Source organism: Curtobacterium sp. PhB115, from assembly GCF_003752025.1.
Classification (GTDB): domain Bacteria; phylum Actinomycetota; class Actinomycetes; order Actinomycetales; family Microbacteriaceae; genus Curtobacterium.
The window spans coordinates 56,962-170,526 of record NZ_RJKR01000011.1 but is presented as its reverse complement, the minus strand read 5'-3'; the positions used below and the strand labels follow the sequence as shown (position 1 = coordinate 170,526).

Below are 113,565 nucleotides of genomic sequence, written 5' to 3'. Positions count from 1 at the left end.
ACGACCGAGCGCGGTTGGAGCCCGGCGGCGATCGCGTACGCCCAGTCCGCTCCCGGGGTCAGGGCGAGCAGGAGCGCCACCGTCCAGAACTGCAGCATGAGGGTCAGGTCCACAGCCCGAGACGCTACGGAAGATCGCGCGGAATGTGCTCCGGTTCTCCCGCCCGACACCCGGTCGGCGTGCAATGATCGTCGGTGTGGACGCCATCGACCGGGAGATCCTCTCACTGCTGCAGCACGACGGGCGGATGAGTGCCACCGACCTGGCGTCCGAGGTCGGACTCAGCCTGTCGAGCTGCCACCGCCGGCTCAAGGCCCTGGAGCAGTCCGGGGCGATCGAGCGGTACCGTGCCGTCGTGTCGCCCGAGGCCGTCGGCCTGCACTTCGAGGCGATCGTGTTCGCCACCCTCGGCAGGACGGACCTCGAGACCATCGCCGCCTTCGAGGACCGCGTGCGCGCGATGCCGAACGTCGTCGAGGCGCAGCGGCTCTTCGGCGACCCGGACTACCTGCTGCGCATCCTCACGCGCGACCTCGCGGCCTACCAGGTGTTCTACGACACCGAACTCGGCACCTTGCCGGGTGTCCAGCGGGTCTCCTCGACGCTCGTCATGAAGCGCGTCACGTCAGACGGGACGGTGCCCCTCGCATGAGCGTCCACGCGACCACCACTCGGGCCTGACCGCCGCTCAGTCGCGACCGCGGTTGCGGCGGCGGATCTCCTTCGGAGCGCGACCGGCCATGAACGACCGCGCCGGGTCGACGAGGAAGCCCTGTCGGAGAGCCTCGCGGCCGACGAGCATCCGGAACCCCATCTGGTCGCGGTTGCTGAGCGTCACCTCGGACTCGACGACGCGACCGGCCAGCGTGATCGTCGTGAGCACCACGATGCGCTCCTGCGTGTGCCCCGTCGAGCTCCGCACCGTGCGCCGGTCGTGCACGTCGCACTCGATCGTGGCCGCATCGGTGTCGGTGTCCTGCCACGGGTGCACGGAGAACCGGACCCGGTCGCCGGGGAGCTCCTCGAGGTCGAACGCGTGCAGTGCAGAACTGCGGGCGCCGGTGTCGAGCTTGACCTTGATCCACGGGATCCCGAGGTCCGGCAGCCCAGCCCACTCGCGCCACCCGGCGACGACGAGCCCGCTGCCGGGGGACTTCGGAGCGCGCGCCATGACCCCATCCTGTCGCATGCGCGACCGCACCGGTCAGGCGGTCGGGTCCGGCATCATCCGGACGGCGCTCTTCCGCGGTGGTCCGGGCAGGACCGAGATGCCTGCGGCCTCGACGGCACGCGCGCCATCGAGGATCGCGGACGCGTCGCCGAGCGTCGGTGCGGGGCCCGCCGTTCCGAACAGCGCCCACGCCGTGCCGCCCGGGTCGAATCGGGATCGGTAGCGGAGGCCGTCGACGTGGTCCTTGAACAGCTCGGCCCAGGCCCTCGTGACGGCGTAGTCGCCCATCGTCGTGAGCTCGCTCGTGATCCCGAAGCGCGCAGCGCCGGCGCCGCTGACGTCGGCAGTGGTCGCATCGGACGGCGGTGTGATCGTCGAGACGCGCAGCACGGCAGCGTCCGCAGCACTGAGTTCGTTGCGGCGGATCTTCGGTCCGTAGAACTCTCGGACAGCGGTCGAGACCGCTGCTGCGAAGCAACAGGTGCCGTTCGGATCCTCGAGGTTGAAGCGCCCGCGGGGGTGGCTGGCGAAGTACCAGGGCGCGAACTCGGCGAGGTGCGCGCGGAACGCCTGCGGCGGCACCCGCCCACCGTCCGGGAAGCCGGCGAGGTCGAGTCCGGCCGGCGGGGCACCTTGGACGGTCTCGGTGCGTGCGGTGGCGCCGGTCATCCGAGTCGGAAGGACCCGGCGACGGCGGCGAGACGGACTGCCTCGTCCGCGCGGTCGGTCCGCAGCGCCTCGGCTGGAGTGCGTCCGTCGAGCTCGTCGGCCGGTGCGTTCAGCCAGACGGCATCGCCCCACAGGTCGAGCCGTTCGGGGTCCAGACCGGTCAGGACCTCGCGCAACCGTGGCAGCAGGATGCCCCGAGCGTCGAACTGGAACGACGGGTAGAGCCGGAACCCGTCGGCGGACATGACGCAGAGCACGTCGCCGACGCGGGCCTGCGCGTCGAGGGTCTGGCGGCTCATCCGGAACCACTTCCGCAGGCCGGCAGTGTCGTAGAACGGACCGACGCGGGCGTCGAGCACGTCGGCACCGGGGATGCTGGCGAGCATCCGCTCCGCGACGGCGTCCATCGATCCGTTCGCCCGCTCGAGCTCGGCCAGGTCGATCAGGTCGACGTGGCGCAGGAGGGCTGCGACCAGCCGGTCACGGAGTGCGTCTGACGGGCCGGTGCTGGTCGCATCCGCAGCTGGTGCGACAGCCGTGCCCGTCGACGCCCTCCGTGAACGGACCCGCCACTCGGACGATGCGGGCCGCGGCGGAGTCCTGCGTCCGGACCCGGCGAGCCGAGGGGTCCGCTGGCTCCGCGTGCCCCGGAGTCCGTGCTGGTTCTTCATCACCGCACCACCGTCCGATCAGTCAGACCACGCTATCGCCCCTGCGTCAAAGAAGTAAAGAGCCTCCCGCTCGAGCAGGCGCGGCGTCGATCGGCCGCGAGCATGCTTTGATGGAGCGTCGCCGTCGACCACGACCCCGCGGAGAACCCCCTCGATGAAACTCGCCATCCTGTCGCGCGCCCCGCAGGCGTACTCGACCCAGCGCCTCCGTGCGGCTGCGCTCGACCGCGGCCACGAGGTCAAGGTGCTCAACACGCTGCGCTTCGCGATCGACCTCTCCGGCGAGGACCCGGACCTGCTGTACCGCGGCAAGCTCCTGTCCGACTACGACGCTGTGCTGCCCCGGATCGGGAACTCGATCACGTACTACGGCACCGCGGTGGTCCGGCAGTTCGAGCAGATGGACGTCTACACGCCGAACACGGCGACGGGGATCACGAACTCGCGCGACAAGCTCCGGGCGAACCAGATCCTGTCGCGCCACCACATCGGCATGCCTGCGACGACGTTCGTGAACAGCCGTGCCGACGTCCGTGGCGCGATCGAGCGGGTCGGCGGTGCGCCCGTCGTCATCAAGCTGCTCGAGGGCACGCAGGGCATCGGGGTGATCCTCGCGCCGGAGGAGAAGGTCGCCGAGTCGATCGTCGAGACGCTGCACTCCACGAAGCAGAACGTCCTCATCCAGTCGTTCATCTCGGAGAGCCGCGGCAAGGACATCCGCGCCCTCGTCGTCGGCGACAGGGTCGTCGCGGCGATGCGGCGGAGTGCGTCCGGGGACGAGTTCCGGTCGAACGTGCACCGCGGCGGCACCGTCGAGAAGGTCACGCTGTCGCCGGAGTACGAGGCGGTCGCGGTGCGGTCGGCGCAGATCATGGGTCTGAAGGTCGCCGGTGTCGACATGCTCGAGGGCAACGACGGCCCGCTGGTGATGGAGGTCAACTCGTCGCCGGGGCTCGAGGGCATCGAGCGGGCGACCGGGCTCGACGTCGCGGGCGCGATCATCGACTTCATCGGCAACCAGGTCGCGTTCCCGGAGATCGACGTCCGGCAGCGGCTCAGTGTGTCGACGGGGTACGGCGTCGCGGAGCTCCTCGTGCACAAGAACGCCGACCTGGTGGGGAAGACGATCAAGGAGTCCGGCCTCTGGGACCGGGACATCACCGTGCTGACCCTGCACCGGGGTGCGACCGTGATCCCGAACCCCCGCAGCGGCGTCACGCTCGAGGCCAGCGACCGCATGCTGTGCTTCGGTAAGCTGGAGGAGATGCGCTCGATGGTTCCCGACCGTCGCAAGCGCCGGACGAAGGTCCGGAAACTCCCCAAGGACGCCTGACACGGCGCGTCCAGGCCATCCGGACTCCACACACAGGGGAGATGCGGAAGTATGTGTCGGTGACGATCATGACGGAACGGCCGGTCGACCGGGCAGCAAGCGGTGAACGGGCGCCGAGCAGTGAACCCGAGCAGCCCGGCAACGCGACGGCGAAGCACCACAACGTCTCACTGTTGTCGGTCGCCACCACCACAGCCGAGCGCGTGACGACGTCCGCGGACATCGAGGCACGACTGCGTGGCGTGCTCCGCCGCCTGCGTCTGCCGATGGGGCTGCTCGAACGCGTCGCCGGTGTCACCGAGCGCCGCAACTGGGGCGAGGGACAGACCTTCCAGGACGCCGCGATCGACGCCGGCCGCCGTGCGATGGCCGAGGCCGGAGTGCGCCCGGAGGACATCGGGCTGCTCATCAACACCTCGGTGACCCGTCCGCACCTCGAGCCGTCGGTCGCCGTGCGACTGCACCACGGCCTCGGCCTGCCGTCGTCCGCGATCAACTTCGACATCGCGAACGCGTGCCTCGGGTTCGTCAACGCGATGAGCGTCGCCGCGGGCATGATCGACTCCGGTCAGATCAAGTACGCCCTCGTCGTGGACGGTGAGGACGCCGACCAGGTGCAGCTCAACACCATCGACCGTCTGAACCAGGGTGGCCGGAACCGCAAGGACTTCATGAGCGAGTTCGCCAGCCTGACCCTCGGGTCCGGTGCCGCGGCGGCCGTGCTCGGCCCGGCGGACCTGCACCCCGAGGGGCACCGGATCATCGGCGGCGTCACCCGCGCGGCGACCCAGTGGTACGACCTCTGCGTCGGCAGCGTCGATGGCATGTTCACCGACGCGAAGATGCTGCTCAAGGGCGGCATGGAGCTCGTCGTCGCCGCCTGGACCGAGGCCCGCGCGCACTTCGACTGGGCGGACATGGACCGCTACGTCCTGCACCAGGTCTCCGACGTGCACACGAACGCCTTCGTCGAGGCGATCGGCATCCCGCGCGACAAGGTCCCGACGACCTACCAGCGCTTCGGCAACGTGGGTCCCGCGTCGATCCCGATCACCCTCGCCGACGAGGTCGCCACCGGCGGCATCACTCGCGGCGACCGGGTGTTCCTCGGTGGCGTCGGCTCCGGCATCAACACGGCGATGATGGAACTCCGCTGGTGAGTTCCCGGCTGCCCCGCGTCGCCGCGAGCACTGCTCCGGCGACGCAGCCGCCCTCCCTGCCCGGGCTCGACCCGGCTTGGTCCCGTCTGGTCACGGTCCCGACGTGGTCTGCAGGGCGGACTGGGCCCACGCCGCAGGTTCCGGAGCGACGCGCCAGCGGCGGGCCGGCCGTGCCGGTGGGGAGAGGCACGGATCGCGCCGCGCGCACCTGGCACCTCCTCGACACGGCCGGCTCCCTGGCCGCGCTCGGCGTGGAACCGGTCGGCACGATCCTCTGCGTGCACGGCAACCCGACGTGGTCGTACCTGTGGCGGTCGGTGCTCCGCACCTCGCTCGAGGTCGCCCGTTCCGGCGGGCCGGCGTGGCGCGTGGTCGCCGTGGACCAGCTCGACATGGGCTTCTCGGAGCGCACGGGGATCGAGCGTGGCTTGGCGCAGCGCGTCGCCGACCTCGGTGCGCTGACCGACGAACTCGGGCTCGAGGGTCCGGTCGTCACGCTCGGGCACGACTGGGGCGGTGTCGTCTCGCTCGGATGGGCGGTCGACCACCCGGACGTCCTCGCAGGCGTGATGACGTGCAACACCGCGGTCTACCAGCCCGACGACGCCCCGATCCCCGCGCCGCTGCGGCTCGCGCTGCGCCCGGAGCTCCTCGGCCGTGCGACCGTCCTGACGCCGGCGTTCCTCGAGACGACGCTCGGCATCGCGCACCCGAAGCTCGACCGTGCGGTGGCGAACGGCTACCGGGCGCCGTACCGCGGAGCGGCTCGTCGCGGTGGCATCGGCGGTTTCGTGGCGGACATCCCCGTCGACCACCGGCACCGGAGTGCCCCCGAACTCGACCGCATCGCCGCGGGTGTGGCGGCGCTCGACGTCCCCGCGCTGCTGGTGTGGGGACCGCGCGACCCGGTGTTCCTGGAGCGCTACCTCGACGACCTGTCCGAGCGGCTGCCGCACGCCGACGTGCACCGTTTCGAGGGCGCCGGCCACCTGCTGCCGGACGATGCCGACGTCGCCGGGACGGTGTTCGACTGGCTCGGTGACCGCCTGCCGGAGGGGCACGTGCCCGCCGGGGACGACCCGCGCCTCCCGGCCGACGACCACGAGGCCGACGCGACCGCGACGACGGACGCGACCGCGACGACGGAGCCGCGCCGCCCGCTCGGAGCCGCACTCGAGGACCTGCGCGACAGCGATGAACCCGCCCTCGTCGAGATGGCTGCCGCCGGCGGCCCCCGCACCATCAGCTGGCGCCTGCTCGCCCGACGGGTCGACGAGATGGCCGCAGGGCTCGACGACCTCGGTGTCCGGAGCGGCGACCGCGTCTCGCTCCTCGTGACCCCCGGGGCGGACCTGACCGCCGTCCTGTACGCCTGCGTCCGGATCGGCGCGGTCGTCGTCGTGGCGGACGCCGGTCTCGGACTCCGTGGCCTGACCCGTGCCGTCCGCGGCGCCCGACCGGACTGGATCATCGGCGCGTTGCCCGGACTCGGGGCAGCCCGAGCGCTCGGCTGGCCAGGGCGTCGCATCGCGACCGTCCAGCTGCCGGCGCCCGCACGCCGTGCGTTGCGCGTGGAGCACACGCTCGTCGACGTCGCTCGCCGCGGCGCTCGGCGGCTCACGCACAGTTCTGCGCTGCCTGCGGTGCCGCTGTCCGACACTCCCGCCGCGATCCTGTTCACCTCCGGGTCGACCGGTCCGGCGAAGGGCGTCGTCTACACGCACGGGCAGCTCGGTGCCGTCCGCGACGTCCTGGCGGCCCAGTACGACATCGGTGTCGGCACCGGGCTCGTCGCGGGCTTCGCACCCTTCGCCCTGCTCGGCCCGGCACTCGGTGCCCGGTCGGTCGCGCCGGACATGGACGTCACCGCGCCCCGCACCCTGACGGCGCGAGCGGTCGCGGCCTCGGTCGCTGCGGCGGACGCGACCGTCGTGTTCCTGTCGCCGGCGGCGCTGGCGAACGTCGTGGCGACCGCGTCGGAGCTGGACGCCGCGGACCACGCGGCGCTCGCTCGCGTCCGGTTGTTCCTGTCGGCCGGTGCTCCCGTGTCGGCTGCGCTGCTGACCGCGGCGACCGAGCTGATGCCGAACGCGAGCGCGCACACCCCCTACGGCATGACCGAGGGCCTGCTGATGACCGACGTCGACCTGGACGGCGTGCGGTCCGCAGCGGCATCGGATGACGAGGGCATCTGCGTCGGGCTCCCCGCGGCGGACGTCCGCGTCCGGATCGCGCCGCTCGACGCCTCCGGCACCGCGACCGGCGCGCTGACCGACGCCCCGGGCGTCACCGGTGAGATCGTCGTCGCGGCGCCGCACGTCCGAGACCGGTACGACCGGTTGTGGCGGACGAACCGGGCCTCGCGGCTCGGCGTCGAGGACCCGCGAGGGCACCGCACCGGCGACGTCGGACACCTGGACGCATCCGGTCGACTCTGGGTCGAAGGGCGGATGCAGCACGTGCTCACCACCCCCGACGGTGTCGTCACGCCGGTCGGACCTGAGCAGCGGATCGAGGGCGTGCCCGGGGTCGGTCGCGCCGGTGTCGTCGGGATCGGCCCGCGCGGGACCCAGCAGGTCGTCGCCGTGGTCGAGCGCTCCGGGGACGGGAGCCGGTCGCGACGCCCACCGCGGCGTCCGGCACTGGCCGATCCGTCGCTGGCCGCCGCCGTCCGCGCCGCTGCCGGGCTGCCGTTGGCCGCCGTGCTGACCGTGCCCGTGCTGCCCACCGACATCCGGCACAACTCCAAGGTCGACCGCACCCGGCTGTCCCGCTGGGCGACCGCGGTGCTCTCCGGTGGACGGATGGTCCGCCCGTGATCGGCGCGGGCGGCGGGTTCAGCGGGGGCGGCGCGGGCGGCGCGGGCGGCGGGTTCGGCGCGGGCGGCGCGGGCGGCGCGTTCTCACGCGCTCACCGACACTTCACGGGCCGTCGGGCGCGTGAAGTGTCGCTCAGCACGAATCTCCGCCCCACCGCGGTGCTCTCCGGTGGACGGATGGTCCGCCCGTGATCGTGCTGGTCACGGGCGCGAGCGGGTTCCTCGGCCGGGCGACGGCCGCCGCCGTGCGGGACGCCGGGCACGAGGTGCGGACGTTCCAGCGACGGCCGTCAGGGGTCTCCGGCGTGCAGGACGTCGCCGGGTCGATGACCGACGCCGATGCCGTCGCCCGTGCGGTGGACGGTGTCGACGCCGTCGTGCACCTGGCCGCGAAGGTGTCCCTCGCCGGCGATCCGGCCGACTTCGTCCGCGTGAACGTGGACGGGACTCGCACCTTGCTGACAGCCGCGCGCGCCGCCGGCGTCGAACGGTTCGTGTTCGTGTCGTCGCCGTCGGTCGGGCACACCGGGTCCTCGCTCGTGGGTGCCGGCGCCGGCCCGGCCGAACCGGCACGTGCACGTGGCGACTACGCCCGGACCAAGGCCGCCGCCGAACTGCTCGCCCTCGATGCCGACGCGCCCGGCTTCGCCGTCGTGGCGGTCCGCCCGCACCTGGTGTGGGGCCCGGGGGACACGCAGCTGATCGGACGCATCGTCGAGCGGGCACGGGCCGGACGGCTGCCGTTGCTCGACTCCGGCGCCGCCCTGATCGACACGCTCTACGTCGACAACGCTGCGTCGGCGATGGTCGCCGCACTCGAGCACGCGGCGGACGACGTCGTGCACGGCAACGCCTACGTCGTGACGAACGGCGAGCCCCGGCCCGTCGCCGACCTGCTCGCCGGGATCTGCACGGCGTCGGGTGTGCCGGTGCCGCGGATGCACGTGCCCGCCGCGGTGGCCCGGGTCGCCGGGTCCCTGGTCGAGGCCGTGTGGCGGGTGCGCCCGGGACAGGACGAGCCGCCGATGACGCGGTTCCTCGCCGAGCAGTTGTCGACGGCGCACTGGTTCGACCAGCGGCGCACCCGTGCTGACCTGCAGTGGTCCCCGTCGGTGTCCATCGACGAGGGGCTGGCGCGGCTGGCGGCTGCCGCGGGCTGAGCGCGTGCGGCGTGGCGGGCTGCGCGGACTGCGCGCGGGCTCGCGGCGCGATCGCGAACTTTCGCGCTGCGCGACACTTCACGGGCGATCGGCCGCGAGAACTGTCGCTCAGCGCGAAACTCAGTCGGTGAAGCCGGCCGCCTCACCCGGCCGCCCCGCCCGGCCGCCTCACCCGGCCGCCCCGCCCGGCCGCCCCGCCCGGCCGCCCCGCCCGGCCGCCTCAGCCGGTGAAGCGCTGCCAGAGCTCGGTGACGATGGGCCACACGTCACCGGCACGGTCGGCGGATCCGACCGCGACCAGGACGACGGGGAACAAGGTGACGACGAGCGCCACCAGGACGGCGAGCACGACGGCGACCGCCGCGGTGGCGGTGTGACGCCGGGTCAGAGCGAGGACGAGGAGCGCGAGGACGACGGCGGCGCCGACGAGGGCGACCAGGCTCACCCGCACCACCGGGAACGGGACGAGCCCAGCCGTGGTCGCCGTGATCCCGCCGAGGAACCCCACCAACGGCAGGAACACCCCGAGCAGGATCCCGGCGACGAGGACGATCCCGATGCCGCTCGCGATCCAGACGCCGTGCGGCCGTGGCCGTCTGGGGCGTCCGCGTCGGCTGCCGGACCAGGCGGTCGTCACGGTCGGTCCGCGGTCGGCTGGTCGGCGGCAGCGTCGGCGGCCCGCGCAGCAGCGCTGGCGTCGGCGGCAGCGTCGGCGGCCCGCGCAGCAGCGCTGGCGTCGGCAGCAGCGTCGGCGGCCCGCGCAGCAGCGCTGGCGTCGGCAGCAGCGTCGGCGGCCCGCGCAGCAGCGCTGGCGTCAGCGGCAGCGTCGGCGGCGTCCTCGGCAGCGCCTTCGGCAGCGCCTGCGGCACGCACCGCTGCGTCGGCAGCGGCGTCGTGGACACGACCAGCCGTGTCGGTCGTCACGTCGACGGCCCGCTCTGCCGCGTCCGCGGTGGCGTCTGCCGCACGCTTGGTCGCGTCCGCGGCCGTGTCGGCTGCCTGCTTCGTGACGTCGGCCGTGGCCTCCGCAGCGCGCTTGGTCGCGTCCGCGGTGACATCAGCCGCGCGCTTGGTCGCCTCGGCGGTCGCGTCGGCCGACTGCTTCGTCGCGTCGACGGTCACCGCTGCCACGCGCTTCGTGGTCTCGCTCGTCGCCGTCGCGGCGTCCTGCACGGCATCGCCGACAGCGGTCGCCGCACGCTCGACGGGCGAGGGCTCGTCGTCGAACGGCCCGTGCACGTCCAGCACGCGGACGTCCACGGTCGTCGGCACGGATGCGACCTGGCCGGCTGCTGCAGCGACCTGTCGTTTCACCTCGTCGGCGACCTCGCGGACGTTCCGCGGGTAGGTCACGATCACGGACACGTGCACCGCGAAGGTGCCGTCCTCGTCGTCGACCTGCACGCCTGCCGTCCCGGCGGAGCGGCCGAGCCGCTTCCGGAGTTCGTCGGCCGCGCGGGACACGGTACCGCCGAGGTGGTGGACGCCGGGCACGCCGAGCGCCGTCTCCGCCGCGGTGCGCGCGATGAGCATCGCGGTGCTCGCGTCGTCGGGCAGCGGCTCCGTCAGTTCTGCGGGCAGCGCCACCGCGGTGAGCTGCGTGTGCGCATGGGGATCGTGCTGCATGGTTCCTCCTCGATCGGTTCCGCGGGAACGCATCGGGGCACCCGACATCGCGAGTGCCCCGACACGGTTCGTGCGACCTACTTCTTGAAGACGTCCTTGACGTCCTCGCCGGTCTGCTTGACGCTCGCGGCGGCCTGGTCCTTCTGGCCCTCGGCGACCTTCGAGTCGTCGTTGGTCGCCTTGCCCACGGCCTCCTTCGCCTTGCCGGCGAGGTCCTGAGCAGCGTTCTTGATCTTGTCGTCGAGTCCCATGACGGGTCCTTTCATGGTCCGGGCGTGCGCCCGGTGGGTGGGTGGGGGAGTGAGCCGGGAGGCCCGTGGTGCGTCCGCCTGACGGCCGTCAGTGGACGCGGGTCGCCTTCGCGAGCGCGGAGCGGGTGCCGCCGGTCAGGTGCACCAGCACCGGGACCTGGCGACCGAGGGTGCGGTCGAGGACCGCGACGGCACGGTCCACGGCGTCGAGCACGGAGACCGCGTCGCCGCCGCGGCGGACCGCGACTCGGATCCGTGCGGCACGCTGCCGACGGACGAGGTAGGTGTCGACACGGGAGCCGACGACGTCGCGGACACCGGCGAGCTCGTGCTCGACGACGTCGCGGACGAGGGCGACGTTCACCGTGACGCTGTCGTCGCCCGAGCGTTCGCGGACGGCGACGGAGGTCCCGCCGCCACCGCGCGTGAACACCCAGACGAGGGCGAGCACGATCACGACGGCACAGGCGACGGCGACGATCCAGAGCGAGGACGCGGGGATGTCGACGTTGCGCGGCAGTTCGACGTACGGGTCGGCTGCGTCCTGGACGGCGGGCAGGACACCCGCGCCGATCGTGAGGCCGACCAACACGGCGACGAGCCCGAGGATGAAGAGGAAGATCCGGTTCAGGGTCCGGTTGCTCTTGGTCATGCGAGGGTTCCCTTCTCCTCGACGCGGACGCGGACGTTCTGGCCGAATCGCTCGTCGAGGCCGCTGAGGCGCTCGCGCACCGCGTCACGGACGAGCTGCTCGTCGACCGGGATCCCGGTCACGGGCACGATGCGGACGTCGGTCCGACGGCCGCGGGCGGTGGCCGAGGCGTTGCCCTCGGGGACGCCGGCGGCGGTGCCGGCCGCGTTCGCTGCGGTCGAGGCGACGATCCGGGTGTCGATGACGACGGCCCCGTGTTCGTGCTCGACGACCGAGCGGTGCTGACGACCCGGCTTGAGGGCGAGGACGATCAGCACGACGCCCAGGACCACGAGCACGACGGCGATGACCTCGGCGATCGTGATGAAGGCGGCGTCCGGCCGGAGTGCGGCGTCGACCGCGGTCTGCGGGTCTGCGACGAGCGGGGGCCGGCCGACCGCCCGCAGGACCGACTCGGTACCGACCCAGGCGGCGACCAGGGCGAGCACCACCAGCGCCACCGCCACTGCGGTCGAGCGGGAGCGGTGCACGCTCCGGCGACGGATGCGTCGTTCGACGGAACCGTTGCTCATGATGGTCTCCTACCGGGTTCGGGACTCGCGCTCGCGCACGATCCCGGTGAGTTCGATGTGGGCACTGCCGACGCGACGGCCGGTGAGCTCGCTCACGCGGTGCTTCACCTCGTCGGCGACGCGGGCCGTGCGGGCGACGAGGTCGTCGCCCGCGGCGATCGGGCCGGTGACGTCGAGTGCGATCGCGCCGGACGCGTCTCCGAGTCCGACCCTGACCCGCTTGGCGGGGGCGCCGAGCCGTTCGGCTGCGACGGCCCGCGCCAGCGAGGTCAGTGCACGAGCGGTGATCTCGACGCGGCCCGGGACGTCCGGGCCGGCGTTCACCGGGAGCTCCGGCGCCCGGTCAGCACGTCGGTCAGGGCGCCGCGGTCGATCTTGCCGGTGGCCAGCGCGGCCACGAGGGCGCCGACGGCACCGAACACGACCACGAGCACGAAGCCCCAGAAACCGAACTGCAGTGCGACGACCGCGAGGACGGCGCCGATGAGGGCGCCGATCAGTGTGTTGCTCATGCGACTCGCGCTTCCTTCTTCTCGTCGTCGGCGTCGTCGTCACCCGGGATGAAGACGTCCTGGACGGTCACGTTGACCTCGGCGACCTCCATGCCGACGATCTGCTCGAGTGCGCGGGAGACGCCGGAGCGGACGCCCTCGGCGACCTGCTGGAGCGCGACCGGGTACTCGGCGACGATCACGATGTCGGCTGCGATCTGCTTCTCGCCGACCTCGACCTTGACGCCCTGGCCGAAGTCACGCTGGCCGATGGCATCGCGCAGGGCACCGATCGCGCGGGCTGCGCCGTTGCCGAGCGAGTGCACGCCGCTGACCTCGCGGGCGGCGATGCCGGCGACCTTCGAGACGACCGCGTCGTCGATGACGGTCTTGCCGGTGACCGCTCCGGTGGCCGTGGCGACCGTGGTCGCGCGGGCCGTCGATGCGACGGTGGTGGGGGTGGTGGTCGTGGTGTCAGCCATTGTCGTTCCTTCCGATGTCCCGCCGGGTGATCCCAGCGGTTGCTGTTCACGGATGAGACGGGCTCCACCAGAGATTCGTCACACACGACTTTCCGGATGCGGGAGAAATCCAGGAACTCCCGGAAACAAGGGGATCTGGCTGTACCCCCTGGGGGTTCACTCAGTCGGCGTCGCGGGTTCCGGCCGTCGCGTTGCGTTCGGCAGCGGCCCGGAATGCCCGCAGACAGGCCATCGGGGACTCGTCGCGTTCCTCGCGGAAGAGCTGTTGCAGGCGCCGTGGCAGGACCCCGGCCGCGTCGGCGATGTCCTGCAGTGTGGGGTCCTCGGCGGCGTGCTCCTCGATGAACGCCACCGCGCGACGGACACGCCACGAGGACCGGCCAGCGTCGGGTCGCGCCGACAGCGACGCACGCCGGGTGGTGGCAGGGTCCTCGCCGAACCGCTCGCGGTACGCGGTGGCGAATCGTCCGGGGTTCGTGAAGCCCCAGCGTCGGGCGATCACGGCGACGCCGTCGGTGCCCCTGGTCCGGTCGTGGTCGGGCCGGTCGTCGGCACGCAGGAGCTCGCTGCGGACGCGGTCGAGTCGGTGCTCCCGCAGGAACCGGTGCGGCGTCGAGTCGAGCGTCCGCGCGAACACGTCCTGCAGCCCGCGCTGACTGAGCCCGCAGGCCGCGGCGATGTCCGACACCGACGGACGGTCGGCCGCGTGCAGTTCGACGTACCGGATCGCGTCCCGGAGGCGGTTCGCCACGGGGACGTCGGTCCCGCGGTTCCGGATCGGGAAGGTGTCGAGGACCACGATCGCCAGCCGACGGTTCAGCGCGGTCCGCATCGGCCCGACCACGCGCTCGTCGACGAGCGCCGGGCCGAGTTCCCCGATCAGGTGGCGCAAGGGGCCGCGCCGGGCGATGACCTCGTCCTGCTGCTCGAACAGCAGCGGCCCGTCCGGCAGCCGGTACCCGAGGTCCCGTCCGACCTCGCGCAGGAACCGGTCCGCGACGTGGACGCCGTTGTAGACCGTCCCGGTGGACTCGAAGCGGTAGGCCTCGGAGGCGCTGGCGATGTACGGGCTGCCCGGCTCCACGACCCGCGTGCGGTCGGCGAAGTGCATCTCCAGCCGGCCCTTCGTGAGCCAGAACACCACGTGGTCGTCGCGCGGACCGATCACCCCGCCGCGGCGTCCGCCCTCGGCCCGCATGGTCCGGAGCGACAGGTCGTCGTCGCCGACCACGGTGTACTCGTACCGGGCGTCCTCCGTCGCGTACGTCTCCGAGGCGAACTCGGACCCGTGGTACTCGGCCTCGAAGATGTCCGAGTAGTCGGAACCGTCGCTGTCGGCGAACCGCAGCTTGCGGAAGCCGTTCGTCGCCGGGTCGGTCATGGTCGGAATCATGACACCGCCGACCCGGCGGAGTGAATACCCGCGTTCGTGCAGGGTTCGCTCGACTCGAGGGAATACCCTAGGGGGGTACCGTATTGAGGACCGTGGAGGCCAGCATGCACGAACACGTCGGGTACATCGGCGACAAGGACGACCTGCTCAAGCGGCTCCGTCGCGCCGAGGGGCAGGTGCGTGGCATCGCGCGGATGGTCGAGGACGAGACGTACTGCATCGACGTCCTGACCCAGATCTCCGCGGCGAACCGGGCGCTCGAACGCGTCGCACTGTCACTCCTCCAGGACCACCTGTCGCACTGCGTCGCCGAGGCCGTCGCCGAGGGTGGCGACGCCGCTCACGAGAAGGTGCGCGAGGCGAGCGAGGCCATCGCCCGACTCGTCCGCTCCTGACCACCACCACCCAGAGGGAGACCCCATGACCACCGAACTGCTGCTCGTCGAGGGCATGACCTGCGACCACTGCGTGATGAGCGTCACCGAGGAACTCACCGAGGTCGACGGGGTGTCGGACGTCGCCGTCCGCCTCGTCCCCGGCGGAGCGTCCGAGGTGACCGTGACGACCGAGGCCGCCGTCGAGCCCTCCGCCCTGCACGGTGCGGTGTCCGAGGCCGGCTACGAGGTGGTGCCGTCGTGACGGACGGGATCGTCGAGCTCGACATCACCGGGATGACCTGCGCCTCGTGCGCGAACCGCATCGAACGGAAGCTCGGCAAGCTGCCGGGGGTCACCGCGACGGTGAACTACGCCACCGAGAAGGCGCAGGTGCAGGTCACCGCTGACGGCCCGGCGGACCCGGCAGCTCTCATCGCCGCCGTCGAGTCCGCGGGGTACGGCGCGACCGTGCCCGCCCCGCCGGCTGACGAGACGACGGCCGAGCCGGACGCCGAGGACCCGTCGAGCGCGCTGCGCCGTCGACTCCTCGTGTCCACCGTGCTCGCGGTGCCCGTCGTCCTGCTCTCGATGATCCCCGCCCTGCAGTTCCCGAACTGGCAGTGGCTCGCCCTGACCCTCGCGGCACCCGTCGCGGTCTGGGGAGCACTACCGTTCCACCGTGCCGCGTGGGTGAACGCCCGGCACGGAGCCGCCACGATGGACACCCTCGTGAGCGTCGGCGTGCTCGCCGCGTTCGGGTGGTCCCTCTACGCCCTGTTCTTCGGCGACGCCGGCACGACCGGCATGCACATGACCTTCTCGTGGATCGCGACCGACCCCGAGGCGACCGACCTGTACCTCGAGGTCGCCGCGGCCGTGACGGTGTTCATCCTCGCCGGCCGGTACATGGAGGCGCGGGCGAAGCAGCAGTCCGGTGCCGCGCTCCGTGCCCTGCTCGAACTCGGTGCGAAGGGCGCGACCGTCCTGCGCGACGGCGTCGAACACCGGGTGGCGGCATCGTCGCTCGTCGTGGGGGACGTCGTCGTCGTCCGACCGGGGGAGCGGATCCCGAGCGACGGTCTCGTGCAGGACGGCTCGTCGGCCGTCGACCTCAGCATGCTCACCGGCGAGTCCGTGCCCGTCGAGGTCGGCCCCGGAGACCGCGTCACGGGTGCCACGATCAACGTCGGCGGCCGTCTCGTCGTCGGCATCACCCGCGTCGGCGCCGACACGGAGCTCGCCCGGATGGGGCGCCTCGTCGAGGACGCGCAGACGGGCAAGGCCGAGGTGCAACGCCTCGCCGACCGGGTCTCCGGCGTCTTCGTCCCGATCGTCATCGGGCTCGCCGCCCTGGCCTTCGTCGGCTGGCTCGTGCTCGGCGGCTCCGTGACCGCGGCGTTCACCGCGGCCGTCGCGACCCTGATCATCGCCTGCCCGTGCGCCCTCGGACTCGCCACGCCCACCGCACTGCTCGTCGGGACCGGTCGCGGCTCGCAGCTCGGCATCTTGATCGGCGGTCCGCAGGTCCTCGAACGGACCCGCGGCGTCGACACGATCGTCCTCGACAAGACCGGCACCGTCACCACGGGATCGATGACCCTGCGCTCGGTGACGGCGGTCGACGAGAGCGAGGACGCGGTCCTCCGCCTCGCCGCCGCCGTCGAGCACGGTTCGGAACACCCCGTCGCACGCGCGGTGGTGCGGGCAGCGACGGCCAGACACCTCGACGTCCCCACCGCGGAGCAGTTCGAGTCCACCGCCGGTGCCGGTGTGCGAGCGATCGTGGACGGCGACGTGGTCCTCGTCGGCGGCACCCGCTGGCTGGCGTCCTCGTGGGCGATCGCCCTGACCGCCGAGACCGAGGCCGCCGTCGACCGTGCCGAGGCCGACGGGGCCACCGCGGTCGTCGTCGCCCGGAACGGCAGCGCCCTCGGCGTGGTCGTCGTCGGCGACACAGTGAAGCCCGAGGCCGCCGATGCGATCGCCCGCTTCCGGGCGCTCGGGCTGCACCCCGTGCTGCTCACCGGCGACAACGACGGCGCGGCGCGCACCGTGGCCGAGCAGGTCGGGATCGACGAGGTGCACGCTCGGGCCACCCCCGCGTCGAAGCTCGACACCGTCCGCCGACTGCAGGCCGAGGGCAAGACCGTGGCGATGGTCGGCGACGGCGTGAACGACGCCGCGGCGCTCGCCGCCGCCGATCTCGGCATCGCGATGGGTGCCGGCACGGACGCGGCGATCGCGGCGAGCGACATCACCGTGGTCAGCGGACAGCTCACCGTGGTGGCCGACGCGATCCGGCTGTCCCGTGCGACCCTCCGCACCATCAAGGGCAACCTCTTCTGGGCGTTCGCGTACAACGTCGCGGCCATCCCGCTCGCGATGGCCGGGCTCCTCAACCCGGTGCTCGCCGGTGCGGCCATGGCCTTCTCGTCGGTCTTCGTCGTGACGAACAGCCTGCGCCTCCGTCGTTTCGCACCACGGCCCTGAACGCGCCCGCCCGGAGGCGTGACGCGCGCAGCGAACGCGAGCCGCGCCTCCCGACCGACGGTGCGCACCACGCTGCCAACAGCACTACGCTCGAAGGCGGTCCGCGACGCACTGGTGCGGTGACCTGCGGGCTGTACGTCTCGAACGTGATCCCCAGGAGGACCGAAGTGACCGAATCCGCTCCCGTCGACCCCACATCGACCGAAGGCTGGAAGAAGCTCGACGCCATCGCCGCCGACTTCACCCCTGACCTGCGCGGGTGGTTCGACAGCGACCCCGGCCGTGCCGAGCAGTACACGTTCCAGGCCGCCGACCTGACCGTGGACCTGTCGAAGGGCCTCATCACCGAGGACATCCTCGCCGCCCTGCTGCAGGTCGCGAAGGACACCGGCGTCGCCGAGCGCTTCCAGGCGATGATCGCCGGTGAGCACATCAACGTCACCGAGGACCGCGCCGTCCTGCACACCGCGCTCCGTCGCCCGAAGGCGACCGAGGGACTCGTGCCGGCTGCCCCGCTGACCGTCGACGGCCAGGACGTCGACGCCGACGTGCACGCCACCCTCGAGAAGGTCTACGCGTTCGCGTCGCAGGTGCGCGACGGCTCGTGGACCGGTGTCACCGGGAAGCGCATCGAGACCGTCGTCAACATCGGCATCGGCGGATCGGACCTCGGCCCGGTCATGGTCTACGAGGCCCTCAAGCCGTACGTGCAGCCCGGCCTCGAGGCCCGCTTCGTGTCGAACATCGACCCGGCCGACATCTACGAGAAGACCGTGGACCTCGACCCCGAGACCACGCTGTTCATCGTCGCGTCGAAGACCTTCGGCACGCTCGAGACCCTGACCAACGCGCGCCTCGCACGCCAGTGGCTGTGGGAGCGCCTCGGCCTCACCGACGCCGGCGACGCCGAGAAGAAGGACGCCGTCGCGAAGCACTTCGTCGCCGTGTCCACCGCCCTCGACAAGGTCGAGGCCTTCGGCATCGACCCCGAGAACGCCTTCGGGTTCTGGGACTGGGTGGGCGGCCGCTACTCGGTCGACTCGGCGATCGGCACGAGCGTCATCGTCGCGATCGGACAGGAGAACTGGGAGCAGTTCCTCGCCGGCTTCCACGCCATCGACGAGCACGTCCGCACCACGCCGCTCGAGCAGAACGTCCCCGTCCTGATGGGCCTGCTCAACGTCTGGTACACGAACTTCCTCGGTGCCCAGAGCCACGCGGTCCTGCCGTACACGCAGTACCTGCACCGCTTCGCCGCGTACCTGCAGCAGCTCACCATGGAGTCGAACGGCAAGCGCGTCCGCTGGGACGGCTCGCCCGTCACCACCGAGACCGGCGAGGTCTTCTGGGGTGAGCCCGGCACGAACGGCCAGCACGCGTTCTACCAGCTCATTCACCAGGGCACGCGCCTGATCCCGGCCGACTTCATCACGGTCGCGAACCCGGCCCGTCCGCTCAAGGACGAGACCGGTGACGGCAAGGGCGTCGCGCCCGGCACCGACGTGCACACGCTCTTCCTGGCGAACTTCTTCGCGCAGACGAAGGCGCTGGCGTTCGGCAAGAGTGCCGACGAGGTCCGCGCCGAGGGCACCATCGACGAGGGCATCGTCGCGGCGCGCACCTTCCCGGGCAACAAGCCGACGACGTCGATCCTGGCGCCGGAGCTCACCCCGAGCGTGCTCGGTCAGCTCATCGCCCTCTACGAGCACATCGTGTTCACCGAGGGCACGATCTGGGGCATCGACTCGTTCGACCAGTGGGGTGTGGAGCTCGGCAAGCAGCTGGCGCTGCAGGTCACGCCGGCGGTCGAGGGCGACCAGGCCGCGCTCGACGCGCAGGACGCCTCGACCAAGGCGCTCATCGCGAAGTACCTGGAGCTGCGCAAGTAGCGAGGTACCCACCTGACGGACGGGAGGCCCGTGGCGGATCCGCCACGGGCCTCCCGTCCGTCTTGTGCGTGCGCGGGCCGCGGGGCGGGCGCGGGCGGGGCGCGGGCGGGCGCGCGGCGGCGCGGGCGGGCTTGGGCGGTCCTCGCGCTGAGCGACAGTTCACGCGTGGCGCGGCCCGTGAGGTGTCGCTCAGCGCGAAACGTCGCGGGCGGCGCAGCGCGGCCGCGCGCTCAGCGGCCGAGCGGGTCCAGGTTGAGCGTCGTTCCCTCGTACAGGTGCTGGTCCGTGCCGAACACCTGCAGGCCCTCGTTGAGCCAGACGAGCGCGCGCACGCTGATGCCGAAGCGCGCAGCGACGTCCCCGATGAGGTCGTCCGGCGCGACCGTGTACGACCTCGGCGCCCCGCCAGCCGTCGTCGCCGTCACCGGACCGGTCGCGTTCGCCCGGGCACCGGCATCCTTCGGGTGCACGTTCGTCTGCCGCGCAGGGACGGACCACCGCACGGTCGTCACCGCGAGGACCTTGTCCGCCCCGATCTCGACCGGGACCTCCTGACCCGGAGCCGCCGCCGAGTAGGTCACGAGCGTGGTGAGGTGCGACGGATCGACCCCGGAGCCGCTCAGGGGGACGTCGACCGAGGTCGCCGTGCTGGTCGCTCCGCCGAGCGTCCGGTCGCCCACACCGTGGTAGGTCAGACCGTCGCCGACCGCGCGCGGCAGGTCGAACAGGCCGACCCCGACCGGTACCGGCAGGGTCGAGGTGAAGCCGGAGTACTGCGCGGTGAAGGTGTCGTCCCCCGCTGCCACCATGCGGAAGTGGAAGTGCACGCTGCCCTTCGGGGACGCGACGTCACCCTGGGCCAGGACGGTTCCGGCGGGGATCGGCGTCAGCGTCGGCGCCGGAGCCGCTGACTCGGTGGGCTCCGGGGTCGGTGTGCGGGGGTGCGCCGAGGACTTGAGGAGGTCGCCTTCCCGATCACCGTCGGGCGTCGGTGTCGGGGTGGGAGTCGCGGAGTGCGTCGTCGCGGGGGTGGAGGGCGCGGGCAGCGCTCCGTCGGGTCCGCGCAGCAGCGAGCATCCCGACAGCACCACGGCGGCCACCGCGACGACACCGATCGCCAGCGTCCGGTTCATGATTCCCCCTCAGCTCGATGCTAACCGCGGAGCATCCTCGAGGCGAACGCCGTCCTTCCTGCGTGTGTCCGCGGACGTACCGAAGATCCTCCGTCGTCAACGACGAGTGATACCATCGGTATCAACGAGAGCAGGTGGTCATGGGCGTCAGGGCGGTCCCCGGGCGACGCAGTGGGTCGGACCCCCGTCGACCCGACACGGAAGCCGTCGTGCGCGCGTTGGCCGGTCGGACCGACAGTGCGCCCGCGACCGTCCGTGCGGCGGTCGAGCACGTCCTGCACAGTCGTGAGCAGCAACACCACGCCGAGATGGAACTGCGGCGCGGGATCTTCAAGCTCGCCGACCTCGGCGTCCCGCAGCGCGAGATCGCGAAGCTCGCCGGGATCTCCCAGCCCGAGGTCTCGCGGCGGCTCTCCCGCCGGACCCTGACCACGAAGCGGCCGTCTCCGCGTGAGGTCATCTCCCGGCGCGAGGGCGGCCAGATCGACTCGGAGACGATGCTGCGCGAGCTGTCGTCGATGGCGTTGACGCACCGCACCCCGAAGCGTGGTGCGGCGTTCGACGGTGCCGCCTCGGCCACCGGCACCACCAAGGAACTCGCGGCGGCGTTCCAGGACGGCCTCCTGTCCGAGCTCGAGTACGAGACCGTCCGCCGGGCGATCGCCGAACGGCAGACCCGCAAGCGCACCCGGTGACGGAGCTCCGCGACCGGGTGGCCGTCGAGCTGGGCCGCGCCCTCCGGGCTGACTCGCTCGACAACCCCTGGTCGGACACGGCAGGTGCGAGCACCAGGATGATCTACGCACCGGACGGCTTCCTGTACGAGGCGAGCCGCCTGCGGTTCCACGAGTCCGTGCTCGAGGAGCACCGCGCGCTGACCCCGTCGCCGGTCACCGACGGCTCGCTCGCCGTGGTGGTGACGGCCGGGCCGCCGGGGTCGGGCAAGTCGACCGCTCTGGAGCGGATGCCGGAGCTGTGCGGGTACCGGTCGATCGACGCCGACGAGTTCAAGGACCCGCTGCTCCTGCGCGCACAGGCGGACGGTCTGGTGGACCGGTGGACGGCTCGCCGACTGGCCGACGACCGGCCGGTGCAGCTCCGTGAGATCGCCGGCTTCGTGCACGCCGAGTCGACCGCCGTTGCCGACACGCTGCGCCGCCGCGCCCTCCGCAACGGTGAGAACGTCGTCGTGCACGGCACCCTGTCGAGCGTGGACTACCTCGACGACCTCCTCGCCGAGCTCGACGACGCCGGGTACGAGAAGCTGCGCATCGTCACCGTGGAGGTCCCGCTCGAGACGGCGATCGCCCAGGCGACCGATCGGTGGTGGAGCGTGCGTGACGCCGCCACGGATCCGCTCGGTGGTCGGTTCGTCCCGGAGGCAGCCATCCGTCGCTACTACCCGACCGGGTCGACCGAGTCGGTGTGCGGCGCGAACGCCCGGGTCCTCGGTGACCGGGCCGCCGACCTCGGCTGGGATGTGTCGATCGTCTGAGCGGTCGCTGGTCATCGCTCGGCGGCCGCGGTCGCCGGTGTCGGTCGGAACGGCTACCGTCGAGGCCATGGAGCGTTCGGAGATCCTCGCCGCGGCTGCCGCCGCGCACGCCGCCCGCATCGCAGAAGAAGGCGGTGACGACGGCGCCGCGCGCGAGCGGGCCGACAGCGTCCGTCGCCGAGCCGACGGCCTCACCGACCGGTACGACACGGTCGAGGGCACGAGCGGCGAGTCCGACGCGCGCGACGCCGCACGGCGGCGTGCGGCCGAGGCCGACCGAGCGGCCTCCCGGACCGAGGGCGTCCTGTCCGACTGGCACCGCATGGGCACGCGACGCGGTGTGACGCCGGACGCTCAGGTGCGCACGGCGTGGACGGTCACCGGGGTGCCCGAACGCGGTGACGCCCGGGCGCTGGCGAACGTCCTGCTCTCGACTGCGGGGCACGCCGGCCGGGTCGCCGATGCCGCGCGACGCAACCCGGCGCTGTCCGGGGCTGCGAGTGCTGCGGCGCGACGAACCGTGCGGCGCTACACCGACCACGGCGCGGAGATGGCCTCCCTCGGCGACGTGCTCGGCGACGGCCCGGCCCCCGGCGATGGCCGTGGCTCTGGCGATGGCCCTGGCCGCGGCCCCGGCGATCGCCGTGACTCTGGCGAAGACTGACCGAGAACTTCCCGCGGACGGACCGGACGTGACCGAGGATGCTCGGGGTACACGGCCGACCGGTCCCGTCATTGGACCGCTCCCGTCCTGATCAGGACTTCTGTGGACCGATCCAAACGTCAGAAAGACAGAATGTCTGTTTGACAGGACATGGATTCGGGTTACGATCACTGGACGCGATGCCGCGCGATCACCGACGAAGGAGTCACCGAATGGTCGACATCAAGCCGACAGCCCCGACTGTCGCACTGCCCCCGATCGGGAACGGACCACACCGCCGCCGCCTCGGCGTCCTGGCCCTCGTCGCCACCTTCGGCGGCCTGCTCTTCGGCTACGACACCGGCGTGATCAACGGCGCACTGCTGCCGATGAAGCAGGAGCTCGGCCTGACGAACCTCACCGAGGGCATCGTCACCAGCTCGCTCCTGTTCGGTGCCGCGATCGGCGCCATGCTCGGCGGCCGCATCGCCGACGGGTGGGGGCGCCGCAAGACGATCATCCTGCTCGCCGTCACGTTCTTCTTCGGCACCCTGATCTGCGTCTTCGCCCCGGTGTTCGGCGTGATGGTGGTCGGCCGCGTGCTCCTCGGCCTGGCGGTCGGTGGTGCATCCACCGTGGTGCCGGTGTTCCTCGCCGAACTCGCCCCCTACGAGATCCGCGGGTCGCTGTCCGGGCGCAACGAACTCATGATCGTGATCGGTCAGCTCGCCGCCTTCGTGGTGAACGCCTTCATCGGGACCATCTGGGGTGAGGGCAACGGTGTCTGGCGCGTCATGCTCGCCGTCTGTGCGCTGCCCGCGATCGCCCTGTTCGTCGGCATGCTGCGTGTGCCCGAGTCGCCACGGTGGCTCGCGTCGAAGGGTCGGTACGACGAAGCCCTCTCGGTGCTGCAGCAGGTCCGCACCGATGAGCGTGCGACCGCCGAGCTCGACGACATCAAGCGCACGAACGAGTTCGAGCAGAAGGTCCAGCAGGTCAGCGGCTGGCGCACCCTGCTCGGCAACAAGTGGCTCATCCGCATCGTGCTCATCGGTGCCGGCCTCGGCGTCGCGCAGCAGCTCACCGGCATCAACTCGATCATGTACTACGGGCAGACCGTGCTCATCGAGTCCGGCTTCCAGGCGTCGGCGGCCCTCATCGCGAACATCGCACCGGGTGTCATCGCCGTGGTGGGTGGCGTCATCGCCATCTACAACATGGAGAAGATCAACCGCCGGACGACCCTGATCATCGGGTTCTCGCTCACGACGCTCTGCCACTTCCTGATCGGCATCGCGTCGGTGGCCCTGCCCGATGGCAACCCGGCCCGCCCGTGGGTGATCCTGTTCCTCGTCGTCGCGTTCGTCGGCTCGATGCAGACCTTCCTCAACATCGCCGTGTGGGTGCTGCTGTCGGAGATCTTCCCGACCCAGATCCGCGCGCTCGGCATGGGCATCTCGGTGTTCTGCCTCTGGATCGCGAACGCGTTCCTCGGGCTCTACTTCCCGACCATCGTCGCCGCGACCGGCATCACGGGCACGTTCTTCGGCTTCGCGGTCGTCGGGGTCCTGGCGCTGCTCTTCATCTGGAAGTTCGTCCCGGAGAGCCGCGGTCGCACCCTCGAAGAAGTCGAAGAGGGCGTCACCACCGGCAACATCTTCACCGTCCCGCAGAAGGCGTCGCGCGGCTAGGTCGCGCACGTGGCGCGGTGATCGCGCGCACGGACGGACGGGAGGCCCGGTGCCAGCTGGCACCGGGCCTCCAGTCCGTTCGGTGGTCGCGCTACGGGCGCAGGAGCACCTTGCCGACGCGGCCGGCGGTGTCCGAGGCGCGCACCGCGTCACGGACGTCCTCGAAGGCGAAGGTCTCCGCGACGGGGAGCGTCAGCGAACCGTCGAGCACGCGGGTGATGAGCTCGCCGAAGAGCTGGCCCTTCGTCTCGGCCGGCATCGTCTTGCTGACGACGCTGCCCCAGAAGCCCTTCACGGTGAGCTGGCCGAAGATGACCTTGCCCGACGGGATCTCGAGCGTGGGCGAGGCCATCGCGCCGAAGACGACGAGCGTGGCGTTCTCGCCCAGGACGCTGGCGATGTCGCCCGCTGCCTTGCCGCCGACGGACTCGACGCCGGCGACGATCGGGGCGCCTCCGGTGATCGCGGCGACCTGGTCCGTCCAGTCGTCCGCGTCGGTGGCGACGATGCGCTCGATGCCCTGCTCGCGGAGCTCCTCGACACCGGCGGCGCGACGCACCAGGCCGATGACGTTGATGCCGCGGGCCGCGCCGAGCTGGGCGACCATGCGGCCCACCGCACCGTTGGCGGCGTTCTGGATCAGCCAGTCGCCCTCCTGCAGGTCGAGCGAGTGCAGCAGGCTGATCGCGCTGAACGGCATCGAGACGAGCTGTGCTGCGGCCTCGTCCGTCATGGCGTCCGGCACCGGCACGAGCCCGGCAGCGTTCGCGGTGTAGTACTCGGCCCAGACCCCGAAGGCACCGCCGGCGACGCGCTGGCCGACCTGCAGGTTCGTGACGCCCTCGCCGAGTGCCTCGACGACGCCGAGTGCCTCGGTACCGGACGCTGCGGGCAGCTCGGGCTTGAAGCCGTAGGTGCCGCGGACGGTCCAGAGGTCGTGGTTGTGGATGGGGGAGAGGACCGTGCGCACGAGGACCTCGCCGGAGCCGGGCGTCGGGACGGGGCGCTCCTGCACCTCGAGGACGTCGGCGGGCTCGGCGAAGGTCTCGTGGACGACGGCGCGCATGGTGGTGGGGGTGGTGCTCATGGGTCAGTCCTCCGAGACGACGATGGTGACGTCGATGTTGCCGCGGGTCGCGTTCGAGTACGGGCAGACCTGGTGTGCGGCGTCGGCGAGTGCCTGCGCCTGGTCGTGCTCGAGGCCCGGGATGACGACCTCGAGCATGACGGCGAGCTGGTAGCCGCCGTTGCCGTTCGGGCCGATCTGCACGCGGCCACCGACGGACGAGTCGGTGATCTTCACCTTCTGGCTGCGGGCGACGCCCTGCAGTGCGGAGTGGAAGCAGGCGGCGTACCCGGCGGCGAACAGCTGCTCGGGGTTCGCGCCGTTGCCGGAGCCACCCATCTCCTTCGGGATGGCGAGGTCGAACTCGACCGTGCCGTCGCTCGTGGCGACGTGGCCGTTGCGGCCTTCGCCGGTGGCCAGGGCCTCGGCGGTGTAGAGGGCTTCCATGGGGTTCCTTCCTTGTGGGGCGGATCGTGGTCAGTGGGGTGCGGGCGTGGGCCGCGGGCGCGGGCGGGCGCGGGGCCGTGGGCGCTTTTCGCGCTCAGCGACAGTTCACGGGCGCGCGGCCGCGTGAGGTGTCGGTCAGGGCGAAATGTCGCGCGCGGGAGCCGCGGCGGGCACGGGCGCGGCGGCGGCGTGCATCGTCTCGGTCAGCCGGTGCAGCGTCGCGATGAGGTCGGCGGCAGCACGCTCGTCGGGCAGCCCGGTCCCCGCGGCGATCCGGCCGGGGATGTCGGCGAGCTCGGACCGCAGCGCACGGCCTCGGTCGCCGATGGTCACGGTGACGACGCGCTCGTCGGTGCTGCGGCGCTCGCGGCGGACCAGGTCGGACTGCTCCATGCGGCGGAGCAGGGGCGAGAGTGTGCCGGAGTCGAGCTGCAGGTGGTCCCCGAGGCTCGAGACGCTCTGGTCGCCCTCGATCCACAGGGTGACGAGCACGAGGTACTGCGGGTACGTCAGCCCCCACGGCTCGAGCATCGTGCGGTACGCCTGGGTCGTGGCCCGGGTCGCCGCGTAGAGCGAGAAGCACACCATCTCATCGGTCACGGGCATGACACAAGCATTGCACGCAACCCAGTTGTGCACAACCGATATTCGACGGCGGCAGAGACGGTACCGTTGTGGAACGAGATCGGGAGGAGCGATGACGACGTCGATGGTTCCACGCCGCTTCGCCGCACTCCGGGACCGGCACTCCCGCCCGTACCTGTTCTCCGCGGGCCTGTCGATGATGGGCGACAACATCGAGCACGTCATCACATACTGGGTGCTCTGGCAGGAGTTCCACTCGCCCGCGCTCGTCGGGTTCGAGGTCGTCAGTCACTGGCTCCCGTTCCTGCTGCTGTCGGTGTGGTTCGGCGGCCTCGCCGAGAAGTACGACTGCCGGCGGTTGATCCAGATCGCGCAGGGGCTCTTCATGCTCGTGTCGGTCTGCTGGGGCGTCCTGTTCCTGACCGGCACGCTCCAGGTGTGGGAGGCGTGCGTGCTCCTCGTCCTGCACGGGTGCGCCGGGGCGTTGTGGGCGCCGGCGGAGCAGATGCTCCTGCACGACTACGCCGAGCCGGCCGACCTGCCCGGCGCCGTCCGGATGAACGCCACGTTCCGGAGCCTCGGCGTGCTCGCCGGGCCCGTCGTCGGATCGGTGCTGCTGCTCGGCCTCGGCTCTACCTGGGGCATCTTCGCGAACGTGCTGTTCTACCTGCCGATGACGCTGCTCATGCTCCGGACGCCGTACACCGGGCACACCCGCAGCGGGTACGTGCACCGGGCCCGGCTGACGATCGTGGACGGGTTCCGGACCATCCGGCAGGTCGGCGGTGACCCGGTGCTCGTCGCCATGATCGTCCTCGCCGGACTCGTCGCCCTCTGCGTCGGCGGGTCGCTGCAGGTGTCGATCCCGTCGTTCGCCGATGCCCTCGGGGCCGGTGCCGCCGGGCTCGGGTACGGCGTGCTGCTCTTCGCGAACGGTGCCGGCGGCGTGCTCGGCGGCTTCCTGCTCGAGGCCACCGGGGCGCTGAAGCCGAACACCCGCGTGGTGATCGTCACGACGGTGCTGTTCGGGGCCACCACCGCGGCCGTCGCCCTGACCGGCAGCTTCGCCGTCGCGGTCATCGTGCTGTTCGTCGGCGGGGTCGCGAACATGGCGAGCACCTCGATCGGCCAGGCGGTGGTCCAGCTCCGCGCCCCCGTCGAGCAGCGCGGCCGCGTGGTCGGCGTCTACAACATGTTCGGCAGCGGCCTGCGCACGGGGAACGGGCTGTCGCTCGCCGTCCTCGGCGCAGCGGTCGGGGTCGGCTCGGCCGTCGCGATCGGCGGCGCAGCACTCGTGGTCGGCGCACTGGTCGTCGCCGTGGTCATCGCGGTCCGTCGTCGTCAGGCGTCGCTCGGCTGACGCACGGACGGGGTACGGAGGTCGTCGAGCGCGCGCATGGCGGAGGCGGTTAGGCTGACGTGACCCACGATGACCAGCAGCGACCTCGACTCTCCGAACACCCCGACCGGCACCTCTCCACGGACGGGAACCGCGTCGTCCCACGGGAAGACGATCCTGATCGGTGAACACGCGGTCGTCTACGGCGCTCCGGCCCTCGTCCTGCCGGTCCTCGACGCCCAGGTCACGGCCACGGTGACGCCGATCAGCACGGACGCCGCCGTCGACGGCGGCCTGCCGGTCGGCCACCACCTCGAGTCCGCGGTGCACACCGGCCCGCTCGACCTGGCCCCCGCTGCCGTGATGCCCACCGTGACCGCCGTCACCGCGACGCTGCGGCACTTCGGGGTCACCGACCGGCACTTCCACGTCCGGGTCGACAGCCAGGTCCCGACCGCCCGGGGCATGGGGTCGAGCGCCGCGGTCGCCGCCGCCGTGACCGCCGCCGTCGCCGACGCCCTGGGCGAGACGCTCGACGTCGAGACGCACCACGCGCTCATCCAGGAGTGCGAACGCGTCGCACACGGTCGCCCCTCGGGACTCGACGCGCGTGGGGTCGTCGCGAGTGCTCCGGTGTGGTTCGAGGCCGGCCGGATCGAGCCCGTCGAACTCGGCGACCGCTTCACCTTCGTCGTCGCCGACACCGGCGTCCCCGGCCACACCCGAGAAGCCGTCGCGGCCGTCCGGGAGCGCCGCGACCAGGACCCGGACGCCGTCGACGCCGTCATCGCGCAGATCGGCGGGCTCGCCCGACAGGCGCGGGGGACACTCGTGGATGGCGGAGCACAGGCGCTCGGTGCCACCATGGACGCCGCGCACGAACTGCTCACCGCACTCGACGTCTCGAGTGCGGACCTCGACCGGCTCGTCGGTGCCGCCCGAGCCGCGGACGCCCTCGGTGCGAAGCTCACCGGTGGCGGGCGGGGCGGGTGCGTCCTGGCCCTCGCCGCCGACGACGACCACGCGGACCGCATCGCGGCCGCACTCCGCGGCGCAGGTGCCGCAGCCACCTGGACCACCACGATCGGAGCCCGCGCTTGATGACCGCCACCGCCGTCGCGCACCCCAACATCGCCCTCGTCAAGTACTGGGGCAAGGCGGACGCGCAGCTCGCGCTGCCCGCGACGGGCAGCGTCTCGATGGGGCTCGACGTGTTCCCGACGACGACGACCGTCACGGTGGACGGCGGACGGGAGGCGCGTGATGCGTTCACGCTGAACGGTCGCGTCGTCGACGACGGTGCGCTGGTGCGGGTGCAGCAGTTCCTCGACCTGGTGCGGGAGATCGCGGGGTCGTCCGAGCACGCGTCCGTGGTGTCCGAGAACACCGTGCCGACCGGAGCCGGGCTCGCCTCGAGCGCGTCGGGGTTCGCGGCGCTCGCCACCGCGGCCGCCGCGGCGTACGGCCTCGACCTGTCCCCGCGCGACCTGTCCCGCCTGGCCCGACGCGGATCGGGGTCGGCCACGCGGTCGATCCCCGGCGGCGTCGCGGTCTGGCACGCCGGTGACGACCAGGGCTCGTTCGCCGAACCGATCCCGGCGCCGCCGATGGCCATGGTGGTCGTGACGATCGACGCCGGACCGAAGCCGATCGGCTCGCGCGAGGCCATGCGCCGCACCATCGCCACGTCGCCGTTCTACCCGGCGTGGGTCACGTCCACGACCGAGACCGTCGGCGACATGCTCGACGCCTGCGCCGCGGGGGACTTCACGCGCATCGGCGAGATCACCGAGAGCAACGCGCTCCGCATGCACGCCACGATCGAGGGCGCGTTCCCCCCGATCCGCTACCTCAACGCCCGCAGCGTCGCCGTGTTCGACGCGGTCGGCGAACTCCGCGCCGGCGGGCTCGAGGCGTACGCCACCGCTGACGCCGGGCCGAACGTCGTCGTGCTCACGAAGCCGGAGGACCGCTCCGCCGTGGCCACCGCGCTCGCGTCGTTCGGCGACGTCATCGAGTCCGGCACCGGACCTGCCGCACGGGTCCTCCGCTCCGAAGAGTCGGGGAGCAATCCCGACCAGAAGGAGTCCGCCGAGTGATCGAGTTCCGCGCCCACGGCAAGCTGTTCGTCGCCGGTGAGTACGCCGTCGTCGAGCCGGGCCAGCCGTCCGTCCTCATCGCCCTCGACCGCGCCATCACGGCCCGTGTGTCCGAGGCGCACGGTGCGGGCAGCGTGCACTCGGAGGAGTACGGCCACCTGCCCCTGACGTGGACCCGCGCCGAGGACGGCCTCGCCCTGGACCGCGAGCACCACCCCTACGACTACGTGATGGCGACGATCGACCTCGTCGAGAAGCTCCGTGCCGAGCGGGGGATCGCGCCGCGGTTCCACGACCTGCGCATCGAGAGCCAGCTCGACGACGCCAGCGGCCGGAAGTTCGGACTCGGGTCGTCGGCCGCGGTGACCGTCGCGACCGTCGGCGCGCTCGACCGCTTCTACGGCATCGGCCTGACGCAGCGGCAGCGCTTCCAGGTCGCCCTGCTCGCGACGATCCGCGTGAACCCCCGGGCCTCCGGCGGCGACCTCGCCGCGAGCACGTTCGGCGGCTGGCTGCGGTACAGCGCGCCGGACCGGGAGCGGCTTGCCGTGCTCCTCGACGATCACACGGTCTCCGAGATCCTGACCGACACCGACGCGTGGGAAGGCTTCGACGTCGAGCGACTCCCGGCGCCGGAGAACCTGCGGCTGCTCGTCGGCTGGACGGGTTCGCCGGCGTCCACCACGAAGCTCGTCGGCGTCGTGCGCCGACACCGCAACGGCGGGTACCAGGCGTTCCTCGACGAGAGCCGCAGCTGCGTCGACGACCTGACCACGGGCCTCCAGACCGGCGACGCGGAGCAGACGCTCGACGCACTCCGACGTGCCCGGGTGCTCATGCAGCGCCTCGGTGACTCGGTCGGGTCGAAGATCGAGACCGAGCGACTCGCGACCCTCTGCGACATCGTCGAGTCGGCGGGCGGGGCGGCGAAGCCGTCCGGCGCCGGCGGCGGCGACTGCGGCATCGCGCTCGTCCCGGTGGACATCGACCCCGCCGGCATCCACCGCGCCTGGGAGGCGCACGACATCAGGCACCTCAGCGTCGCGGTGCGAGCACCAGAAGGAGCCCTCGATGAGTGACCTGCTCACGCCGATCCCGACCAAGTGGGTCGGGCCGATCCGGATCAGCGGCAACGCGGTCCAGGGCGAGCACGAGGTACCGCTCGCCACGTACGAGTCCCCGCTGTGGCCGTCGGTCGGCCGGGGCGCCCGCATCTCGCGCATGGTCGAGGACGGCATCGTCGCGACCGTCGTCGACGAGCGGATGACCCGTTCCGTCGTCGTCCGCGCCGCCAGCGCTGCCGCAGCCCACGTCGCCGCGGGGCAGATCCTCGCCCGGCAGGACGAGCTCGAGGCGCTCGTCGCCGGGCAGAGCCGGTTCGCGAAGCTCATCGAGGTGCACCCGGAGATCGTCGGGGACCTGCTGTTCCTGCGCTTCGCGTTCACCACGGGCGACGCTTCCGGCCACAACATGGTCACGCAGGCGGCGGACAAGCTCCTGCCGGCGATCCTCGCGTGGCAGCCGGGCCTGCGGTACGTGTCGGTCTCCGGCAACTTCTGCACGGACAAGAAGGCCACCGCGGTGAACGGCATCCGTGGTCGCGGCCGGAACACCATCGCCGAGATCGTGATCCCGGGCGAGATCGTCGAGAAGCGGCTCCGGTCCAGCACCGAGCACATCGTCGAGCTGAACATCGCGAAGAACCTGATCGGGTCGACCATCGCCGGGGCCCTTCGCTCCGCGAACGCCCACTACGCGAACATGCTGCTCGGGTTCTACCTGGCCACCGGCCAGGACGCCGCCAACATCGTCGAGGGCTCGCAGGGCATCACGAGTGCCGAGAACCGCGACGGTGACCTGTACTTCGCGACCTCGCTGCCGCACCTCATCGTCGGCACGGTCGGCAACGGCAAGGGCGGGGACCTGCCCGTCGTCGAGGACGCCCTCGTGCGCCTCGGCTGCCGCGAGGACCGCGAGCCCGGTGCGAACGCCCGCCGCCTGGCGGCACTGTGCGCCGCGACCGTGCTGTGCGGGGAGCTCTCGCTCCTGGCCGCCCAGACGAACCCGGGCGAGCTGATGGCCGCCCACGTCGCCATGGAACGCCGTGGCGCCCGACCGGCCGGGGGTGCAGCATGACCGCGAACGGTGCGCTCCGCGTCGGGATCCACGACCTGGCCATCGCCACCGGCCACCACGTCCTCGACCTCGACGACCTGGCCGAGCGCCTCGGCGTCGACCCGGCGAAGTACCACGTCGGCATCGGGCAGGACGCCTTCAGCGTGCCCGCCCCGGACGAGGACATCGTCACGATGGGTGCCGCGGCCGCGAAGGAGATCATCGACCGCCACGGCGTCGAGGGCATCCGCACGGTGCTCTTCGCGACCGAGTCCGGGGTCGACCAGTCCAAGGCCGCCGGTGTCTACGTGCACGGGCTGCTCGGACTGCCGAAGGCCGTCCGCGTCGTCGAGCTGAAGCAGGCCTGCTACGGCGGGACCGCCGCCGTCCAGCTCGCCCTCGGCATCGTCGCCCGTGCGCCGCACGAGCGTGTGCTCGTGATCGCCGCGGACGTCGCCCGGTACGACGTGGACACCGCCGCCGAGCCGACCCAGGGTGCCGGTGCCGCCGCGATCCTGGTGTCCGCCGACCCGGACCTGATCGAGATCGAGCCGGCCGCCGGGGTGTTCACCGCCGACGTCGACGACTTCTGGCGACCGAACGACCGCTCCACCGCCCTCGTCGACGGTCGCCTGTCCGTGAGCGCGTACGTCGACGCGTTCGTCGGCGCCTGGGACGACCTCGCCGACCAGGGTGGCCCGGCGTACGAGGACATCCTGCGGTTCGTGCACCACCAGCCGTTCACGAAGATGGCCCTCAAGGCGCACCGGAAGCTCACGCAGCACGTCGGCGCACCGTTCGACGAGTCGGACCTGTACGTCGGGTTCACGTACAACAAGCAGACCGGCAACACCTACACGGCGTCGCTCTGGATCGGGCTGGCGGCGCTGCTCGACCTCGACGAGGGGCTCGCCGGCGAACGCATCGGGCTGTTCAGCTACGGCTCGGGCAGCGTCGGCGAGCTCATCACCGGCATCGTGCAGCCGGAGTACCGGTCGCACCGCCGGGTCGGGCGGGTCCGGCAGCTGCTGTCCGCCCGCGTCCCGCTGACCGTGGACGCGTACCGCGAGCTGCACGCCGCCGGGGCAGCGACGAGCGAGGACGTCGAGCGTCCGCACGTCACGACCGCGCCGTACCGGTTCGCGGGCGTGCGCGGTGGCGCACGCCGCTACGAGGCGACCGCGCAGGTCTGACCCCTTCGCGAAAGCGACAGATCTCTGCGGAACGTTCGCAGGGATCTGTCGCTTTCGCGTGACGGACTGGAGGCGCGGTGCCAGCTGGCACCGCGCCTCCAGTCCGTCACCCGGTCACGCCGAGGCGGACAGGAGCTCGCGTTCCAGACGCTGGTAGCTCGTCTCCATGCCGTCGGTCATGCCGGTGGCGAGGATCATGTCCCGCTGCGTGCTGTCCGGGTAGGTGACGAGGAGCGTCAGCAGCGTGACGCCGTCGGCCTCGTCGAACTGCAGGTCGTTGGTGTTCGGCGGGAACGGCGCACCGGTCATCCGCTCCGTCGTGACGATCCGGCGCTCGGGGTCGACGACGAGGTTCTCGCCCTCGAACCCGAACGCTTCACCCTCGGTGTCACCCGTCGGCGCCCACGCGTTCCGGTACGAGCCGCCGGGCACCAGGTCGGTCTCGCAGACCGTCATCTCCCAGCCGTCCGGGCCGAGCAGCCAGCGGCGCATCAGCTCGGGCTCGGTGTGCGCGCGCCACAGCAGGTGCCGCGGCGCCGGGAACGCGCGGGTGATCCGGACGTGCGTGTCGTCGACGACGTCCGTGACCGTCCCCCTGCCGAGGGCGTACTCGCGGAGGTCCGCCAGCACCGTGTCGAGCTGGCTGAACGCCTGCTCGTAGCCGTCGGCCATGCCCATCTCGAGCATGGTCTCGAGGTCGGCGGCGGACGCGAACGACGACAGCACCGTGACCCGGGAGCCGCTGCCGACCGACTCGAAGGTCAGGACCGTCTCGCCGGCCGGCAGGGACTCGTCCACGGTGCCGTCGGCGTCGGTGAAGAGGTCGCGGAAGGTGATCCGCCGGTGCTCGTCGACCTCGGTGACCTGCCAGACGGCGTGGAAGCGCTCACCCTGCGGCGAGGTCATCCGGTAGTCGGCGCGGCCGCCGGGGCGGAGGTCGAACGAGGTGAACGTCGCGGGGAACGCGGGCGGGCCCCAGAAGCGCTCGAGCTGGCGCGGGTCGGCGAAGGCGGCCCACAGGCGTTCGACGGGGACGGCGGCGTCGGCGACGAGCGTCAGGGTGAGTGACTCGGCGTCGGTGTGGACGGAGGTGGTGGGCATCGTTGCTCCTAGCGGTCTGGGTCTGGTGGTCTCTCGGCGAGCGGGGGGTCTTCGGCGAGCGGGGTGTCTTCGGCGAGCAGGGTGTCGAGGCGGTCGATCCGGCCGCGCCAGAGGCCGCCGTAGGCGTCGAGCAGGGCCCGGACCCGGTCGAGCTGGTCCGGCTCGGCGCGCACGATGCGGGTGCGGCCACGCGCTTCCTTGCTCACGAGCCCGGCTCCTTCGAGGACGGCGACGTGCTTCTGGACGGCGGCGAACGACATCGAGTACGCGTCCGCGAGTTCGCTCACGGACGACGCCCCGACCAGCGTGCGCCGGACGATGTCACGCCGGGTCGCGTCGGCCAGTGCGTGGAACACACGGTCGACCTCGGCGTCACTGAGGGCTACTTGTACAACCATTTGGTTGTAGGTTAGACCCGCTCCCACTCGTCCACAAGGGGTCACGCCCGGTAGTCTTGCCGCGGAGATCGGAGGGGCGATGCCAGCAGGTCGGAGCGCGACGGACGCCGTCGGTGTCCTCGTCGCCACGCTGCCGAGCGCGCCGCGGCTCCCCGACGTGGTCGACGCCGTCGGTCGCCTGGTCGGCAAGCCCACCCGCGTGGTGGACGTCGACGGTCCGAGCTGGGGGCCGCTCACCGCGCTCGTCTCGCAGTTCGAGCACGAGAACCTCGTGCTCGTCCCGGCAGGAGCCCCGGCGCTCTACCGCATGCACTGCGTCCTGCACGAGCTCGGTCACCTGGTGCACGGCGACATCGGTTCCCCGACGACCGAGGGGATCGCCGAGTTCGCCTCCGGCGGCCACGTCTGCCGGCGGGCGCTCGACAGCGAGCCCGGACTCGTCGCGGTCACCGGCGACGACGAACACTTCGCCGAACGCTTCGCCTACGAGTTCGCCACCGTGCTGCTCGCCAGCGGCTCCGGCGGCTCCGGCGCGGACGAGCGGGCCTACGGCTGATGGCGGTCCTGCACGCCGCGGCCTTCTGGTTCGCGGCGCTGATCTTCCTCGCCCGGACGCCGTACGTGCTCCGGAACCCGCGCGGCCGCGCGGCGTGGGGTGCCACGGGTGTCGGTGCGCTCGGACTCCTGACCCTGGGCAGCGTCGTGCCGCAGCCCGTGCTCGACGGGCTGCTCGGCGGGACCAACCTCATCAACCTCGTGCAGAACGTCTGCGCGGTCACCGCGTTCTGGCTGATGCTCCGCGCGAGCACGTCCGACCTGCCGGAGCGACCGGTGCTCGCGAGCCCGCTGGCGCTCCTCGTCGTGGTGGTGGCGTTCGCGGTGCCGTTCTTCGCCGTGCGCGACCGTGGCGGCACCGACTTCCACTTCATCGTGCGGGGGATCGACCAGCCGGCGATGTGGCTGTACGCCTCGATCTACATGCTCGCCGTCGCCGTCGTCGCGGCGACCACGCTCCGGTCCGGCGTGCTGCGGAACCCCGTCGCGCTCGTCGTGTTCCGGGTCGGGCTGTCGCTCGTCGTCATCGCGAGCATCGACGAGATCGCGTCGCTCACGGTCGACCACTTCACGCTCTTCGGCCCCGCGCTCCGCGACGGCCTGCGACTCGCGTTCGACCCGCCGTTCTACCTGGGGATCGTGCTCATCGTCGTCGCGATGGCCTCGCTGACGTTCCGACGATGGGAGCGCGACCTCCGCTGCCGTCGGCACAACCGTCGACTCCGGCGCATCGCCCGACGGCACCAGGTCCGGGCCGTCGAGCGGGACGGTGACGTGCAGGCACGGACGTACGACCTCGTCATCGCCATCCGTGACGCCGAGGTGCGGGGCCGGGCCCTCGACGACGCCGAGCTGGCCGAGGTGCGGTCCGCCGAACTCACCCTGACCCGGAGCCTCGGAGGCTGATGCAGATGACGATCCTCTGGTGGGTGCTCGGCACCCTCGTGCTGCTCGGCGTGGTGTTCGTCCTCGTGCTCCGCGTGGTCGTGGGCAAGATCGTGCTGCCGGGCGGCGACCGGTGGACCCCGGTGGTGGAGAGCAGCGCCGACTCGATCCGGCTGCCCATCACGGACGACACCGTGCGGCCGGGGGAGTACGGCCTGTGGCACGACGGCACCGGCCACACCACGGTCGGTCCGGTGCTCGAGGTCGACGAGGCCGCGGGCACGGTGCGCCGCGCGGTGGTCCGCACGACCGGCGACGTGTCGTCGCGGGTGCGGTGGAGCGGGCACGTGCACCCGGACCCGGAGGCGATGGACGTGGACTGGTCGGAGGTCGACGTGCCGACCCCGGTCGGCCCGGCGCCGGCGTGGGTCATCCGGCCGACGGTGGCGGTGCCCCTGCCCGCGCCCGCGCCCGCGCCCCTGCCCGCGCCCGAGCCCGCGCCCCTGCCCGCGCCCGCGCCCGCGCCCGCGCCCGCGCCCGCGCCGGTGTCGGCTCTGGACGGCACCGCCGCGGCGGCCCGCACCTGGGCCGTCCACGTGCACGGCATCCGGACCACCCGGGTCACCGCACTCCGGACCGTCCCGTCCGCACTCGAGCTCGGCTGGACCTCGATCGTGCCGTCGTTCCGCGGCGACGGCGAGGCCCCCTGGGAGGGCCGGGCGTCGCACCTCGGCGCCCGCGAGTGGCCCGACGTCGAAGCCGCTCTCGACCACGCCGTCGCACACGGTGCCGAGCGGATCGTGATCGCCGCCTGGTCGATGGGTGCCACGATCACCCACGAGCTCCTGTCCCGCTCCGCCCACCGTGCCCGGATCGCCGGACTGGTCCTGGTCGCCCCGGCGCTGGACTGGTCGGCCACGATCGGTTCCCAGGCGTCCCGCGCGGGACTGCCGGCGTTCGTCGTCGGGGCTGCCCTCGGTGCGATGGCGACGCCGGTGCTCTGCCGCCTGGTCGGACTGCGCTCGGTGGTCGACGTGCGGGCGCTCTCCTGGCTGCACACCCCGCCGGAGCTCCCGCCGACACTCCTCATCCACTCGTCGGGCGACACCACCGTGCCGTTCTCGGTGAGCCAGCAGTTCGCCGCGGACCACCCGGACGCGGTCACGTTGGCCGTCAGCGAGCCGGCGGAGCACGCTTGGGAACGGAACGTCGACGCGGTCTGGTTCGACGCGCAGGTCACCGCCTGGGCGTCGAGGGCCGCGCGCACCGGTGCGGGGGAGTAGAAGGACGCATGGGTCAGCTCATCTACGACGGCCAGCCGCTCGACCTCCGCATCGACGACCGGTCGCTCACGCACCTGCAGATCGTCATCGTGAACATGCTCCGGCGCGAGCACCGTTTCGCGTTCTCGTGGAAGGACGACGTCATCCACGGCAACGGCCGGAGCACGATCTGGCTGCACCCGAGCGTGAGCCTGCACTTCAAGTTCTCGGGCAGCCGGGTGCCCTCGATCAACCGCAGCTGGCTCGAGGACCTCTACGCTTCGGCCACGTCCGGCTCGGGACTCGTGCTGACCCCGGAGCCCGTCGACACGAGCACGGCCGACGACTCGGCGTGGTCACGGGCCGTCGCACCCGGCGACACCGAGGACGACGCATCGGGGACATTGCGGCCTACCACAGGCCACTGATCCTCGTCAACGGGTTCCGGACCGGCCAGACTCGTCGTACGTTTTCTGTACCGCGGTGCAGTGTCGTCCCCCAGCGTCGGCATCCAGGGAGCCGATGCAGGCACGATCCGCGGCAGGAGGGGAACCCGAATGGCCGCGACGCAGTGCGCGCCCGGCACCGATCAACCATCGGTCGCCACGGGGTACGCACGACGGGAGTCCCGGATCAGGAGACTCACCGTCCAGGCAGCAGGGTCGTCGTACCCGGTTGCCGGCGTCGCGCAGATGGGCTCGTCGGTCAGTCCCCACTGACCGAAAAACACCTCCGGGAACGCCCCGGCTGTCGGATTCGGGTTCCGCGGCCGGGGCGTTCTGCTGCGCGCGCAGGTGCGCGACCGGTCGCTCAGTACACGTCGCGGACGTACCGCTTCGACCGACGCAGGTCGGCCAGGTACGACAGGGCGTCGTCCTCGCTGCCGCCACGGCCGGTCCGGATGACGTCGAGCAGCGCCGCCTCGACGTCCTTCGCCATCCGCGAGGCGTCACCGCACACGTAGAGGTGGCCGCCCTCCTCGAGCCAGGCGAAGAGCTCCGCGGACTGCTCGCGCATCCGCGTCTGCACGTAGACCTTCTCGGCCTGGTCGCGTGAGAACGCCAGGTCGAGCCGGTCGAGCACGCCCTGCTCCTGCAGTTCGGTGAGCTCGTCCCGGTACACGAAGTCGGTGTCGCGGTGCTGGTCGCCGAAGAACAGCCAGTTCCGCCCGGTCGCACCCGCAGCCGCGCGCTCGTGCAGGAACCCGCGGAACGGCGCGATGCCGGTGCCCGGGCCGATCATGATCATCGGCGCGGACGCGTCCGTCGGCACGCCGAACGCGGCGTTCGGCTGCAGGTAGACGTCGACGGTGCCGTCCTGGTCGACCCGGTCGGCCAGGAACGTCGACGCGACGCCGGCGTGCATCCGGTGCGGGTCGCCGTAGCGGACGGACGCGATGGTCAGGTGGATGCGGTCCGGGTGCGCCAGCGGGCTCGACGAGATCGAGTACTGGCGGGCCTGGAGCGGCCGGAGGTTCGGCAGCAGTTCGTCGAGTCCCGGGGCGGCCGGTCCGGCGTCGCGGAGCAGGTCCAGGACGTCACGGCCCCACAGCCAGCGGTCGAGTTCGTGCTTGTCGCCGTGCGACACGACGGCGGCCAGTTCGCTCGACGGTGCGCGCTGCACGAGGTCCGCGATGAGGTCCTTCGAGGGGGTCCGGATCTCACGGTCGGTCCGCAGCACCTCGGTGACCGGCCGGCCGTCGAGCTCCTCACCGCCGTTCGCGCCGACCTGCTCGAGCAGTTCGTCGACGAAGACCGCGTCGTTGACCGGCACGACCGCGAGGGCGTCACCGGCGGCGTACTCGATGCCGGAGTCGCCGAGGTCGAATTCGTAGTGCCGGATCTCCTTCGCGCTGCGCGGCGAGGACAGCAGGCGGTTCTCGACCAGACGCGACGGGTACGGGTTGCGCTTGTTCCACTGGGAACCCGGCCGGGAGGCACGGCTCGCGCCCGCCCCGCCCGTCGCGCTGCCACCGTCGCCGGCACCACCGCCCGTGGCCCCGCCGGGTGCGCCCGTCGCGCCGGCCTCGGCGGCAAGCCGGTCGAGGACCGCGGCGGACCAGAGCGCGGCGGGGTCCTCGAAGTCGACGTCGCAGTCCACGCGGTCGTGGATCCTGGTCGCGCCGAGCTGCTCGAAGCGGGTGTCGATGAGCTTGCCGGCCTGGCAGAACTCGTCGTAGCTGGTGTCGCCGAGCCCGAGCACGGCGTACTGCAGGCCCTCGAGCCGCGGCACCGTGCTGGCCTGCACCGCGTCCCAGAACAGGCCGGCGTTGTCGGGCATCTCGCCCTCGCCGTAGGTCGAGGTCACGACGAGCACGTGCGACATCCCGGCGAGCTGCTCCGGGGTGACGGCGTCGAGCGCGGTGGCACGACCGCCGAGACCGCGGGTCTTCGCTCCGGCGACGAGCTCGTCGGCGAGGAACTCGGCGTTGCCGGTCTGGGTGCCGAAGAGCACGTCGATCGTCGTCGTGGGGGCGGCGCCCGACGCCTTCTTGCCGGCGGCGGCGATGCCCGCGATGAACCCGGCGAGCCAGGACTCCTGGGCGGCCGAGAAGGGTGCGTCGACCGGGATCAGCGAACCGGACGGGGGGAGCGTGCTCACGCGGTCACCGCCTCGGTCGGTGCCTGCGGGGCACGGCGGGCGATGTCCTCGAGCGCCGCGGTCGCGAGGAGCTCGTCGAAGCGGGCCTCGCGGACGCGGCCGTCGTTCTTCGCGTTCTGGTGCATGATCCACCCCGTGGTGCCCGGTGCGTCCATGCTGCGGTTGTTCCGCTGCGTGAGCGCGCGCTTGTAGTCGTCGAGTCGCTTGATCGCGATGAGGGTCGCGAGCTCGTCGTCGGCGAACCGGTCGAGCGTGCCGCGGAGGTACTTCACGACGCGCTGCTTCACCGAGAAGTCCTCGGTGAGCACGAGGTTCTTCACGGCCTCGGCGACACGGGGGTCGTTCGGCCCCAGGGCCCCGGGGACGCGCTCGAGTGCGACGTCCTGCGCGACGCCGAGCACGGTGTACGACGACAGGAGCGAGAACATGTCGTCGCCCTGGTCGCCGAGCGCCGGGGCACGGCCGTCGAGGACGGTGCGCTGGTCGCGGTAGTCGAGCTTGAACGCACGGAGCTTGTCCGTGGCGATCGAGGTCGCGAGCTCGTCGAGCAGCTCGGTGCGGGTCGCGGCGGCCAGGATCTCGCCGGCGTCCTGCGACAGCAGGAGCGCACGGGGCATCCCGACGAAGACGTGCTGACGGGTGGTCTCCCAGTCGGCGAGCAGGCGCTCGGCGAGTGCCGAACCGGTCGCCTCGAGGTGCCACTCGAGCAGCAGGCGGGCGCCGGCTTCGTGGAAGGCGCCGCGCTCGGTGTCGGTGACCGGGAACACGAGGAGCGAGTCGGTGCTGGCACGCTCGGCGACCTGGCCGGACGGGTCGTACTGGTACAGGAACCCGCCGGACATGCCGTTGCCGAGGCCCTTGCCGAACGCGCCGAGGTTGAACACGGCACCGCCCGTCATGTACTCGCAGCCGAAGTCGCCGACGCCCTCGACCACGGCCGTCGCGCCGGAGTTCCGGACGGCGAACCGGTCGCCGGCCTCGCCCTCGACGAACGTGCGTCCGCCGGTGGCCCCGAAGAGCGCGAAGTTGCCGACCAGGACGTTGCCGCCCTGTTCGGCGCTGCCGCCGCCCGGCGCGCGGACGATGATCCGCCCGCCGCTCTGGCTCTTGCCGACGCCGTCGTTCGCGGTGCCGGTGTGCTCGAGCACGATGCCGTCGTTGTTGAACACGCCGTACGACTGCCCGGCGGAGCCCTGGGTGCGGATCGTGACCGCACCGTCGACCAGCCGGCGACGTCCGCGGTCGTCGGTTGCCACGGCGGGCAGGCCCTGGACGTCCTCGGCGCCGAGCTCGTGGTTGAGCAGGCGCTCGACGTCGATGCCGAGCTGCCCGCCGACGGACTTGTCCGCGTTGCCGAGCAGGACGCCGTGCACGAGCACGTGCTCCTGGGCGTGGTCGACCAGCGCCGTCCGGATGCGCTCGAGCAGCGCGTCGTCGGTGTGGAAGTCCTTCTCCAGGTACTCCGGGTCGGCGACGACCTTCTCCGGCACCTGCGCGAGCAGGGCGCGGGCGTCGAGACGACCGACGCTCGCCGGGTGGTCCAGGAGCTGGAGCAGGTCCGTGCGACCGCGGGCCTCGCGCAGGGAGCGCAGGCCGAGGCGGGCGAGGATCTGCCGCACGTCGTGCGCGATGTTGAGCAGGTACTGCGCGAGGGCACGCGGGTCGCCCTCGAACGCCTCGGCGTTCGTGGTGAGGCCGGCCGGGCACTTCACGTTGCAGTTCTTCGCCATCACGCAGCCGAGCATCATGAGCGCGGTGGTGCCGAACTCGAAGCTGTCACCGCCGAGCAGCGCGCTCGTCACGACGTCGGAGCCGGTCTGGTGCGCGCCCGAGCAGCGGAGCGTGACCTTGGAGCGCAGGCCGTTGGCGACGAGGGCCTGGTGGACCTCGGCGACGCCGATCTCCGCCGAGCGGCCCGCGTACTTCAGGCTCGTCACGGCCGCGGCGCCGGTGCCACCGGTGTTGCCGGCGACGTTGATGACGTCCGCGCCGGCCTTGGCGACGCCCACGGCGATGGTGCCGATGCCCTCGGAGGACACGAGCTTCACGATCACCCGGACGCGGGCGGCCTTGCAGTCGTGGATGAGCTGCGCCAGGTCCTCGATCGAGTACGTGTCGTGGTGCGGCGGCGGCGAGATGAGCTCGACGCCCGGCGTGCCACCACGAGCCGCGGCGATGTCCACCGTGACCTTCGGCGCGGGCAGCTGGCCGCCCTCGCCGGGCTTCGCGCCCTGGCCGATCTTGATCTCGAGTTCCTCGAGCATCGGGTCGGCGAGGTAGCCCGCCCAGATGCCGAAGCGACCCGAGGCGAACTGCTTGATCCGGGAGCCGCGGATGGTGCCGTAGCGGGAGTGGTGCTCGCCGCCCTCACCGCTGTTCGACATGCCGCCGACCATGTTCGTGCCGTGTGCGACGGCTTCGTGGGCGGTGGCGACGAGGGCGCCGTGGCTCATCGCGCCGGACGCCAGGGTGCGGGTGATCTCGTGCGCCGGCTGGACCTCGTCGAGTGCGACGCTGTCGGGGGCGCTCTCGAGCAGGGCGAGCAGCTCGACGGCGGCGCCGGTTGCGCGGAGCGTCACGTGGGTCTCGTCGACGGAGTCGACGTCGACCTGGCCGGGGTGCAGCAACGCGAGGCCGTCTGCCAGGGCCTGGTGGCGCAGTGCACCCGTGGTCCCCGTCGACGCGAGCGCGAGGCGGAACCGCTCCGTCCCTCCCGGCAGGTCCTGGTCGTCCGTCGGACGCGAGCCGGACAGCCCGCGCACGGTGACGCTGGCGTTGCCGGTCGTCGAGAACCGACCGAGCTCGCGGGCGAAGTCCTCTGCCGTGTCGATGCCGGTAACGTCCGCCGGCAGGGCGAGCACGTCACGGAGCGCTGCGGGACGGCGCGACCGCTCGTCGTGCGTGGTCTGCAGGAACGTGACGTAGCCCGGCGTGATGCGGTGCGTGTCGATCTCGGCGTCGCTGAGACGGTCGTACCCGGTGTTGCGGTACGCGGCGTCCGTGATGCCGAACGAGTCGTCGAGCTGGCCGAGCGTGAGCAGGCGCAGCGCGTCGGAGTCACCGGAGCGCTCGAACGCCGGACGCTCCTCGGTCATCCCGCCGAAGCCGCGGACGCTCGCGACGCCGAACGAGTGTCCGGCACCGTCCGAGCGCTCCTTGAACAGGCCGAGCAGGGGCACCTGGCCCTCGGACGCGACCGAACGGGCACGTTCGTGCCAGTCCGTCGCGGCCTGCGCGATGCGGGCGAAGCCGACGCCGCCGACCGGGGCCTGCATGTGCGGGAACACCCGCGCCAGGACGTCGTCGCCGGTGTCGAGGTAGTTCGGCTCGAAGAACGCGCCACCGATGTAGCTCTCGGCGGTGCACAGGCCGACGCGGCCCATGGTCTTCGCGAGGGCCTTCTCGGCCGCCTTGCGGAACTGCTTGAGCGCCAGGTCCGTCGCGGTGAGCTCACCAGCCGGGGCCGGGGCTGCGGGGTACTTCTCCTCAGCACGCAGGCGCGCGGACAGGCTGTACACAGCGGAGGCACCGAAGCCGAGCGCCGTGGCCACGTGGTGTGACGATGGCAGCTGACCGCTCTCCGCGACCACGGACACCCGCAGACGCAGGCCGGTCTCGATGAGTCGCTGGTTCACGGCGGCCACGGCCAGGATCACCGGGAGGGGCGCATGGGTCGACGAGACCTCGCGGTCGGTCAGCACGGCGATGCCACCGGTCGTCCCCGCGAACTGCTCCACCGCGTCGCACAGGGCGTCCACCGCACCGCGCACCGCGTCCGCGTTCGCCTGCTCGTCGCCGAGCACCGGCACGTAGAGCATGTCGAAGCGCTCGAGCGGCACGATGTCCTGGTCGCGCAGGCGCACCATGTCCAGGTGGCCGAGGATCGGCGACTGCACGACGAGCTGCCGGCTCGTCGAACCAGTGCCGTCGGGCTTCGCGCCGAGGGCCACACGCATGCTCATGCCGTCGGCCTCGCGGATCGAGTCCAGCGGCGGATTCGTCACCTGGGCGAAGCGCTGCGAGAAGTACTTCGCCATGCCGCCCTCGGTGTCGCTCAGGGCGTTGATGGCGTTGCCGTAGCCCATCGCCGAGATCCGTTCCGAGCCGTTCTGCAGCATCGGGTCGAGCATGAACCGGAAGCTCTCCTGGTTCAGCGAGTACGCCACGTACCGGCCGGCCAGCGACAGGTCGCCCGCGTAGCCCAGGGTGTTCCTCGTGCGGTCGTACGCGGGCGCGGGCAGGTCGTCGAGGTTCACACGGGCGGTGTCGAGCAGGGTGCCGTAGTCGCGACGAGCCGCGAGCATCCGGAGGACCTCGTCGGTCCGCATCCGGGTGCCGGTGCGGTGGTCGACGACGAGCATGCCGCCGGCCTCGATGCGGCCGCGGTGCACGACCTCGTCGGCGTCGAACGTGACCTGGCCGGCCTCCGACGAGACCATCAGGTACTCGGTGGTCTCGACGGTGCGGAGCGGACGCAGCCCCAGGCGGTCGAGGCGCGCGCCGACGACGTCGCCGTCGCTGAAGATCACGGCGGCGGGGCCGTCGTTCTTCTCCTCGTAGAGCGAGAAGTACTCGAGCATGTCCCGCACGTCGGCGGTCAGGGTGCGGTCGTTCTCCCACGCCGGTGGCATGAGCGAGACCACGGCCTCGACGATCTCGAGCCCGTCGTCGAACACACGGCTCTGCAGGGTCTGGTCGAGCCGGCTCGAGTCGGACTGCCCTGGTGGGCGGACGATGCTGCGGGTGCGGGCACGGGCGAGCGCCTCGTCCGACAGCCGGTTCTTCCGGTCGGTGTTCAGCTCGCCGTTGTGCGCCATCAGACGGAACGGCTGCGCCATCGTCGGGTGCGGCTCGGTGTTGGTCGAGAACCGGGTGTGGAAGTACAGCGTCCGCACCGAGTGACGCGGGTCGCGCAGGTCCGTGAAGTAGCCGATGACCTCGCCGGAGTTCAGCCGGCCCTTCAGGATCTGGGTCCGGGCGCTGAGCGACAACGGGTACAGGGCGGCGTGCTCGGCGCGCTGCTCGGCGGCCTCGCCGTACGACACCGCCTCGATCGCGAGCAGGGCACGGTTCGCTGCGGCGTCGACCTCGGTGCGCTCCCACTGCTCGGGCGCGCGGAAGACCCACTGCACGATCGGCAGCTGGTACTGCTCGGCCTCGGGGCGGGCGACGGAGTGGTCCACCGGGACGTCGCGGACGACGAGCAGCTCGAACCCCTGCTGCTCGATGGCGTCCGTGACGGTCTGCACGGCGCGGGCGCGGTCGGTTGCGCCGCTCGGCGTGGTGTCGCTCGGGGCGGTCTCGCTCGGTACGAAGCAGTTCGCGACGCCGAAGTGGCCGGCGCGGAGCTCCTGGCCGGTGATCGCGCTGAAGAACTCCACCGACAGGTCGATGCTGACGCCGGCGCCGTCACCGACACCCTCGGCGGACTTGCCGCCGCGGTGGGGGATGGCGCACAGCGCTTCGTCGCCCTTGCGGATGACGTCGTGGCTCGGCGTCCCGTCGAGTCGGGTGATGAAACCGACGCCGCAGTCGCTCGATTCGCGGGCAGGGTCGTAGAGACCGAAGGAGGTGGGGTTCACGTGTGCGGGTCCAGTGGGGCGTTGCCGGCAGCGGACGGCCAGGCTGCTTCGATGGAGCGCTCGCCGCGGGCAGACCGGTGGTGGCAGTCGGGCCCTGTGGGGTTGTGGTGCGGTAACGCGATGCTACGGCTTGGTATACCGCCCACGCAACACCGCGGGGGACGCGCCGGCCCGACGTTCCCCAGTGTGCGAGGTTCCGCGCGGTGTGCGGGCCTCGCGCCGTGCCACGGCGTGCGGAACCTCGCACCGTGCGACACGCGGGCGGGGGTCGCGCCTGCCGGGCGTGCTGCGGGCCCGTCAGGCCGCGCGGTCGTCGACGGCGATCGGCTCCGTCACGGCCGTGCTCGCATCGGCAGCGGGGGTCGTCCCCGGGCGGATGAGCTCCGGGCGACGGCGTCCGCTCCGGAACACCCAGGCCTTGAACAGCACGAACCGCACGCAGGTCGCGACGAGGTTCGCGGCCGTCAGCACCAGGATCTCCGCGCTGTGCGAGGCACCCGGTGCCGCGGTGTGCAGCACCACGAGCGAGCCCGACGTGATCGCCCACGCGATGCCGAACACCACCAGCCCCTGCACGTGGTGCCGTCCCGCGCCGGACCTGCCGCGGAGACCGAACGTGAAGCGCCGGTTCAGTGCGGTGTTCCCGACGGCCGTCAGCAGCAGGGCGGTGAAGTCGGCGGTCTGCGCGCCGATCGCCGGCCGGAACAGGGCGTACAGCACGGCGAATGCCACGGTCGACAGCACACCGATCGCGCCGAACCGGAGCAGCTGGCCGAGGAACCCGACGTGCGGTGGGGTGAACGGCCGTCGACCGATCGCGTCGTACACGGCACCGACGGGGACCCGGCCCGTCGCGATGCCGCGGGACACCCGCCACATGCCCTTGAGGTCCTCGGTCGCGGTCGAGGCGATCTGCACCGACGAGTTGACGTCGTCGACCCAGTCCACCGGGACCTCGTGGATGCGCAGCCCGGCGTGCTCGGCCAGCACGAGCATCTCGGTGTCGAAGAACCACGCGTCGTCCTCGCACAGCGGCAGCAGGTGCTCGGCCGCCTGCTTCGTGACGGCCTTGAACCCGCACTGGGCGTCCGAGAACGACACCCCCATCGTGGTCCGGAGCAGCAGGTTGTACGAGCGGGAGATGAACTCGCGCTTGCTGCCCCGCACCACCCGCGACGAGTCGGCCAGTCGTGTCCCGATGGCCAGGTCGGAGTGCCCGGACAGCAGTGGGGCGACGAGGGGCTCCAGCGCCGCGAGGTCGGTCGACAGGTCCTCGTCCACGTACACGAGCACGCTCGCGGGTGAGTCAGCCCACACGGCCTTGAGCGCCCGACCGCGGCCCTTCTCCGTCAGGTGCACCGCCTGCACGCCGGCGAGCATCGCGGCGAGGTCGTCGGCGATCCGTGCGGTGTCGTCGGTCGAGGCGTTGTCCGCGATCGTGATCCGCCACGTGTGGTGCAACGACGTCCGACAGAACTGGTGCAGGCGCCGGACGTGGGCGGCGAGCGTGTCCTGCTCGTTGTGGCAGGGGACGACGATGTCGATGTCGAGGGTCTGGTTCGTCTCCGTCATGCCGCTCATGCTCGGCAGCGGGCATGCGGGGACCGATGCAGTGTGCTGTGCCCCTCGTAAGAAGCGCGTCCCGGCGGACTTTCGCGCTCAGCGACACCTCACGCGCCCGTCGCCCCGTGAGGTGTCGCTGAGCCCGTGAGCGGGCAGACGGCCGACGGACGGCGGGCGGGCAGACGGCCGACGGACGGACGGCGGACGGACGGCTGGCCGGCGGTCGCTCGCTCAGCGGGGCAGCAGGATCTGCACGACGGCGATCACGGCGAGCACCGCGATGGGGACGCCGGCGATCCAGGCACCGGCGCGCATCTGGGTGCGGCGGATCGTGGGCGCCGTGTGCGAGCTGCGGGCGAACTCCGTCGCGGCGACGAGCTCCGGCGCAGCCGCAGGCGGTGCGGGCTCCGGCTGGGGGCGGTCGTCCTCGAACGCCGGGACCTCGACCACCAGGTCCGACGGGTCGGGTCGGCCCGGCAGCTCGCCGTACGCCTTCGTCATGCGACCAGTATGCGCTGGCGTCCGGGTCGTCATCCTTCGTGAGCAGAAATGGTCGAGTGGCGCCACAGCAGGCGACCATTTCTGCTCACGAAGCGGGCGCAGCGGGTGCAGCGGGCGCAGCTCACGCAGCGGGCGCTGCTCACGCAGCGGGTGCAGCTCACGCAGCGGGCGCAGCTCACGCAGCGGGCGCCGGCACCGCTCCCGGCAGGTCCACCGTGAACGCCGTCCGGCCCGGCTCGGACGCCACCCGGACGGAGCCGCCGTGCGCCGCGACCACCGCGCGCACGATCGCCAGCCCGAGGCCGCTCGTGCCGTGCTCGCGGGAGCGCGACGCCTCGCCACGGGTGAAGCGGTCGAACAGGGTCGGCAGTGCGGCGTCCGGGATCGGCGGCCCGTCGTTCGCCACCACGAAGCGTGCGACCCCGGACGGTCCGATCCGCTGCAGCGACACCACGACCGCGGTCCCCGCCGGGGTGTGCGTCCGGGCGTTGGCGAGCAGGTTCGTGACCACCCGCCGGAGCTGCGCCGCGTCGCCGGACACGACGAGCGGGTGGTCGTCGACGATCTGCAGCGTCCACCGGTGCTCGGGTGCGATGGCGCGGGCGTCCATCGTCGCCTCGACCACGACGGACGTCAGGTCGACGGGACCGTGCGTGGGCGACACCCCCACCGACCCGGCGTCCAGGGCGGTGGCGTCGAGACGAGCGAGGAGGAGCAGTTCCTCGACGAGGTCGCCCATCCGGACGGCCTCCCGGCCGATCCGTTCGACGTTCCGGTGGACGGCGTCCAGGTCCGAGGCCCCGGCGGTCAGCTCCGCGTACGCCCGCACGGTCGCGATCGGCGTCCGGAGCTCGTGCGAGGCGTCCGCGACGAACGTCCGCATCCCGGCCTCGGCGTCCCGCCTAACCGTGAGCGCCCGGGCGACGTGGCCGAGCAGCCGGTTCAGTGCGGTGCCGACCTGGGCGACCTCGCGGTTCGCGGTCAGGTCGGCACCGGACACCCGCACCGGGATGTCGGGGTCGCCGCGTTCCAGGTCGAGCGCGGTCACGTCAGAGGCGACCGCGGCGACACGTTCGAGGGGGCGGAGCGACCGCCGGACGAGCAGCGCGAGGGCCCACGCGGCGACGACGAGGCCGAGCACGGTGACGATACCGATCACGAGCAGCAGGCGGGCGATCGCGGCGTTCAGGTCGCCGAGGGGGAGGGCCGTGACGAACACCTCGTCGTCGTCGCCGACGGCCTGCACGCGGAAGGCCCCGAGCGAGCCGAGGTCGACGGTCGCCGGTGCCGCTCCACTGTCGACCGCGGCGAGGGTCGCCTCCTGCGCCGACGACAGGCCGTGCTGGTCGCCGTCGCTGTCGGTGTAGCCGCCGAGCACGACCTCGCCGTCGCGGACGATCGCCACGACCGTCCCGGCGGACTGGCCGGGCGCACCGATGAACGCGTTGTCGGGGTCGGGCGGGTCCGACGGGTCCGACGGGTCCGACGACGATCCCGACCCGGACTCCGACCCGGGAGGCGGTCCGGTCGGCGAATCGCCGCGCTCCCGGCCGCCGACGGTCCGGTTCGCCGCGGTGGACAGTTCGGCGTCGAGCCGGTCGACGAGGTACCCGCGGAACGCGACGACGGTCACCGCGCCGACGACGACGTTGGTCGCGACGAGCAGCAGGGCGACGGCGGCGACGATCCGCCAGCGCAGCGACGGCACGCGTCCGGCGCGCGGCTCTCGGGGACGACGAGTGCCGTCCCGGGAGGCCCGGATCACCTTCCCGCGTCGGCTCACGTCGTCGGTCGGAGCACGTACCCGGCCCCGCGCACGGTCTGCAGCATCGGCTCGCGTCCGGCGTCGAGCTTCTTCCGCAGGTACGACACGTACATGTCGACGAGGTTCGACGACGAGCCGAAGTCCATCCCCCAGACGCTGGCGAGGAGCTGGTCCCGTGACAGGACCCGGTTGGCGTTCCTGGCGAGGTGGCGCAGGAGCTCGTACTCGGTCGGCGTGAGCTCGATCGGGTCGTCGGAGCGGCTGACCGTGCGGGCGTCCTCGTCGAGCCGGAGGTCACCGACCACGACCTCGGCGGTGCCGGCGACCGCGGCGACCCGCGCCGAGGTCCGGGCGAGGATCCGGGCACGGACGAGCAGCTCCTCGATGCCGAAGGGCTTCGTCAGGTAGTCGTCGCCACCACGGGTGAGTCCGGCGAGGCGGTCCTCCGGTGCGTCTCGTGCGGTGAGGAAGAGCACCCGGACGCCGTCGCGGGCGTCGCGGAGCCGCTCGAGGACCTCGAACCCGTCGATGTCGGGCAGCATCACGTCGAGGACGATCACGTCGGGCTGGAACTCCCGTGCCGCGAACAGCACGTCGCGGCCACGGTGGACGGCGCGTACGGCCCAGCCGTCCCCCTCGAACGCGAGGGCGACGGCGTCGGCCAGGGCGTGTTCGTCGTCGACGACGAGGGCGCGGACGGGTGTGCCGTCGGTGCGCTGCAGCGGTTGGCCGGTCACGCCCGCGAGCCTATCCACCGCGCCCTCGTCGTCGGTCACTTCGTGGTGCTCAGGTCGTAGACGGTCTGCCCGCCGACCGTCGTGGACGCGTAGTTCGCTGCGACCCACTCCTGGATCGCCGACGCGGTGGAGGACCCGCCGCCCATCCCACCGCCGGCGCCGGACGCGATGTAGTACCCGATGTCCCCGTCGGCGACGTACGCCTCGAACTGGGCGAGCGTGGGTGTGGGGTCGCTCGACCAGCCGCCGATCGCCATCACGGCGGTGTCGGTGTCGAGTTCGAGCTGCGCGGCCGACTGCGATCCGTTGACGGCGGCCGCCCACTTCGCGTCGGATGCCTCGAGGAGCTTCTGCAGTGCCGACGAGGTGGTCGTCCCCTCGCCGCCCGTCCCGTCCCCGCCGGTCATGCCCTCCGGCGGGGTGCCGCCGGGACCCTGCTCGGAGTCCGACGTGCTGTCGGAGCCGTCGCTCTCGGAACCGGAGGCCGATCCGCCGGGGCCTCCCGTGCCTCCAGGCGGGGTGCCCGTGCCGCCGGTGCCGCCGCCCGTCATGCCGGAGCTGCTCCCTGCCGGACCGACGCTCGGGATCGAACCGGTGTGCGCGACGGTCGTCGTGGCGAGGGCGTAGGCGGTGGTGCCGGTGAGCCCGAACAGCGTGCCGGCGAGGACACCGACGGTGACGAGCTTGCGGAGGCTCGGCAGGTTCCCCATCACGATCGCCACCGCGGACAGGAGCCCGCCGGCGAGCATCACCCAGCGCAGCCACGGCAGCCACGTCGGGTTCTCGTTGAGCAGGCACCAGCCCCAGAAGGCGGTGATGCCGATCATGGCGGCGAGGCCCATGCGCCCGACGAAGCGGGCCCGTGCGTGCCAGAGCAGTGCGCCACCGGTGCCGACGAGACCGGCGATCGCCGGGGCCAGGGCCACCGTGTAGTAAGGGTGGATCGTGCCGGACATGTACGAGAAGACGAGGCCGGTGACCAGGAGCCAGCCGCCCCACAGGACGAGTCCGGCACGGGCCGGGTCCGCCAGGTGTCGGCGCCCGACGACGACCAGGCCGAGCACGAGTGCGACCAGTGCTGCGGGCAGGAGCCACGAGATCTCGAGGCCCATCTCGGACGAGAACAGCCGGTTCAGCCCCGTCGAGCCGCCGAAGGAGCCGCCCGCGGTGCCGCCGGTCATGCCGCCGCCTCCGCCGCCGTTGCCCGAGCCGCCGAAGATCCGGCCGAGGCCGTTGTAGCCGAAGACCAGGTCGAGCACGGTGTTGTTCGTCGAGCCGCCGATGTACGGGCGGGACTCGGCGGGCCAGAGCCACACGGCGACGACCCACCAGCCGGCGGCGACCACCAGCGACCCGGCGGCGATGAGCAGCCCGATCACGCGCTTGCCCCAGGTGGTGCGGGCGGCGACCAGGTAGACGAGCCCGAAGGCCGGCAGCACGAGCAGCCCCTGCAGCATCTTCGTCAGGAACGCGAAACCCAGCGCGACGCCGGCCAGGGCGATCCACTTCCAACTGCCCCGCGGCAGCGCCCGCACCGTGCAGTACGCGCCAGCGGTCATCAGGAACACGAGCAGGGCGTCGGGGTTGTCGAACCGGAACATCAGGGCAGCCGCCGGCGTCGCCGCGACGACGAAGCCCGCGAGGAGCGCACCGACGTTCGCGGTGGTGGTGCCGACCCGGGCGAGGGTGCGGCGGACCGTACCCCACACCAGCGCGACCGAACCGACCGCCATCAGGGCCTGGGGGAGCAGCAGGCTGAAGCTCGAGAAGCCGAACAGCCGCGCGGACAGCACCATCACCCAGAGCGACGCCGGCGGCTTGTCCACGGTGATGAAGTTCGACGAGTCGAGGGAGCCGAAGAAGAACGCCTCCCACGACTTCGTGCCGGCCTGCACGGCGGCGGCGTAGAAGCTGTTGGCGTACCCGGAGACACTGAGGTCCCAGAGGTACACCACTGCCGTCACCGCGAGGAGCGCCCAGAACGCCGGGCGGAGCCAGCGGGCGTCCTCGCGCTCGCCGAGGAACAGGCGGGCGAGCGGCTTGCGACGCCGATCCTGCGCGTCACTGCGCGCGGGGTCGCGTCGATCGGTCACGGGGATCGGGTAGGTGGTCATGTCGATGAGCATCCGGGGTGTTCCCCGAACGACGCACTGCGCCGCCTGTGTGCGGGCTAAGGAGTGTGGGGCGGGGTGTGCGTGGTCGGGCGCGTGCGTGGGCGGGCGCGTGCGTGCGGGCGTGGGCGCGGGTGTGGGTGTGCGGGCGCGGGTGTGGAAGTAGGTGCAGTGTGCGAGGTTCCGCGCATGGTGCGGGTCCGCGCGGGTCGCACGCTGCGCGGTACCTCGCACCGTCCCGGGCGCGACCTCGCACCGTGCGAGGTCAGGCGCGCACGGGCACACGGGCGCACGGGCGCGTGGCGGGGTGACGTGGGCGCAGTGTGCGAGGTTTCGCGCATGGTGCGGGCTCGCGCGGGTCGCACGCTGCGCGGCACCTCGCACCGTCCCGGGCGGCACCCCGCACCGTGCGAGGTCAGGCGCGCACGGGCGCGCGGGCGACCCCGCACCGTGCGAGGTCAGGCGTAGCGCTGCGCCGCCCGGAGTGCCGCCCCGGTGTACGACCCGCCGAACAGGAACACGTGCAGCAGCAACGGCGCGAGCTGGTGCAGCTCGATGCGCTCCTGCCAGCCGTCGGCGAGCCGGGACTCCTGGTCGTAGGCGGCGAGGACGGTCTCCAGCCGTGGCAGGCCGAACAGCCCGAGCAGCGCCAGGTCGGTCTCCGCGTGGCTTCCGTGCGCGATCGGGTCGATGAGCACCGCTCCGCTCGGCTCGGACGAGTCCGTCGGCCAGAGCACGTTGCCCGCCCAGAGGTCCCCGTGCAGCCGCGCCGGTCGGTCCCCGACGAGCTTCGGCTGGGGCGACCCGAGTGTGCCGTCCTGCACCCGGTCCGCGACCCGGTCGAACACGGCGGCCTGCTCGCGGTCGAACCCGCCCGCGTCGACGATGCGGCGGACGAAGTCCCGGATCCGGTACTCGGCGAAGAACTCGCCCCACGTGGCCGGTGCGTGCGCGGCATCGACGAACGGGGTGCGCGAGCGTCCCATCCGCAGTGCCGCTCCCGTCGGCCAGCCGGAGGGCGGCGCACCCCAGTGGTCGGCGCCGGCGGCGTGGGTGTGGGCGAGAGACCGCCCGAAGCGCTCGGCCTGTGCGGCGGTGGGGGAGCAGTCGGAGATCAGCTCGAGGTCGAGCACGGTCGGGCTCGGCCGGCCCAGCACCCGCGCGGTCCTGGTGCCGCCGGCGTCCTCGGCCTCGGCGAGCCACTCGAGTCCCGCGGCTTCGGCTGCGGCTTCGTCCGGGGTGGTGAAGGTCTTCACGTGCGTCTCGGCCATCGTCCCATCCTGCCGAGTGGCCGTCGACGTCCGTTCAGCGGGCCGTCAGACCGCGTCGACCAGCGCCCTCGCCAGCGGGTGCCACTCACGCGACGACGGCCCGCTCAGCACCAGGGTCCGCTCGAGGCGCCGCGCCATCGGCACCATCACGAGGTCCGGCGGCAGCATCCCCCGCCCGAGCGTCGGCACGATCGAGACGCCCTCGCCCCGCTCGATCATCCCGAACATCGTGCTCATCTCCCGCACCCGGTGGGCGTAGCGGAACGGCTGCCCGTCGAGTTCGTGCAGCTTCTGGATCTGGTGCTCGCACCCGCCACCGCCCGCGACCAGGCCGTCCTCGTGCAGGTCGTCGAGCGTGAGTGCGGGGAGCTCGGCCAACGGGTGGTCGCGCCGCACGACCGCCGCCATCTCGTCCGTCGCCACGACCACGCCACCGACCGGGGCCGGCGTGGGGTCGACGAGCACGGCGGCGTCGACGGTCCCGCTCTCGAGCCACTCGGGCATCTCGTCGTCGTCCCCCTCGTAGACCTGCACGTCGACGTCGGGCAACGTCACCGCCCACAGCTCGCGGAGCCGCGGCAGCAGGCCCTGGCAGACGGTGGGGACGGCCGCGAGTCGCACGGTGCCGCGCGCCGTGGCGGGCCGGACCACTGCCTCCAGGGCGTCGACCGAGGCGAGCACGCTGCGGGCGTGGGCCAGCAGACGGTCGCCGAGCGGTGTCGGGGCGGCGACCGCGCCGCGACGGACCACCGGGCCGCCGACCTCGCGTTCGAGCCCGGCGACGGCGTGCGAGACGGCGGACTGTCCGACACCGAGGACGGTCGCGGCAGAGGTGAACGAGCCGGCGTCGAGGGTCGCCACGAACGCCCGGAGCTGGGGGACCGAGACGCCCATGCGTCCTCCTCATGTCGGTATGAACCACATGCGTTTGCCGCATGTGCGGGTCGGGTTCGACACTAGGCCACATGAACGCCGTCCTCTACGCCCTCGTCGCCCTCACCTGGGGATCGAGCTTCCTGTTCGCGAAGATCGGGCTCGACGGACTCGCACCGCAGCAGGTCGCCACCGTGCGGACCGTCCTCGGTGCCGTGACACTGGTCGCGCTCCTGCTCCTCACCCGCCGTCGCTGGCCCCGCGAGCCGCGGGTGTGGCTGCACCTGCTCGTCGTCTCGGTCTTCCTCAACGCGGTGCCGTCGTCGCTGATGGCGTGGGCAGAACAGACGGTGCCGTCGGGGCTCGCGAGCATCTACAACGCGACGACGCCCATCATGACGATGGCGGCGCTCGCCGTGCTGATCCCGTCCGAGCGGTTGCGCGGTCGCCAGGTGGTCGGCATCGTGCTCGGGATCGTCGGTGTGCTGGTGCTCGTCGGACCGTGGGACGTCCTCGGCGACCCCGCCGTGCTGGCGAGCGTCCCCGGTCAGGTCGCGCTGCTCGGCATGACCGCCTGCTACGGCATCGGGCTGGCCTACCTCCGCCGGGTGGCCGTCGGCAGCACGTACGACCCGGTCACGTTGGCGACGGTGCAGCTCACGCTCGCGTCCGGGCTGCTCCTGCTGGTCGCGCCCGTCATCGCGACCGGTCCGGTACAGCTGGACGGGAGGATCGTGGTCGCGATGATCGCACTGGGTTGCGTCGGCACGGGGTTGGCCTACGCATGGAACACCCGCCTCGTGCAGGCGTGGGGCGCGGGGCGGGCATCGACCGTGACCTACCTGACGCCCGTGGTCGGCGTGGCGCTCGGCGTGCTGGTGCTCGGCGAACACGTCCGGTGGAACGAGCCAGTCGGCGGACTCGTCGTGCTGCTCGGCATCGCGCTCGCCTCGGGGGTGGTCGGCCGCCGGAGTCTGCGGCGGCCCGCACGCCCCGCCCGTACGCTGGCGGAGTGACCTCCGGCCGGGACCCCAACGTGCTGCGGCTGCTGTTCGCGTCGTCGCACCCAGGCCCCACGGTGACGGTGACGGTGCTCGCCGCCGTGATCGCCGCGGCCGTGGGACACCCGTTCTGGTTGGTCGTCCTGGTGGCGCTGACCGTGGTCGCCGGGCAGCTCTCGATCGGGCTCGCGAACGACTGGATCGACGCCGACCGCGACCGTGCCGTCGGCCGGTCGGACAAGCCCGTCGCACGGGGCCTCATCGCGGTCGGGACCGTCCGCACGGCCGCGTTCGTGACGGCCGCGGTCGCCGTCGTGCTCTCGCTGTTCCTCGGTCCGGTCGCCGCGGTCGCTCACCTCGTGCTCGTCGCCGCCGGCTGGGCCTACGACGCCGGGCTCAAGCGCACGGTGTGGTCCGTCGCGCCGTTCGTGGTCGCGTTCGGGCTGCTGCCGGTCGTCGCGGTGTCCGCCGGCCCTGGGGCGCAGTGGCCGGCGTGGTGGGCGATCGCCACGGGAGCGGTGTTCGGCGTCGCGATCCACTGCACGAACGTCCTGCCCGACCTGGTGGACGACGCCGCGACCGGGGTGCGCGGGTTCCCGCACCGGCTCGGGCTCCGGGCGGCGGGCATCGTCGCGTTCGGGTCGCTCGTCGTGGCGGCGGCGCTGGTGCTCGGCGGGCAGGTGCTCGGTGGTGATCCGGTGCAGGGCGTCGGGGTGGTGCTCGCGGTCGTCGGGGCGATCGTCGTGCTCGGGCTCGCGGTGGCGGGGGTCCGGCTCGTGCTGGCCGGTCGGGCGTCCCGGACGTTGTTCCGGCTCGTGATCGCGTCGTCGCTCGTGCTCGTCGTCGAGCTCGGGCTGGCGGGCGCGCGACTCGTCGCCTGACGCGCGTCCCTCTGCGCGCAAGACACAGGTGTTCGCCGGTTGCACACGCGCATGTCGCGGTTCGACGCGTGAACACTGGTGTTCCGCCGCACGGAGCGGCACGGAGCGGCACGGAGCGGGCACGGGGCGGGCGCGGAGCGCGCACGCGGCGGGCACGCGGCGGGCACAGGGGGGCGGAGCGGGCACGGAGCCGCACGGAGCGGGCACGGAGCGCGCGCGTCAGGCCCAGCGCATGGCGTACAGCCGGGCCAGGCCGTGCGCGGTCGGCAGGGACAGGACGGTCCGGAGCAGTGCCTCCCGGCCAGCCGTGCGCACCGGGTCGAGCGGACGCCCGAGGGCCATGTTCGCCTCGGCCTGACGTGCAGCGCGGCGGGCGGCGGCCTGCCTGCGCTCGGCGTAGGCGGGCCAGGGACCGGCGACGCCGGTCCGGACCGCGCCGACGAGCAGGGGCGCGAGGTCGGCGGCGTCCAACCACCCGAGGTTCATGCCCTGCCCGCCGATCGGGCTGATCTCGTGGGCGGCGTCACCGACGAGGACGACTCGTCCGACGCCGACCCGGTCCGCCGCCCGACGCCGGACACGGAACCCGCTGAGCATCGAGCAGGTCGTCGGGTCCGGCGCCACTCCGGTCCGGTCGGAGACGATCCCCGCCAGGCGTCGGGCGCGTGCCGGATCCGGAGCCGTGCCGCCGGCTGCGGCGGACCCGCTGAACCCGTCGTCGGGGACGAGTGCGACGTAGCGCCGTCGACCGCGCGGCAGGGGGAACGACTCCACCACGCCGTCCGGCCCCACGTCGACGAGGGCCGCGGTGCGGGCAGCGGGGTCCTCCGGGTCGGCGAAGTCGCCCATCACATAGCGGTCCGGGTAGTCGCGACCAGAGGTGCCGATGCCCAGCAGGTCCCGGACGACGCTCCGTGCGCCGTCGGCACCGACGAGGAACGCCGCACGCAGGGCGACGGATCCGCCGTCCGGTCCGGTGCCGACCGCGTCGACGTGGTCGCGGTGGCGGGTCAGTGCGGTGAGCGTCGTCCCGGTGCGCAGTGCCCCCGGGTCGGCCTGCTCGAGGCGGTCCCGCAGGAGCTCCTCGGTACGGTGCTGGTCGAGCGTCGCCACGTACGGGTGCGTGTCCGACGCGCGGTCGAAGGTCAGGGTGCCGAGGGTTCGGCCGCGGCTCCGGGCGACGCCGGTGCGGACGAGTGTCGCCTCGGCGAGCACCCGGGTGTCGAGCTCGATCGCGGCGAAGGCGTCGAGCGAGGGCGGGTGGATGCCGATCGCGCGGGACCCCGTTGGTGGTCCGCTGCGGCGTTCCCACACCCGCACGTCGACGCCCCGCGCCGCGAGCAACGCCGCCAGGAACAGGCCGACGGGGCCACCGCCGACGACGAGGACGTCGGTCCGCTCCGTGGTCACGGGCCGAGCCTACGGTCGGGCGGTGTCGGGGGCACGCAGTGAGCGGTACACGGCGCAGAGGACGCTCAACGACCGGGGTGCACCAGGGCCGTCAGGGCATCGAGTCGTTCGTGCACGATCGCCGCGAAGGGCCGGAGCTCATCCGGAGCGATCCACTGCGCGAACGACAGGTGGAACACTGTGACGGCGGTCTCGGCGGCCATCGTCGCCGCGGGCTCCGGGACGCCACGCTCGCGCATGACCTCGCCGATGCGTGTCTTCAGGGTCGCGAGCTTGCCGAGTTCCCGCTCGCCGAGCGCCGGGTTGGCGTCGATGATCCCCTGGCGGGCCCGCGACCACGACCGGCGCTCGTCGGGGAAGAACCCGGCCGCGGCGTCGAGTGCCCGTCCGACAAGGTCGAACGGCGCGGAGTCCTCAGGAGCCGAGCGGATCGGATCGAGGAACATGCCCAGGAAGTCGTCCTGACCGGCGAACAGGACCTCGCGCTTGTCGGCGAAGTGCCGGAAGAAGGTGCGTTCGGTGACCTCGGCCTCCGCCGCGATCCGGGCGACCGTGGTGGCGTCGTACCCCTCGGACGCGAAGAGCTGCAGCGCGACCGCCTGCAGTCGTTCGCGGGTTCCGGGTTGCCATCGAGCCATGTCCGCAGTCTACTGATGACAGTGGCTGACATCGAGTGCTACGGTGATGTCAGTTCATGACATCACCGCCGTGGACGCCTGCGAAAGGACCACTCATGCACGTGTTCGTCACCGGGGCCTCCGGCTGGATCGGCTCCCACACCGTCGACGACCTGCTCGCCGCCGGCCACTCCGTCACCGGACTCGCCCGCTCCGACGCCTCGGCCGCAGCACTCGAGGCGAAGGGCGTCACCGTCGTCCGGGGCGACCTCGACGACCTCGACGCGATCCGCCGCGGTGCCTCCGATGCCGAGGGCGTCCTGCACCTCGCCAACAAGCACGACTGGGCGAACGCCGCCGCGACGAACGCCAGCGAGCGTGCCGCTGTCGAGACCATCGCGACGGCTCTCGTCGGCACCGACCGTCCGTTCGTCCTCGCGTCGGGCGTCGCCGGTCTCGCCCAGGGCCGCCCCTCGACCGAAGCGGACGCCAACCCGTTCGTCGGCCCGGACAGCATGCGCGGCGGCAGCGAGAACCGCGGCTTCGACTTCGTCGACCAGGGGGTGCGCACGATCGCGGCCCGGTTCAGTCCGACCACGCACGGCACCGGTGACCACGGCTTCATCGCGGCGATCGTCGGCGCAGCCCGGCAGCGCGGCGTCTCCGGCTACGTCGGCGACGGCACCAACAGCTGGTCCGCCGTGCACGTCACCGACGCCGCTCGGCTCGTCCGCCTCGGGCTCGAGCAGGCCCCGGCCGGCACACGACTGCACGCCGTCGCCGAGACCGCGATCCCGACCCTCGCGATCGCCGAGGCCATCGGCGAGGTCCTCGGGCTGCCGGTGACCTCGATCGACCCGGCGGACGCGGACGCGCACTTCGGGTTCATCGGCCGGTTCTTCGGCATGGAGATGTCCGCCACGTCCGAGACCACCCGCGAGCTCCTCGGGTGGGAGCCGACCGGCCCGGGGCTGCTCGAGGACATCGCCGCCGGTGCCTACTCCGGCGTGCGGGTGGCGTAGACGGCCGCGTCGGCGCCAGCCCCACGTGCCCCTGCACCGGACGGGAGGCGCGTGGCGGCCCCGCACCGCGCCTCCCGGCCGTCGCCGGTCCGGACCACCGCCCATGGTGAGCAGCAATGGTCGGGTCCCGTCACCGGACCCGACCATTTCTGCTCACGAAGCGAAGCGGCGACGTCGCGACCCGCGCAGCTACGACCCGCGACGCGCCCTACTCGGACTTCTGCATCTGCCACGGCTCCGGCTCGCGGTCGCCGTTCGGGCGCACGGGCCGGACGTCGCCGACGATCGGGATCGCACGCTTCCGCATGAACCACAGGTAGCGGACGAAGAAGTGCGACAGCGTCGACAGCCGGTTGCCGTTGCCGAGCAGCGACGCGATGTGCACCGCCACCCACGCCAGCCACGCGACCGGCCCGACCATCGTGATGCCGCCACGAAGCTGCGCGACCGCGGCGTTCGTGCCGATCGTCGCCATCGTGCCCTTGTCGAAGTACCTGAAGTGCTCGGTGGGCTTGCCCTCGAGCAAGCGCTTGATCTGCTTCGCGACGTGGCGTCCACCCTGCAGCGCGGGCTGGGCGAGCTGCGCGAGTGCGTCGTCCTGCGCGGCGATGTCGCCGGCCGAGAACACGCGCTCGACGCCCTTCACGGCGAGGTCGTCGCCGACCTGGATCCGCCCGCCGTTGGTCTGGGGGAGGCCCCAGCCGGAGACCTCCTTGTGTGCGGCGACGCCGGTGGCCCAGATGACCTGCGAGGCGGGGATGAACTCGCCGTCAGCCGTCATCACGCCGTCGGTCTTGACCTCGGAGACGCCGGTGTTCAGCCGGAGGACGACGCCGCGCTTCCGCAGGACCTTGGCCGCGTACCGGCGCAGGCGCGGGGCGAACGGCTTGAGGAGCTCGCCGCTGCGGTGCACGAGGGTGATCGTGATGGCACCCTTGTCGAGCTCGGGGTACGCCCCCTCGAGCGCCTGGTCTCGGAGCTCCGCCAGGGCGCCGGCCATCTCGACGCCGGTCGCGCCGCCGCCGACGATGACGATCTTGATCTCGTCCGGACCCTGGTTCGCCGCGGCCTCTTCCAGCCGGGTGAACAGCTCGTCGCGGATGCGGAGGGCCTGCGAGCGGGAGTACATCGAGTACGCGTACTCGTAGGCGCCGGGGGTGCCGAAGTAGCTCGTGTTCACCCCGTTCGCCAGGATCAGGTAGTCGTATTGCAGGTGCTCGCCGTCGGACATCTCGGCGATGCGCTCGTCGTGCCGGATCCCGGTGAGCAGGCCGTGCCGGAACTCCGCGTTGTCCTGCTTGGCCCGCAGGCTGCGCAGGAAGTACGTCACGTCACCGGCGTTCAGTCCGCCCGTCGCCACCTGGTACATGAGGGGCTGGAACATGTTGTAGACGTGCCGGTCGACGAGCGTGACCCGGACCGGGGCGTCCGCCAGCTCGCGCATGGCGGCGACACCGGCGAAACCACCGCCGACGATGACGACGTGCGGGCGGGTGTCCTGGGGCATGCTGATCCGGCTTTCTTCGGTTCGTGAGGTGGTCACCCACGAGGGTACGCGCGCTGTGGACCGCTCCCGTCCACGGCCGACCGGGAGGCCCGGCTCGGCTCCGTCAGGCGTCGAGCCGTGCGTAGGTGCTCACGACGTTCCCCTTGCTCGTCACGGTGCTCTCGACCAGCCGCAGGCGGGTGGGCGGGTCGGTCGGCTCGAACAGCTTCCGGCCGGAGCCGGCGATCGCCGGGTGGACCATCAGCTGCAACTCGTCCAGGAGGCCGGCGAACAGCAGGTGCCGGACCACCGTCACACTGCCGCACACCGCGATGTCGGCGCCGTCGCGGTCCTTGAGGTCGCGGACGAATGCGTCGAGGTCGCCGGGGATCCTCGTCGCGTTCTGCCAGGAGAGGTCGTCGTCGAGCGTGGTCGACGCCACGTACTTCTCGATCGGGTTGATCCACTGCGCGAAGGGGTCGTCCGCGTGCGCCGGCCACCACTCGGCCCACTCGAGGTAGCTGTTCTTGCCGAGCAGGACGGTGTCGGTGCGCGCCATGAACGCACCCATGCCCGCACCGAGCTCGTCGTCGAAGGAGTCGTACTGGAACTCGTAGGGATCCTGGACGACGCCGTCGACGGACGTGAACAGCCCTGCTGTGACCTTGCGCATGGCCGGAGCGTACTGCGGATCAGCTCCCGGTGTCGCTGTCGCTGCTGCCGTCGGTGCTGCCGCTGCCGTCCGTGCTGCCGGAACCGTAGCCGGGGGCCTGACCGGTGCCGCCCGGGAACTGGTTCGTGCCGCCGTTCGTGCCGGGCACCTGCGTCGTGGACTGGGACTGGTTGCCGCCGATCGCGTGTCCGATCGCGAAGCCGATGCCGCCGCCGACCAGGAGTGCCGCGAGCCCGACGATCGCCGCGAGGATCGGCCAGAACCAGGGCGGCTTCGGTGCGCCGCCCTTCCGGTTCGTCGTCGCGTTGCCGTACCAGGGGGTGGCGCCGTTGGGGGCGCCAGCGTTCCAGGCGTCGGCCGCGGCGTCGGCGCGGTAGGGCTGCTGCTGCTGCTGGTAGGGCTGCTGCTGCTGTGCGTACGGGTCTGCGGTGGGGGCGTGGGTGTACCCGGAGGTGTGGGTGTGCTCGGAGGCGTGGGTGTGCCCGGAGGCGGGGGTGTCGAGGGTCGCCGTGGAGGTCGGGGTCGGGGCCGCGCCCCATCCGGCCGGTGCGGCGCGGGGTGGCTGCGGGGCCGCGTCGTCGCGTTCCGGGCCGTTCGTGGGAGTGGTGTCGCTCATGCAGAGGAGTGCACACCGCGGACCTATGCGCAGCCGATGACGAGGCTGACCCGGTGCTGCGAACGCGCGCGTAGCCTCGGTCCGTGCGCAACGAGACCCTGGCAGCCCGAGCGTCGTGGGCCGTCCGTGACTGGGCGTACGCGGTGCGGTGGCAGCTGCAGAGCCTCGGTCCGACCACCGCCGACGACTACCGGGACGGCGACGGCCAACCGGTCGTCGTGATCCCCGGCGTCTACGAGACCTGGCACTTCATGCGGCCGCTGATGGACGCCCTGCACGACCGCGGGCACCCCGTGCACGTGCTGCCGGTGCTGCGGCACAACCTCCGACCGGTCCCGGAGTCGGCGGCCGACGTGTTCGCGTACCTCGAGGAGCACGACCTGCGGAACGTGCTCGTGCTCGCGCACAGCAAGGGCGGACTGATCGGGAAGTACGCGATGACGCGACTCGACGACCACGGACGGCTCGACCGGATGGTGGCGGTGTCGACGCCGTTCGCCGGGTCCGGGTACGCCAGGCTCGCGCCGGTGCGGCACCTCCGGGTGTTCCGGGCAGCGGACCCGGTGCTCGCCGGGCTCGCGCGGGAGCTCGACGCGAACGCGCGGATCACCTCCGTGTACGGGGTGTTCGACACGCTCATCCCGGAGGGCAGCGAGCTCGCGGGGGCCACGAACGTCCGACTCCCGGTCGGCGGGCACTTCCGGATCCTCGGCGACGAGCTGACCCGCGCGGCGGTGCTGGCTGCCGCCGCGCCGGCCGCGCCGACGCCCCGCGCGCCCTCGCCCGGCGACTTTTCGCGCTGAGCGACAGGTCACGGGCCCGCCGTGCCGTGAGGTGTCGCTCAGCGCGAAGTCCGCGCCCGGAACAGCCTCAGGCGCCGGGCAGGAACAGGCAGAACGGGTGCCCGTCGGGGTCGAGCAGCACCCGGACGTCGTCCTGCGGCTGGTACTCGGCCTGCGTGGCGCCGAGCTGCTCGGCGCGTGCGACGGCTGCCGGCAGGTCCTCCACCTGGAAGTCCAGGTGCAGCTGCATGCCCGGGGCGTCCTTCGTGCCGGGCCACGTCGGCGGCACCCACTCCGGTTCGAACTGCACGGACAGGCCCGGTCCCTCGTCGGGACGGACGCGGGCCCAGGTGGGGTCGTCCTCGTGGACGGTCCACCCCGTCAGTGCGCCGTAGAACCGGGCGAGGACGAGCGGCTCGGGCGACTGCAGGACGGTCGCGACGAGGGTCGGCATCGAGGCGTCAGTGCTGGTCATGCCGCGGAGCGTACCCGCGGGGCGGGCGGTTCGGCAGGGCGCAGGCGGTCAGCGCCGGGCGGCAGCCAGCGCCGGGCGGCAGTCAGCGCCGGGCGGCGGTCAGCGCCGGGCGACGCTCGCGCGCTCGACGATCCGGTGCGGCACGACGACGGTCTCGGGCGGGGCGTCCCGGTCCTCGATCCGCCGGGTGAGCAGGTCGAGGGCCGCGGTGGCGAACGCCCGACGGTCGAACGAGACGGTACTCAGCGCGGGGATGGCGTACGCGGCGCCGTCGATGTCGTCGAAGCCGATGACGCTGACGTCGTCCGGCACCCGCACACCCCGGGCAGCGAGCACGTGCAGCACCCCGAAGGCGATCGAGTCCGTGAACGCGAACACGGCGTCGGACAGCGGGTTCGCGTCCAGCCACTCGGCGAAGGCGGCGGCGGCAGCGCTCGTCGTCCACGACGGCAGCGGGACCCGCAGCGACGGATCCGGCTCGATGCCCGCGACCGCGAGCCCGGCCAGGTACCCGCGCTCACGGAGTTCGCTCGTCGCCGTCGCCTCCGATGCCCGGGCGGCGCCGACGATCGCGATCCGGCGGTGGCCGTGGTCGAGCAGGTACGAGGTGACCTCTTCCGCGGCGGTGCGGCTGTCCACGTGGACCTGGTCGACGTGTTCGGGTTCGACCTCGCCGATGACCACGGTGGGCGGCAGCCCCTCGGTGGAGGCCAGGACGCTCGCGCTCAGTGACACGGGGTTGAGGACGAGTCCGTCGACCAGGTGTGCGCGTGCCCGGGACACGAGTTCGCGCTCACGGGCCGGGTCGTTGCCGGTCTGGTCGAGCTGGACGATCCAGCCGCGCTCCCGGGCGAGTTCGACGAACCACTGCGCGAGTTCGGCCGAGTACGCGCTGCCCATCTCCGGCAGGGTCAGGGCGATGGCGCCGGAGCGGCCGTTCCGGAGCCCGCGGGCCGACAGGTTCGGGACGTAGTCGAGTTCGGCGAGTGCCCGCTCGACGCGCTCCTTGGTCTCCGGGCGCACCACGACGCCGCCGTTGATGACGTTGGAGACGGTCTTCGGCGACACCCCGGCGAGGGCGGCCACGTCCCGCACGGTTGCGCGCATCGGGACGAGCGTAGCGCGCGACGTCGATCTCGCGCGGCCGCCGTGCGCGGGCTCAGCCCGACGCCACCTCGATCGTCCGCCCGGTGCGTGCCGACTCCTGCGCTGCGAGCACGATCGACAGCGTCCGGAGCCCGACGCGGACGTCCGGCTGCGGCTGCACCCCGGTCCGGACGGCCCGGAGGAAGGTGTCGAGCATCGCGACGTCGAGATCCGGTCCGTACCGGAGTTCGATCGGCCGACCGTCGACCGCGTCGAGCCCCCGTGCCGCTGCGCCGAAGAAGTCCACCGCGACGGTCCCGCCGGTGCCCGCGACGTCGAGGGTCAGGCCGCCCCACGCCGGAGCGGTGTCCGGCCGGCTCCACGAGCAGTCGATGGCCGCGATCATCCCGGAGTCGTAGGTGACGGTGACGAGCCCCGCGGTCTCCGCATGCGCTCGGTCGGCGTGCAGGACCCGGTTCGTCACCGCCGTCACCGACTGCGGGACCGCGCCGGTCAGGCCGTCGACCAGGTCCGCGACGTGCACCACGTGGTCGACCAGCGCCCCGCCACCGCTGAGCGCCGGTTCGGTGAACCAGTCGCGGGTGGTCGGGAGCATCCCGTTGTTCGCGCCGCGGACCGAGAACACGGTGCCGAGTCCGCCGGCGTCGTGCGTCGCACGGAGCCGGTCGAACGCCGAGGCGAACCGGACCGGGAACGCCATCATCAGGAGTACGCCTGCCCGCTCGACCGCCGCACGCATGGCGAGCCCGTCCTGCCACGTCGTCGCGAGCGGCTTCTCGCACAGCACGTGCACGCCGGCGGCAGCGGCGGCCTCGACGAGCTCCCGGTGCCTGGCGTTCTCGGCGGTGACGACGACGGCGTCCGGCCGCCAGGCGAGCAGTGCCGCGTACGAGTCCTCGTACCCGACGCCGAGTGCGTCGGCGAGGTCCCGCCCGCGCAGCTCGAGGACGGACGACCCCGTGGAGACGCCGTCCGGGTCGGTGCCGCGGACCTCGACGTCGGGCATCGCCGCGAGTGCGCCGAGGTACCCGATCGCGTGGGTGTGGGCGAACGACAGGACACCGATCTTCACAGCGAGACCTCCACGGGCTGCCCGGACTCGACCGAGGCCAGCGCGGCGTTCGCGAGCCGGACGGCCACCGCGCCGTCGGCCGCCGTGACCCGGGGTTGCGGGCCGCCCGCGAACGCCGCGAGGAAGTCGCGGAGCTCGAGGGCGTACGGGTCCTCTGCGGGGTCGACGGGCGGCAGGAAGCCGTCGACCTCGGCGGGACGGGCGAGGTGGGCACGGGTGCTCTCCTCGGCCAGGGACGAGTGCGACAGGCTGCCGAGGGTGCCGGTGACCGAGTACTCGGTGGCGAACGGCAGGTGCTGCGGCCCCCACAGCCCGGCGACGTGGCTGATCGCCCCGGAGGCGTGGGTGAGCAGGACGTGCGCGGCCTCGACCGGCTCGTCGGCGCTCCCCGCCCGGACCGACACCGCGGAGACCCGGACCACCTCGCCCGCCACCCACCGTGCGACGTCGAGGTCGTGGATCATCTGGTCCATGACGATGCCGCCGGACTGCGTCCGGTCGCCGAACCAGGGGACACGGGTGGGGAACGCGCCGGACCGCGAGAACCGCAGGACCGCGAGGTCGCCCAGGAGGCCCGTGGTCGCGGCCTCCTTGAGGCGCACGTAGGCGGGGAACCAGCGCACCACGTGGGCTGGGTAGAGCTGTCGGCCCGCGTCGGCAGCACGGGCGACGAGGTCCGCCGCGTCCGCGTCGGTGCGGGCGAGGGGCTTCTCGGAGACGACGTCCTTGCCCGCGGCGAGCGCCGCGCGGACCACGTCGGCGTGTGCGGGTGTCGGGACGACCACGTCCACGACGTCGACGACCGCGAACAGCTCGTCGAGGGTGTCGGCGACCGTGATGGTGCTCCCGACGGCGCGCGCCGTGTCCGCGAAGGAGCGCGCGAGTGCCGCTGCGCCCTCCTGCGAGTGCACGACGACGTCGCCGAGTCGGAGCAGTCCTGGCAGGTGCGCGACCGCGATGCCCCCGGCGCCGACGAGGCCGATCCGGGTGCGCGGGGGCGAGGTCGACTGCGGCGTCATGGCGCCCAGCCTAGGTGAGCGGCCGGTCGGCAGCCGAGTGTGCGCTCACTCTGGCGTGCGACCGATGGAAACGTTTGGCAACGGATTGCCACGTTGTAACCGAACGCGCCAGGGTCGCTGCAGGAATCCAACGGAGGAGGCCACCGAGTGACGAAGCTCGACGTCCGCACGGCGGACAGTGCAGACAGCACCCGCGCCGCCAGGGGTGCGAACCGAACGGCACCACCACCGGACCCCGGGCTCCGGCGCCGAGCGACCTGGCAGCGGATCCGGCGCGACCGGGTCCTGCTCCTGATGGGGCTGCCGGGCGTCGCGCTCCTGCTCGGGTTCCACTACCTGCCGCTCCTCGGCAACCTCATCGCGTTCCAGGAGTACCTGCCGTTCGTCCCGCTCGGGCGCAGCCCCTGGGTCGGCTTCGAGAACTTCTCGGTGGTGTTCGACGGCGACGGTGAGTTCCTCGGGGCGCTCCGCAACACCCTGGTGATCACGCTCGTGCAGGTCGTGTTCGTGTTCCCGGCGCCGATCATCCTGGCGCTGATGCTCAACTCGCTGCTGTCCGAGCGGATCAAGGGCGTCGTGCAGTCGATCCTGTACCTGCCGCACTTCCTGTCCTGGGTGATCGTCGTCGCGGTGTTCCAGCAGATCCTCGGCGGCTCCGGGCTCGTGAACAACGCGATCCGAGCGGCGGGCGGCGACGCGATCGACTTCCTCGGCAACCCCGACGGGTTCGTGGCGCTCCTCACCAGTCAGGTGATCTGGAAGGACACCGGCTGGGCGACGATCCTGTTCCTCGCCGTCCTCAGCTCGATCGACGCCAGCCTGTACGAGGCGGCGAAGATGGACGGCGCGAGCCGCTGGCGGCAGCTCTGGCACGTCACGCTGCCCGGCATGCGCGGCATCATCATCCTGCTGCTCATCCTGCGGCTCGGCGACTCGCTCACCGTGGGCTTCGAGCAGATCATCCTGCAGCAGCAGGCCGTCGGGCGGGCCGCCAGCGAGGTCCTCGACACCTACGTCTACAACAACGGTGTGCTCGGCGGACAGTGGGGCGTCGCCGCGGCCGTCGGACTCGTCAAGGGGGTCGTGGGCGTGCTGCTCGTGCTCGGCGCCAACAAGCTCGCGCACGTCTTCGGCGAAGCGGGCGTCTACCAGAAGGAGGCGCGATGACCGCCACGCACACCGTGACCGTCCCCGGCACGAAGAAGCGCAAGCGGGGTGGGCCCGACGTCGCCCCGCTGCCCGGGCGACTGCTCACCGGAGCCGTCCTGCTCGTGATCTGCCTCGTCGTGATCCTGCCGTTCGTCGGCATCGTGTCGACGAGCCTCGCGCCGACCAGCCAGGTGAACGACGCCGCCGGGTTCGTGATGTGGCCGAAGGGCCTCGACCTCGGGGCCTACGAGAGCATCTTCGCCGGCGGTGTGGTCACGCGGGCCCTCGTGGTGAGCATCGGCATCACCGTCGTCGGCACCCTGATCAGCCTGTTCGTGAGCGCCATGCTCGCCTACGCGCTGAGTCGTCCGGGGTCGTACGGCTCCGGGGTGGTGTTGAGCCTGGTGCTCGTCAGCCTGTTGTTCGCGCCTGGCCTCATCCCGAACTACCTGGTCGTGAAGCAGTTCGGCCTGCTCGACTCGTACTGGGCGCTCATCCTGCCGACCGCCCTCAGCGCCTTCAACGTCATCGTGATGCGGTCGTTCTTCATGGCGATCCCACAGGAGCTCCTCGAGTCGGCGCGCATCGACGGCGCCGGGGACTTCGCGGTGTTCTGGCGGATCGTCCTGCCGCTGTCGAAGGCGGTCCTCGCCGTGATCGGCCTGTTCTACGCCGTCGGGTACTGGAACGCGTTCTTCAACGCGCTGCTCTACATCAACGACACCGCGAAGTGGCCCCTGCAGCTCGTGCTCCGCACCTACGTCATCAACAACGCGCAGCTCGGCGGCTCCGACCTCGGTTCCTCGTCCGACGCGCTCCCTCCACAGGCCTCGATCCAGATGGCGATCCTCGTCGTCTCGATCGTGCCGATCCTCATCGTCTACCCGTTCCTGCAGCGGCACTTCGCCAAGGGTGTCCTGACCGGTGCGGTGAAGGGCTGACCGACGTGACCACCACCGGAATCACGCGCCGTGCGCTCATCGCGGGCGGTCTCGGGGTCGCAGCCACGGGCCTCCTGGCCAGCTGCTCCACCGTGACCCGCTCGACCGACGTGAAGGCGATCAACCAGGCGGTCCAGCTGCCGGACTACGTGCCGTGGGCCGGCGGGCCTGAGCCGGCGTTCCCGAAGACGAGCGCCCTCATGCCGAGCGCGTTCCGGAAGATCCCCGCGACGCTCGTGCCCACCGCGGGGAAGCCCGGCGACGGCTCCACCGTGCACGGCAGCGTGCCGACGAACTCGCCGGTCCCGCCGGCGAAGGGGAGCAACCCGTACTGGCAGGGGCTCGACGAGCGGATGGGGATCGACCTCGACCTCACCATCACGCCGAACGCCGACTTCGGCAACAAGTTCGCCACGCAGGTCGCCGGCGACACCCTCGGCGACGTCTTCACCGTGTTCGGGTCGTTCCCGTACCTGCCGCAGTTCCTCGAGGCGAAGGCCGCCGACCTCAGCCCCCACCTGTCGGGCAGTGGCGTGCGCGACTACCCGTACCTCGCCAACCTGCCGACGGCGTCGTGGCGCGGCACCGTCTTCTCCGGCGGGATCTACGGTGTCCCGGTGCCGCGCGGACCCCTGACCTCGCAGGCGCTCCACCGCCGTCAGGACCTGTTCGAAGGACTCGGCGTGGACCCCGCATTCTCGACGGTCGACGAGTTCGTCCAGCTCTGCCGCGACGTCTCCGACCCGCACGCGAACCGCTGGGCGCTGGCATCGGTGCCCACCAACATCCTCGGTCCGATGCTCGGCCTGCCGAACCAGTGGCAGGAGGACGGCGGCCGGCTCACGCACATGTACGAGCTCGAGGAGTACCAGGAACTCCTCGAGGTGTCGCGGAAGCTCATCGCCCAGGACCTCGTGCACCCGGACAGCATCACGGCCTACAACGGCAAGGTCTGGTTCGTGCAGGGCTCGGCGCTGATGCTCTCCGACACGTACAGCGCGATCCCCGGGCTGCTGCAGCAGGCGACGCCGGGCAGCGGCTTCGAGCTGACGATCGCGCCGTTCGTCGGCCCGTCGGGGGACGCGGCGAAACCGTGGCTCGGCGACCCGAACAACGCGATCGCCGCGGTCGCCGCCGGCCGCGAGGACCGCGTGAAGATGCTCCTCCAGGTCCTGAACTGGTGCGCGTCGCCGTTCGGCACCGAGGCCTGGACGTACCGCAAGTTCGGCATCGAGGGCCGCGACTTCGAGTACCGCGACGGCGCACCCGTCCTGACGAAGACCGGCAACAGCGAGACTGCCCTCGGGGAGTTCCCGCTGCAGTACTTCACCGAGTGCCCGCTGCCGCTGTACTACGCCGGCAACCCGACGATGACGGACACCGTGTACGAGTCGCTCGCGTCGTGGGTCGACCGCGGGCTGGCCAACCCGGTCTACGGGCTCTACTCGCCGACGAACTCGACGAAGGGTCCGGCGCTCGGCACGTTCGCGACGAACGCGATCAACGACGTGCTGCTCGGACGCGCGAAGGTGTCGTCGTGGCGGACGACGGTGCGCGACTGGCGCCGCCGGGGCGGCGACGCCGTCCGCCGGGAGTTCCAGCAGGCGCTCGCAGCGCGCGCGTCCTGACGCGGGTCGCCCGCGGGGCGGGGCCTGCGTCGCGCCCCGCGCAGACCCGTGACGCGACGGCCTGGAGGCACGGTGCGGGCCCGCCGGCGTGCCTCCAGGCCGTCACCGTGGACCGGCCACCCCGACGAGGTTCCCGGCAGGATCGCGGAAGTGCCCGACGGTCACGCCGCCACCCTCGTTGCGCTGCGGCGGGAGCGCCACGGTCGCGCCCAGGCGTTCCGCCTGCTCCAGCGCGAGGGTGACGTCGTCGACCCCGACGTAGAACACCGCGTGCGCCGCGAAGCCCGGCCCGCCACCGATGCCCCCGGCGACCGGCCCCGCACCGTCGACCGGCTCGAGGAACGAGTACGCGTCCGGGTCGGACACCGCCGGGGCGACCGGTGCGCCCGCGGGGGAGTCCCAGCCGAAGAGCGCCGCGTAGAAGGCCCGGAGCCGATCCGGGTCGGGGCCGATGAGTTCGACGTGCACCACTGCGTTCGCCATGAGGCCGTTCTACTCCGCGCCGCACGCGGACCGAGGCCGATCAGTTCGCCGGTGGCCGGACCATCCGGACCTCGCGGACGCCGTCGTCCACCTGTTCCGTGCCGTCCCGCGCGAACCCGCGCTTGCGGTAGAAGGCCTGCGCTCGCGGGTTCGGGTCCGCGACCCACAGCGTGACACGGTCGGCCAGGTCGACGACCGCGTCGAGGAGGGCGTTCCCCGCACCGGACCCGTGGTGTCCGTCGAGCAAGTAGAGCACGAAGAGGTGCACCTCGGCGTCGACCGGACCGGACATCGCGATGCCGACGACCTCGCCGTCGTGCTCGGCCACGGCGATGCGGTTCGCCACGAAGCGGGCGTCGGTGAGCGCCGTGTTCCAGAAGCCCTCGCGGCGGGGGAGGAACGTCGGGTCGTCCAGGACCGCGTCCCGCACGACCCCGCGGTACGTCGCCCGCCAGGACTCCACGTGCACCCGGGCCATCGCCGCGGCGTCGCTCGGTGCTGCGGGGCGGACGGTGGTCGTGCCGGTGGTGCCGGTCGTGTCGCTCGCGGCGTCTGCGCCGGACTCGTCCCCCGCTTTCACGGGACGAGCGCGGTCGCGAGGGCAGCGTCGAGGGCTGAACGGTCACCGTCGACGGCCAGGTCGATCACCGCAGGATCCCGTCGCCCCCAGAGGAGCAGCAGCAGGTCCTCCGCCCGCCCGGTCACCCGGACGCTCGGCGCCGCGGGGTCGGTGCCGACGAGCACGGCCTCGCCGTCCGCGTCGCTGCACGCGAACACGACCGTCGCCGCGAGCGGCTCCACCCGTCCGAGCCGCACCTGACGCGGGTACAGGTCGGCCACCACCTCGCGGACGCCGTCAGCTGCGTGCTCGGCCTGGAGGCCCGGGTCGTCTCCCGACGCCGTCATCGCGTCCCACAGGTGGATCGCGGTCTCGTGCCCCTGCCGCCGTGCCCAGGTCGCCGCCGAGTCCGGCGGGTAGATCGCGGCGGACGGGGTGTCGGCGGAGCGTGCCCGGAGCGCCGCGACCAGCTCGTCGGCACCCGCGCTGAACCGGTCGGCCAAGTCGGTGGCGACGATCGCGTCGGGCTCGGTGCCGGTGAGCTGGCCGAGCGCCCACCGGTGGATCTCGGCCAGGTGCTCACCCAGGTCGGACACGGTCCACCCCGGGCAGGACGGCACCATCGCCGTGCGGTCACCGGTTCGGAGCACGTCCTCGAACCGTGTCGCGGCGTCGGCGAGGACGTCGATGTGGTCGGCGTAGGAGGGCATGGCCTCAGTGTGGCGCGAGGAGCCGGTCCCTCGTGTGGAGGCATGCCGACGCTCGAACGTGTTCCTGCCCTGGTCGCGACCGGTCTCCTCGCGATCCCCGTCGCCGAAGCGCTCGTCCGGCTGCCGAGCGCGGCGACGAGGTGCGGTACGCCGCCTGCGTGGTCCTCGCCTCGACGAAGCTCGACGTCAACCGTGTCGTGAAGCGGCTGCTCGACGTCCGGAAGGCGAGCTTCGCGCCGATGGACGACGCCGTCGCGCTGACGGGCATGGAGTACGGCGGCATCACCCCGATCGGGTTGCCGGCGTCGTGGCCCGTCTACGTCGACTCGCGGGTGCTCGAGGCGCCGGAGACCGTGATCGGGGCGGGCCTCCGTGGCGCGAAGGTGTTCCTGCCCGGTGCCGTGCTCGGGGCGCTGCCCTGGGTGACGGTGGTCGAAGGGCTCGCGACCGGAGTCTGATCAGTCGTTCGGGCGGATGAGGCAGAACGGGTGGCCCGCCGGGTCGAGGTAGACGCGGAACGTGTCCGTGCCGGAACCCGTCGCCGTCGCACCGATCGCCAGGACCGCAGCCTCGCCGTCGTCGAGGTCGTCCACCTTGACGTCGAGGTGGCTCTGCTGTGGCGCGAGCTGCCCGGGCCACTCCGGAGCGCGGTACTCCTCGACCTGCTGGAACGCCAGGATCGGTCGGTGGTCCGTGAAGGGCAGCGCGACCTCTGCCCAGTCCTCGTCGAAGCCGACGATCTCGCCTCCGAGGAGTTCCGCGTAGAACCGTGCCAGTGCCCGGGTGTCCTGGCAGTCCAGGACGATGACGTCGAGTGTGCCGATCATGGGCGTCACGGTAGACCGATCAGCGGGCGGCGGTCAGGGCCTTCGTGATCCGCTGCAGCGAGACGGTCTCGGCGGTCCCGAGTTCCTGCGCGAACAGGCTGAGGCGGAACTCCTCGAGCATCCACCGCGCGTGCACGAGCTCGGGGTGTGCGCCCACCGCCGGCGGGAAGGCGCCACCGGCGTCGACGTAGCGGTCGGTGGCCACGGTGACCTCGCGCATCCAGGTGGCGTCGCGGCCCGGGTTCTGCAGGAGCTTCTGCACGCGCGCCTCGATGCCCTGCAGGTACACCCGGATGCGCCGGAGCCGGTCGAGCCCGGAGACGGAGACGAACCCCGGGTAGACGAGACGCTCCATCTGCTGTCGCATGTCCGTCAGCGCACCGAGCAGGGACATCGAGTTCGCCTGCTTGAGTGCTCGTTCGGCGGAGCGCTCGGCGGCGAGCACGGCGGCGAGCTCGGACACCGCCGTGAACATCGTGTCGACGACGGTCGCGGACACGGCATCGCGGACCGCCTCGAACGCCGCCTTCGTGAACACCAGACCGTCCGGGTGGGCGCGACGGATCACCGCGTCGACGACGGCCGCGAGCACGTCGTCGAACAGCGCGTTCGTGGACGGGTACGGGCTGGCGGCGAGTGCGAGCTTCTCCTGCGCGGTCAGGTGCGACTGGATGTACGACACCGGGGACGGCACCGCGAGCATCACCAGACGACGGACGCCGGCGGGCATCCGGACGGCGCGGTCGGACGGCGTCGCGAGCAGCTGCACCCCGACGGTCGCCTTCGGTCCGGTGCCCTCTTCCACGAGGGCCGGGTACGCACGGATCACGCCGCCCGCCTGCCTGGTGTCGAGCACCTGCGGCAGGTCGTCGGACGGCCACGAGGTGAGCCCTGAACGTTCCACCTGCCGACCAGCGGCGGCGTCGGCGACGCGGGACGGGCCTCCGGGGCGGCGCCCACCACCCTGCTGGGTCGCGCGGGCGACGCTCTCCTGCGTTCGGTCCTTGAGCTTGGTCTGCAGCGCGGACAGGTCCTTGCCGGCCTCGACCCGGCGGCCGCGTTCGTCGACGACGGCGTACGTCGGCAACAGGTGCGACGGCACGCGCGACATGTCGAAGTCGGACTCGTCCACCGGGACGTACGTCATCCGTTGGATGGTCTTCGCGAGCGTTGCACGGAACGACTCGGTCGGCGTGGTCGGGGCGTCGTCGGGCAACTCGGCGACGATCTTCTCGGCCCAGTCGGCTGCGGGGACGACGTTCTTCCGGATCTGCTTCGGGAGCGCCTTGATCAGTGCGGTCACGAGTTCCCGGCGGAGGCCGCGGACCTGCCAGTCGAAGCCCTCTTCCCGCATGCGGGGGAGCAGCGCGAGCGGCACCTGCACACTCACGCCGTCGTCCTGCGCGCCCGGCTCGAAGCGGTACTGGATCGCGAGTCGCTGGTCGCCGCTCCGCCACTGGGTGGGGTAATCGACGTCGTCCTCGGCGGCTTCGGCCGCGGATTCGTCCAGCAGGTCCGACCGACGCATCGTGAGCAGGTCGGGTTGGTCGCGGCGAGTGGCCCGCCACCACCCCTCGAAGTCACGGCTCGTCGCGATGTCCGCGGGGATGCGGGCGTCGTAGAACTCGTAGACGTTCTCGTCGTCGAGCAGGATGTCCCGGCGGCGGGTGCGCTCCTCGAGCTGCTCGAGTTCCTTCCGCAGCTTCCGGTTGGCGCGGTCGAAGGCCTGCTGGGAGTCCCACTCGCCCTCGACCAAGGCGTGCCGGATGAAGAGCTCACGGGAGTGCACCGGGTCGATCCGGGCGTACTGCGCGCGGCGGCGCTGCACGATCGGGACCCCGAAGAGCGTCACGCGCTCGTAGGCGACGACCGCGCCCTGCTTCTTCTCCCAGTGCGGTTCGCCGTAGGTGCGCTTGAGCAGGTCACCGGCGAGCGGCTCCACCCACGTGGGGTCGATCCGCCCGACCGTGCGGGCGAAGAGCCGGCTCGTCTCGACGAGTTCGGCGGCCATCACGGCGTCCGGCTGCTTCTTGGCGAGCACGCTGCCCGGGAACACCACGAACCGGGTGTTCCGCGAGCCGAGGTAGTCGCGCTTCTCACGGTCGCGCAGGCCGATCTGGCTCAGGAGCCCGGCGAGCAGGGACCGGTGCACCGCGTCGCCGTCCTCGGAGCGGGACTGCCCCACGCGGACGTCGACCTGCTTGGCGGCGCGGGACAGCTGCCGGTACAGGTCCTGCCACTCGCGGATGCGCAGGTAGTTGAGGAACTCGGCCTTGCACAGGCGTCGGAACGCGCTGGAGGAGAGCTCCTCCTGCTTGTCCTCGATGTGGTTCCAGAGGTTCAGCAGGGTCAGGAAGTCGCTCGTCGGGTCGGCGAACCGTGCGTGCAACTGGTCGGCGTGCGCGCGCTTCTCGAGCGGGCGCTCGCGCGGGTCCTGGATGCTCAGGGCGCTGACGATCGCGACGACCTCGCGCCCGACGCCCTGCCGTCCGGCTTCGAGCACCATCCGGCCGAGGCGGGGGTCGATCGGCAACCGGGTCAACTGTCGACCGGACTTCGTGATGCGGCCGTCCTTGTCCACCGCGCGGAGTTCGCGGAGCAGGTCGAGGCCGTCCTTCACACCACGGGAGTCCGGCGGTTGCAGGAACGGGAACGACTCGATGTCGCCGAACCCCAGCGAGATCATCTGCAGGATGACCGCCGCGAGGTTCGTCCGCAGGATCTCCGGGTCGGTGAACTCCGGACGCCGGTCGAAGTCGTCCTCGGAGTACAGGCGGATCGTGATGCCCGCACTCGTGCGACCGGCACGGCCGGAGCGCTGGTTCGCGCTCGCCTGCGAGATCGCCTCGATCGGGAGCCGCTGCACCTTCGCCCGGGGGGAGTACCGGGAGATGCGGGCGGTGCCGGTGTCGACGACGTACTTGATCCCCGGAACGGTCAGCGAGGTCTCGGCGACGTTCGTGGCGAGTACCACCCGGCGGCGCACCCCCGGGGTGTTCCGCCGGTCGAAGACGCGGTGCTGGTCGGCGGCGGACAGCCGGCCGTAGAGGGGCAGGACCTCGGTGCCCGGGTAGCGCTTGCCCTCGATCGTGTCCTGCGCGTCGCGGATCTCGTTCTCGCCGGACAGGAACACGAGGACGTCGCCAGGGTCTTCCTGCGCGAGCTCGTCGAGCGCGTCGGTGATGCCCTGCATGACGTCGCGGTCGTCGGCGCCGGCACCGCCGTGGTCGGCCGTGCGGGAGTCGGTCTCGTCGTCGTCCCCGTCGGCGTCGTCGGCGTCCTCGGTCACGAGCGCTCGGTAGCGGATCTCGACGGGGTAGGTCCGCCCGGAGACCTCGATGATCGGGGCATCGTCGAAGTGCTTCGAGAAGGACTCGGGGTCGATCGTCGCACTCGTGATGATGAGCTTCAGGTCGGGACGTCGCGGCAGCAGTCGCTTGAGGTACCCGAGCAGGAAGTCGATCGTGAGGGACCGTTCGTGCGCCTCGTCGATGATGATCGTGTCGTAGCGCTTCAGGTCGCGGTCGAAGTGGATCTCGTTCAGCAGGATGCCGTCGGTCATCAGCTTGATGCGGGTGTTCGACGACACCTTGTCGGTGAACCGGACCTGGTAGCCGACCAGGTCGCCGAGTTCGCTGCCGAGCTCCTCGGACACGCGTTCCGCGATGGTGCGGGCGGCGATGCGTCGGGGTTGGGTGTGGCCGATCGACTCGCGGCCGAGTTCGAGGCAGATCTTCGGCAGCTGGGTCGTCTTGCCGGAACCGGTGGCGCCGGCGACGATGACGACCTGGTTGTCACGGATCGCAGCCGCGATGTCGTCCCGCCGCTGCGAGACGGGCAGCTCGGGCGGGAACGTGATGACGGGCGGCGTGGGAGACATGAGCATTCCAGGATACCGTCACGCGGTCCGGGCAGCGAGCGCGTCGACGAGGTCCGGCCCGGATCGTGCCGGCAGCGCGCACACACGGTCATGGCAGACGTAGCCAGCGGGGTCGAGGGTGGAACGGGACTCGAACAGCTCGAAGCCGGCCGCCGCCCACTGCTCGGCCTGCTCCGGCGTGACGCACGCGACGATCGTGCCCGGACGTCGCGCCGCCCGGACCGCAGCACGCAGGGGAGAAGCCGCGTCGGACGCGACGACGACGACCTCATGCGACGGCCGGTGCAGCGCGAGCGCGACACCGAGCGCGTCCGCGTGGCCGAGCGGACGTTCGGTGCCCGTGCGGGCCCGGTCGGCGACGAGACCGGCAGCCGCAGATCGCAGGTCGTCGTCACCCGTCAGCGCAGCGAGCGTCGTCGCCGCGGCCGCGAGGGCAACGGTGCCCGAGCGCATCGCTGTCTGGGGCTGCTCACCCGTCGCGGTGCCGGCCGAGGCCAACACCGGGTCGACGTCGAACCGTCCGGCCAGGCCGTCGTCGACCAGGGACCGGGCCGTCGTGGCGTACCGCAGCTCTCCGGTGACCAGCGCGAGTTCGAGCAGCCCTTCGGCCAGCAGCCCCACGTCCTCGATCGTGGGTGGGGCCGACGATGCGCCGCGCGGGGTGCTCGATCGCACGACGACGTGTCCGTCCCGCACGTGTGCGTCGAGCAGGGCGTAGGCAGATGTGCGCGCGAGGGCGATCATCTCGTCGTCGCCGTGCCGCGCGCCGGCGATGGCGAGCCCGCGGATCGCGAGGCCGTTCCAGCCGGTCAGGACCTGGTCGTCGAGGGGCGGCGGATCCAGTCGCGCCCGTTCGTCGAGCGGGAGCCGGTACCACTCGCCCTCGACCCGTCGGCCGTCGATGGTCGATTCGCTGTCCTGCGCGGCGACGAACGCGCCGTCCGGTCGGCGGAGGGTGTCGCGCAGGAAGTCCGCGATGCCCCGAGCCTGCTCGGCTCCGGCGACCGCCAGCAGTCCGGCGTTGTCGTAGAGCATGCGCTCGTAGTGCGGCACGCTCCAGTCCCGCTGCGTCGCGTACCGGAACACGCCGCCGTCGGTGTCCGTCAGCTCGGACCGCGCGATGACGTGGAGGGTCCGGTCGAGCAGCGCACCGGCATCACCGTCGCCGTCGGCCGTTACGTCGGCCAGGAACTCGAGCAGCGGCGTGCTCGGGAACTTCGGCGCGCCACCGAAACCACCGTAGATGGTGTCCTCGGCCTGGGCGAGCAGGTCAGTGACGGCTCGGATGCTGTCGACGGTCGGGAGGCCCGTGGCGCTTCCGCCATCGCCCTCACCCGCGCGCGCGGCCCGGTCCGCCTCGGCACCCTGCCGGATCGCCGTCGCGATTGCGCTCGCGTTCGCGTCCACCTCGTGCCGGCGCTCCCGCCAGGCATCGAGGACCGCCGCCACGATCTGCCGGAAGGACGGATGCTCGCCGACAGGGGTCGGCGGGTAGTAGGTGCCCGCGAAGAACACGTGCCCGTCCGGTGTGAGGAACGCCGTCAACGGCCAGCCGAGCTGCTGCGTGAAGGCACTCGCCGCGGCCATCACGCTGGCGTCGACGTCCGGGCGTTCCTCGCGGTCGACCTTCACCGCCACGACCTCACGCCGGAGGAGCTCGCCGATCTCCGGGTCCGCGAAGCTCTCGCGGGCCATCACGTGACACCAGTGACAGGTCGCGTACCCGATGGACACGAGGACCGGGACGTCCCGTTCGCGTGCCTCGGCGAAGGCCTCGGGCCCCCACTCCCGCCAGTCCACGGGGTTGTCCGCGTGGATCCGGAGGTAGGGGCTGACCGCGGTCGCGAGTCGGTTGTCGTTCATGTCCCCAGCCTGCCGCGGGGTCGCTGGGCGCGGATCAGTGGGCGCCGATCAGTGCACAAGTCAGCGGTGGCGCACAGGGCGCGCACGGGGAGTCACCCGGTGAGCCACCCCGTGATCGACGCGAGGTGCGTCGCGACCTGCACCGGGGTGAGATGGTCCGTGTCCACCCGGGTGACCGTGTCCGCGGTGCGCTGGTCGAGCCTCCAGGCCGTCCTCGTGCTGTGCGCGAGCTGCAGCGACGGGACCGGCCCGCCCATCCGCCGGGCCAACCGCGCGGCGGTGGTCTCGTCGTCTGCGCGCAGGAGGACAGCGGTGACGACCGGATCGTCACCCATCGCGGACGCGAGGCGCTCGTGCTCCAGCACGGAAACCGTGTTGGTGAAGACGAGCCGGTGGTGCCCGATCGCGCGGTACGACGCCCACATCGTCGCCAGGTTCCGCTCGGCCAGGTGGAGCTCCGGGTGCTCGACGTGCGGAGCGGGGTGCGCGAGGTCGAGCAGGTCGCCCTCGATCACCGCGTGCCGGACGTCCGCGGCGACGAGGAGGTCGTGGAGCGCCTCGGCGGCCGTCGACTTGCCGACGCCGGAGCGTCCACCGATGAACAGGACCTCGGACCGCGGCGTCGTCCGGCCCGGCACCGTCAGTCGCGTCCCAGCGAGAGCAGGAGCAGAGCGGCGTCCTCGGGGCCGTAGTCGAACATGCGGTCCCAGAAGGGGTCGTCGGCCCACGGCACGTCGCCGTCGACCGGCACCTGGTGCGCGGTCTCGACCAGCCAGTCGATCTCGGGCCGGACCGCGTCCGCGAACGTCGGTGGCTGCCACCCGAGCGAGCGCGCAGCCGTGGTGTCGAGCACGAAGGGACTCGGCGACGACCACGGGGTGATGCCGACGAACGGGGAAGCGTCCTCGTCGAGCAGGACCTCGTCGAAGACGTGGCCGAGCTGCCCGGCGATCGTCCGCACGATCTCGAGTGCGGTCGGGGCATCGTCGTCGGCGACGTTGAGGATCCGGCGATCGGGCGCGTCCGCGACCTGACGGACCAACGAGGCGATACCGCTCGCAGCCGTCGTGTGGTCGACCCCGCGGCCGCCGTCGGCGAGGAGCACACGCTCGCGGCCGTCAAGCGCTCGGCGGACCACGAACCACTCCCGCGGGCGACCGATGCCGACGCCGTACACCTTCGACGGCCGGAGCACGGTGACCGGGGCGCCGTGGTCGAGGAGGACCTGCTCGGATGCGACCTTCGCCGCGCCGTACCCGTCGCGGCTCGTCGGGTCGCCGTCGCCCGCCGTCACCGTCGGCTGCAGCTCGTTGACCGCACCGCCGAACACGGGCTTCTCGGTGGAGTTGGCGTGTCGCCCCTGCTCGTCGACGTACACGGCCTTCGACGAGACGAACACCGTCGAGCCGACGTCGTCGAGGAACGGGCGGAGCTGCACCGCGTCGTCACGGGTCAGTCCGACCGTGTCGACGAGCAGGTCGGCCCCCGGTCGGAGGAGCGTCCGCAGCAGGCTCGTGTCCCGTCGGTCGCCGGCCGTGAACGTCGCTCCGGACGAGGTCAGGGCGTCCGCCGCCGGGCCGCCTCGGCGTGCGACGAAGTCGACCTGCCACTCGTCGCCGTTGCGTCCGGAGGCCTCGAGGAGGTCGCGGACCACGGCGGAACCGATGCCGCCGGTGCCGCCGAGGACGACCGCGCGTCTGGTGCTCATGCGGCAACGCTAGTGGTGCGGGGGTTCAGCTGGGGTCGTCCCTCGTCTCTCGGTCCTCGTTCGTTGTTCCTTGTTCCTTGTTCGTCGTTGGTCGTTGGTCGTTCGTCGTTCGTCAGGAGGCAAGGGCGTGGGAGCCGCGGCCCCACCAGTCGACGAGTGACCCGTCGTACACCTTCACCTTGTCGTGGCCGAGCACGGTGAGCGCGAGGGCGTCGACGCAGGCGGCGCTCCCCACGCCGCAGTAGGTCACGATCTCGTCGTCACCGATGACCGCCGCGAACGCCTCGGCCAGCTTCGGACCGCGGTGGTACGCGTTCGTCTGCGGGTCGACGAGGGTGTCGACCGCGATCGGGGTGCTCCCCGGAACGATCGGCGGGTGGTCCTCGCCGAGGGAGGCTTCCGGCGCGGCGAACACCAGTGCTGCCGGCTCGTCACCGGTCACGGCGCGCAGGACCCGGGCGTGGTCGGCCCACAGCGGACGTTCTTCGCCGGCGAGGAACACCCCGTCGGACTCCGTCGGCTGCTGCACGGGGCGGAGGGCGCCGACGCGGACCGGACGGCCCTCGTCACGCCACTTCGTGAACCCGCCGTCGAGCACCGCGACGGAGTCGAAACCGAACGCCCGGAAGATCCACCACAGGCGGGCGGACCACTCACCGACGCTGTCGTCGTAGACCACGACGGTCGACGTGTTCGTCACGCCGAGTTCGCCGGCCGCGGCTTCGAACCGCTCGGCGCCCGGGCGGGTGAACGGCACGTCGGAGTCCGGGGCGGAGAACGCGTCGACGAGGTCGGCGTAGCGCGCACCCGGCACGTGGCCCTGCCGCTCGTACGCGTCTTGCGCGGTGGTCCAGGTCGTCGCCATACCGGTCCCCGCCGTGTGCACCGAGGCGTCGAGCACGACGAGCTCGTCAGCACCGAGGTGGTCTGCGAGCCACTGCGTCGACACGAGCGGCGAGGTCAGGACGGGGGCCATGGCGATCACGATAATGCGGACCTCTGACGGGCGACAGGGAAGCCGACACACTGCGCAACCGGTGCGGGTTCCGGTGGATGAGATTCGGGGGCGTGCGCGGCGGGGCCGTCGGGCGCGACCGAGGCGCACGCGAACATCGACGATCCACGAGCTGATCGACGCGTGGATCGTCGCAGACCTCGTGTTCGACGGAGCCGGCGGCGGGGCGGGGCGGGGCGGGGCGGGCGGGCGCGACCGAGGCGCACGCGAACATCGACGATCCACGAGCCGATCGACGCGTGGATCGTCGCAGACCTCGTGTTCGACGGAGCCGGCGGCACACGGCGCCCCCCGCACGCAGAACGGCCCGCCCGGCGAGATGCCGGACGGGCCGTTCGGGAGCGCCTGCCGTCAGTGCGCGGCGGCGGGGATGCTGCCGGTCGTCGCGGAACCGGCGCGGGCGAGTCGCTCCAGTCGGACGGACTGCCGGTTGATGAGCAGCCCCCCGGCCAGCGCGACGAGCACCAGCACGCCGGCCGAGATGCCGAAGGCCACGTGGTACCCGTCGAGCACGGCCTGCGCCTGCTGCAGCTTCGTGGGTGCCGCTGAGAGGCCCGAGAGGCTGTTCTTCACGACGTCGGCGAAGATCGTCGACAGCAGCGCCGTCCCGATCGAGCCACCGATCTGCTGCATCGTGTTCACCGTTGCCGAGGCCACGCCGGCATCGCTGCGGGCGACCCCGGTCGTCGCGGTGTTCATCGCCGACGAGAAGATGGTGCCCATGCCGAGGCCGATCACGATGAGCGCCGGCAGGACGGTCCCCGCGTAGGAGCTGTCGAGGTCGGTGCGGAGCAGCAGGAGCAGACCCACCGCTGCGACGAGCCCACCGGCGAAGATCAGGACCTTCGGGCCGACGCGGGGCAGCAGGCGGCCACCGATCTGCGTGGCCGAGATCATGATCGACAGCGGCATCGGCAGGAACGCGAGACCCGTCTGCAGCGAGCTGAACCCGAGGGTCTGCTCGAGGTAGTAGGTCAGGAACAGGAAGATGCCGAACATGCCGATCGCGACGAGGCCGATCGCGATGAACGAGCCACCGCGGTCACGGTTCAGCACGACACGGAGCGGCAGCAGCGGGTGCGCCACCCGGGTCTCGATGAACACGAACGCGGCGATCAGGACCACACCGCCGGCGAGCATCGCGATCGTGAGCGGGGCGTCCCAGCCGTTGGTCTCGGCGTTGGAGAAGCCGTAGACGATGCCCACGAGGCCGAGCGTGATCGTCACGACGCCGGCGACGTCGATGCGCGGACGCTCGACCTTCGGCGGCTTCGCCATGAACACGAGGGCGCCGATCACGCCGAGCACGGCGAAGACGACGTTGACGTAGAGGCACCAGCGCCACGACGCGTACTCGGTGAGGACGCCGCCGAGCAGCAGGCCGATGGCGGCACCCGAGCCGGCGATCGAGCCGAAGATGCCGAAGGCACGACCGCGCTCCTTCGGGTCACGGAAGGTCGTGGTCAGCATGCCGAGGGCGGACGGGGCGAGCAGCGCACCGAAGACACCCTGCAGTGCACGTGCGGCGACGAGCAGCCCGAACGAGTCGGCCAGGCCGCCCAGCACGGAGGCCACGGCGAAACCGACGAGTCCGATGATGAACGTGTTCTTGCGGCCGAACAGGTCACCGAGGCGACCGCCGAGCAGCAGGAGCGAACCGAACGCCAGCGAGTACGCGGTGACGATCCACTGGCGTTGGTCGGTGCCGAAGTCGAGGTCCGCCTGGGCGGAGGGGAGCGCGATGTTCACGATGGTGGCGTCGAGCACCACCATGAGCTGTGCGAGCGCGATGACCGCGAGCGCGATCCAGCGGTGCTCGCTGCGGGCGGGGGTACCGCCCGAGGACGGTGCGGTCCCGGTGGGGGTCGGCACGGTGTGTTCTGCCGTCACGGCAGCCTCCTTCGAAAAGGTTGGAGGGGAGCACGAAGCACGCGCCGTCGGGCACTTCGAAAGGGGAGGAGAGAAGCGGATGCGGTGCATCCGCTTGTGGTCAGTGTAGACCAAAACGGAAGGTCCGCATCCGCTTATTCCCAGAAAGTTCAACTAGGTTCGACGACGTGAGCACCATCGACTCCGCGCCCGAACTCGAGCGCCCCCTCCGCGCCGACGCTGCACGGAACCGCGAGCTCATCCTGCAGACCGCACGCAAGTGCTTCGCGGAGCGCGGCCTCTCGGTCACGTTGAACGACATCGCGCACGAAGCCGGGGTCGGAGTCGGCACGGTGTACCGGCGGTTCGCCGACAAGGACTCCTTGATCGAGGCTCTCCTCGCCACCAAGTTCGAGGCGATGAACGACGCAGCCAGCCGTGCCGCCGCTGAACTCGACCCCCGCGAGTCGCTCCGGGTGTACCTGATGGGCGTGTTCGAGTTCCGGGCGCGGGACCGGGCGCTCGCCGACGCCATCGTCCGTGCCGGCAAGGGCCGCCCGTCGATCGTGCAGGAGCGCGACCGCCTCGAGACCCAGGTGTCCGACATCATCCGCCGCGCCCACGACGCCGGAGTGGTGCGCGTCGGCTTCGACTACCGCGACCTCCCGATGCTCACGTCGATGGTCGGGGCCGTCGCGGACACGACACGAGCCCACGACCCGAACGCCTGGCGCCGCTACGCCGAGGTCCTCATCGAGGGCGTGCTGCCCGGCCGCACCGACGACCCCATGCTCGGCGACCCGCTCGACCGCGAGTCCATCGAGCGAGCACTGCACGCGCAGTCCTGACGCACCGCGCACCGCGCACCGCGCACCGCGCACCGCCACACGAACGCGTCAACGCGCCGAGAAAGCGCACCACCGCGCCGAGAAAGCGCACCACCGCGCCGAGAAAGCGCGCCAACGCACCAACGCACCAAGAACCAAGCACCAACGCACCGACAAGCGCACTGGAGGCCCGTGGCGGGCCCGCCACGGGCCTCCAGTCCGGACCTGGTCGCGACCACGTCGCGGACGCGACCCCGACGGATCGTCCGACGCCTACAGCCAGCTCGGCAGCCAGTAGTGCGACCGGATGAAGTCCCACGGCGCCTGGATCGCCGTCCACATCGGGTACCAGTAGGCGGATGCGAGCACGACGACGCCCAGGTACACGCCGACCCAGATGATCGCCCGGGTCCTCCGGGAGCGGTCGTCGGTCCGTGACCCCAGCACCAACCCGATCGCCGCGGCCAGGGCCATCACCATGAAGGGCTCGAAGGCGATCGTGTAGAACTGGAAGACCGTCCGGTTGACGTACATCAGCCACGGCAGGTAGCCCGCGGCGACGCCGAGCAGGACGAAGCCGTACTGCCACTGCCGACGCAGGATCCAGAGCACGAGCAGCGCCACCGTCGCGATGACCGCCGCGTACCAGATGAACGGGTTCGCGATGCCGGTGATCGCCTCGCCGCAGCGGGTCGCCGTGCAGCCGTCCTGGCCGGCGTCCGTGCCGACGTAGTACATCGACGTGGGTCGCTGCATCACGAGCCACAGCAGCGGGTTCGCCTGGTACGAGTGCGGCGTGTGCAGGCCGATGTTGAAGCCGTAGATCTCGGACTGGTAGTGCCACCAGTTCTGGAACGAGTCGGGCACCCAGGACAGCAGTCCTGTCCACCGCTGTCCGCCGGTGGACAGCCAGTTCCGGTCCCAGCCGTCCTTCGACAGGAACCAGCCCGTCCACGAGGCCACGTAGGTGACGGCGGCGATCGGGACGGTGAGCAGGAACGACACCGGAGCCTGCTGGAGCAGTGCGCTGGAGGACCAGAACTCGACGCCGGCGCGACGGCGCATCATCATGTCGCTCAGCACGGAGTACACCGCGAAGAACGCCAGGAAGTACATGCCGGACCACTTCGTCGCGGTCGCGAGGCCCATCGTGAGCCCCATCGCGAACAGCCACGGTCGCCACCAGAGCACGGGCCCCCACAGGGTGTCCCGGCCGGCGGCGACCCGCTCGGCGACCCACTCGTCGAGCCGTCGTTGGCTGCGCCGTCGGTCGAGCAGCAGTGCGCCGAACCCGAGGACCACGAAGAACGTCAGGATCCCGTCGAGCAGGGTCACCCGCGACATCACGATGGCCTGGCCGTCGATCGCGAGCAGGAACCCGGCGAGCGTGCCGACCATCGTGGAGCGGAACAGCGACCGGGCGATCACCGCGGTGAGGAACACCGTCGCGATGCCGAGGACGGCCACCGCGAAGCGCCACCCGAAGGAGTTGTCCGCACCGAACAGGAGCATCCCGAGTCCGATGAGGTACTTGCCGAGCGGTGGGTGCGCGATGAACTCCGCGGCGCTCGTGAAGATGTCGGTCTCGCCACTCGCGAACCGGTCGTCGGTCGTCGGCAACGAGTCGTCGGTCGGGTTGCCCGGCCAGGTGCCCTCGTAGCCGAGGTGCACGAGCGACCAGCCGTCCTTGACGTAGTACGTCTCGTCGAACACGAGCGAGTGCGGGTTGCCGAGGTTCGCCAGGCGGAGCACCGCGGCGAGCAGCGTCACCGCGAGCGGACCCGCCCAACGCCACAGCGCCACGCGCCGCGCCGTGGAGAGGACCCGGCCCCACCAGTCGTCGAGGCGCGAGCCGACCGGCCCGTCGGGCACGGCCGTGCGGTCTTCGGTCAGCTCGCTGGTCATCGCTGAGCATCCTACGGATCGGACGTCGGTCCGCGCTGCGACGGTGCTGCGACGACAATGGGGGTGTGATCGTCCTCGCAGCAACGCCCATCGGCAACCTCGGGGATGCCTCGCGCCGTCTCGTCGAGACCCTGTCCAACGCCACGGTCGTCGCGGCCGAGGACACCAGGACCGCCATCCACCTGATGCGCGCCCTCGGCATCGAGAACCGTCCGCGGCTCATCGCCCTGCACGAGCACAACGAGCGGGCGAAGGCGTCCGAGGTCGTGGAACTCGCGCGGGACGAGGACGTGGTGGTCCTCACGGACGCCGGGATGCCCGCGATCAGCGACCCGGGCTTCCCCCTGGTCGAGGCCGCAGCGGCAGCCGGGGTGACCGTCACCGCGCTGCCCGGCCCCTCCGCGGTGCTGATGGCACTCGCGGTCTCGGGCCTGCCGACGGATCGCTTCACGTTCGAGGGGTTCCCGACCCGCAAGGGCGGTGAGCGCCGCCGGGCGTTCCAGGCGCTCGCGGGGGAGCAGCGCACGATGGTCTTCTTCGAGTCGCCGCACCGGTTGGCGGAGACGCTGGCCGACATGGCGATCGGGTTCGGGGGCGACCGACGCGCTGCGGTCTGCCGTGAGCTCACGAAGCTCTACGAAGAGGTCCGTCGCGGTCCGCTCGACGAGCTCGTCACGTGGGCGTCCGAGGGGGTCCGGGGTGAGATCTGCATCGTCGTCGCCGGAGCCGCAGAGGCCACGGAAGAAGCCACGCTCGACGACGGCGTCCGGCTCGTGCTCGAGCGGGTGGCGGCCGGGATGCGCATGAAGGAGGCCGCGGCGGCGGTCGCGGACGCGACCGGGCTGTCGAAGCGCGATCTGTACGAAGGCGCGCTCGCGGCGCGGTAGACGGCTGGGGAACCCGGCCTGGAGGCGCGGGGCGGGCCCGCCACGGGCCTCCCGGATCCGGTTTTCCACAGTCCACCGCCGCGCGCGTCATCGGGGTTCCGTGCGCCCGTAGGATGGTCCGCATGTCCGACGGGTCCTCGTTCAGCATCACCACGCCGATCTTCTACGTGAACGACGTGCCCCACATCGGGCACGCCTACACCGAGGTCGCCGCGGACGTCCTCGCGCGCTGGCACCGGCAGCGGGGTGACGACACCTGGCTGCTCACCGGCACGGACGAGCACGGCCAGAAGATCCTGCGCACTGCCTCGGCGAACGAGGTCACGCCGAAGGAGTGGGCCGACCGACTCGTGACCGAGGCGTGGAAGCCGCTGCTCGACACCGTCGACGTGGCCAACGACGACTTCATCCGCACCACCGACGAGCGCCACGAGCGCGGCGTGACGACGTTCCTGCAGAAGCTGTACGACGACGGCTTCATCTACGCCGGCGAGTTCGAGGGCTTCTACTGCGTGGGGTGCGAGGAGTACAAGCAGCCGAGCGACCTCGTCCCCGGCACCGGCGCGTACGAGGGCCAGCAGGTCTGTGCCATCCACTCGATCCCGGTCGAGGTCCTGTCCGAGCGCAACTACTTCTTCCGCATGTCGGACTTCGAGCAGCGGCTGCTCGACCTGTACGAGTCGAACCCGCTGTTCATCCAGCCGGAGAGCGTCCGCAACGAGATCATCTCGTTCGTGAAGCAAGGCCTCCGCGACCTGTCGATCTCGCGGTCGAGCTTCGACTGGGGCATCAAGATCCCGTGGGACAGCGACCACGTCCTGTACGTGTGGTTCGACGCCCTGCTCAACTACGTCACCGCGCTGGGCTACGGCACCGACGACGACGAGGCCTTCAAGCGCCTGTGGCCGAGCGTGCACATCGTCGGCAAGGACATCGCACGCTTCCACGCCGTCATCTGGCCGGCGATGCTCATGGCCGCGGGGCTGCCCGTACCGGAGCGCGTGTTCGGTCACGGCTGGCTGCTCGTCGGCGGCGAGAAGATGTCCAAGTCGAAGCTGACCGGCATCGCGCCGTCGGAGATCACCGACACGTTCGGGTCCGACGCGTTCCGCTACTACTTCCTCCGCGCCATCACCTTCGGGCAGGACGGCAACTTCAGCTGGGAGGACATCTCGGCGCGGTACCAGGCCGAGCTCGCGAACGGCTTCGGCAACCTGGCCTCGCGCCTGGTCGCGATGCTGCAGAAGTACTTCGACGGCGCCGTCCCGTCGCGTGGGTCGCTGACCGAGTCGGACGAAGCCGTCGACGCCCTGGCCGTGTCGGTCACCGAGCGTGCCGACGCAGCCATCGCCGCGTTCGCCCCGCACGAGGCGATCGCCGCCGTGTGGGAGCTCGTCGACGCCCTGAACGGGTACATCACCGAGCAGCAGCCGTGGGCCCTGGCGAAGGACGACGCGAACCGCGAGCGGCTCGGCACCGTCCTCGCCACCGCGCTCCGTGGGCTCGGCACCGTCGCGGTGCTGCTCTCCCCGGTGATGCCGAAGGCGACCGAGAAGCTCTGGGCGTCGATCGGTGCCGGTGGCTCGATCGCCGAGCAGCGCGTCGACCGTGCGTACGAGTGGCAGGGCGCCGCGCAGGTCGTGCCGCTCGAGAGCGGTCTCTTCCCGCGGATCGAGCAGTCGGAGCAGGTCTCGGCGTGACCGATGCGGAATCGCACGTCCGCTCCCGCGGTGACGGGGCGCCGGGTGGCTCGAAGCGCGACCTGACGTACCCGCCGCTCCCGCAGGCGCTCGTGGTGCCGGTGTACGACAACCACACCCACATGGAGATCGCCGACGGCGTGGGCGACGGCGGCGACGGCCCGCTCGAGTACCGCGAGCACCTCGACCGTGCATCGAGCGTCGGCGTGCGCGGTGTCGTGCAGGTCGGCACGGACCTGGCGACCTCGGAGTGGTCGGCGTCGATCGCGGCTCGTGAACCGCGGGTGCTGGCCGCCGTCGCGCTGCACCCGAACGAGGCGCCCGTGCTGCAGGAACAGGGGCTGCTCGACGAGCACCTCGCCGGGATCGAACGGCTCGCGGCGCTGCCCCGGGTCCGTGCGATCGGTGAGACCGGCCTCGACTTCTTCCGCACCGGCGAGGACGGCCGCGACGCCCAGGTCCGCTCGTTCGAGGAGCACATCCGCATCGCGAAGGAGCACGACCTCGCGCTGACGATCCACGACCGCGACGCGCACGATGCCGTGGTCGAGGTCCTCGACCGCGTCGGCGCTCCCGAGCGCACCGTGTTCCACTGCTTCTCCGGCGGCCCCGACCTCGCTCGGCTCTGCGCGGAGCGTGGCTGGTACATGTCCTTCGCCGGCACCGTGACGTTCAAGAACGCCTCGCTCCTGCGAGAGGCACTGCTCGTCGCGCCCCGGCACCTGATCATGGTCGAGACCGACGCGCCGTTCCTGACCCCGACCCCGTACCGCGGTCGTCCGAACGCGCCGTACCTCATCCCGCTCACACTGCGGTCGATGGCGGAGACCCTGGGCACCGACGCCTCGATGCTCGCGGCGCAGATCGCCTCCAACACCGAGCTCGTCTACGGTGCGTGGGACGCCGAGCCCGTGACGGTGGACGAGTAGTGGGCGCGCTGCTCGGCCCGGCAGAGATCCGGGAGCTCGCCGCCGAGCTCGACGTCACCCCGACGAAGAAGCTCGGCCAGAACTTCGTGCACGACGCCAACACCGTGCGCCGCATCGTGTCCGTCGCCGGTGTGACGCCCTCGTCACGGGTCCTCGAGATCGGGCCGGGGCTCGGCTCCCTGACGCTCGGACTGACCGAGACCGGTGCGCCCGTCACCGCGGTCGAGATCGACAAGCGGCTCGCGGCCAAGTTGCCGTCGACCGTCGCGTCCCTGCAGCCGCACGCCACGCTGACGGTCGTGCAGCAGGACGCCATGACCGTCGCTGCGTCCGACCTGGACGTCGAGCCGACCCACCTCGTCGCGAACTTGCCCTACAACATCTCCGTTCCCGTGCTGCTGCACCTGCTCGCGACCTTCCCGTCGATCGAGCGGTCGCTCGTGATGGTGCAGGCCGAGGTCGGGTACCGCCTCGCCGCCGGCCCTGGCAGCAAGGTCTACGGCTCACCCAGCGTGAAGGCCGCCTGGTACGGGTCGTGGAGCACGGCCGGGCTGGTCAGCCGGCAGGTGTTCTGGCCGGTGCCGAACGTCGACAGCGTGCTCGTGGCGTTCGACCGGCACGAGCCCCCGGGCGACGAGAAGCTGCGGTCGCGGGTGTTCACCCTGGTCGACGCGGCGTTCCAGCAGCGCCGGAAGATGTTGCGGCAGAGCCTGTCCGGTGTGCTCGGCGGCAGCGCTCACGCGTCCGAGGTCCTGACGGCGGCGGGCATCGACCCGACGGCGCGGGGCGAGGCGATCGGTGTCGACGACTTCGTGCGGCTCGGTCGGACGGTGCTCGCGGCTGCGGAGTAGCTCGGCTCCTTCTCTCCGCTGGCGAAATACGGAATGTTTGGCGATGTCCGTTCGGCGCTCCTACGGTTGATCACATCGACCAAGGAGACACCATGCAGCCGACCGAATCTCGCCGACCGATCCGCCGCGGCCTGACCGAAGATCAGCTCACAGAAGGACGTCGACGCGCCCTGCTCAGTGCGGATCCTGATCGACCGCGGGGGCCGAGGGTCTTCACCGACGCCGAGCGGCAAGCACTGTTCGCCCGGACGCCGAAACCGGAAGGCACGTTCGAAGAACGCCGCGAGCGCCGACGACGCGCGATCGAGTCGATCGATCCGGACTTCTGGGTCGAGCCGCCGGTCTTCTTCAACATGCGTCCCTGACCGTGTTCGAGCGACTCGCGCCCGAGCATTCGACGAGCACCGGATTCTCGAGTTCGACGATTGTGTCGCTCGGCCGGAAGTCGTCCTCATCGACTCGAGTTTCATCCGGAGCGCGCTGCGCCGGACCGAAGGTCGCAGGGGCGAGGCGGTCGCGTTCCTCGATCACCTCGATCTGGTGGGCACGGAAATGATGTACAGCGCCTACGCGGAGTTCGAGGTACTGGGGGCTGCGCACGGCATGCGAGCAGAGGCCGCTCGTCGCCATGTCGCCGCGTGGCGAGAATTGTTGCGGTCGACGCAACTGCACTGGGTCGGGGTCGATGCCGTCAGCGATGAGGTCCCAGACCTCATGGAAGAGTTCGGCCTGACCGTCTCGGGTGCAGTGCACGTCGCCACGGCTCGACATTGGGAGGTCGCCGGCTTCGTCACGGTCGATCCTGCGTTCGGGGTCGTCGACAAGGAACGCCTCCCGCTGATCATCGACGCAGAGGGTGCTCAACTGGCGCGTCGCTTGCGGGCAGGATCCCAGCCGTGATCCCCGCGCCCTACGATTGCGGCATGACCGACGGAACGGTTCGCTCGCACGCACAGGGGATGGCGCCGGAACGCGTCCTCGCGGCGACGGGCAAGACGCCGGGCGAATGGCACGCCCTGGTCGACGCGGCTGGTGGCGCCACCATCGGGCACGCCGCGATCGCGTCCTGGATCGTCGAGCAGGGCGTCGAGCCGTGGTGGGCGCAGGGGATCACCATCGGGTACGAACAGGCACGTGGGCTCCGCATCCCCGGGCAGCGCACCGACGGCACGTTCGCGGTCTCGGCCTCACGACAGGTCCCGGGTGAGCGAGAGGCCGTACTCGACCGGATCGTGCCGGTGTTCACGGCCGCACTCGGGTTCACGCCGACGTCCGAGCGCCGCGGGGGCAAGCGCCCGTCGGCCCGGTGGACCTTCCCCGACCGCGAATCCGTGCTGGTGAACACCGAGGACGGTCCCAAGCCCGACACCGTCGGCATCTCGGTGCAGCGGGAGCGGCTCACCGGCCCCGAGCGGATGCCCGACGCCAAGGCCGAACTGCAGCAACTGCTCACCGGCCTCTGACGCCGCGAACGGGGGAGCGCGCGCAGAGTTGCTCCGCCCCTACGATCGGCAGGTGCGTCGCATCACCCTCTCCCGATGGATCACGTTGGTCGCCGTGCTCGGCGGGATCGCCATCGACTGCATCGCGGTGTCCGTCATCGTTCGGGACCCCTCCAGCGACGGGGCGTGGGCAGCGGTGTTGCTCGGTGTCAGCTTCGTGGTGTGGGGGATCGCGTTCGCGCACCTGGCCGACCGCCCGGACACCGAGGACGAGGACGAGGACGCCGGGAAGCCGGTGCGGGTCGACCGTGTGGACCGGCTCATCGCGAGTGCGCTGACCGTGATGGTGTTCACCGCGGCGTACGCGATCGCCCGCTGGCACCAGGTGCCCGTCTGGTGGGCGTTCGGCGGTGCGGTGATCGCGTTGGGGCTCCCGATGGTGAACCGTGCGCTCGACCGCCGCATCGCCCGGGACGAGCAGGCCGAGGGCACCGCGGACTGAGCGGGACCTCGCACCGTGCGAGGTCCCGGCCGCGACGGTGCGAGGTTCCGCGCAGTGTGCGAGCCGAACTGCCTCGCACAGCGCACGGAACCTCGCACACTGTGGACCGAGCGCACGCGCCACGCTGCGGATCGAGCGCACGCGACACACTGTGGATCGAGCGCACGCGCCGCACTGCGGATCGAGCGCACGCGCCGCACTGCGGATCGAGCGCACGCCGCACGTCAGTGCGCGCGCGCCGCCATCGCCTCGAAGATCTGCTGGTGCGTGCCGTCGCGCTCGGCGAACCGGAGCGGCAGCACGTTCTGCACGAGGATCTCGGGCGCAGCGCCGGAGGCCAGCAGCTCGATGACCTCGTCGGCGAAGGCGTCGAGGGGCATCCCGCCGAAGTCGGCGCCACCCATCAGGTCCGTCGAGACCGCCGGCGGGGCGAGCTCGAGCACCGACACCGAGGAGCCGGCCAGCTGCTGGCGGAGGGACTGTGTGTACGAGTGCACGCCGGCCTTCGTGGCGTTGTACGTGGGCGTGGCGGTGAGCGGGACGAACGCGAGGCCGGAGGAGACGGTGACGATGGTCGACGCCGGCTGCGCGAGCAGGTGCGGCAGGAAGGCGTCGATGAGCCGGATGGTGCCGACCAGGTTCGTCTGGATGATCTCGAGCGCGTCGTCGAGGTGGTCGGGGGAGCGGAGGTCCTCGTTCCGCATGATCCCCGACATGGTGATGATCGCATCGAGCGACGGGTACTGCTCGAGCACGCTCGATGCGGCTGCCGTGATCGACGCGGCGTCGCTCACGTCGATCTGCACTGTGCCGAACCCGTGCTCGGCCGCGAGGGACTCGAGGAGCGACGTGCGGCGTCCGCCGATGACGACGGTGCTGCCGGCGGCCTGCAGACGCTGGGCCAGAGCGAGACCGATGCCCGAGGTGGCGCCGGGGATGAAGACGGTGGAGTTCGTGATGTCCATGTCCACCACGATGCGCCGTCGCCGTGGACGCATCCAGAGCCCGCTCATCGGGGGATCGCCGATCCCTGGCACCGGTGCGGCATCCGGACGACAATCGTCGTCATGGACCGTGCTGCACTCGCCGACTTCCTCCGCCGTCGCCGCGAGCTGCTGCGCCCCGAGGACGTCGGGCTCGGCCAGGGTCCGCGGCGTCGGACGCCCGGACTCCGCCGCGAGGAGGTGGCCGCCCTCGCCGGCATGAGTGTCGACTACTACACGCGCCTCGAACAGCAGCGCGGCCCGCAGCCGTCGGAACAGATGATCGCGGCGATCGCGCGGGCACTCCGCTGCAGCCTCGACGAACGCGACCACCTGTTCCACCTGGCCGGGCAGAACGCACCGACCCGCCTGCACCGAGCCGACCACGTCGACCCCGCGATCCTGCGTGTCCTCGACCGGCTCGAGGACACCCCCGCGATCGTGGTCAGCCACCTGGGCGAGACCCTGGTGGAGAACCGTCTCGCGGCGGCGCTGCTCGGCTCGTCCGTCCAACTGCCGGGGAACGAGCGGTACCAGGCGTGGCGCTGGTTCGTGACCGGTGACGAGCTCGCGAAGTACGCGCCGGAGCAGCACGAGCGACTGGCTCGGGTCGTGGTGGCGTCGCTGCGAGCGGCGGTCGGGTTGGCCGGGCCGGGTGACCGTCGCGCCACCGAACTCATCGCCGAGCTCGAGGGTCGGAGCGCCGAGTTCCGCGAGCTGTGGGCACTGCACGAGGTGACGAGCCGCTGGTCGGACAACAAGACGATCGTGCAGCCCGAGCTCGGCCGGATCACCGTCGACTGCCAGGTGCTGCACACCGATGACCAGGCGCAGGCGCTCCTGCTCTTCACGGCACCGCCCGGGTCCGAGGACGCCCAGAAGCTCGAGCTCCTCGGCGTCGTCGGCCAGCAGGCGTTCACCGCCTGACCCGAGCACGGTCGCACCGTGCGAGGTTTCGCACACGGTGCGGCGCGATCGACCTCGCACACTGCGCGGAACCTCGCACACAGCGGGAAGCCCACGCAACCTCGCACACAGCGGGAAGCCCACGCAACCACGCCCGCGCAACCCCGCGTCACACACTTGGCCGCGTGCGGTATACCGTGCCTAGGGTGGGTGCGTGAGCACTCCCCGCGTGTACGTCATCCACGAGAACCCCGAGTGGTTCCCGCCGCTCGCCGCCGCCTTCCAGGCCGAGGGCGTGCCGGTGGAGGAGATCCTCCTGACCGAGGGGCAGATCGACCTCGGCGCCGAACCCGAGCCGGGCGTGTACTGGTCCCGCATGTCGGCCAGCTCCCACACCCGTGGTCACGAGCACAGCAAGGAGTACACCCGCGCGGTCCTCGGCTGGCTCGAACGTGCGGGTCGCCAGGTCGTCGGCGGCAGTCACGTGCTCGAACTCGAGGTCTCGAAGGTCGCCCAGCACGGGCTGCTCGCGAACGCCGGGTTCGACGTTCCCCGCACCACCGCGGTGTTCGGCACGACGACGCTCAAGCGGGCGGCGAAGGACTTCACGGACGGCCAGGACGTCCCCTTCATCACGAAGCACAACCAGGGCGGCAAGGGCCTCGGCGTCCGACGCTTCGACTCGCTCGCCGAGTTCGACGCGTACGTCGACTCGCCGGAGTTCGAGGCTCCGGTCGACGGCATCACCCTGCTGCAGGAGTACCTGACGGCGCGCGAGCCCTTCATCACCCGCGTCGAGTTCGTCGGCGGCGAGTTCGTCTACGCGGTCCGCGTCGACACCAGCGCCGGCAGCTTCGAGCTCTGCCCGGCCGACGCGTGCGAGGTCCCGCAAGTGATCGCCGGCGCGGTCTGCGACGTCCCCGGCACCGACACCGCGGGAGCGCCCCCGGCGTTCAGCGTCCGGGAAGGGATCACCGCCGAGCACCCGTTGGTGCAGCGGCTCCGGACCTTCCTGGCCGACCAGCGCATCACGATCGCGGGCGTCGAGTTCATGGAGACGACGGACGGCCGCACGGTCGTCTACGACATCAACACGAACACGAACTACAACCCCGCGGTCGAGGAGACGGCGCCGGCCTCCGGCCCGCGCTCGATCGCGCAGTACCTCGGCGGCCTGCTGGCCGCGGAGTACCAAGCCGCAGCGGTCTGACCGCGGCACCCACAGCACGACAAGCGACCACCACCGGCCTGGAGGCGCGTTGCGGGCCCGCCCCGCGCCTCCAGGCCGTCCCTCCCCACCTCCCCAAGGAACCCTCCCCGTGCGATTCGGATACTGGACCCCGCTCTTCGGCGGCTGGCTGCGCAACATCGACAACGAGCACATGCCGGTCACCTTCGACTACGTGAAGCGCCTGGCGCAGCGCGCCGAGCGGATCGGCTTCGACCTGACGCTCGTGCCGGAGCTCAACCTCAACGACATCAAGGGCACGGCGGCACCGTCCCTCGAGGCCTGGTCCCTCGCGGCGGCGATCGCGGCGACGACCGAGCGCCTCGAGATCATGGCGGCGATGCGTCCCGGGTACCACCTGCCCGCGGTGACCGCGAAGCAGGCGGCGACGATCGACGACATCTCCGGCGGCCGGTTCACCTTCAACGTGGTGAGCGCGTGGTGGGCCGAGGAAGCACGGCAGTACGGCGGCATCTTCTCCGAACACGACGACCGCTACAAGCGCACGGCGGAGTTCGTGGAGATCATGAAGGGGATGTGGCGGGAGACGCCGTACTCGTTCAGCGGTGAGTACTACGACATCCAGAACGCCCACCTCGAGCCGAAGCCCCGGGTCACCCCGCGGATCTACGCCGGCGGCGAGAGCGAGGCGGGCAAGGCCGCGATCACCGGGTACGCCGACGCCTACGTCACCCACGGCGGCACCGTCGAGGAGCTCCGCACGAAGATCGCCGAGATGAAACAGCGCCGCGTCGATGCCGGACTGCCGCCGTTCGAGGCGTTCGGCATGGCTGCCTACGTCATCGTGCGTGAGACCGAGGAAGAGGCGCGGGCCGAGCTCGCGCGGATCACCGACGTGCAGCACGGCAACGCGTACGAGTCGTACCAGGACTTCATCTCGAAGTCGCAGCTCGAGCACGTGCCGTCGCTGGAGGACTACTCGGTGTCGAACCGCGGTCTGCGCCCCGGCTTCGTGGGCACGCCGGAGCAGGTCGCCGCGCGGATCCGTGAGTTCGAGGACGCCGGCGTCGACACGCTCCTGCTGCAGTTCTCGCCGCAGCTCGAGGAGATGGACCGCTTCGGCGAGCAGGTCATCCCGCTCGTCCGGCCGTCCGCGACGCTGCCGACCGGGGCGGCTGTCTGATGGGCGGCGCCGAGGACAGCACCGCGAACGCCAGCGCCGCCGAGACCAGCACCGAGGACGGCTGGGCGTTCGAGACCCGGCAGATCCGCGCCGGCTTCAAGGCGGATCCGGGCTTCGGCGGCAACGTCCCGCCGATCGCCCAGACCGCGGCCTTCGTCTACCCGTCGGGTGAGGACGCCGCCGACCGGTTCATGCTCAACGCGCCGGGGCACACGTACTCGCGGGTGAACAACCCGTCGGCCGCGGCGCTCGAACGACGGATCGCGGACCTGGAAGGCGGTGTCGGCGCCCTCGCGCTGGCGTCCGGTCAGGCGGCGACCTCGCTCGCCGTGCTCGGACTCGCCCGTGCCGGCGACCACATCGTGTCGAGTGCGTCGCTCTACGGCGCCACGTACACGCTGTTCGCGTCGACGCTGCGCGACCTCGGCATCGCGTTCACGTTCGTGCAGGACCCGACGGACCTGGACGAGTGGGCGGCGGCGGTCCGTCCGGAGACCAGGGCGTTCTTCGGCGAGAGCATCCCGAACCCCCGCGGCGACGTCCTCGACTTCGCCGGGGTGGCCGGTGTCGCGCACGACGCCGGTGTCCCGCTCATCGTCGACAACACGATCGCGACGCCGTACCTGGTGCGACCGATCGAGCACGGCGCCGACATCGTCGTGCACTCGGCGACGAAGTACCTCGCTGGGCACGGCAGCGCCATCGCCGGCCTCATCGTGGACAGCGGCAACTTCGACTGGTCGGCGCACGCGGACGCGTACCCGCAGCTCGCCACCACCGAGGAGTCCGGGTTCGCGAACACGAACTTCGCCGAGAAGTTCGGGCGTCGCGCGTTCATCCAGCGCACCCGCTCGAAGCTCTCCGCCGACCTCGGTCCCGCGATCGCGCCGTTCAACGCCTTCCTGGTGCTGCAGGGCATCCAGACGCTCTCGCTCCGGATGGACCGGCACGTGTCGAACGCGGCGGCCGTCGCGACCTGGCTCGACGCCCACGACCAGGTGCTCGGCGTGCACTACGCGGGGTTGCCGTCGTCGCCGTGGCACCACCTGCAGCAGCGCTACGTGCCGGCCGGTCCGTCGGCGGTGCTCGCGTTCGACCTGGACGGCGGCGTCGACGCCGGGCGCCGGTTCGTGGCGGCCCTCGAGCTGTTCGACCACGTCTCGAACATCGGCGACGTCCGGTCGCTCGTCGTGCACCCCGCGTCGACCACGCACGTGCAGATGACCTCGTCGGAGCGGGCAGCGGCCGGCGTCGGCGACGGCCTCATCCGACTGTCGATCGGCCTCGAGCACATCGACGACGTCCTCGCCGACCTGGCGCGGGGCTTCGCGGCAGCCGCAGCGGGATAGGTTGGGGGCATGACCACGTTGGCCGACCCGACCCGCGTGCGGACGCGCGCCCCCGGCAAGATCAACGTGTTCCTGTCCGTCGGTGCGCTGCAGGACGACGGCTACCACGACGTGGCGACCGCGTACCAGGCGGTCTCGTTGTACGAGGACGTCACCGCGGAACTCTCCGACGACTTCTCCGTCGACTTCACCGGGCCGATCGACACCACACGGGTGCCGGTCGACGAGTCGAACCTGGCGATCCGGGCGGCTCGGCTGGTGGCAGACACCGCCGGGTACCGCGGCGGTGTCCGGTTGACCATCGACAAGCAGGTGCCGGTCGCCGGCGGGATGGGCGGCGGATCGGCCGACGCGGCGGCGACGCTGCTCGCCGTGGACACGCTGTGGGGCACCGCGCTCGGGCGCGAGGAACTGCTCCGGCTCGCCGCGCAGCTCGGCGCCGACGTGCCGTTCGCCTTCGCCGGCGGCACAGCGGTCGGCACCGGCCGCGGCGACGAACTCAGCCCGGCGCTGGCGAAGGGCGAGTTCCACTGGGTGCTCGCCCTGAGCGACGACGGGCTGTCGACCCCCGCGGTCTACCGGGCGCTCGACGAACACCGCGAGCGGTACCGCGCCGACATCACCCCGGCGCCCTCGCACCCCGTGGTCGAGGCGAACGTGCTGCAGGCCCTCCGTGCCGGCGATCCCGACCTGCTCGCCGACTGCGTCCACAACGACCTGCAGGCACCGGCGATGCGGCTCCAGCCGGCACTCGCGGCGACCCTCGAGCTCGGTGAGAAGGCCGGAGCGCTCGCCGGTCTGGTGTCCGGCAGCGGGCCGACGGTGGCGTTCCTGGTCGGCGACCGTGACGCCGCGCTCGAGCTGCAGGTCGAACTCAGCGCAGCGGGACTCGTCGCCCTCCGTGCAACGGGCCCGGTGCACGGCGCCCGCGTCGTGCACTGACCGCCGTCCGTCGGCGACCGGTCAGCGGCTGTACTTCCAGATGATGACCGTGCCCGTGTGCCAGTAGCGCACGACGTGGAAGCCCTGGGCCACGAGCGTCTCGGTGACCTGCGGCCGGATGTTCCGCGACTTCCCGCCGACGAACCACACGGTCTGGATGTCCGACAGCCGTGACGGCACGGTCGAGGCGATGTCGCCGTTGACGTCCCACAGCTGCCCGCGTTCGGCCCCGGTCTCGGTGACCGCCAGGTCCCGCATGCCGCTGAACGCGTCGGGGTAGGTGTCCGCGATGACCTGCGCGGTCGTCGTCGGGTGCTCCCAGACACTGCCGTAGACGACACCCTCGTCGGCGTCGGTCGCCCAGTTCCGCTGGCTCTCGACGATGCGGGCGGCGTTCGCCCAGTGCGAGTCCTGCTTCGCGTGCGGCAGCCGGACGGTCGTGCCGGTGGGCACGGACACGAGCAGCATGCCGACGACGGCGGCAGCGAGCCACCGTCGCGGGCGGATCGCGGTGATCGCGAGGCCGATGAGCAGCGCGACGAACGGCAGGCTCAGGCTGGCGTACTTCGGCGAGTACAGGTGCTCGCCGGCGGCGGTCGCGGCGACGAGGAGCACGGTCGGCACGAGGGTCAGGGGCACGGCCACCCGGACGGCCTGCATGCGGAGGACGTCCCGGGTGCCGGGGTCGCCGCGTCGCACGGCCCGGACGGCGAGCACGACACCGACCGCCATCAGCGCCCAGCCGAGCGCGGCGTACGGGTACACGGCACCGAACCACGCGGTCGAGAACACCTGGCGGAGCGTGGCCCAGCCGACGCCCGTGATCCAGTCGACCTGCTTGGCCTGACCGGCGGCGAGGACGATGAACGGCAGCACCACCACTGCGGCGGCCACCGCCGCGGCGGCCCAGCGGACCAGCACCCGCCGGTCGACGAGGGGAGCGGGGAGTGCGCCGCTCCGCTCCGTCACCGACGCGCGCCGCTGTGCAGCGCGGTCACCGGCGAGTGTCCAGGCGAGCACGACCCCGTGGCTCACCACCGCGAGCGCGAGGTACACGTTGAACAGGACGGACAGGGCGGCGAGCACGCCGTAGACGACCCACCAGCGCGTGGCGTGCCGTCGTGCACGGGTGCGGCGGACGGCGGTGAGCCCGACGAGCGTGAGCAGCACGGCCAGGGTCGTCACGGTCGCGTACGGACGCCCCTCGGTCCCTGCCCACGTCACTCGCGGCAGGAGCAGGAAGACGATGCCGGAGACGACCCCGAGCCGGAGCCCGCCGAGCCGCCGGCCCAGCGCCACGACCAGGCCGGCGGCGACCCCGATCGCCAGGGCGCTCGGCAGTCGCAGGGTGAAGGGTGTGTACCCGACGAGCCAGAACCAGACGTGCATCAGCGCGTAGTAGAGCCCGTGCACCGCGTCGACGTTCTGCAGCTCCGCCCAGAGCGCCGGCCAGCTCCGTTGGGCGCTGGTGACGGTCGCGGCCTCGTCGTACCAGACCGACGGCACCCAGGTGAAGGCCGCCGCGACGACGACGCCTGCGGCGCCGACGGTGATCTCGGGCGTCCGGACCACGGCGTTCCGGATCGCGATCGCGAGCATCCGGAGCCGCGCGCGCACCGACGCTGCCGACGACGTGCGTCGGATCGTGACGGTGCCGGTGCGGGGGGAACTCACGCCCGCGACCGTACCGAGCGGCTCTGGGCATCCGCCGCGATCATCCGTTGAGCGTTCACATGCAGGCATTCGGTGCGACCGGCCAGAATGACGGGATGGACCCCATCGTCGACCCCGTCGCGCAGCTGTCCCCGTGGCGCACGCGACTCGGCTCCCGGACCGCCGCGCTCGCCGACGTCGGCGCGACCGGGCTGCGTCGACTGGCCGGAGCACGGGTGCTGGTCGTCGGTGCCGGTGGCCTCGGTGCTCCCGTCATCGCGTACCTGGCCGGCGTGGGGAGGCTGACCGTGGTCGACCCGGACGTCGTCGACGCGTCGAACCTGGCCCGCCAGACCCTGTTCACGGCTGCGGACGTCGGGTCCCCGAAGGCCGAGGTCGCCACGGCGCGTGCCCGCGCGGTCGACCCGGAGGTCGAGGCCGTCGCGGTCGTCGGTCGATTCACCCCGGACCTGGTCGCCGGGCACGACGTCGTGGTGGACGCTGCCGACTCGGTCGTCGTCACCCGCCAGGTCTCCGACGCGTGCGCCGACGCCGGCGTCCCGTTCGTGTGGGGGACGGTGCTCGGTCGCGACGGCCAGGTGAGCGTCTTCCGCGACGCTGGACCGGACGGTGTCGACTTCCACGACCTGCACCCGGACGCCCTGCCCGACGAGGGCTCGTGCGCCGTCGACGGCGTCCTCCCTGCACTCTGCGGTGCGGTCGGCGCGGTGATGGCCGCCCAGGTCACCGCTCTGGTCACGGGCACCGGGGACCCCCTGCTCGGCCGGGTCCTGACCGTCGACGCACGCCGGTGGCGGTGGACCGAGAGCCCGCTCCGACGCGGGCCGGGCTCCCGCCGACCTGTACCGGTGTCGGCGGTCGGCGCACCGCGGATCGCCGCGTCGGCGCTCGCGGCGCGACTCGCCGACCCCGAGGACACGGTCGTGGTGGTGGACGTGCGCACCGCCGCCGAACGCGCCGACGGCGTCGTCGCCGGCGCCGTCACCGACGACACCGGCACGGCGGACGTGGTCGTGTACTGCGCTCGTGGGCCGCGTGCGGACGCGTGGGCTGCCGGACAACCGGCCTGGAGGCGCGTGGCGGTCCTCGACGGCGGCTTCGACGCCTGGCGTCGGGAGGGCTTGCCCGTCTCGGTCGAGCAGACGTCCTGATCCGACGCGGATCGGGTCCACTGCGCCGCTTCCGCGGCTAGGATCGACGGATCATGACGCAACTGCGGATCCGCGATGCGGCCAGCTTCCTCGGGGTGAGCGACGACACGGTCCGCCGACTCGTCGACACCGGCACCTTCGGACGCGGCACGGACGATGCCGGACGCGCCGTCGTCGACGGGCGTCAGGTCGCCGAGTACGCCAGGGCCAGGAGCACCGAGCTCGCCGATCCGGCCACGGGGGTGAAGAGCTCGGCGCGGAACCGGTTCGTCGGCATCGTCACCGACCTCGTCGTCGACACCGTGATGGCGCAGGTCGAGCTGCAGTGCGGCCCGCACCGGGTCGTGTCGCTCATGAGCGCCGAGGCGGTGCGCGACCTCGGGCTCGAGGTCGGGTCCGTCGCCGTCGCGTCCGTCAAGGCCACCATGGTCGTCGTCGAGGCGCCCGCCCAGCAGGAGGAACCCCGATGAACCGACGCTCCACCCGATCGCTCGCAGCGCTGTCGCTCGTCGCCGTCGCCGCCCTCGGGCTCGCGGCGTGCTCGACCGGCAACGACCGGGCCGGGGCGTCGTCGTCACCGTCAGCGTCGACGAGTGCCGGCCCGACGGGCTCCATCACCGTGTTCGCGGCGGCCTCCTTGCAGCAGACCTTCACGACGCTCGGCAAGCAGTACGAGGCAGCGCACCCCGGCACGACGATCACGTTCTCGTTCGCCGGCTCGAGCGACCTCGTCACGCAGATCCAGAACGGCGCCCCGGCCGACGTGTTCGCCTCCGCCGACGAGGCGAACATGGCGAAGCTCGGCACGTCCGACCTGGCGAGCGGGTCGCCGGAGGACTTCGCCACGAACGTCCTCGAGATCGCCGTCGCGCCGGGGAACCCCGAGGGCATCACCGGGCTGCAGGACCTGACCGGCTCGGACGTGCAGCTCGTGACCTGTGCAGCACCGGTGCCGTGCGGCGCCGCGACGGCGAAGGTCGAGTCCGCATCGGGCGTCCACCTCGAGCCGGTCAGCGAGGAACAGTCCGTCACCGACGTGCTCGGCAAGGTCGAGTCCGGGCAGGCCGACGCCGGCCTGGTGTACGTCACGGACGTGCAGGGATCCGGCGGCAAGGTCGACGGCGTCCCGTTCGACGAGTCGAGCAAGGCCGTGAACACGTACCCGATCGGCGTGCTGCAGGAGTCACAGGACCCGGAACTCGCCCAGGCGTTCTCGGACTACGTGCGGTCCGACGCCGGCCAGAAGGTGCTCGCCGCCGCCGGCTTCGGGAAGCCCTGACCCGTGTCGTCGCGGGCTGACGGACGGCCACCGATCGCCTGGTGGTTGCCGCTGCCGGCGGTGCTCGGCGGCCTGTTCGTCGTCGTCCCCGTGCTCGCGATGCTCGGCCGCGTCGACTGGTCGTCGTTCGGCGCGCTCGTCACCTCGACGGCGTCGCTCACCGCACTCGGCCTGAGCCTCGGCACCGCCCTCGCGGCCACGGCGGTCGCCTTCGTGCTCGGGTACCCGCTCGCCGTCGTCTTCGCGCGTTCAAGATCGCGGTGGGTCGGCGTCGCCCGCGCGGTGGTCCTCCTGCCGCTCGTGCTCCCGCCGGTCGTCGGCGGGCTCGCGCTCCTCGCCGCGTTCGGTCGGATCGGCGTGCTCGGCGGGTTCCTCGACGAGCACGGGCTGCGCATCGCGTTCACCACGACGGCCGTCGTGATCGCCCAGACCTTCGTCGCGATGCCGTTCCTGGTGTCGTCGATCGAAGGCGCCCTCCGGGTCGAGGGCGATCGGTTCGAACGGGTCGCCGCGACGCTCGGCGCCGGCCCGACCCGCACGTTCCTCACCGTCACGACACCGCGGGTGCTGCCCGGGATCGTCTCCGGACTCGTGCTCTGCTTCGCCAGGGCCCTCGGTGAGTTCGGCGCGACGCTGACCTTCGCCGGCAGCCTGCAGGGCGTGACCCGGACGCTGCCGCTCGAGATCTACCTGCAGCGTGAGGTCGACCCGGACACCGCCGTGGCCCTCGCGGTCGTGCTCGTCGTGGTCGCCGTCGTCGTGATCGGGGCGTCGTCGCTCCGGACCCGTGGGGTCACCGCGTGACCGGCGTCCGTGCCCGGGTGGTCGTGCACCGGCGGGACGTCGACATCGCCCTGACGGTCGCCGCGGGGGAGTGCGTCGCCGTCGTCGGACCGAACGGCGCCGGCAAGTCCACCGTGGTCGAGGCGCTCGCCGGCCTGCTGCCGATCGACGACGGCGAGGTCGCCCTCGGCGGCACGGTCGTGTCCGACGCACGCCGCTCGGTGCCCGCACACCGTCGCCGGGTCGGGCTCGTGGCCCAGCGGCCCGACCTGTTCCCCTTCCTCGACGTCCTCGGGAACGTCGCCTTCGGACCGCGCGCCGCGGGGTCATCGCGGTCGGCAGCGCGCGCTCGTGCCCGGGCGGCACTCGACGTGGTCGGCATCGGGGACCTGGCGGAGCGGGCAGCGGGGACGCTCTCCGGTGGGCAGGCCCAGCGCGTCGCGATCGCCAGGGCACTCGCCACCGACCCGGCCGTCCTGCTGCTCGACGAACCCACCTCGGCGCTCGACCTCGCCGCGCGCGACGAGGTGCGCGCAGCGCTCAGGACCGCGGTCACCGGACGACCGGCCGTGCTCGTCACGCACGACCCCGTCGAGGTCGTCGCCCTGGCCGACCGCGTCGTCGTGGTCGAACGGGGACGGGTCGTCGAGGACGGCACACCGGCCGCCGTGCTCGGACGGCCGACCAGTGCGTTCGCGGCGGCGTTCTCCGGACTCGCGCTCGTGCGCGGCACCGCCACCGGGGGTGGGATCCGGACCGACGACGGGGGCGAGCTGACGTCGACGGCGCACACCGTGCCTCCCGGCCGGCCGGTCGTCGGTGCCTACCACCCGACGGCCGCCGTGCTGACGCGGGACGGCTCCGGGGCCGTGCGCCGAGTGGTGTCGCTGGAACCCCGAGACGGACTCGTGCGCGTGCGGGCCGGCGACCTGGTGGCGGACCTGACGCTCTCGCGGGTGACGGCCCTCGGACTCGCACCCGGCGACCAGGTCCGCATCGACGTCCCACCGAACGAACTGGCGGTGTACGCGCCGCGCGGTTGAGAGAATGGTCGGATGACCTCCTGGTTCTCCAAGGCGTGGCCCGTCGGCACCCCGATCCTGGCGGCCGTCGTGCTCGCGTTCTCGTACGGCCGGTACGGCCTCGGCACCGCGGTGGTCGCGATCGTCGCGGTCGTCCTCGCCGCGACCGTCCTGGCAGCGGTGCACCACGCCGAGGTGGTCGCGCACCGCGTCGGTGAACCGTTCGGCTCGCTCGTGCTCGCCGTCGCCGTGACGATCATCGAGGTCGCGCTGATCATCTCGCTGTCGAGCTCCGGCGGCGCGCAGGCCGAGACCCTCGCCCGCGACACCGTGTTCTCGGCGGTGATGATCACGATGAACGGCCTGGTCGGGCTCGCGATCCTGATCGGGACCCTGCGCCACAACACCGTCCGGTTCAACCAAGAGGGCGCGAGCGCCGCGACGATGACGGTCGCCGCCCTCGCCGTGCTGACCCTGGTGCTGCCGACCTTCACGACCGGCACCGACGACGCGTCCTTCACGGGCACGCAGCTGGTGTTCGTGGCGGTGGCGTCCCTCGTGCTGTACGGGCTGTTCGTGCTGACGCAGACCGTGGCGCACCGGGACTTCTTCCTGCCCGTCAACCGCGCCGGCGGGGTCCTCGCCGAGTCCGCCTCCGAGTCCGAGTCCGCCCACGCCGCACACCCGACCGGCCGTGCCACGCTCGTGTCCCTCGGGTTGCTGGTGGTCGCACTCGTCGCGGTCGTCGGCCTCGCCAAGGTCGAGTCGCCGGCGATCGAGGCCGGGGTCGCGGCTGTCGGGTTCCCGCCGTCGTTCGTCGGTGTGGTGATCGCGCTGCTCATCCTGCTGCCCGAGGGCATCGCCGCCTCGAAGGCCGCCGCCCGGAACCGGATCCAGACGAGCCTGAACCTGGCGATGGGCTCGGCCATGGCGTCGATCGGCCTGACGATCCCGTCGATCGCGGTCGCGTCGCTGTTCATGCCCGGCACGCTGCTGCTCGGCCTCGGGTCGAGCCAGATCGTGCTCCTCGCGCTGACGATCGTCGCGGCGGTGCTCACGGTGCTGCCGGGGCGCGCGACGCGGCTGCAGGGCGGGGTGCACCTGGTGATCTTCGCCGCGTTCATCGTGCTGTCCGTCTCGCCGTAGCGGGCGCGCGCGCGGGCCGCGCGCGCGGGTGCCGGGCGCGCTTCGTGAGCAGAAATGGTCGGGTGGCGTCGCGCGACCCGACCATTTCTGCTCACGAAGGAGACGTCGGCGGACGCCAGGAGACGCAGGCGGACGCCAGGACACGTCGGCGGACGGAAGGAGACTCCGGCGGAGGGAGGCGACGCTCCGCCGAGCTCAGCCGCCGGCGAAGGGCGGCATGACGTCGACGACCTCGACGCCGGCGAGCGAGGTGCCCCGGTCGCGCGTGGTCACGCCGTCGACGAGGTACGAGCAGCGCTCCTGCAGGGCCGCCCAGCGTTCGGGGTCGACGGCGGCGACCTCGCGCACGGCCTCGTCGATCGTGCCGGCCGTGGTCGACAGCGAGTCGACACCGACCGCCGCGCGGGCAGCGGCGAAGAAGCGGATCGTGGTCACGCCCTCAGCCACCGATCGCGCTCATGCCACGCGTCGGGTGCACCAGCTCGTCGCTGTCGTCCCCGTGGTCGCGGGGCTTCGCCCACATCGCCCGCCGCCACAGCTCGGCGACCTGGTCGTCGGTCGCCCCCGCGCGCATCGGCCCGAGCACGTCGGTCTCCTCGTCCGAGAACAGGCAGCTCCGGACGTTCCCGTCGGCGGTCAGTCGGGTGCGGGTGCAGTCGGCGCAGAACGACTCGGTGATGCTCGCGATGATCCCGACGGTCCCGAGCATCTCGCCGACGCCCGACGGCGCGGCGGCGTCGCGCGCGTGCACGCGGAACCGTTCCGCCGGGGCGCCGTCGCGCGGGGCGTCGTCCGGGGTCAGCACGAACGACGGGGCGAGCATCGCGCGGGTCTCGGCCGCGGTGACCATCTCGGTGCGGTCCCAGGCGTGGTCGGGGTCGAGCGGCATCTGCTCGATGAACCGGAGTTCGTAGCCGCGCTCCAGGCACCAGCGGAGGAGCTCCGGCGCGGTGCCGTCGTTCACACCGCGGAGCAGCACCGCGTTCACCTTGATGTCGAGTCCGGCCTCGTGCGCGGCCGACAGCCCGGCGATCACCTTGTCCAGGAACGGCCGGCGGGTCACCGTGGTGAAGACGTCCGGGTCGACGGTGTCGAGCGAGACGTTCACCCGTCGGAGTCCCGCGTCGTAGAGGGCCTGCGCCCGGTGCGCGAGCCCGATGGCGTTGGTGGTGAGCGAGAGCTCGGGGGCGTCGGGCAGCGCTGCGCACCGCGCGATCACGTCGACCAGGTCGTGTCGGAGCATCGGCTCGCCGCCGGTGAAGCGCACCTTCCTGACCCCGAAGCGTCCGGATCCGATCCGGACCAGCCGCTCGATCTCGGATGCGGTCATGAGCTCGCCGTCCGGGGCGAACGGCAGCCCGGCCGCGGGCATGCAGTACGTGCAGCGGAGGTTGCAGCGCTCGGTCAGCGACACCCGCAGGTCGACGGCGCGACGCCCGAAGCGGTCGAGGAGCCCGTCGGACGCCGGGTCCACGGAACCGGTCGTGCCGAGCAGGGTCGCGGGTGCCATGGTCGTCAGCGTACGTGTTGGAGGCGCCGGAACGACAGCCGTCCCCACCAGCGCCGCCAGTCCGACCGGCTCGTGCGCAGGAGCGTCACCACCACGATGACGGCCACGGCGGCGAGCAACCACCACCGGTAGGCGTCCGCCGACGGCCACACCCCTCGGAGCGCGATCGCGAGTCCGATCGACAACCACTCCCACCGGCCGGACAGCACCACGAACGGGATGAGCAGCAGCGCGTACCAGGGGTAGCGCGGGGTCACCGCGAGGAACGTCACGCCGATCATCAGCACCTCGCCGGACCACGGCCGCGACGGGTCGGACAACCGCCACGCCACGAACGCGGCGAGCAGGACGATGAGCCCGACCACCACGGTGGCCGCATCACCCCGGAACACGAGCGACACGAGCGCGAACCGGGAGCCGTCCTCGTAGCCCTCCTCGCTGAGGTAGCCGGGCAGGTACCCGAGCACGTCGAGCCCCGTGCTCAGCACGTACGGCACGTAGAGCAGCCCGAAGAACACGATGCCCACCGGGATCGCCCACCACGACCGCCACCGGCCGAGCAGCGCCGGGTACACGATCGCCGGGATCAGCTTCGTCGCCGTCGCAGCCCCCAGCGCGATCCCTCCCCAGATCGGTCGGCCGAACGCCACCAGTACTGCGCCGGCCGTGGCGAGCGCGGCACCGACGACGTCGACGTGCGAGTTCGTGACCGCCTCGGAGGCGACGAGCGGCGACCACGCCCACAGCGCCGCCCACCAGGTCGGGCGACCGAGGCGGCGGAGCACCGCGACGAGCCCGAGGGTGACGCCGAGCGAGACGAGCAGTCCGGCGATCTGGAACGGCATGTACTGGGCCGTCGCCGGGACGAAGGCGCGCACACCGGCGAACCAGAGCTGGGCCATCGGCGGGTAGATCGTGACGACGTCCGGACGGTTGATCGCGGTGCAGTGACCGTCAGCCCCGTCGCCGAGGCCCCGGTAGCGGGGCTGCAGCGGGTCGCACGTGCCACCCACCTTGTCCGGGAACAACCAGTCGGGTCGGAGACCGGACAGTGCCGTGGACTGGGGGGTGTGCGCGTACGGTGAGACACCGGCATGCTGGACGATGCCGTCCCAGGCGTACCGCGCGGAGTCGGTGCTCGTGTTCGGCGGACCCGCGATCGCCGCGATCCCGACGACCACCGCCCCACCGACGACCACGGCGGTCACCCAGCGGGCGGGCACGAAGCGCAACGCCAGCACGGCGATCACGAAGACCGTCCAAGCGATCAGCGTCCACGCAACGAATGAGGAACGATGGCCGGATCGGAGGAACCCCAGATGCGTGACGCCGACGGCGATGACGCCCGACAGGGCGAGTACTCCGACGACCGCCACCACGACGGCGAGCACGGAGACCCTGCCGACGGCGGGGGACGGTCGGTCGGCACGCAGTCGGTCGCTCATGGTCCGTCGAGGCTAGCGGGCGTCCGGCGGCTCCTGCTCGACGGACGAGCAGCCCTGGCGTCCCCCAACCGGAACGCGCGCTCGGCCGTGGTGCTCGGTCGCCTGCTCGGCATCGCGTTCCTGGTCTGCTTCGGCACCGGCATCTACAGCCACCTGCTGCAGGAGCCGCTCGGCTGGATGCGGTTCCCGACCCGTCCCGCGCAGCTCTACCAGTTCACGCAGGGGCTCCACATCACGACCGGGATCGCGATCATCCCGCTGCTGCTGGCGAAGCTCAACACCGTCATGCCCGCGCTCGTGCAGGTCCCGCCGGTGCGTGGTGTCCTGCACCTGCTCGAGCGGATCTCGATCGCGGTGCTCGTCTCGGCATCGATCGTGCAGGTCACCACGGGTCTGCTCAACACGTACCAGTGGTACCCGTGGCCGTTCCCGTTCCGCCAGGTGCACAACGCCATGGCCTACGTGATCATCGGCTCGTTGGTCATCCACGTCGCGGCGAAGCTGCCGATCATCGCCCGCTACTGGCGGAAGCGCGACTCCTACGACGCGCAGGGCCGGTTCATCGCGGACCCCGCGTCCGGCAGTGAGCTGCTCCCACCGACCCGGGAGGCCCGACTCGCGTCCGCCCCGCAGGCTGCGGACTCCGAGACGGCCGGGTCCACCGCCCCTGGCCTGCTGGGCCGCGTGTTCCGCTGGATCGACGGTGTCGACGCCGCCCCCGGCGGCGTCGAGTCCCGTCCCACCGGACCGGACACGGCCCCGGAGACCCGCGAGGTGTCCGAAGAGCCGAGCGTCGGCCAGCCGACGGCCGACCTGCCGGAGCCGGGCCGGGCCTCCAGTCCGACGCCGGGAGCAGCCACCGGACGACGTGAGCGCATCGCGCGACGCGGGTTCTTCGCCGGCGTGACGGCCGCCGTCGTGGGCGTCGTCGCCCTGACCGCCGGGCAGTCCTCCAAGCTCGCCGAACCATTCAACGTGTTCGGCGCACGCCAGCGGGGTCTCGGTGCGAACGGCCTGCCGGTCAACCGCACCGCACGGGCCGCCGGCGTCCTCGCGACCGCGACCGCCGCGGACTGGACGCTGACGGTCGTCGGACCGGACGTGACCCGGACGTTCGTGCGTGCGGAACTCGTCGCGCTCGGCTCCGCGCAGGTCGACCTGCCGATCTCGTGCGTCGAAGGGTGGAGCCAGATGGCGACCTGGAAGGGCGTGCGGATGCGCGACCTGCTCGGAGCGGTGCAGGCCGAGCCCGGATCGCACGTGCGGGTGACGAGCCTGGAACGCCACGGCGGCTACCGGATCATGGACATGGGGCCGGAGTACGCAGAGGACCCGACGACCCTGGTCGCCCTCGAGCTGAACGGTGCGACGCTCGACCTGGACCACGGGTTCCCGGCGCGGATCATCGCTCCGGGACGGCCCGGCGTGCTGCAGACCAAGTGGATCGAGAAGATCGAGGTGCTGCGGTGAAGGCTGCGCGGATCGTGCTCGTCGTCGTCGGTGTGCTGGTGATCGCGTTCGGGGCGTACGTCCTGGTGACGTCCGTGCGGCCGAACCGGATCGTGGGACTCGCGACGTGGTTGCTCGGTGCGGTGATCCTGCACGACGCGATCCTGTCGCCGTTCGTGGTGGGGGTCGGGCTCCTCCTGCGCCGAGCCGGTCGCGCGCTGCGGGTCTGGGTGCTCGTCGTGGTGCAGGTGGCGATCGTCCTCGGGAGTGTCCTCGCCCTGGTGGTGCTGCCCGAGATCGCCGCGAAGCACCACGGTCAGAAGAACCCGACGATCCTGCCGTTCGACTACGGCACGCGGTTGCTGCTCGTCGAGGGTGTGCTGCTGCTCGTCGTGGTGGCGGTGCTCGTCGTCGGGGTGGTGCGGGCGCGGCGTCGGTCAGCCGGGGTCCCCACAACTACTGGTTAAAGCGACAACCTTTCGGTAGGATGCAGACATGACCGATGAGACCCCGTGGCTCACGCGCGAACAGCTGCGTGCCTGGATGAAGCTCGTCGCCGTCATGGAGCTCCTGCCGGCGGCGCTCGACCAGCAGCTGCAGCGGGACGCCGACCTGACGCACTTCGACTACATGGTCATCGCGATGCTGTCCGAGACCGACACCCGGACGCTGCGGATGTCGGCGCTCGCCTCGGCCACGAACGCCTCGCTGCCGCGGCTCTCGCACGTGGTGTCGCGGCTCGAGAAGCGCGGTCTGGTGTCGCGCTGCCCGTCCTCCGACGACCGCCGAGCCACCGACGTGCGCCTGACGGACGAGGGCTACGCCGCCATCGTCGACGCGGCGCCGGACCACGTGCGCACCGCTCGCCGCGTGGTCATCGACGCGCTCTCCGACGAGCAGGTCGGGCAGCTCGACGGGATCGCGGCTGCGCTGCTGTCGCGGCTCGACCCCGAGGGGCGGTTCGCGGCGCTGACCTACCCGCGCGACGACGACGACACGGCGATCTGCGAGGCGCGGTTGACGGGGACGGCCACCGACTGAGCGGTGCTCCATCCGGCGTTCTTCTGCATCTGAACGGACGTCTTGTGCGTCCATCTGGACGTCTTGTGCGTCCGGCCGTTGCAATAGGCTCGGCCCATGAGTGAGCCCGCCGCGCCGTCCGACACGTACTCCTACCTCGGACCAGCCGGCACCTTCACCGAGGCGGCACTCAAGCTCGTCGAGGCCGCGGCCGGCAAGCCGTGGCGCAGCGTCAACAACGTCGGCGAGGCCCTGGACGACGTCATGTCCGGGCGCTCCATCGGTGCGGTCATCGCGATCGAGAACAGCGTCGACGGTGGCGTCAGTGCCACCCAGGACGCGCTCGCCCGGATCCCCGGCGTCCGGATCGTGGGGGAGTACCTGGTCCCCGTCGACTTCGTCCTCGTCGCACGGCACGGCACCACGCTCGCCGACGTCCGCACCGTCAACGCGCACCCGGTCGCGTACGCGCAGACCCACAACTGGCTCGAGGCGAACCTGCCCGGTCACGGGCACATCCCCGCATCGTCGAACGTCGCGGCGGCGCTCGCGCTGCTGGAGCCGAACCCGACCGCCGACGCCGCCGTCGCGCCGCCCGGCATCACCGACCACCACGACCTCGCCGTCCTCGCACGGTCCATCGGTGACAACGCGTCCGCCGTCACCCGGTTCGTCCTCGTCTCGCGCACCCTGTCGCTGCCCGCACCGACCGGCGCCGACAAGACGAGCGTCATCGTCGAACTGCCAGCCGATCACCCGGGCGCCCTGGTCGACATGCTCGAGCAGTTCGCGACGCGGGGCATCAACATGGGGCTGCTGTCGTCGCGGCCGATCGGCGACGAGCTCGGCCGGTACCGGTTCGTCATCGACCTCGACGGGCACGTGCAGGACGAGCGGGTCGCGGACGCACTGCTCGGCCTCCGCCGGTTCAGCCCGGCCGTGACGTTCCTCGGGTCGTACCCGCGGGCCGACGGGGAGCGCCCCGAAGTCCCCGCGCGCTACTCGGACGAGGCGTTCGTCGAGGCGCGGGACTGGCTCCGTGCGATCGTCTCCGGGGAGCCGGACGCACGCTGAGCGCTCGGCGGTTCGGCGGTTCGGCGGCTCCCGCTGAGCGCTCGGCCGCTCGCGCTGAGCGCTCGGCGGCTCGCGCTCAGCGCTTGGCGGCTCGCGCGCGGCCGCGGACGCGGCTCGGACGCGGGGTCACCGTCGGCACCTTGACGTTCAGCGAACCGGGGTCGATCCGGGCGCGGAACGCCACGATCTCGCCCACCGGGTCGCCGTCGATCTCGAACTCGTCGGGCTTCTCGAGCCGCAGCGTGAACTCCTCGCCGCGCATGTAGCGCAAGGGTCGCTCCTGCTTCGCGGCCGTCGTGATCCGGCGCCCGATCAGGGTGTCCGACAGCGCTGAGCGGCGGAACCAGCGGAGGATCGCGTTCTCCCAGAACACCCGAGCGCCGATCCGCACCCAGCCGAAGAAGCCGCGCGGCCGCATCACCACGATGTCGAACACGCCGTCGTCGATCTCGGCGTCGGGCAGCAGCATGGCGTTCGCCTGCAGCATCCCGCAGTTGCCGACGATCACCGAGTGCGCACGCACCGAACCGTTCCGGGCGGACTCGTCGAGGCGGTACCGGAACTCGAAGCCGTCGGTGTCCCGCACGGAGCGGAACAGCGAGTCGAGGTAGGCCAGCCAGCCGACCCGCTTCTTGAGCTCGGGCCGGGTGTTCGCGAGCATCCGGGCATCGAGGCCGAGGCCGGCCATCACGAGGAATCCGAACTTGTCGCGGCGGCCGTCCGGACGTTCGACCCCGATCAGGCCGAAGTCGATGGACCGGTCGTGCCCGGCGAAGATCGTGCGAGCGCTGCCGGCCAGGTCGTCGAGCGGGAGCTTCATGTTGCGGGCGAGGAGGTTGCCCGTGCCGCTCGGCAGGAGCGCCAGCGACGCGTCGGAACCGTGCACGACCTCGGCGACCGCGCGGACCGTTCCGTCACCTCCGGCCGCGGCGATGACCTCGGCGCCGGCGTCGAGCGCCGCTCGGGCCATGCCGCCGCCCGGGTCTTCCTCGGTCGTCTCGAACCAGAGGGTCTCGGCCCAGCCGGCCTCCTGCTGGTGCTTGTCGACGGTGCGTTTGAGGGTCGGCAGGTGGACCTTGACGGGGTTGTAGACCACCGCTGCCGTCCGCTGTTCGGTGGGGAGGGCGTCCTGGTCCGCGGGCGCGGTCTCCGAAGGGGTCGACATGCCACCAACGGTACCGATCGAATGCTGCACGCGGGTGGCCGCCTCTAAGATGGGGCGGTGATCGATCCACAGCTGCTCCGCGACGACCCGGACGTCATCAAGGCCTCACAGCACGCACGCGGCGCATCAGTCGCCGTCGTCGACGAAGCCGTCGCCGCCGATGCGGCCCGGCGCAGTGCGATCACCTCCTTCGAGTCGCTGCGCGCCGAGCAGAACGCGTTCGGCAAGACCGTCGCGAAGGCC

General features: G+C 71.9%; 110 protein-coding genes (2 of these 110 cut by a window edge). 55 read left to right on the top strand and 55 right to left on the bottom strand.

What is annotated here, in order from left to right; genetic code table 11:
* Positions 1 to 113 carry the beginning of a LysE family translocator gene (locus EDF19_RS16225; protein WP_123681892.1) on the bottom strand. 517 nt of this gene lie to the left of the window's left edge, so the window shows 113 of its 630 coding nt (coding positions 1-113); its start codon is at positions 111 to 113; its stop codon lies beyond the left edge, outside the window.
* A gap of 83 nt (positions 114 to 196) precedes the next feature.
* Here EDF19_RS16225 and EDF19_RS16220 point away from each other — a divergent pair, with 83 nt between their 5' ends.
* Positions 197 to 652 (top strand): Lrp/AsnC family transcriptional regulator, encoded by a 456-nt coding sequence (locus tag EDF19_RS16220; protein WP_123681984.1) that lies wholly within the window; start codon positions 197 to 199, stop codon positions 650 to 652.
* A gap of 36 nt (positions 653 to 688) precedes the next feature.
* Here EDF19_RS16220 and EDF19_RS16215 read toward each other — a convergent pair whose 3' ends face one another.
* From EDF19_RS16215 to EDF19_RS16205, 3 genes are read right to left on the bottom strand one after another with little or no spacing between them, the layout of a single operon-like run.
* A complete protein-coding gene (locus tag EDF19_RS16215; RefSeq protein ID WP_123681891.1) occupies positions 689 to 1,171 on the bottom strand; it encodes a RimK/LysX family protein in 483 nt (160 codons plus the stop codon).
* Between the two features lie 33 nt (positions 1,172 to 1,204).
* Positions 1,205 to 1,840 (bottom strand): RES family NAD+ phosphorylase, encoded by a 636-nt coding sequence (locus EDF19_RS16210; RefSeq protein ID WP_123681890.1) that lies wholly within the window; start codon positions 1,838 to 1,840, stop codon positions 1,205 to 1,207.
* A complete protein-coding gene (locus tag EDF19_RS16205; RefSeq protein ID WP_123681889.1) occupies positions 1,837 to 2,511 on the bottom strand; it encodes a hypothetical protein in 675 nt (224 codons plus the stop codon). The genes EDF19_RS16210 and EDF19_RS16205 overlap by 4 nt, the downstream gene beginning before the upstream one ends.
* 154 nt (positions 2,512 to 2,665) lie before the next feature.
* Between EDF19_RS16205 and rimK the strand changes: the two genes are divergently transcribed.
* From rimK to EDF19_RS16180, 4 genes are all read left to right on the top strand, one after another.
* A complete protein-coding gene (rimK, locus tag EDF19_RS16200) occupies positions 2,666 to 3,844 on the top strand; it encodes a 30S ribosomal protein S6--L-glutamate ligase (RefSeq protein WP_123681888.1) in 1,179 nt (392 codons plus the stop codon).
* Positions 3,845 to 3,897: 53 nt separating this feature from the next.
* Positions 3,898 to 5,004 carry a 3-oxoacyl-ACP synthase III gene (locus tag EDF19_RS16195; protein ID WP_123681887.1) on the top strand — a complete coding sequence of 369 codons (1,107 nt, stop codon included), beginning with the start codon at positions 3,898 to 3,900 and terminating at the stop codon, positions 5,002 to 5,004.
* 8 nt (positions 5,005 to 5,012) lie between these two features.
* Complete coding sequence (locus EDF19_RS16190) at positions 5,013 to 7,823, top strand: alpha/beta fold hydrolase (protein WP_123681983.1); 2,811 nt, start codon at positions 5,013 to 5,015, stop codon at positions 7,821 to 7,823.
* Positions 7,824 to 8,010: 187 nt separating this feature from the next.
* Positions 8,011 to 8,982, top strand: coding sequence for an NAD(P)-dependent oxidoreductase (locus EDF19_RS16180; RefSeq protein WP_123681886.1), 972 nt, complete (start codon positions 8,011 to 8,013; stop codon positions 8,980 to 8,982).
* 220 nt (positions 8,983 to 9,202) lie between these two features.
* Here EDF19_RS16180 and EDF19_RS16175 read toward each other — a convergent pair whose 3' ends face one another.
* The 9 genes from EDF19_RS16175 to EDF19_RS16135 all read right to left on the bottom strand — a co-directional run bounded on the left by EDF19_RS16175 (position 9,203) and on the right by EDF19_RS16135 (position 14,437).
* Complete coding sequence (locus EDF19_RS16175; RefSeq protein ID WP_123681885.1) at positions 9,203 to 9,619, bottom strand: MFS transporter permease; 417 nt, start codon at positions 9,617 to 9,619, stop codon at positions 9,203 to 9,205.
* Entirely contained in the window at positions 9,616 to 10,608 is a 993-nt protein-coding gene (locus EDF19_RS16170; protein ID WP_185022902.1) for an Asp23/Gls24 family envelope stress response protein, read from the bottom strand. Before EDF19_RS16170 ends, EDF19_RS16175 begins: the two co-directional genes overlap by 4 nt.
* A 77-nt stretch (positions 10,609 to 10,685) precedes the next feature.
* A complete protein-coding gene (locus tag EDF19_RS16165) occupies positions 10,686 to 10,859 on the bottom strand; it encodes a CsbD family protein (RefSeq protein ID WP_070418037.1) in 174 nt (57 codons plus the stop codon).
* A gap of 88 nt (positions 10,860 to 10,947) precedes the next feature.
* A complete protein-coding gene (locus EDF19_RS16160; protein ID WP_123681883.1) occupies positions 10,948 to 11,511 on the bottom strand; it encodes a hypothetical protein in 564 nt (187 codons plus the stop codon).
* A complete protein-coding gene (locus EDF19_RS16155; protein WP_123681882.1) occupies positions 11,508 to 12,083 on the bottom strand; it encodes a DUF6286 domain-containing protein in 576 nt (191 codons plus the stop codon). Before EDF19_RS16155 ends, EDF19_RS16160 begins: the two co-directional genes overlap by 4 nt.
* Positions 12,084 to 12,092: 9 nt before the next feature.
* On the bottom strand, positions 12,093 to 12,407 hold the full coding sequence (locus EDF19_RS16150; protein WP_123681881.1) for a hypothetical protein: 315 nt from the start codon (positions 12,405 to 12,407) through the stop codon (positions 12,093 to 12,095).
* Entirely contained in the window at positions 12,404 to 12,595 is a 192-nt protein-coding gene (locus EDF19_RS16145; RefSeq protein WP_123681880.1) for a DUF2273 domain-containing protein, read from the bottom strand. Before EDF19_RS16145 ends, EDF19_RS16150 begins: the two co-directional genes overlap by 4 nt.
* Positions 12,592 to 13,056: an Asp23/Gls24 family envelope stress response protein gene (locus tag EDF19_RS16140; RefSeq protein WP_123681879.1), complete on the bottom strand. Its 465-nt coding sequence runs from the start codon at positions 13,054 to 13,056 to the stop codon at positions 12,592 to 12,594. The genes EDF19_RS16145 and EDF19_RS16140 overlap by 4 nt, the downstream gene beginning before the upstream one ends.
* Before the next feature lie 160 nt (positions 13,057 to 13,216).
* Positions 13,217 to 14,437 (bottom strand): helix-turn-helix domain-containing protein, encoded by a 1,221-nt coding sequence (locus tag EDF19_RS16135; RefSeq protein WP_185022901.1) that lies wholly within the window; start codon positions 14,435 to 14,437, stop codon positions 13,217 to 13,219.
* Positions 14,438 to 14,553: 116 nt separating this feature from the next.
* On the opposite strand from EDF19_RS16135, the gene EDF19_RS16130 reads away from it, so the two are divergent.
* The 4 genes from EDF19_RS16130 to pgi all read left to right on the top strand — a co-directional run bounded on the left by EDF19_RS16130 (position 14,554) and on the right by pgi (position 19,205).
* On the top strand, positions 14,554 to 14,844 hold the full coding sequence (locus tag EDF19_RS16130) for a metal-sensitive transcriptional regulator (protein WP_123681982.1): 291 nt from the start codon (positions 14,554 to 14,556) through the stop codon (positions 14,842 to 14,844).
* A gap of 25 nt (positions 14,845 to 14,869) precedes the next feature.
* Positions 14,870 to 15,088, top strand: a complete 219-nt coding sequence (locus EDF19_RS16125; RefSeq protein ID WP_123681877.1) for a heavy-metal-associated domain-containing protein — start codon at positions 14,870 to 14,872, stop codon at positions 15,086 to 15,088.
* A complete protein-coding gene (locus EDF19_RS16120) occupies positions 15,085 to 17,316 on the top strand; it encodes a cation-translocating P-type ATPase (RefSeq protein WP_123681876.1) in 2,232 nt (743 codons plus the stop codon). The genes EDF19_RS16125 and EDF19_RS16120 overlap by 4 nt, the downstream gene beginning before the upstream one ends.
* Before the next feature lie 167 nt (positions 17,317 to 17,483).
* On the top strand, positions 17,484 to 19,205 hold the full coding sequence (pgi, locus tag EDF19_RS16115; protein WP_123681875.1) for a glucose-6-phosphate isomerase: 1,722 nt from the start codon (positions 17,484 to 17,486) through the stop codon (positions 19,203 to 19,205).
* Between the two features lie 230 nt (positions 19,206 to 19,435).
* Here the strand turns inward: pgi and EDF19_RS16110 are convergent, their stop codons facing one another.
* Positions 19,436 to 20,338, bottom strand: a complete 903-nt coding sequence (locus tag EDF19_RS16110) for a LysM domain-containing protein (protein ID WP_123681874.1) — start codon at positions 20,336 to 20,338, stop codon at positions 19,436 to 19,438.
* Positions 20,339 to 20,547: 209 nt separating this feature from the next.
* Here EDF19_RS16110 and EDF19_RS16105 point away from each other — a divergent pair, with 209 nt between their 5' ends.
* The 4 genes from EDF19_RS16105 (at position 20,548) to EDF19_RS16090 (ending at position 24,167) form a co-directional block, all read left to right on the top strand.
* A complete protein-coding gene (locus EDF19_RS16105; protein ID WP_148071125.1) occupies positions 20,548 to 21,033 on the top strand; it encodes a hypothetical protein in 486 nt (161 codons plus the stop codon).
* Positions 21,030 to 21,833 (top strand): zeta toxin family protein, encoded by an 804-nt coding sequence (locus EDF19_RS16100; RefSeq protein ID WP_123681872.1) that lies wholly within the window; start codon positions 21,030 to 21,032, stop codon positions 21,831 to 21,833. Before EDF19_RS16105 ends, EDF19_RS16100 begins: the two co-directional genes overlap by 4 nt.
* A 67-nt stretch (positions 21,834 to 21,900) precedes the next feature.
* Positions 21,901 to 22,497, top strand: a complete 597-nt coding sequence (locus EDF19_RS16095; RefSeq protein WP_123681871.1) for a hypothetical protein — start codon at positions 21,901 to 21,903, stop codon at positions 22,495 to 22,497.
* Between the two features lie 212 nt (positions 22,498 to 22,709).
* Positions 22,710 to 24,167, top strand: a complete 1,458-nt coding sequence (locus EDF19_RS16090; protein ID WP_123681870.1) for a sugar porter family MFS transporter — start codon at positions 22,710 to 22,712, stop codon at positions 24,165 to 24,167.
* Positions 24,168 to 24,258: 91 nt separating this feature from the next.
* Here EDF19_RS16090 and EDF19_RS16085 read toward each other — a convergent pair whose 3' ends face one another.
* From EDF19_RS16085 to EDF19_RS16075, 3 genes are all read right to left on the bottom strand, one after another.
* A complete protein-coding gene (locus tag EDF19_RS16085; protein WP_123681981.1) occupies positions 24,259 to 25,233 on the bottom strand; it encodes a zinc-binding dehydrogenase in 975 nt (324 codons plus the stop codon).
* 24 nt (positions 25,234 to 25,257) lie between these two features.
* Positions 25,258 to 25,680 carry an organic hydroperoxide resistance protein gene (locus EDF19_RS16080; RefSeq protein ID WP_017885422.1) on the bottom strand — a complete coding sequence of 141 codons (423 nt, stop codon included), beginning with the start codon at positions 25,678 to 25,680 and terminating at the stop codon, positions 25,258 to 25,260.
* A gap of 135 nt (positions 25,681 to 25,815) precedes the next feature.
* Positions 25,816 to 26,286: a MarR family winged helix-turn-helix transcriptional regulator gene (locus EDF19_RS16075; protein ID WP_185022900.1), complete on the bottom strand. Its 471-nt coding sequence runs from the start codon at positions 26,284 to 26,286 to the stop codon at positions 25,816 to 25,818.
* Positions 26,287 to 26,377: 91 nt separating this feature from the next.
* Here EDF19_RS16075 and EDF19_RS16070 point away from each other — a divergent pair, with 91 nt between their 5' ends.
* From EDF19_RS16070 to EDF19_RS16045, 6 genes are all read left to right on the top strand, one after another.
* Positions 26,378 to 27,625, top strand: a complete 1,248-nt coding sequence (locus EDF19_RS16070; RefSeq protein ID WP_123681868.1) for an MFS transporter — start codon at positions 26,378 to 26,380, stop codon at positions 27,623 to 27,625.
* A 69-nt stretch (positions 27,626 to 27,694) separates the two neighbouring features.
* The gene (gene mvk, locus EDF19_RS16065) at positions 27,695 to 28,705 is read left to right on the top strand and encodes a mevalonate kinase (RefSeq protein ID WP_123681867.1); all 1,011 of its coding nucleotides are present in this window, start codon (positions 27,695 to 27,697) and stop codon (positions 28,703 to 28,705) included.
* Entirely contained in the window at positions 28,705 to 29,703 is a 999-nt protein-coding gene (gene mvaD, locus EDF19_RS16060) for a diphosphomevalonate decarboxylase (RefSeq protein WP_260217244.1), read from the top strand. The genes mvk and mvaD overlap by 1 nt, the downstream gene beginning before the upstream one ends.
* The gene (locus tag EDF19_RS16055) at positions 29,700 to 30,782 is read left to right on the top strand and encodes a phosphomevalonate kinase (RefSeq protein WP_123681865.1); all 1,083 of its coding nucleotides are present in this window, start codon (positions 29,700 to 29,702) and stop codon (positions 30,780 to 30,782) included. The genes mvaD and EDF19_RS16055 overlap by 4 nt, the downstream gene beginning before the upstream one ends.
* Positions 30,775 to 31,839: a hydroxymethylglutaryl-CoA reductase gene (locus EDF19_RS16050; RefSeq protein WP_123681864.1), complete on the top strand. Its 1,065-nt coding sequence runs from the start codon at positions 30,775 to 30,777 to the stop codon at positions 31,837 to 31,839. Before EDF19_RS16055 ends, EDF19_RS16050 begins: the two co-directional genes overlap by 8 nt.
* Complete coding sequence (locus tag EDF19_RS16045) at positions 31,836 to 33,011, top strand: hydroxymethylglutaryl-CoA synthase (protein ID WP_123681863.1); 1,176 nt, start codon at positions 31,836 to 31,838, stop codon at positions 33,009 to 33,011. Before EDF19_RS16050 ends, EDF19_RS16045 begins: the two co-directional genes overlap by 4 nt.
* A 114-nt stretch (positions 33,012 to 33,125) precedes the next feature.
* Here the strand turns inward: EDF19_RS16045 and EDF19_RS16040 are convergent, their stop codons facing one another.
* Entirely contained in the window at positions 33,126 to 34,112 is a 987-nt protein-coding gene (locus EDF19_RS16040) for an SRPBCC family protein (RefSeq protein ID WP_123681862.1), read from the bottom strand.
* An 8-nt stretch (positions 34,113 to 34,120) separates the two neighbouring features.
* Complete coding sequence (locus EDF19_RS16035) at positions 34,121 to 34,510, bottom strand: helix-turn-helix transcriptional regulator (protein WP_123681861.1); 390 nt, start codon at positions 34,508 to 34,510, stop codon at positions 34,121 to 34,123.
* A gap of 79 nt (positions 34,511 to 34,589) precedes the next feature.
* On the opposite strand from EDF19_RS16035, the gene EDF19_RS16030 reads away from it, so the two are divergent.
* The 4 genes from EDF19_RS16030 to EDF19_RS16010 are packed head-to-tail and all read left to right on the top strand — an operon-like array spanning position 34,590 to position 37,640.
* Positions 34,590 to 35,066: a hypothetical protein gene (locus EDF19_RS16030; protein ID WP_123681860.1), complete on the top strand. Its 477-nt coding sequence runs from the start codon at positions 34,590 to 34,592 to the stop codon at positions 35,064 to 35,066.
* Entirely contained in the window at positions 35,066 to 35,971 is a 906-nt protein-coding gene (locus tag EDF19_RS16025; RefSeq protein WP_123681859.1) for a hypothetical protein, read from the top strand. Before EDF19_RS16030 ends, EDF19_RS16025 begins: the two co-directional genes overlap by 1 nt.
* A gap of 5 nt (positions 35,972 to 35,976) precedes the next feature.
* A complete protein-coding gene (locus tag EDF19_RS19240) occupies positions 35,977 to 37,233 on the top strand; it encodes a S9 family peptidase (protein ID WP_185022899.1) in 1,257 nt (418 codons plus the stop codon).
* An 8-nt stretch (positions 37,234 to 37,241) separates the two neighbouring features.
* Entirely contained in the window at positions 37,242 to 37,640 is a 399-nt protein-coding gene (locus EDF19_RS16010; protein WP_123681856.1) for an ATP-dependent DNA ligase, read from the top strand.
* Between the two features lie 382 nt (positions 37,641 to 38,022).
* On the opposite strand, the gene EDF19_RS16005 is transcribed toward EDF19_RS16010, so the two are convergent.
* The 9 genes from EDF19_RS16005 to EDF19_RS15965 form a co-directional block, all read right to left on the bottom strand.
* Positions 38,023 to 39,813: a sulfite reductase subunit alpha gene (locus tag EDF19_RS16005; protein ID WP_123681855.1), complete on the bottom strand. Its 1,791-nt coding sequence runs from the start codon at positions 39,811 to 39,813 to the stop codon at positions 38,023 to 38,025.
* Positions 39,810 to 45,395 carry a glutamate synthase-related protein gene (locus EDF19_RS16000; RefSeq protein ID WP_123681854.1) on the bottom strand — a complete coding sequence of 1,862 codons (5,586 nt, stop codon included), beginning with the start codon at positions 45,393 to 45,395 and terminating at the stop codon, positions 39,810 to 39,812. The genes EDF19_RS16005 and EDF19_RS16000 overlap by 4 nt, the downstream gene beginning before the upstream one ends.
* Positions 45,396 to 45,692: 297 nt before the next feature.
* Positions 45,693 to 46,967, bottom strand: coding sequence for a bifunctional glycosyltransferase family 2/GtrA family protein (locus EDF19_RS15995; protein WP_260217243.1), 1,275 nt, complete (start codon positions 46,965 to 46,967; stop codon positions 45,693 to 45,695).
* A 222-nt stretch (positions 46,968 to 47,189) separates the two neighbouring features.
* Positions 47,190 to 47,459 (bottom strand): hypothetical protein, encoded by a 270-nt coding sequence (locus EDF19_RS15990; protein WP_123681852.1) that lies wholly within the window; start codon positions 47,457 to 47,459, stop codon positions 47,190 to 47,192.
* A gap of 175 nt (positions 47,460 to 47,634) precedes the next feature.
* On the bottom strand, positions 47,635 to 49,167 hold the full coding sequence (locus EDF19_RS15985; RefSeq protein WP_221180687.1) for a cell wall metabolism sensor histidine kinase WalK: 1,533 nt from the start codon (positions 49,165 to 49,167) through the stop codon (positions 47,635 to 47,637).
* A gap of 71 nt (positions 49,168 to 49,238) precedes the next feature.
* Positions 49,239 to 49,961 (bottom strand): response regulator transcription factor, encoded by a 723-nt coding sequence (locus EDF19_RS15980; protein WP_123681979.1) that lies wholly within the window; start codon positions 49,959 to 49,961, stop codon positions 49,239 to 49,241.
* A gap of 35 nt (positions 49,962 to 49,996) precedes the next feature.
* Positions 49,997 to 52,075, bottom strand: a complete 2,079-nt coding sequence (locus EDF19_RS19515) for a glycosyltransferase family 39 protein (protein WP_311317123.1) — start codon at positions 52,073 to 52,075, stop codon at positions 49,997 to 49,999.
* A gap of 455 nt (positions 52,076 to 52,530) precedes the next feature.
* Complete coding sequence (locus EDF19_RS15970) at positions 52,531 to 53,343, bottom strand: fructosamine kinase family protein (protein WP_123681851.1); 813 nt, start codon at positions 53,341 to 53,343, stop codon at positions 52,531 to 52,533.
* 45 nt (positions 53,344 to 53,388) lie between these two features.
* Positions 53,389 to 54,237, bottom strand: a complete 849-nt coding sequence (locus tag EDF19_RS15965) for a LysR family transcriptional regulator (protein WP_123681850.1) — start codon at positions 54,235 to 54,237, stop codon at positions 53,389 to 53,391.
* Between the two features lie 71 nt (positions 54,238 to 54,308).
* Here EDF19_RS15965 and EDF19_RS15960 point away from each other — a divergent pair, with 71 nt between their 5' ends.
* A complete protein-coding gene (locus EDF19_RS15960) occupies positions 54,309 to 55,232 on the top strand; it encodes a DMT family transporter (protein WP_123681849.1) in 924 nt (307 codons plus the stop codon).
* Positions 55,229 to 56,098, top strand: coding sequence for a UbiA family prenyltransferase (locus tag EDF19_RS15955; RefSeq protein WP_123681848.1), 870 nt, complete (start codon positions 55,229 to 55,231; stop codon positions 56,096 to 56,098). Before EDF19_RS15960 ends, EDF19_RS15955 begins: the two co-directional genes overlap by 4 nt.
* A gap of 219 nt (positions 56,099 to 56,317) precedes the next feature.
* Here the strand turns inward: EDF19_RS15955 and EDF19_RS15950 are convergent, their stop codons facing one another.
* The gene (locus EDF19_RS15950) at positions 56,318 to 57,508 is read right to left on the bottom strand and encodes an NAD(P)/FAD-dependent oxidoreductase (protein WP_123681847.1); all 1,191 of its coding nucleotides are present in this window, start codon (positions 57,506 to 57,508) and stop codon (positions 56,318 to 56,320) included.
* Positions 57,509 to 57,573: 65 nt separating this feature from the next.
* A complete protein-coding gene (locus EDF19_RS15945) occupies positions 57,574 to 58,146 on the bottom strand; it encodes a TetR/AcrR family transcriptional regulator (RefSeq protein ID WP_123681846.1) in 573 nt (190 codons plus the stop codon).
* A 95-nt stretch (positions 58,147 to 58,241) separates the two neighbouring features.
* Here EDF19_RS15945 and EDF19_RS15940 point away from each other — a divergent pair, with 95 nt between their 5' ends.
* On the top strand, positions 58,242 to 59,147 hold the full coding sequence (locus EDF19_RS15940; RefSeq protein ID WP_123681845.1) for an SDR family oxidoreductase: 906 nt from the start codon (positions 58,242 to 58,244) through the stop codon (positions 59,145 to 59,147).
* A 208-nt stretch (positions 59,148 to 59,355) separates the two neighbouring features.
* On the opposite strand, the gene EDF19_RS15935 is transcribed toward EDF19_RS15940, so the two are convergent.
* The 3 genes from EDF19_RS15935 to EDF19_RS15925 all read right to left on the bottom strand — a co-directional run bounded on the left by EDF19_RS15935 (position 59,356) and on the right by EDF19_RS15925 (position 61,922).
* The gene (locus EDF19_RS15935) at positions 59,356 to 60,690 is read right to left on the bottom strand and encodes an NAD(P)/FAD-dependent oxidoreductase (RefSeq protein WP_260217241.1); all 1,335 of its coding nucleotides are present in this window, start codon (positions 60,688 to 60,690) and stop codon (positions 59,356 to 59,358) included.
* A 67-nt stretch (positions 60,691 to 60,757) separates the two neighbouring features.
* Positions 60,758 to 61,306, bottom strand: a complete 549-nt coding sequence (locus tag EDF19_RS15930) for a dihydrofolate reductase family protein (protein WP_123681843.1) — start codon at positions 61,304 to 61,306, stop codon at positions 60,758 to 60,760.
* Positions 61,307 to 61,325: 19 nt separating this feature from the next.
* Entirely contained in the window at positions 61,326 to 61,922 is a 597-nt protein-coding gene (locus EDF19_RS15925) for a hypothetical protein (RefSeq protein WP_123681842.1), read from the bottom strand.
* Positions 61,923 to 62,005: 83 nt separating this feature from the next.
* Here EDF19_RS15925 and EDF19_RS15920 point away from each other — a divergent pair, with 83 nt between their 5' ends.
* Entirely contained in the window at positions 62,006 to 62,725 is a 720-nt protein-coding gene (locus EDF19_RS15920; protein ID WP_260217240.1) for a triacylglycerol lipase, read from the top strand.
* 67 nt (positions 62,726 to 62,792) lie between these two features.
* On the opposite strand, the gene EDF19_RS15915 is transcribed toward EDF19_RS15920, so the two are convergent.
* The 4 genes from EDF19_RS15915 to EDF19_RS15900 all read right to left on the bottom strand — a co-directional run bounded on the left by EDF19_RS15915 (position 62,793) and on the right by EDF19_RS15900 (position 66,377).
* Positions 62,793 to 63,179 carry a VOC family protein gene (locus EDF19_RS15915; RefSeq protein WP_221180686.1) on the bottom strand — a complete coding sequence of 129 codons (387 nt, stop codon included), beginning with the start codon at positions 63,177 to 63,179 and terminating at the stop codon, positions 62,793 to 62,795.
* 99 nt (positions 63,180 to 63,278) lie between these two features.
* Positions 63,279 to 64,286 (bottom strand): LacI family DNA-binding transcriptional regulator, encoded by a 1,008-nt coding sequence (locus EDF19_RS15910; RefSeq protein ID WP_123681841.1) that lies wholly within the window; start codon positions 64,284 to 64,286, stop codon positions 63,279 to 63,281.
* Between the two features lie 52 nt (positions 64,287 to 64,338).
* On the bottom strand, positions 64,339 to 65,358 hold the full coding sequence (locus tag EDF19_RS15905) for a Gfo/Idh/MocA family protein (RefSeq protein WP_123681840.1): 1,020 nt from the start codon (positions 65,356 to 65,358) through the stop codon (positions 64,339 to 64,341).
* Positions 65,355 to 66,377 carry a Gfo/Idh/MocA family protein gene (locus EDF19_RS15900; RefSeq protein WP_123681839.1) on the bottom strand — a complete coding sequence of 341 codons (1,023 nt, stop codon included), beginning with the start codon at positions 66,375 to 66,377 and terminating at the stop codon, positions 65,355 to 65,357. The genes EDF19_RS15905 and EDF19_RS15900 overlap by 4 nt, the downstream gene beginning before the upstream one ends.
* Before the next feature lie 147 nt (positions 66,378 to 66,524).
* On the opposite strand from EDF19_RS15900, the gene EDF19_RS15895 reads away from it, so the two are divergent.
* The 3 genes from EDF19_RS15895 to EDF19_RS15885 are packed head-to-tail and all read left to right on the top strand — an operon-like array spanning position 66,525 to position 70,095.
* Positions 66,525 to 67,544, top strand: coding sequence for a sugar ABC transporter permease (locus EDF19_RS15895; RefSeq protein ID WP_260217239.1), 1,020 nt, complete (start codon positions 66,525 to 66,527; stop codon positions 67,542 to 67,544).
* Complete coding sequence (locus EDF19_RS15890) at positions 67,541 to 68,467, top strand: carbohydrate ABC transporter permease (RefSeq protein ID WP_123681838.1); 927 nt, start codon at positions 67,541 to 67,543, stop codon at positions 68,465 to 68,467. The genes EDF19_RS15895 and EDF19_RS15890 overlap by 4 nt, the downstream gene beginning before the upstream one ends.
* 5 nt (positions 68,468 to 68,472) lie before the next feature.
* Positions 68,473 to 70,095: a hypothetical protein gene (locus EDF19_RS15885; RefSeq protein ID WP_123681837.1), complete on the top strand. Its 1,623-nt coding sequence runs from the start codon at positions 68,473 to 68,475 to the stop codon at positions 70,093 to 70,095.
* Positions 70,096 to 70,197: 102 nt separating this feature from the next.
* On the opposite strand, the gene EDF19_RS15880 is transcribed toward EDF19_RS15885, so the two are convergent.
* From EDF19_RS15880 to EDF19_RS15870, 3 genes are read right to left on the bottom strand one after another with little or no spacing between them, the layout of a single operon-like run.
* Positions 70,198 to 70,578, bottom strand: coding sequence for a VOC family protein (locus EDF19_RS15880; RefSeq protein WP_123681836.1), 381 nt, complete (start codon positions 70,576 to 70,578; stop codon positions 70,198 to 70,200).
* Positions 70,579 to 70,618: 40 nt separating this feature from the next.
* Entirely contained in the window at positions 70,619 to 71,158 is a 540-nt protein-coding gene (locus tag EDF19_RS15875) for a GNAT family N-acetyltransferase (protein WP_260217238.1), read from the bottom strand.
* Positions 71,155 to 71,847, bottom strand: coding sequence for a maleylpyruvate isomerase family mycothiol-dependent enzyme (locus EDF19_RS15870; RefSeq protein WP_123681835.1), 693 nt, complete (start codon positions 71,845 to 71,847; stop codon positions 71,155 to 71,157). Before EDF19_RS15870 ends, EDF19_RS15875 begins: the two co-directional genes overlap by 4 nt.
* Positions 71,848 to 72,005: 158 nt before the next feature.
* Between EDF19_RS15870 and EDF19_RS19435 the strand changes: the two genes are divergently transcribed.
* A complete protein-coding gene (locus EDF19_RS19435; protein WP_260217237.1) occupies positions 72,006 to 72,305 on the top strand; it encodes a YbaK/EbsC family protein in 300 nt (99 codons plus the stop codon).
* Here the strand turns inward: EDF19_RS19435 and EDF19_RS15860 are convergent, their stop codons facing one another.
* The 7 genes from EDF19_RS15860 to EDF19_RS15830 form a co-directional block, all read right to left on the bottom strand.
* Entirely contained in the window at positions 72,306 to 72,674 is a 369-nt protein-coding gene (locus EDF19_RS15860; protein ID WP_185022896.1) for a VOC family protein, read from the bottom strand. It lies immediately after the preceding gene.
* A 19-nt stretch (positions 72,675 to 72,693) separates the two neighbouring features.
* Positions 72,694 to 76,554, bottom strand: a complete 3,861-nt coding sequence (hrpA, locus tag EDF19_RS15855) for an ATP-dependent RNA helicase HrpA (RefSeq protein ID WP_123681973.1) — start codon at positions 76,552 to 76,554, stop codon at positions 72,694 to 72,696.
* 18 nt (positions 76,555 to 76,572) lie between these two features.
* Entirely contained in the window at positions 76,573 to 78,417 is a 1,845-nt protein-coding gene (locus EDF19_RS15850) for a thioredoxin domain-containing protein (RefSeq protein WP_123681833.1), read from the bottom strand.
* Between the two features lie 92 nt (positions 78,418 to 78,509).
* Positions 78,510 to 79,055, bottom strand: coding sequence for an AAA family ATPase (locus tag EDF19_RS15845; protein WP_123681832.1), 546 nt, complete (start codon positions 79,053 to 79,055; stop codon positions 78,510 to 78,512).
* A gap of 2 nt (positions 79,056 to 79,057) precedes the next feature.
* A complete protein-coding gene (locus tag EDF19_RS15840; protein WP_123681831.1) occupies positions 79,058 to 80,125 on the bottom strand; it encodes an NAD(P)-dependent oxidoreductase in 1,068 nt (355 codons plus the stop codon).
* A gap of 112 nt (positions 80,126 to 80,237) precedes the next feature.
* Positions 80,238 to 81,101 (bottom strand): sulfurtransferase, encoded by an 864-nt coding sequence (locus EDF19_RS15835; RefSeq protein ID WP_123681830.1) that lies wholly within the window; start codon positions 81,099 to 81,101, stop codon positions 80,238 to 80,240.
* 390 nt (positions 81,102 to 81,491) lie between these two features.
* The gene (locus EDF19_RS15830) at positions 81,492 to 83,030 is read right to left on the bottom strand and encodes an MFS transporter (RefSeq protein ID WP_123681829.1); all 1,539 of its coding nucleotides are present in this window, start codon (positions 83,028 to 83,030) and stop codon (positions 81,492 to 81,494) included.
* Positions 83,031 to 83,197: 167 nt separating this feature from the next.
* On the opposite strand from EDF19_RS15830, the gene EDF19_RS15825 reads away from it, so the two are divergent.
* On the top strand, positions 83,198 to 83,857 hold the full coding sequence (locus EDF19_RS15825; protein WP_185022895.1) for a TetR/AcrR family transcriptional regulator: 660 nt from the start codon (positions 83,198 to 83,200) through the stop codon (positions 83,855 to 83,857).
* Between the two features lie 252 nt (positions 83,858 to 84,109).
* On the opposite strand, the gene EDF19_RS15820 is transcribed toward EDF19_RS15825, so the two are convergent.
* Positions 84,110 to 85,741: a dolichyl-phosphate-mannose--protein mannosyltransferase gene (locus tag EDF19_RS15820; RefSeq protein WP_123681828.1), complete on the bottom strand. Its 1,632-nt coding sequence runs from the start codon at positions 85,739 to 85,741 to the stop codon at positions 84,110 to 84,112.
* A gap of 65 nt (positions 85,742 to 85,806) precedes the next feature.
* Here EDF19_RS15820 and rsmI point away from each other — a divergent pair, with 65 nt between their 5' ends.
* From rsmI to EDF19_RS19430, 5 genes are all read left to right on the top strand, one after another.
* Positions 85,807 to 86,628, top strand: a complete 822-nt coding sequence (gene rsmI, locus EDF19_RS15815; protein WP_123681827.1) for a 16S rRNA (cytidine(1402)-2'-O)-methyltransferase — start codon at positions 85,807 to 85,809, stop codon at positions 86,626 to 86,628.
* A 122-nt stretch (positions 86,629 to 86,750) separates the two neighbouring features.
* Positions 86,751 to 88,328, top strand: a complete 1,578-nt coding sequence (gene metG, locus EDF19_RS15810; RefSeq protein WP_123681826.1) for a methionine--tRNA ligase — start codon at positions 86,751 to 86,753, stop codon at positions 88,326 to 88,328.
* Positions 88,325 to 89,257, top strand: a complete 933-nt coding sequence (locus tag EDF19_RS15805) for a TatD family hydrolase (protein WP_123681825.1) — start codon at positions 88,325 to 88,327, stop codon at positions 89,255 to 89,257. The genes metG and EDF19_RS15805 overlap by 4 nt, the downstream gene beginning before the upstream one ends.
* Entirely contained in the window at positions 89,257 to 90,108 is an 852-nt protein-coding gene (gene rsmA, locus EDF19_RS15800; RefSeq protein WP_123681824.1) for a 16S rRNA (adenine(1518)-N(6)/adenine(1519)-N(6))-dimethyltransferase RsmA, read from the top strand. The genes EDF19_RS15805 and rsmA overlap by 1 nt, the downstream gene beginning before the upstream one ends.
* Before the next feature lie 92 nt (positions 90,109 to 90,200).
* On the top strand, positions 90,201 to 90,473 hold the full coding sequence (locus tag EDF19_RS19430) for a hypothetical protein (protein ID WP_123681823.1): 273 nt from the start codon (positions 90,201 to 90,203) through the stop codon (positions 90,471 to 90,473).
* Here the strand turns inward: EDF19_RS19430 and EDF19_RS19425 are convergent.
* Entirely contained in the window at positions 90,457 to 90,972 is a 516-nt protein-coding gene (locus EDF19_RS19425; RefSeq protein ID WP_148071122.1) for a hypothetical protein, read from the bottom strand. The genes EDF19_RS19430 and EDF19_RS19425 overlap by 17 nt on opposite strands.
* A 59-nt stretch (positions 90,973 to 91,031) precedes the next feature.
* Between EDF19_RS19425 and EDF19_RS15785 the strand changes: the two genes are divergently transcribed.
* Together EDF19_RS15785 and EDF19_RS15780 are read left to right on the top strand one after the other, a co-directional pair.
* The gene (locus EDF19_RS15785; protein ID WP_123681821.1) at positions 91,032 to 91,571 is read left to right on the top strand and encodes a hypothetical protein; all 540 of its coding nucleotides are present in this window, start codon (positions 91,032 to 91,034) and stop codon (positions 91,569 to 91,571) included.
* Between the two features lie 52 nt (positions 91,572 to 91,623).
* Positions 91,624 to 92,052, top strand: a complete 429-nt coding sequence (locus tag EDF19_RS15780; RefSeq protein ID WP_123681820.1) for a hypothetical protein — start codon at positions 91,624 to 91,626, stop codon at positions 92,050 to 92,052.
* A 224-nt stretch (positions 92,053 to 92,276) separates the two neighbouring features.
* On the opposite strand, the gene EDF19_RS15775 is transcribed toward EDF19_RS15780, so the two are convergent.
* Positions 92,277 to 93,017, bottom strand: coding sequence for an SDR family oxidoreductase (locus EDF19_RS15775; RefSeq protein ID WP_123681819.1), 741 nt, complete (start codon positions 93,015 to 93,017; stop codon positions 92,277 to 92,279).
* 102 nt (positions 93,018 to 93,119) lie between these two features.
* On the opposite strand from EDF19_RS15775, the gene EDF19_RS15770 reads away from it, so the two are divergent.
* The 5 genes from EDF19_RS15770 to EDF19_RS15750 all read left to right on the top strand — a co-directional run bounded on the left by EDF19_RS15770 (position 93,120) and on the right by EDF19_RS15750 (position 98,604).
* The gene (locus EDF19_RS15770; protein ID WP_123681818.1) at positions 93,120 to 93,962 is read left to right on the top strand and encodes a helix-turn-helix transcriptional regulator; all 843 of its coding nucleotides are present in this window, start codon (positions 93,120 to 93,122) and stop codon (positions 93,960 to 93,962) included.
* A 193-nt stretch (positions 93,963 to 94,155) separates the two neighbouring features.
* The gene (locus EDF19_RS15765) at positions 94,156 to 95,151 is read left to right on the top strand and encodes a RimK family alpha-L-glutamate ligase (RefSeq protein ID WP_123681817.1); all 996 of its coding nucleotides are present in this window, start codon (positions 94,156 to 94,158) and stop codon (positions 95,149 to 95,151) included.
* A gap of 109 nt (positions 95,152 to 95,260) precedes the next feature.
* A complete protein-coding gene (locus EDF19_RS15760) occupies positions 95,261 to 96,313 on the top strand; it encodes an LLM class flavin-dependent oxidoreductase (protein ID WP_123681816.1) in 1,053 nt (350 codons plus the stop codon).
* The gene (locus EDF19_RS15755; protein ID WP_123681815.1) at positions 96,313 to 97,662 is read left to right on the top strand and encodes an O-acetylhomoserine aminocarboxypropyltransferase/cysteine synthase family protein; all 1,350 of its coding nucleotides are present in this window, start codon (positions 96,313 to 96,315) and stop codon (positions 97,660 to 97,662) included. The genes EDF19_RS15760 and EDF19_RS15755 overlap by 1 nt, the downstream gene beginning before the upstream one ends.
* Before the next feature lie 9 nt (positions 97,663 to 97,671).
* Positions 97,672 to 98,604 (top strand): 4-(cytidine 5'-diphospho)-2-C-methyl-D-erythritol kinase, encoded by a 933-nt coding sequence (locus EDF19_RS15750; protein ID WP_123681814.1) that lies wholly within the window; start codon positions 97,672 to 97,674, stop codon positions 98,602 to 98,604.
* A 21-nt stretch (positions 98,605 to 98,625) separates the two neighbouring features.
* On the opposite strand, the gene EDF19_RS15745 is transcribed toward EDF19_RS15750, so the two are convergent.
* A complete protein-coding gene (locus EDF19_RS15745; RefSeq protein ID WP_185022894.1) occupies positions 98,626 to 100,278 on the bottom strand; it encodes a glycosyltransferase family 39 protein in 1,653 nt (550 codons plus the stop codon).
* A 95-nt stretch (positions 100,279 to 100,373) separates the two neighbouring features.
* On the opposite strand from EDF19_RS15745, the gene EDF19_RS15740 reads away from it, so the two are divergent.
* The 6 genes from EDF19_RS15740 to EDF19_RS15715 are packed head-to-tail and all read left to right on the top strand — an operon-like array spanning position 100,374 to position 105,659.
* Positions 100,374 to 101,429 carry a HesA/MoeB/ThiF family protein gene (locus EDF19_RS15740; RefSeq protein WP_185022893.1) on the top strand — a complete coding sequence of 352 codons (1,056 nt, stop codon included), beginning with the start codon at positions 100,374 to 100,376 and terminating at the stop codon, positions 101,427 to 101,429.
* Positions 101,430 to 101,482: 53 nt separating this feature from the next.
* On the top strand, positions 101,483 to 101,899 hold the full coding sequence (locus tag EDF19_RS15735) for a molybdopterin-binding protein (RefSeq protein ID WP_123681812.1): 417 nt from the start codon (positions 101,483 to 101,485) through the stop codon (positions 101,897 to 101,899).
* Entirely contained in the window at positions 101,896 to 102,708 is an 813-nt protein-coding gene (modA, locus tag EDF19_RS15730; protein ID WP_123681811.1) for a molybdate ABC transporter substrate-binding protein, read from the top strand. The genes EDF19_RS15735 and modA overlap by 4 nt, the downstream gene beginning before the upstream one ends.
* A gap of 3 nt (positions 102,709 to 102,711) precedes the next feature.
* Positions 102,712 to 103,512: an ABC transporter permease gene (locus EDF19_RS15725; protein WP_123681810.1), complete on the top strand. Its 801-nt coding sequence runs from the start codon at positions 102,712 to 102,714 to the stop codon at positions 103,510 to 103,512.
* A complete protein-coding gene (locus tag EDF19_RS15720) occupies positions 103,509 to 104,534 on the top strand; it encodes an ABC transporter ATP-binding protein (protein ID WP_123681809.1) in 1,026 nt (341 codons plus the stop codon). Before EDF19_RS15725 ends, EDF19_RS15720 begins: the two co-directional genes overlap by 4 nt.
* Positions 104,535 to 104,546: 12 nt before the next feature.
* Complete coding sequence (locus tag EDF19_RS15715; protein WP_123681808.1) at positions 104,547 to 105,659, top strand: calcium:proton antiporter; 1,113 nt, start codon at positions 104,547 to 104,549, stop codon at positions 105,657 to 105,659.
* 195 nt (positions 105,660 to 105,854) lie between these two features.
* On the opposite strand, the gene EDF19_RS15710 is transcribed toward EDF19_RS15715, so the two are convergent.
* The 3 genes from EDF19_RS15710 to EDF19_RS15700 are packed head-to-tail and all read right to left on the bottom strand — an operon-like array spanning position 105,855 to position 108,614.
* Positions 105,855 to 106,094 (bottom strand): MoaD/ThiS family protein, encoded by a 240-nt coding sequence (locus EDF19_RS15710; protein ID WP_123681970.1) that lies wholly within the window; start codon positions 106,092 to 106,094, stop codon positions 105,855 to 105,857.
* Between the two features lie 4 nt (positions 106,095 to 106,098).
* Positions 106,099 to 107,169 (bottom strand): GTP 3',8-cyclase MoaA, encoded by a 1,071-nt coding sequence (gene moaA / locus EDF19_RS15705; RefSeq protein ID WP_123681807.1) that lies wholly within the window; start codon positions 107,167 to 107,169, stop codon positions 106,099 to 106,101.
* A 5-nt stretch (positions 107,170 to 107,174) separates the two neighbouring features.
* The gene (locus EDF19_RS15700) at positions 107,175 to 108,614 is read right to left on the bottom strand and encodes a glycosyltransferase family 87 protein (RefSeq protein ID WP_123681806.1); all 1,440 of its coding nucleotides are present in this window, start codon (positions 108,612 to 108,614) and stop codon (positions 107,175 to 107,177) included.
* Between the two features lie 87 nt (positions 108,615 to 108,701).
* Here EDF19_RS15700 and EDF19_RS15695 point away from each other — a divergent pair, with 87 nt between their 5' ends.
* From EDF19_RS15695 to pheA, 4 genes are all read left to right on the top strand, one after another.
* Complete coding sequence (locus tag EDF19_RS15695) at positions 108,702 to 110,084, top strand: molybdopterin-dependent oxidoreductase (protein WP_123681805.1); 1,383 nt, start codon at positions 108,702 to 108,704, stop codon at positions 110,082 to 110,084.
* On the top strand, positions 110,081 to 110,530 hold the full coding sequence (locus tag EDF19_RS15690; RefSeq protein WP_260217236.1) for a hypothetical protein: 450 nt from the start codon (positions 110,081 to 110,083) through the stop codon (positions 110,528 to 110,530). Before EDF19_RS15695 ends, EDF19_RS15690 begins: the two co-directional genes overlap by 4 nt.
* A gap of 28 nt (positions 110,531 to 110,558) precedes the next feature.
* Positions 110,559 to 111,104, top strand: coding sequence for a MarR family winged helix-turn-helix transcriptional regulator (locus EDF19_RS15685; protein WP_123681803.1), 546 nt, complete (start codon positions 110,559 to 110,561; stop codon positions 111,102 to 111,104).
* 96 nt (positions 111,105 to 111,200) lie between these two features.
* Positions 111,201 to 112,157 carry a prephenate dehydratase gene (gene pheA / locus EDF19_RS15680; RefSeq protein WP_123681802.1) on the top strand — a complete coding sequence of 319 codons (957 nt, stop codon included), beginning with the start codon at positions 111,201 to 111,203 and terminating at the stop codon, positions 112,155 to 112,157.
* A gap of 76 nt (positions 112,158 to 112,233) precedes the next feature.
* Here the strand turns inward: pheA and EDF19_RS15675 are convergent, their stop codons facing one another.
* On the bottom strand, positions 112,234 to 113,322 hold the full coding sequence (locus EDF19_RS15675) for a diacylglycerol kinase family protein (protein ID WP_123681801.1): 1,089 nt from the start codon (positions 113,320 to 113,322) through the stop codon (positions 112,234 to 112,236).
* 57 nt (positions 113,323 to 113,379) lie between these two features.
* Between EDF19_RS15675 and serS the strand changes: the two genes are divergently transcribed.
* A protein-coding gene (serS, locus tag EDF19_RS15670) for a serine--tRNA ligase (protein WP_123681800.1) crosses the window boundary here: on the top strand, positions 113,380 to 113,565 show its 5' portion. It continues 1,077 nt past the right edge of the window; the window shows 186 of its 1,263 coding nt (coding positions 1-186); its start codon is at positions 113,380 to 113,382; its stop codon lies beyond the right edge, outside the window.

Coding starts and splice junctions, on each gene's coding strand:
- EDF19_RS16215 (WP_123681891.1), bottom strand. CDS start 1,171: ATGGCGCGCGCTCCGAAGTCCCCCGGCAGCGGGCTCGTCGTCGCCGGG.
- EDF19_RS16210 (WP_123681890.1), bottom strand. CDS start 1,840: ATGACCGGCGCCACCGCACGCACCGAGACCGTCCAAGGTGCCCCGCCG.
- EDF19_RS16205 (WP_123681889.1), bottom strand. CDS start 2,511: ATGAAGAACCAGCACGGACTCCGGGGCACGCGGAGCCAGCGGACCCCT.
- rimK (WP_123681888.1), top strand. CDS start 2,666: ATGAAACTCGCCATCCTGTCGCGCGCCCCGCAGGCGTACTCGACCCAG.
- EDF19_RS16170 (WP_185022902.1), bottom strand. CDS start 10,608: ATGCAGCACGATCCCCATGCGCACACGCAGCTCACCGCGGTGGCGCTG.
- EDF19_RS16165 (WP_070418037.1), bottom strand. CDS start 10,859: ATGGGACTCGACGACAAGATCAAGAACGCTGCTCAGGACCTCGCCGGC.
- EDF19_RS16160 (WP_123681883.1), bottom strand. CDS start 11,511: ATGACCAAGAGCAACCGGACCCTGAACCGGATCTTCCTCTTCATCCTC.
- EDF19_RS16155 (WP_123681882.1), bottom strand. CDS start 12,083: ATGAGCAACGGTTCCGTCGAACGACGCATCCGTCGCCGGAGCGTGCAC.
- EDF19_RS16145 (WP_123681880.1), bottom strand. CDS start 12,595: ATGAGCAACACACTGATCGGCGCCCTCATCGGCGCCGTCCTCGCGGTC.
- EDF19_RS16140 (WP_123681879.1), bottom strand. CDS start 13,056: ATGGCTGACACCACGACCACCACCCCCACCACCGTCGCATCGACGGCC.
- EDF19_RS16135 (WP_185022901.1), bottom strand. CDS start 14,437: ATGACCGACCCGGCGACGAACGGCTTCCGCAAGCTGCGGTTCGCCGAC.
- EDF19_RS16130 (WP_123681982.1), top strand. CDS start 14,554: ATGCACGAACACGTCGGGTACATCGGCGACAAGGACGACCTGCTCAAG.
- EDF19_RS16125 (WP_123681877.1), top strand. CDS start 14,870: ATGACCACCGAACTGCTGCTCGTCGAGGGCATGACCTGCGACCACTGC.
- EDF19_RS16110 (WP_123681874.1), bottom strand. CDS start 20,338: ATGAACCGGACGCTGGCGATCGGTGTCGTCGCGGTGGCCGCCGTGGTG.
- EDF19_RS16095 (WP_123681871.1), top strand. CDS start 21,901: ATGGAGCGTTCGGAGATCCTCGCCGCGGCTGCCGCCGCGCACGCCGCC.
- EDF19_RS16090 (WP_123681870.1), top strand. CDS start 22,710: ATGGTCGACATCAAGCCGACAGCCCCGACTGTCGCACTGCCCCCGATC.
- EDF19_RS16085 (WP_123681981.1), bottom strand. CDS start 25,233: ATGCGCGCCGTCGTCCACGAGACCTTCGCCGAGCCCGCCGACGTCCTC.
- EDF19_RS16080 (WP_017885422.1), bottom strand. CDS start 25,680: ATGGAAGCCCTCTACACCGCCGAGGCCCTGGCCACCGGCGAAGGCCGC.
- EDF19_RS16075 (WP_185022900.1), bottom strand. CDS start 26,286: ATGCCCGTGACCGATGAGATGGTGTGCTTCTCGCTCTACGCGGCGACC.
- EDF19_RS16070 (WP_123681868.1), top strand. CDS start 26,378: ATGACGACGTCGATGGTTCCACGCCGCTTCGCCGCACTCCGGGACCGG.
- mvk (WP_123681867.1), top strand. CDS start 27,695: ATGACCAGCAGCGACCTCGACTCTCCGAACACCCCGACCGGCACCTCT.
- mvaD (WP_260217244.1), top strand. CDS start 28,705: ATGACCGCCACCGCCGTCGCGCACCCCAACATCGCCCTCGTCAAGTAC.
- EDF19_RS16050 (WP_123681864.1), top strand. CDS start 30,775: ATGAGTGACCTGCTCACGCCGATCCCGACCAAGTGGGTCGGGCCGATC.
- EDF19_RS16045 (WP_123681863.1), top strand. CDS start 31,836: ATGACCGCGAACGGTGCGCTCCGCGTCGGGATCCACGACCTGGCCATC.
- EDF19_RS16040 (WP_123681862.1), bottom strand. CDS start 34,112: ATGCCCACCACCTCCGTCCACACCGACGCCGAGTCACTCACCCTGACG.
- EDF19_RS16035 (WP_123681861.1), bottom strand. CDS start 34,510: ATGGTTGTACAAGTAGCCCTCAGTGACGCCGAGGTCGACCGTGTGTTC.
- EDF19_RS16030 (WP_123681860.1), top strand. CDS start 34,590: ATGCCAGCAGGTCGGAGCGCGACGGACGCCGTCGGTGTCCTCGTCGCC.
- EDF19_RS16025 (WP_123681859.1), top strand. CDS start 35,066: ATGGCGGTCCTGCACGCCGCGGCCTTCTGGTTCGCGGCGCTGATCTTC.
- EDF19_RS19240 (WP_185022899.1), top strand. CDS start 35,977: ATGACGATCCTCTGGTGGGTGCTCGGCACCCTCGTGCTGCTCGGCGTG.
- EDF19_RS16010 (WP_123681856.1), top strand. CDS start 37,242: ATGGGTCAGCTCATCTACGACGGCCAGCCGCTCGACCTCCGCATCGAC.
- EDF19_RS15995 (WP_260217243.1), bottom strand. CDS start 46,967: ATGACGGAGACGAACCAGACCCTCGACATCGACATCGTCGTCCCCTGC.
- EDF19_RS15990 (WP_123681852.1), bottom strand. CDS start 47,459: ATGACGAAGGCGTACGGCGAGCTGCCGGGCCGACCCGACCCGTCGGAC.
- EDF19_RS19515 (WP_311317123.1), bottom strand. CDS start 52,075: ATGACCACCTACCCGATCCCCGTGACCGATCGACGCGACCCCGCGCGC.
- EDF19_RS15970 (WP_123681851.1), bottom strand. CDS start 53,343: ATGGCCGAGACGCACGTGAAGACCTTCACCACCCCGGACGAAGCCGCA.
- EDF19_RS15965 (WP_123681850.1), bottom strand. CDS start 54,237: ATGGGCGTCTCGGTCCCCCAGCTCCGGGCGTTCGTGGCGACCCTCGAC.
- EDF19_RS15960 (WP_123681849.1), top strand. CDS start 54,309: ATGAACGCCGTCCTCTACGCCCTCGTCGCCCTCACCTGGGGATCGAGC.
- EDF19_RS15945 (WP_123681846.1), bottom strand. CDS start 58,146: ATGGCTCGATGGCAACCCGGAACCCGCGAACGACTGCAGGCGGTCGCG.
- EDF19_RS15940 (WP_123681845.1), top strand. CDS start 58,242: ATGCACGTGTTCGTCACCGGGGCCTCCGGCTGGATCGGCTCCCACACC.
- EDF19_RS15930 (WP_123681843.1), bottom strand. CDS start 61,306: ATGCGCAAGGTCACAGCAGGGCTGTTCACGTCCGTCGACGGCGTCGTC.
- EDF19_RS15925 (WP_123681842.1), bottom strand. CDS start 61,922: ATGAGCGACACCACTCCCACGAACGGCCCGGAACGCGACGACGCGGCC.
- EDF19_RS15915 (WP_221180686.1), bottom strand. CDS start 63,179: ATGACCAGCACTGACGCCTCGATGCCGACCCTCGTCGCGACCGTCCTG.
- EDF19_RS15910 (WP_123681841.1), bottom strand. CDS start 64,286: ATGCGCGCAACCGTGCGGGACGTGGCCGCCCTCGCCGGGGTGTCGCCG.
- EDF19_RS15900 (WP_123681839.1), bottom strand. CDS start 66,377: ATGACGCCGCAGTCGACCTCGCCCCCGCGCACCCGGATCGGCCTCGTC.
- EDF19_RS15890 (WP_123681838.1), top strand. CDS start 67,541: ATGACCGCCACGCACACCGTGACCGTCCCCGGCACGAAGAAGCGCAAG.
- EDF19_RS15880 (WP_123681836.1), bottom strand. CDS start 70,578: ATGGCGAACGCAGTGGTGCACGTCGAACTCATCGGCCCCGACCCGGAT.
- EDF19_RS15870 (WP_123681835.1), bottom strand. CDS start 71,847: ATGCCCTCCTACGCCGACCACATCGACGTCCTCGCCGACGCCGCGACA.
- EDF19_RS15860 (WP_185022896.1), bottom strand. CDS start 72,674: ATGATCGGCACACTCGACGTCATCGTCCTGGACTGCCAGGACACCCGG.
- hrpA (WP_123681973.1), bottom strand. CDS start 76,554: ATGTCTCCCACGCCGCCCGTCATCACGTTCCCGCCCGAGCTGCCCGTC.
- EDF19_RS15850 (WP_123681833.1), bottom strand. CDS start 78,417: ATGAACGACAACCGACTCGCGACCGCGGTCAGCCCCTACCTCCGGATC.
- EDF19_RS15840 (WP_123681831.1), bottom strand. CDS start 80,125: ATGAGCACCAGACGCGCGGTCGTCCTCGGCGGCACCGGCGGCATCGGT.
- EDF19_RS15835 (WP_123681830.1), bottom strand. CDS start 81,101: ATGGCCCCCGTCCTGACCTCGCCGCTCGTGTCGACGCAGTGGCTCGCA.
- EDF19_RS15820 (WP_123681828.1), bottom strand. CDS start 85,741: ATGACCAGCGAGCTGACCGAAGACCGCACGGCCGTGCCCGACGGGCCG.
- metG (WP_123681826.1), top strand. CDS start 86,751: ATGTCCGACGGGTCCTCGTTCAGCATCACCACGCCGATCTTCTACGTG.
- EDF19_RS19430 (WP_123681823.1), top strand. CDS start 90,201: ATGCAGCCGACCGAATCTCGCCGACCGATCCGCCGCGGCCTGACCGAA.
- EDF19_RS15785 (WP_123681821.1), top strand. CDS start 91,032: ATGACCGACGGAACGGTTCGCTCGCACGCACAGGGGATGGCGCCGGAA.
- EDF19_RS15775 (WP_123681819.1), bottom strand. CDS start 93,017: ATGGACATCACGAACTCCACCGTCTTCATCCCCGGCGCCACCTCGGGC.
- EDF19_RS15770 (WP_123681818.1), top strand. CDS start 93,120: ATGGACCGTGCTGCACTCGCCGACTTCCTCCGCCGTCGCCGCGAGCTG.
- EDF19_RS15755 (WP_123681815.1), top strand. CDS start 96,313: ATGGGCGGCGCCGAGGACAGCACCGCGAACGCCAGCGCCGCCGAGACC.
- EDF19_RS15750 (WP_123681814.1), top strand. CDS start 97,672: ATGACCACGTTGGCCGACCCGACCCGCGTGCGGACGCGCGCCCCCGGC.
- EDF19_RS15740 (WP_185022893.1), top strand. CDS start 100,374: ATGGACCCCATCGTCGACCCCGTCGCGCAGCTGTCCCCGTGGCGCACG.
- EDF19_RS15735 (WP_123681812.1), top strand. CDS start 101,483: ATGACGCAACTGCGGATCCGCGATGCGGCCAGCTTCCTCGGGGTGAGC.
- modA (WP_123681811.1), top strand. CDS start 101,896: ATGAACCGACGCTCCACCCGATCGCTCGCAGCGCTGTCGCTCGTCGCC.
- EDF19_RS15715 (WP_123681808.1), top strand. CDS start 104,547: ATGACCTCCTGGTTCTCCAAGGCGTGGCCCGTCGGCACCCCGATCCTG.
- moaA (WP_123681807.1), bottom strand. CDS start 107,169: ATGGCACCCGCGACCCTGCTCGGCACGACCGGTTCCGTGGACCCGGCG.
- EDF19_RS15700 (WP_123681806.1), bottom strand. CDS start 108,614: ATGAGCGACCGACTGCGTGCCGACCGACCGTCCCCCGCCGTCGGCAGG.
- EDF19_RS15685 (WP_123681803.1), top strand. CDS start 110,559: ATGACCGATGAGACCCCGTGGCTCACGCGCGAACAGCTGCGTGCCTGG.
- pheA (WP_123681802.1), top strand. CDS start 111,201: ATGAGTGAGCCCGCCGCGCCGTCCGACACGTACTCCTACCTCGGACCA.
- EDF19_RS15675 (WP_123681801.1), bottom strand. CDS start 113,322: ATGTCGACCCCTTCGGAGACCGCGCCCGCGGACCAGGACGCCCTCCCC.